General features: G+C 74.1%; 111 protein-coding genes, 1 pseudogene and 1 riboswitch (1 of these 113 running past the window's edge). Of the genes and pseudogenes, 57 read left to right on the forward strand and 55 right to left on the reverse strand.

Annotated features, from left to right (window positions below; genetic code table 11):
- Positions 1–343: 343 nt before the first annotated feature.
- Together ACIRPK_RS09700 and ACIRPK_RS09705 are read right to left on the reverse strand one after the other, a co-directional pair.
- Positions 344–703: a lipopolysaccharide assembly LapA domain-containing protein gene (locus ACIRPK_RS09700; protein WP_403035426.1), complete on the reverse strand. Its 360-nt coding sequence runs from the start codon at positions 701–703 to the stop codon at positions 344–346.
- A gap of 117 nt (positions 704–820) precedes the next feature.
- On the reverse strand, positions 821–1,219 hold the full coding sequence (locus tag ACIRPK_RS09705) for a hypothetical protein (protein WP_403035427.1): 399 nt from the start codon (positions 1,217–1,219) through the stop codon (positions 821–823).
- Positions 1,220–1,343: 124 nt separating this feature from the next.
- Here ACIRPK_RS09705 and ACIRPK_RS09710 point away from each other — a divergent pair, with 124 nt between their 5' ends.
- A complete protein-coding gene (locus ACIRPK_RS09710; RefSeq protein WP_403035428.1) occupies positions 1,344–3,836 on the forward strand; it encodes an SCO7613 C-terminal domain-containing membrane protein in 2,493 nt (830 codons plus the stop codon).
- Between the two features lie 19 nt (positions 3,837–3,855).
- On the opposite strand, the gene ACIRPK_RS09715 is transcribed toward ACIRPK_RS09710, so the two are convergent.
- The 4 genes from ACIRPK_RS09715 to ACIRPK_RS09730 all read right to left on the reverse strand — a co-directional run bounded on the left by ACIRPK_RS09715 (position 3,856) and on the right by ACIRPK_RS09730 (position 6,237).
- Positions 3,856–4,125, reverse strand: coding sequence for a hypothetical protein (locus tag ACIRPK_RS09715; protein ID WP_403035429.1), 270 nt, complete (start codon positions 4,123–4,125; stop codon positions 3,856–3,858).
- Between the two features lie 52 nt (positions 4,126–4,177).
- The gene (locus ACIRPK_RS09720) at positions 4,178–4,753 is read right to left on the reverse strand and encodes a TerD family protein (protein WP_403035431.1); all 576 of its coding nucleotides are present in this window, start codon (positions 4,751–4,753) and stop codon (positions 4,178–4,180) included.
- 119 nt (positions 4,754–4,872) lie between these two features.
- Positions 4,873–5,814 (reverse strand): M56 family metallopeptidase, encoded by a 942-nt coding sequence (locus ACIRPK_RS09725; protein ID WP_403035434.1) that lies wholly within the window; start codon positions 5,812–5,814, stop codon positions 4,873–4,875.
- 3 nt (positions 5,815–5,817) lie between these two features.
- Positions 5,818–6,237, reverse strand: a complete 420-nt coding sequence (locus ACIRPK_RS09730; RefSeq protein ID WP_403035437.1) for a BlaI/MecI/CopY family transcriptional regulator — start codon at positions 6,235–6,237, stop codon at positions 5,818–5,820.
- A gap of 194 nt (positions 6,238–6,431) precedes the next feature.
- On the opposite strand from ACIRPK_RS09730, the gene ACIRPK_RS09735 reads away from it, so the two are divergent.
- The gene (locus ACIRPK_RS09735) at positions 6,432–7,016 is read left to right on the forward strand and encodes a TerD family protein (protein ID WP_403035440.1); all 585 of its coding nucleotides are present in this window, start codon (positions 6,432–6,434) and stop codon (positions 7,014–7,016) included.
- A 40-nt stretch (positions 7,017–7,056) separates the two neighbouring features.
- Here the strand turns inward: ACIRPK_RS09735 and ACIRPK_RS09740 are convergent, their stop codons facing one another.
- From ACIRPK_RS09740 to ACIRPK_RS09755, 4 genes are all read right to left on the reverse strand, one after another.
- Entirely contained in the window at positions 7,057–7,917 is an 861-nt protein-coding gene (locus tag ACIRPK_RS09740) for an alpha/beta fold hydrolase (protein ID WP_403035443.1), read from the reverse strand.
- Positions 7,918–8,036: 119 nt separating this feature from the next.
- On the reverse strand, positions 8,037–8,414 hold the full coding sequence (locus ACIRPK_RS09745) for a hypothetical protein (protein ID WP_403035445.1): 378 nt from the start codon (positions 8,412–8,414) through the stop codon (positions 8,037–8,039).
- A 91-nt stretch (positions 8,415–8,505) separates the two neighbouring features.
- On the reverse strand, positions 8,506–10,149 hold the full coding sequence (pgm, locus tag ACIRPK_RS09750) for a phosphoglucomutase (alpha-D-glucose-1,6-bisphosphate-dependent) (protein WP_403035448.1): 1,644 nt from the start codon (positions 10,147–10,149) through the stop codon (positions 8,506–8,508).
- A gap of 160 nt (positions 10,150–10,309) precedes the next feature.
- Positions 10,310–11,503 carry an Ig-like domain-containing protein gene (locus ACIRPK_RS09755; RefSeq protein ID WP_403035449.1) on the reverse strand — a complete coding sequence of 398 codons (1,194 nt, stop codon included), beginning with the start codon at positions 11,501–11,503 and terminating at the stop codon, positions 10,310–10,312.
- A 172-nt stretch (positions 11,504–11,675) separates the two neighbouring features.
- Between ACIRPK_RS09755 and ACIRPK_RS09760 the strand changes: the two genes are divergently transcribed.
- Positions 11,676–12,770 carry a calcium:proton antiporter gene (locus ACIRPK_RS09760; protein ID WP_403035451.1) on the forward strand — a complete coding sequence of 365 codons (1,095 nt, stop codon included), beginning with the start codon at positions 11,676–11,678 and terminating at the stop codon, positions 12,768–12,770.
- Between the two features lie 21 nt (positions 12,771–12,791).
- Here the strand turns inward: ACIRPK_RS09760 and ACIRPK_RS09765 are convergent, their stop codons facing one another.
- From ACIRPK_RS09765 to ACIRPK_RS09775, 3 genes are all read right to left on the reverse strand, one after another.
- A complete protein-coding gene (locus tag ACIRPK_RS09765; RefSeq protein WP_403035453.1) occupies positions 12,792–14,048 on the reverse strand; it encodes a pyroglutamyl peptidase in 1,257 nt (418 codons plus the stop codon).
- 74 nt (positions 14,049–14,122) lie between these two features.
- Positions 14,123–14,857, reverse strand: coding sequence for a Mut7-C RNAse domain-containing protein (locus tag ACIRPK_RS09770; protein ID WP_403035455.1), 735 nt, complete (start codon positions 14,855–14,857; stop codon positions 14,123–14,125).
- A 57-nt stretch (positions 14,858–14,914) separates the two neighbouring features.
- Entirely contained in the window at positions 14,915–15,583 is a 669-nt protein-coding gene (locus ACIRPK_RS09775; RefSeq protein ID WP_403035458.1) for a DUF4386 domain-containing protein, read from the reverse strand.
- 117 nt (positions 15,584–15,700) lie between these two features.
- On the opposite strand from ACIRPK_RS09775, the gene ACIRPK_RS09780 reads away from it, so the two are divergent.
- Positions 15,701–16,396 (forward strand): TetR/AcrR family transcriptional regulator, encoded by a 696-nt coding sequence (locus ACIRPK_RS09780; protein ID WP_403035461.1) that lies wholly within the window; start codon positions 15,701–15,703, stop codon positions 16,394–16,396.
- Positions 16,397–16,512: 116 nt separating this feature from the next.
- Entirely contained in the window at positions 16,513–16,845 is a 333-nt protein-coding gene (locus ACIRPK_RS09785) for a hypothetical protein (RefSeq protein WP_403035464.1), read from the forward strand.
- A 13-nt stretch (positions 16,846–16,858) separates the two neighbouring features.
- Here ACIRPK_RS09785 and ACIRPK_RS09790 read toward each other — a convergent pair whose 3' ends face one another.
- Positions 16,859–17,995 (reverse strand): polymorphic toxin type 44 domain-containing protein, encoded by a 1,137-nt coding sequence (locus ACIRPK_RS09790; protein WP_403035466.1) that lies wholly within the window; start codon positions 17,993–17,995, stop codon positions 16,859–16,861.
- 6 nt (positions 17,996–18,001) lie between these two features.
- Entirely contained in the window at positions 18,002–18,319 is a 318-nt protein-coding gene (locus ACIRPK_RS09795; RefSeq protein WP_403035468.1) for a hypothetical protein, read from the reverse strand.
- Between the two features lie 239 nt (positions 18,320–18,558).
- On the opposite strand from ACIRPK_RS09795, the gene ACIRPK_RS09800 reads away from it, so the two are divergent.
- From ACIRPK_RS09800 to ACIRPK_RS09810, 3 genes are all read left to right on the forward strand, one after another.
- Entirely contained in the window at positions 18,559–19,125 is a 567-nt protein-coding gene (locus tag ACIRPK_RS09800; protein WP_403035471.1) for an EF-hand domain-containing protein, read from the forward strand.
- Between the two features lie 168 nt (positions 19,126–19,293).
- The gene (locus tag ACIRPK_RS09805) at positions 19,294–20,667 is read left to right on the forward strand and encodes an erythromycin esterase family protein (protein WP_403035473.1); all 1,374 of its coding nucleotides are present in this window, start codon (positions 19,294–19,296) and stop codon (positions 20,665–20,667) included.
- A 163-nt stretch (positions 20,668–20,830) separates the two neighbouring features.
- Positions 20,831–21,505, forward strand: a complete 675-nt coding sequence (locus ACIRPK_RS09810; RefSeq protein ID WP_403035476.1) for a hypothetical protein — start codon at positions 20,831–20,833, stop codon at positions 21,503–21,505.
- 28 nt (positions 21,506–21,533) lie between these two features.
- Here ACIRPK_RS09810 and ACIRPK_RS09815 read toward each other — a convergent pair whose 3' ends face one another.
- From ACIRPK_RS09815 to ACIRPK_RS09830, 4 genes are all read right to left on the reverse strand, one after another.
- Complete coding sequence (locus ACIRPK_RS09815; protein ID WP_403035479.1) at positions 21,534–22,514, reverse strand: NAD(P)-dependent alcohol dehydrogenase; 981 nt, start codon at positions 22,512–22,514, stop codon at positions 21,534–21,536.
- On the reverse strand, positions 22,511–22,747 hold the full coding sequence (locus tag ACIRPK_RS09820; protein WP_403035842.1) for a helix-turn-helix transcriptional regulator: 237 nt from the start codon (positions 22,745–22,747) through the stop codon (positions 22,511–22,513). The genes ACIRPK_RS09815 and ACIRPK_RS09820 overlap by 4 nt, the downstream gene beginning before the upstream one ends.
- Complete coding sequence (locus ACIRPK_RS09825; RefSeq protein WP_403035481.1) at positions 22,744–23,172, reverse strand: hypothetical protein; 429 nt, start codon at positions 23,170–23,172, stop codon at positions 22,744–22,746. Before ACIRPK_RS09825 ends, ACIRPK_RS09820 begins: the two co-directional genes overlap by 4 nt.
- Positions 23,173–23,326: 154 nt before the next feature.
- A complete protein-coding gene (locus ACIRPK_RS09830) occupies positions 23,327–24,691 on the reverse strand; it encodes a DUF4190 domain-containing protein (protein ID WP_403035484.1) in 1,365 nt (454 codons plus the stop codon).
- 134 nt (positions 24,692–24,825) lie between these two features.
- Here ACIRPK_RS09830 and ACIRPK_RS09835 point away from each other — a divergent pair, with 134 nt between their 5' ends.
- Positions 24,826–25,737 (forward strand): DUF2797 domain-containing protein, encoded by a 912-nt coding sequence (locus tag ACIRPK_RS09835; protein ID WP_403035487.1) that lies wholly within the window; start codon positions 24,826–24,828, stop codon positions 25,735–25,737.
- Positions 25,738–25,746: 9 nt separating this feature from the next.
- On the opposite strand, the gene ACIRPK_RS09840 is transcribed toward ACIRPK_RS09835, so the two are convergent.
- From ACIRPK_RS09840 to ACIRPK_RS09850, 3 genes are read right to left on the reverse strand one after another with little or no spacing between them, the layout of a single operon-like run.
- Complete coding sequence (locus ACIRPK_RS09840; RefSeq protein WP_403035489.1) at positions 25,747–26,754, reverse strand: ABC transporter substrate-binding protein; 1,008 nt, start codon at positions 26,752–26,754, stop codon at positions 25,747–25,749.
- Between the two features lie 14 nt (positions 26,755–26,768).
- Complete coding sequence (locus ACIRPK_RS09845) at positions 26,769–27,539, reverse strand: ABC transporter ATP-binding protein (protein WP_403035492.1); 771 nt, start codon at positions 27,537–27,539, stop codon at positions 26,769–26,771.
- 25 nt (positions 27,540–27,564) lie between these two features.
- Complete coding sequence (locus tag ACIRPK_RS09850) at positions 27,565–28,644, reverse strand: FecCD family ABC transporter permease (protein ID WP_403035495.1); 1,080 nt, start codon at positions 28,642–28,644, stop codon at positions 27,565–27,567.
- 124 nt (positions 28,645–28,768) lie between these two features.
- A riboswitch (cobalamin riboswitch) is annotated at positions 28,769–28,890 on the reverse strand.
- Positions 28,891–28,980: 90 nt separating this feature from the next.
- Here ACIRPK_RS09850 and ACIRPK_RS09855 point away from each other — a divergent pair.
- Both ACIRPK_RS09855 and ACIRPK_RS09860 read left to right on the forward strand, forming a co-directional pair.
- Positions 28,981–29,079: pseudogene (locus tag ACIRPK_RS09855) on the forward strand (short-chain dehydrogenase); the annotation flags it as partial.
- A 92-nt stretch (positions 29,080–29,171) separates the two neighbouring features.
- Positions 29,172–29,717, forward strand: a complete 546-nt coding sequence (locus ACIRPK_RS09860) for a hypothetical protein (RefSeq protein ID WP_403035498.1) — start codon at positions 29,172–29,174, stop codon at positions 29,715–29,717.
- Between the two features lie 14 nt (positions 29,718–29,731).
- Here the strand turns inward: ACIRPK_RS09860 and menC are convergent, their stop codons facing one another.
- A complete protein-coding gene (gene menC / locus ACIRPK_RS09865) occupies positions 29,732–30,904 on the reverse strand; it encodes an o-succinylbenzoate synthase (RefSeq protein WP_403035501.1) in 1,173 nt (390 codons plus the stop codon).
- Between the two features lie 58 nt (positions 30,905–30,962).
- Entirely contained in the window at positions 30,963–32,525 is a 1,563-nt protein-coding gene (locus ACIRPK_RS09870; protein ID WP_403035504.1) for a UDP-N-acetylmuramoyl-L-alanyl-D-glutamate--2,6-diaminopimelate ligase, read from the reverse strand.
- Positions 32,526–32,643: 118 nt separating this feature from the next.
- Here ACIRPK_RS09870 and ACIRPK_RS09875 point away from each other — a divergent pair, with 118 nt between their 5' ends.
- Positions 32,644–33,156 (forward strand): protein phosphatase, encoded by a 513-nt coding sequence (locus tag ACIRPK_RS09875; RefSeq protein WP_403035507.1) that lies wholly within the window; start codon positions 32,644–32,646, stop codon positions 33,154–33,156.
- 47 nt (positions 33,157–33,203) lie between these two features.
- Here ACIRPK_RS09875 and ACIRPK_RS09880 read toward each other — a convergent pair whose 3' ends face one another.
- The 3 genes from ACIRPK_RS09880 to ACIRPK_RS09890 form a co-directional block, all read right to left on the reverse strand.
- Positions 33,204–33,791: a 1,4-alpha-glucan branching protein gene (locus tag ACIRPK_RS09880; protein ID WP_403035510.1), complete on the reverse strand. Its 588-nt coding sequence runs from the start codon at positions 33,789–33,791 to the stop codon at positions 33,204–33,206.
- A gap of 94 nt (positions 33,792–33,885) precedes the next feature.
- Positions 33,886–34,911 (reverse strand): hypothetical protein, encoded by a 1,026-nt coding sequence (locus ACIRPK_RS09885; protein WP_403035512.1) that lies wholly within the window; start codon positions 34,909–34,911, stop codon positions 33,886–33,888.
- Positions 34,912–35,003: 92 nt separating this feature from the next.
- Positions 35,004–35,693 (reverse strand): pyridoxal 5'-phosphate synthase, encoded by a 690-nt coding sequence (locus tag ACIRPK_RS09890; protein ID WP_403035515.1) that lies wholly within the window; start codon positions 35,691–35,693, stop codon positions 35,004–35,006.
- Between the two features lie 309 nt (positions 35,694–36,002).
- Here ACIRPK_RS09890 and ACIRPK_RS09895 point away from each other — a divergent pair, with 309 nt between their 5' ends.
- Together ACIRPK_RS09895 and ACIRPK_RS09900 are read left to right on the forward strand one after the other, a co-directional pair.
- Positions 36,003–36,929 carry a pseudouridine synthase gene (locus ACIRPK_RS09895; protein WP_403035518.1) on the forward strand — a complete coding sequence of 309 codons (927 nt, stop codon included), beginning with the start codon at positions 36,003–36,005 and terminating at the stop codon, positions 36,927–36,929.
- Positions 36,930–37,016: 87 nt separating this feature from the next.
- On the forward strand, positions 37,017–37,805 hold the full coding sequence (locus tag ACIRPK_RS09900) for an SGNH/GDSL hydrolase family protein (protein ID WP_403035520.1): 789 nt from the start codon (positions 37,017–37,019) through the stop codon (positions 37,803–37,805).
- 59 nt (positions 37,806–37,864) lie between these two features.
- Here the strand turns inward: ACIRPK_RS09900 and ACIRPK_RS09905 are convergent, their stop codons facing one another.
- Both ACIRPK_RS09905 and ACIRPK_RS09910 read right to left on the reverse strand, forming a co-directional pair.
- Positions 37,865–38,791 (reverse strand): diiron oxygenase, encoded by a 927-nt coding sequence (locus ACIRPK_RS09905; protein ID WP_403035523.1) that lies wholly within the window; start codon positions 38,789–38,791, stop codon positions 37,865–37,867.
- A 95-nt stretch (positions 38,792–38,886) separates the two neighbouring features.
- A complete protein-coding gene (locus ACIRPK_RS09910) occupies positions 38,887–39,774 on the reverse strand; it encodes a hypothetical protein (protein ID WP_403035526.1) in 888 nt (295 codons plus the stop codon).
- A gap of 117 nt (positions 39,775–39,891) precedes the next feature.
- Here ACIRPK_RS09910 and ACIRPK_RS09915 point away from each other — a divergent pair, with 117 nt between their 5' ends.
- Positions 39,892–40,614 (forward strand): helical backbone metal receptor, encoded by a 723-nt coding sequence (locus tag ACIRPK_RS09915; protein WP_403035529.1) that lies wholly within the window; start codon positions 39,892–39,894, stop codon positions 40,612–40,614.
- 151 nt (positions 40,615–40,765) lie between these two features.
- On the opposite strand, the gene ACIRPK_RS09920 is transcribed toward ACIRPK_RS09915, so the two are convergent.
- Positions 40,766–41,494: a tyrosine-protein phosphatase gene (locus ACIRPK_RS09920; RefSeq protein ID WP_403035531.1), complete on the reverse strand. Its 729-nt coding sequence runs from the start codon at positions 41,492–41,494 to the stop codon at positions 40,766–40,768.
- Between the two features lie 171 nt (positions 41,495–41,665).
- On the opposite strand from ACIRPK_RS09920, the gene ACIRPK_RS09925 reads away from it, so the two are divergent.
- Together ACIRPK_RS09925 and ACIRPK_RS09930 are read left to right on the forward strand one after the other, a co-directional pair.
- On the forward strand, positions 41,666–42,034 hold the full coding sequence (locus ACIRPK_RS09925; RefSeq protein WP_403035534.1) for a cupin domain-containing protein: 369 nt from the start codon (positions 41,666–41,668) through the stop codon (positions 42,032–42,034).
- A 114-nt stretch (positions 42,035–42,148) separates the two neighbouring features.
- Positions 42,149–42,361: an EF-hand domain-containing protein gene (locus ACIRPK_RS09930; protein WP_403035537.1), complete on the forward strand. Its 213-nt coding sequence runs from the start codon at positions 42,149–42,151 to the stop codon at positions 42,359–42,361.
- A 7-nt stretch (positions 42,362–42,368) separates the two neighbouring features.
- Here ACIRPK_RS09930 and ACIRPK_RS09935 read toward each other — a convergent pair whose 3' ends face one another.
- The 6 genes from ACIRPK_RS09935 to ACIRPK_RS09960 all read right to left on the reverse strand — a co-directional run bounded on the left by ACIRPK_RS09935 (position 42,369) and on the right by ACIRPK_RS09960 (position 47,684).
- Entirely contained in the window at positions 42,369–44,030 is a 1,662-nt protein-coding gene (locus tag ACIRPK_RS09935) for a condensation domain-containing protein (RefSeq protein WP_403035540.1), read from the reverse strand.
- Entirely contained in the window at positions 44,027–44,908 is an 882-nt protein-coding gene (locus tag ACIRPK_RS09940) for a hypothetical protein (protein ID WP_403035542.1), read from the reverse strand. Before ACIRPK_RS09940 ends, ACIRPK_RS09935 begins: the two co-directional genes overlap by 4 nt.
- Positions 44,901–45,659: a 4'-phosphopantetheinyl transferase family protein gene (locus ACIRPK_RS09945; protein WP_403035545.1), complete on the reverse strand. Its 759-nt coding sequence runs from the start codon at positions 45,657–45,659 to the stop codon at positions 44,901–44,903. The genes ACIRPK_RS09940 and ACIRPK_RS09945 overlap by 8 nt, the downstream gene beginning before the upstream one ends.
- On the reverse strand, positions 45,656–46,375 hold the full coding sequence (locus ACIRPK_RS09950; RefSeq protein ID WP_403035548.1) for a hypothetical protein: 720 nt from the start codon (positions 46,373–46,375) through the stop codon (positions 45,656–45,658). The genes ACIRPK_RS09945 and ACIRPK_RS09950 overlap by 4 nt, the downstream gene beginning before the upstream one ends.
- Positions 46,376–46,380: 5 nt before the next feature.
- Entirely contained in the window at positions 46,381–46,668 is a 288-nt protein-coding gene (locus ACIRPK_RS09955; protein WP_403035551.1) for a phosphopantetheine-binding protein, read from the reverse strand.
- 83 nt (positions 46,669–46,751) lie between these two features.
- Positions 46,752–47,684 (reverse strand): 3-oxoacyl-[acyl-carrier-protein] synthase III C-terminal domain-containing protein, encoded by a 933-nt coding sequence (locus ACIRPK_RS09960; protein ID WP_403035554.1) that lies wholly within the window; start codon positions 47,682–47,684, stop codon positions 46,752–46,754.
- A 226-nt stretch (positions 47,685–47,910) separates the two neighbouring features.
- On the opposite strand from ACIRPK_RS09960, the gene ACIRPK_RS09965 reads away from it, so the two are divergent.
- The 3 genes from ACIRPK_RS09965 (at position 47,911) to ACIRPK_RS09975 (ending at position 50,880) form a co-directional block, all read left to right on the forward strand.
- Positions 47,911–48,999, forward strand: coding sequence for a glycosyltransferase (locus tag ACIRPK_RS09965; RefSeq protein WP_403035557.1), 1,089 nt, complete (start codon positions 47,911–47,913; stop codon positions 48,997–48,999).
- Between the two features lie 111 nt (positions 49,000–49,110).
- Positions 49,111–50,067, forward strand: a complete 957-nt coding sequence (locus tag ACIRPK_RS09970) for an ATP-binding cassette domain-containing protein (protein ID WP_403035559.1) — start codon at positions 49,111–49,113, stop codon at positions 50,065–50,067.
- Positions 50,068–50,124: 57 nt separating this feature from the next.
- Positions 50,125–50,880 carry an ABC transporter permease gene (locus tag ACIRPK_RS09975; RefSeq protein ID WP_403035561.1) on the forward strand — a complete coding sequence of 252 codons (756 nt, stop codon included), beginning with the start codon at positions 50,125–50,127 and terminating at the stop codon, positions 50,878–50,880.
- A gap of 56 nt (positions 50,881–50,936) precedes the next feature.
- Here the strand turns inward: ACIRPK_RS09975 and ACIRPK_RS09980 are convergent, their stop codons facing one another.
- From ACIRPK_RS09980 to ACIRPK_RS09995, 4 genes are all read right to left on the reverse strand, one after another.
- On the reverse strand, positions 50,937–52,217 hold the full coding sequence (locus tag ACIRPK_RS09980; RefSeq protein WP_403035563.1) for a PLP-dependent aminotransferase family protein: 1,281 nt from the start codon (positions 52,215–52,217) through the stop codon (positions 50,937–50,939).
- Positions 52,214–53,161 carry an alpha/beta hydrolase gene (locus tag ACIRPK_RS09985; protein ID WP_403035566.1) on the reverse strand — a complete coding sequence of 316 codons (948 nt, stop codon included), beginning with the start codon at positions 53,159–53,161 and terminating at the stop codon, positions 52,214–52,216. Before ACIRPK_RS09985 ends, ACIRPK_RS09980 begins: the two co-directional genes overlap by 4 nt.
- A 59-nt stretch (positions 53,162–53,220) precedes the next feature.
- Complete coding sequence (locus tag ACIRPK_RS09990; protein WP_403035569.1) at positions 53,221–53,991, reverse strand: methyltransferase domain-containing protein; 771 nt, start codon at positions 53,989–53,991, stop codon at positions 53,221–53,223.
- Between the two features lie 80 nt (positions 53,992–54,071).
- A complete protein-coding gene (locus ACIRPK_RS09995; protein ID WP_403035571.1) occupies positions 54,072–54,536 on the reverse strand; it encodes an alpha-hydroxy-acid oxidizing protein in 465 nt (154 codons plus the stop codon).
- Positions 54,537–54,838: 302 nt separating this feature from the next.
- Between ACIRPK_RS09995 and ACIRPK_RS10000 the strand changes: the two genes are divergently transcribed.
- The 13 genes from ACIRPK_RS10000 (at position 54,839) to ACIRPK_RS10060 (ending at position 68,137) form a co-directional block, all read left to right on the forward strand.
- The gene (locus ACIRPK_RS10000; protein WP_403035574.1) at positions 54,839–56,140 is read left to right on the forward strand and encodes a class I adenylate-forming enzyme family protein; all 1,302 of its coding nucleotides are present in this window, start codon (positions 54,839–54,841) and stop codon (positions 56,138–56,140) included.
- A 147-nt stretch (positions 56,141–56,287) separates the two neighbouring features.
- Complete coding sequence (locus tag ACIRPK_RS10005) at positions 56,288–56,551, forward strand: phosphopantetheine-binding protein (protein ID WP_403035576.1); 264 nt, start codon at positions 56,288–56,290, stop codon at positions 56,549–56,551.
- Positions 56,548–56,796, forward strand: a complete 249-nt coding sequence (locus ACIRPK_RS10010; RefSeq protein ID WP_403035579.1) for an acyl carrier protein — start codon at positions 56,548–56,550, stop codon at positions 56,794–56,796. Before ACIRPK_RS10005 ends, ACIRPK_RS10010 begins: the two co-directional genes overlap by 4 nt.
- Positions 56,793–57,854, forward strand: coding sequence for a beta-ketoacyl-[acyl-carrier-protein] synthase family protein (locus tag ACIRPK_RS10015; protein ID WP_403035582.1), 1,062 nt, complete (start codon positions 56,793–56,795; stop codon positions 57,852–57,854). Before ACIRPK_RS10010 ends, ACIRPK_RS10015 begins: the two co-directional genes overlap by 4 nt.
- A gap of 104 nt (positions 57,855–57,958) precedes the next feature.
- Positions 57,959–58,477: a hypothetical protein gene (locus ACIRPK_RS10020; RefSeq protein ID WP_403035585.1), complete on the forward strand. Its 519-nt coding sequence runs from the start codon at positions 57,959–57,961 to the stop codon at positions 58,475–58,477.
- 168 nt (positions 58,478–58,645) lie between these two features.
- Positions 58,646–60,274, forward strand: a complete 1,629-nt coding sequence (locus ACIRPK_RS10025) for a class I adenylate-forming enzyme family protein (RefSeq protein WP_403035588.1) — start codon at positions 58,646–58,648, stop codon at positions 60,272–60,274.
- Positions 60,235–61,599, forward strand: coding sequence for a beta-ketoacyl-[acyl-carrier-protein] synthase family protein (locus ACIRPK_RS10030; RefSeq protein ID WP_403035591.1), 1,365 nt, complete (start codon positions 60,235–60,237; stop codon positions 61,597–61,599). The genes ACIRPK_RS10025 and ACIRPK_RS10030 overlap by 40 nt, the downstream gene beginning before the upstream one ends.
- Complete coding sequence (hppD, locus tag ACIRPK_RS10035) at positions 61,596–62,606, forward strand: 4-hydroxyphenylpyruvate dioxygenase (protein ID WP_403035594.1); 1,011 nt, start codon at positions 61,596–61,598, stop codon at positions 62,604–62,606. The genes ACIRPK_RS10030 and hppD overlap by 4 nt, the downstream gene beginning before the upstream one ends.
- Positions 62,607–62,615: 9 nt before the next feature.
- Positions 62,616–63,521: a phytanoyl-CoA dioxygenase family protein gene (locus ACIRPK_RS10040; protein ID WP_403035597.1), complete on the forward strand. Its 906-nt coding sequence runs from the start codon at positions 62,616–62,618 to the stop codon at positions 63,519–63,521.
- Positions 63,518–64,486: a thiamine pyrophosphate-dependent dehydrogenase E1 component subunit alpha gene (locus ACIRPK_RS10045; RefSeq protein ID WP_403035600.1), complete on the forward strand. Its 969-nt coding sequence runs from the start codon at positions 63,518–63,520 to the stop codon at positions 64,484–64,486. Before ACIRPK_RS10040 ends, ACIRPK_RS10045 begins: the two co-directional genes overlap by 4 nt.
- Positions 64,483–65,451, forward strand: a complete 969-nt coding sequence (locus tag ACIRPK_RS10050) for an alpha-ketoacid dehydrogenase subunit beta (RefSeq protein ID WP_403035603.1) — start codon at positions 64,483–64,485, stop codon at positions 65,449–65,451. Before ACIRPK_RS10045 ends, ACIRPK_RS10050 begins: the two co-directional genes overlap by 4 nt.
- Before the next feature lie 17 nt (positions 65,452–65,468).
- The gene (locus ACIRPK_RS10055; RefSeq protein WP_403035604.1) at positions 65,469–66,263 is read left to right on the forward strand and encodes a DUF3050 domain-containing protein; all 795 of its coding nucleotides are present in this window, start codon (positions 65,469–65,471) and stop codon (positions 66,261–66,263) included.
- A 239-nt stretch (positions 66,264–66,502) separates the two neighbouring features.
- Positions 66,503–68,137, forward strand: a complete 1,635-nt coding sequence (locus ACIRPK_RS10060) for a M4 family metallopeptidase (RefSeq protein ID WP_403035607.1) — start codon at positions 66,503–66,505, stop codon at positions 68,135–68,137.
- On the opposite strand, the gene ACIRPK_RS10065 is transcribed toward ACIRPK_RS10060, so the two are convergent.
- Together ACIRPK_RS10065 and ACIRPK_RS10070 are read right to left on the reverse strand one after the other, a co-directional pair.
- Entirely contained in the window at positions 68,071–68,262 is a 192-nt protein-coding gene (locus tag ACIRPK_RS10065) for a hypothetical protein (protein ID WP_403035609.1), read from the reverse strand. The genes ACIRPK_RS10060 and ACIRPK_RS10065 overlap by 67 nt on opposite strands.
- Positions 68,263–68,380: 118 nt before the next feature.
- A complete protein-coding gene (locus ACIRPK_RS10070; protein WP_403035612.1) occupies positions 68,381–68,782 on the reverse strand; it encodes a PPOX class F420-dependent oxidoreductase in 402 nt (133 codons plus the stop codon).
- Positions 68,783–68,862: 80 nt separating this feature from the next.
- On the opposite strand from ACIRPK_RS10070, the gene ACIRPK_RS10075 reads away from it, so the two are divergent.
- The 3 genes from ACIRPK_RS10075 (at position 68,863) to ACIRPK_RS10085 (ending at position 71,853) form a co-directional block, all read left to right on the forward strand.
- Positions 68,863–70,248 (forward strand): DUF2252 domain-containing protein, encoded by a 1,386-nt coding sequence (locus ACIRPK_RS10075; RefSeq protein ID WP_403035614.1) that lies wholly within the window; start codon positions 68,863–68,865, stop codon positions 70,246–70,248.
- Positions 70,249–70,432: 184 nt separating this feature from the next.
- Entirely contained in the window at positions 70,433–71,626 is a 1,194-nt protein-coding gene (locus tag ACIRPK_RS10080; protein WP_403035617.1) for a cytochrome P450, read from the forward strand.
- Positions 71,623–71,853 carry a ferredoxin gene (locus ACIRPK_RS10085; RefSeq protein WP_403035618.1) on the forward strand — a complete coding sequence of 77 codons (231 nt, stop codon included), beginning with the start codon at positions 71,623–71,625 and terminating at the stop codon, positions 71,851–71,853. Before ACIRPK_RS10080 ends, ACIRPK_RS10085 begins: the two co-directional genes overlap by 4 nt.
- A 102-nt stretch (positions 71,854–71,955) precedes the next feature.
- On the opposite strand, the gene ACIRPK_RS10090 is transcribed toward ACIRPK_RS10085, so the two are convergent.
- Complete coding sequence (locus ACIRPK_RS10090) at positions 71,956–72,564, reverse strand: TetR/AcrR family transcriptional regulator (protein WP_403035621.1); 609 nt, start codon at positions 72,562–72,564, stop codon at positions 71,956–71,958.
- Positions 72,565–72,686: 122 nt separating this feature from the next.
- Here ACIRPK_RS10090 and ACIRPK_RS10095 point away from each other — a divergent pair, with 122 nt between their 5' ends.
- The gene (locus tag ACIRPK_RS10095) at positions 72,687–74,195 is read left to right on the forward strand and encodes an APC family permease (RefSeq protein ID WP_403035623.1); all 1,509 of its coding nucleotides are present in this window, start codon (positions 72,687–72,689) and stop codon (positions 74,193–74,195) included.
- Between the two features lie 8 nt (positions 74,196–74,203).
- On the forward strand, positions 74,204–75,103 hold the full coding sequence (locus tag ACIRPK_RS10100) for a carbon-nitrogen hydrolase family protein (protein WP_403035626.1): 900 nt from the start codon (positions 74,204–74,206) through the stop codon (positions 75,101–75,103).
- Here the strand turns inward: ACIRPK_RS10100 and ACIRPK_RS10105 are convergent.
- Complete coding sequence (locus ACIRPK_RS10105) at positions 75,071–75,859, reverse strand: RimK family alpha-L-glutamate ligase (protein WP_403035628.1); 789 nt, start codon at positions 75,857–75,859, stop codon at positions 75,071–75,073. The genes ACIRPK_RS10100 and ACIRPK_RS10105 overlap by 33 nt on opposite strands.
- Complete coding sequence (locus tag ACIRPK_RS10110; protein WP_403035631.1) at positions 75,856–76,734, reverse strand: RimK family alpha-L-glutamate ligase; 879 nt, start codon at positions 76,732–76,734, stop codon at positions 75,856–75,858. The genes ACIRPK_RS10105 and ACIRPK_RS10110 overlap by 4 nt, the downstream gene beginning before the upstream one ends.
- Before the next feature lie 383 nt (positions 76,735–77,117).
- Here ACIRPK_RS10110 and ACIRPK_RS10115 point away from each other — a divergent pair, with 383 nt between their 5' ends.
- The 6 genes from ACIRPK_RS10115 to ACIRPK_RS10140 all read left to right on the forward strand — a co-directional run bounded on the left by ACIRPK_RS10115 (position 77,118) and on the right by ACIRPK_RS10140 (position 82,669).
- A complete protein-coding gene (locus ACIRPK_RS10115) occupies positions 77,118–77,693 on the forward strand; it encodes an AAA family ATPase (protein ID WP_403035633.1) in 576 nt (191 codons plus the stop codon).
- Positions 77,694–77,783: 90 nt separating this feature from the next.
- Positions 77,784–78,533, forward strand: a complete 750-nt coding sequence (locus ACIRPK_RS10120) for a hypothetical protein (RefSeq protein WP_403035636.1) — start codon at positions 77,784–77,786, stop codon at positions 78,531–78,533.
- A 58-nt stretch (positions 78,534–78,591) separates the two neighbouring features.
- A complete protein-coding gene (locus tag ACIRPK_RS10125) occupies positions 78,592–78,723 on the forward strand; it encodes a hypothetical protein (RefSeq protein WP_403035639.1) in 132 nt (43 codons plus the stop codon).
- A gap of 264 nt (positions 78,724–78,987) precedes the next feature.
- Positions 78,988–80,361 carry a discoidin domain-containing protein gene (locus ACIRPK_RS10130; protein WP_403035641.1) on the forward strand — a complete coding sequence of 458 codons (1,374 nt, stop codon included), beginning with the start codon at positions 78,988–78,990 and terminating at the stop codon, positions 80,359–80,361.
- On the forward strand, positions 80,361–81,683 hold the full coding sequence (locus ACIRPK_RS10135) for an MFS transporter (protein WP_403035644.1): 1,323 nt from the start codon (positions 80,361–80,363) through the stop codon (positions 81,681–81,683). The genes ACIRPK_RS10130 and ACIRPK_RS10135 overlap by 1 nt, the downstream gene beginning before the upstream one ends.
- A complete protein-coding gene (locus ACIRPK_RS10140; RefSeq protein ID WP_403035647.1) occupies positions 81,680–82,669 on the forward strand; it encodes a TolB family protein in 990 nt (329 codons plus the stop codon). Before ACIRPK_RS10135 ends, ACIRPK_RS10140 begins: the two co-directional genes overlap by 4 nt.
- A 7-nt stretch (positions 82,670–82,676) precedes the next feature.
- On the opposite strand, the gene ACIRPK_RS10145 is transcribed toward ACIRPK_RS10140, so the two are convergent.
- The 3 genes from ACIRPK_RS10145 to ACIRPK_RS10155 form a co-directional block, all read right to left on the reverse strand.
- A complete protein-coding gene (locus ACIRPK_RS10145) occupies positions 82,677–83,615 on the reverse strand; it encodes a hypothetical protein (RefSeq protein WP_403035650.1) in 939 nt (312 codons plus the stop codon).
- Positions 83,616–83,770: 155 nt separating this feature from the next.
- On the reverse strand, positions 83,771–84,421 hold the full coding sequence (locus ACIRPK_RS10150; RefSeq protein WP_403035653.1) for a response regulator: 651 nt from the start codon (positions 84,419–84,421) through the stop codon (positions 83,771–83,773).
- Positions 84,422–84,463: 42 nt separating this feature from the next.
- Positions 84,464–86,068 (reverse strand): sensor histidine kinase, encoded by a 1,605-nt coding sequence (locus ACIRPK_RS10155; RefSeq protein ID WP_403035656.1) that lies wholly within the window; start codon positions 86,066–86,068, stop codon positions 84,464–84,466.
- 167 nt (positions 86,069–86,235) lie between these two features.
- On the opposite strand from ACIRPK_RS10155, the gene ACIRPK_RS10160 reads away from it, so the two are divergent.
- Entirely contained in the window at positions 86,236–87,168 is a 933-nt protein-coding gene (locus tag ACIRPK_RS10160) for a polysaccharide deacetylase family protein (protein ID WP_403035657.1), read from the forward strand.
- Positions 87,169–87,261: 93 nt separating this feature from the next.
- On the opposite strand, the gene ACIRPK_RS10165 is transcribed toward ACIRPK_RS10160, so the two are convergent.
- On the reverse strand, positions 87,262–87,423 hold the full coding sequence (locus ACIRPK_RS10165; RefSeq protein ID WP_403035659.1) for a hypothetical protein: 162 nt from the start codon (positions 87,421–87,423) through the stop codon (positions 87,262–87,264).
- 106 nt (positions 87,424–87,529) lie between these two features.
- Between ACIRPK_RS10165 and ACIRPK_RS10170 the strand changes: the two genes are divergently transcribed.
- Both ACIRPK_RS10170 and ACIRPK_RS10175 read left to right on the forward strand, forming a co-directional pair.
- Positions 87,530–89,770, forward strand: a complete 2,241-nt coding sequence (locus ACIRPK_RS10170) for a molybdopterin cofactor-binding domain-containing protein (protein ID WP_403035661.1) — start codon at positions 87,530–87,532, stop codon at positions 89,768–89,770.
- 52 nt (positions 89,771–89,822) lie between these two features.
- Positions 89,823–90,281: a (2Fe-2S)-binding protein gene (locus ACIRPK_RS10175; RefSeq protein ID WP_403035664.1), complete on the forward strand. Its 459-nt coding sequence runs from the start codon at positions 89,823–89,825 to the stop codon at positions 90,279–90,281.
- A gap of 43 nt (positions 90,282–90,324) precedes the next feature.
- On the opposite strand, the gene ACIRPK_RS10180 is transcribed toward ACIRPK_RS10175, so the two are convergent.
- Positions 90,325–91,518 (reverse strand): PQQ-binding-like beta-propeller repeat protein, encoded by a 1,194-nt coding sequence (locus tag ACIRPK_RS10180; RefSeq protein WP_403035666.1) that lies wholly within the window; start codon positions 91,516–91,518, stop codon positions 90,325–90,327.
- 207 nt (positions 91,519–91,725) lie between these two features.
- On the opposite strand from ACIRPK_RS10180, the gene ACIRPK_RS10185 reads away from it, so the two are divergent.
- From ACIRPK_RS10185 to ACIRPK_RS10215, 7 genes are all read left to right on the forward strand, one after another.
- Positions 91,726–92,964 (forward strand): MFS transporter, encoded by a 1,239-nt coding sequence (locus ACIRPK_RS10185; protein WP_403035669.1) that lies wholly within the window; start codon positions 91,726–91,728, stop codon positions 92,962–92,964.
- The gene (locus ACIRPK_RS10190) at positions 92,961–94,091 is read left to right on the forward strand and encodes an aminotransferase class V-fold PLP-dependent enzyme (RefSeq protein WP_403035672.1); all 1,131 of its coding nucleotides are present in this window, start codon (positions 92,961–92,963) and stop codon (positions 94,089–94,091) included. Before ACIRPK_RS10185 ends, ACIRPK_RS10190 begins: the two co-directional genes overlap by 4 nt.
- 469 nt (positions 94,092–94,560) lie before the next feature.
- The gene (locus tag ACIRPK_RS10195; protein ID WP_403035674.1) at positions 94,561–97,098 is read left to right on the forward strand and encodes a hypothetical protein; all 2,538 of its coding nucleotides are present in this window, start codon (positions 94,561–94,563) and stop codon (positions 97,096–97,098) included.
- Positions 97,095–98,504, forward strand: a complete 1,410-nt coding sequence (locus tag ACIRPK_RS10200) for a leucyl aminopeptidase (RefSeq protein WP_403035677.1) — start codon at positions 97,095–97,097, stop codon at positions 98,502–98,504. The genes ACIRPK_RS10195 and ACIRPK_RS10200 overlap by 4 nt, the downstream gene beginning before the upstream one ends.
- A 291-nt stretch (positions 98,505–98,795) precedes the next feature.
- The gene (locus ACIRPK_RS10205; protein WP_403035679.1) at positions 98,796–99,335 is read left to right on the forward strand and encodes an RBBP9/YdeN family alpha/beta hydrolase; all 540 of its coding nucleotides are present in this window, start codon (positions 98,796–98,798) and stop codon (positions 99,333–99,335) included.
- Positions 99,336–99,670: 335 nt separating this feature from the next.
- Positions 99,671–101,329 carry a sigma-70 family RNA polymerase sigma factor gene (locus tag ACIRPK_RS10210; protein WP_403035682.1) on the forward strand — a complete coding sequence of 553 codons (1,659 nt, stop codon included), beginning with the start codon at positions 99,671–99,673 and terminating at the stop codon, positions 101,327–101,329.
- A gap of 67 nt (positions 101,330–101,396) precedes the next feature.
- The gene (locus tag ACIRPK_RS10215; protein ID WP_403035685.1) at positions 101,397–101,885 is read left to right on the forward strand and encodes a glutathione peroxidase; all 489 of its coding nucleotides are present in this window, start codon (positions 101,397–101,399) and stop codon (positions 101,883–101,885) included.
- A gap of 43 nt (positions 101,886–101,928) precedes the next feature.
- Here ACIRPK_RS10215 and ACIRPK_RS10220 read toward each other — a convergent pair whose 3' ends face one another.
- Positions 101,929–102,297 (reverse strand): hypothetical protein, encoded by a 369-nt coding sequence (locus ACIRPK_RS10220; RefSeq protein WP_403035687.1) that lies wholly within the window; start codon positions 102,295–102,297, stop codon positions 101,929–101,931.
- 176 nt (positions 102,298–102,473) lie between these two features.
- Between ACIRPK_RS10220 and ACIRPK_RS10225 the strand changes: the two genes are divergently transcribed.
- Together ACIRPK_RS10225 and ACIRPK_RS10230 are read left to right on the forward strand one after the other, a co-directional pair.
- Entirely contained in the window at positions 102,474–104,528 is a 2,055-nt protein-coding gene (locus ACIRPK_RS10225) for an amino acid adenylation domain-containing protein (protein WP_403035690.1), read from the forward strand.
- A gap of 255 nt (positions 104,529–104,783) precedes the next feature.
- The gene (locus tag ACIRPK_RS10230; protein WP_403035692.1) at positions 104,784–105,710 is read left to right on the forward strand and encodes a helix-turn-helix domain-containing protein; all 927 of its coding nucleotides are present in this window, start codon (positions 104,784–104,786) and stop codon (positions 105,708–105,710) included.
- Here ACIRPK_RS10230 and ACIRPK_RS10235 read toward each other — a convergent pair.
- Complete coding sequence (locus tag ACIRPK_RS10235; RefSeq protein ID WP_403035695.1) at positions 105,697–106,986, reverse strand: hypothetical protein; 1,290 nt, start codon at positions 106,984–106,986, stop codon at positions 105,697–105,699. The two genes, ACIRPK_RS10230 and ACIRPK_RS10235, sit on opposite strands and share 14 nt — an antisense overlap.
- A gap of 19 nt (positions 106,987–107,005) precedes the next feature.
- Complete coding sequence (locus ACIRPK_RS10240; RefSeq protein WP_403035698.1) at positions 107,006–107,245, reverse strand: hypothetical protein; 240 nt, start codon at positions 107,243–107,245, stop codon at positions 107,006–107,008.
- Positions 107,246–107,432: 187 nt separating this feature from the next.
- Between ACIRPK_RS10240 and ACIRPK_RS10245 the strand changes: the two genes are divergently transcribed.
- Positions 107,433–107,963: a hypothetical protein gene (locus tag ACIRPK_RS10245; protein WP_403035701.1), complete on the forward strand. Its 531-nt coding sequence runs from the start codon at positions 107,433–107,435 to the stop codon at positions 107,961–107,963.
- 19 nt (positions 107,964–107,982) lie between these two features.
- On the opposite strand, the gene ACIRPK_RS10250 is transcribed toward ACIRPK_RS10245, so the two are convergent.
- Complete coding sequence (locus ACIRPK_RS10250) at positions 107,983–109,977, reverse strand: acyltransferase family protein (RefSeq protein WP_403035704.1); 1,995 nt, start codon at positions 109,975–109,977, stop codon at positions 107,983–107,985.
- 110 nt (positions 109,978–110,087) lie between these two features.
- Positions 110,088–110,571, reverse strand: partial view of a glycosyltransferase family 2 protein gene (locus ACIRPK_RS10255; protein WP_403035707.1) — the end only. Its footprint extends 1,184 nt past the window's final position; the window shows 484 of its 1,668 coding nt (coding positions 1,185–1,668); its start codon lies off the right edge, out of view; its stop codon occupies positions 110,088–110,090.

The raw sequence follows: 110,571 nt of genomic DNA on the forward strand, positions 1-110,571 counted from the left end.
GTCGGGGGACTGCGGGCGCGCCCGTCCGCCCCCCCCCCCGCGCCCCGCGCCGCGGGGGCGGGGGGCGCCCCGGGCGGGGGGGGGGGCCCCGCCGGGGGGGGGGGGGGCCCCCCCCCCGGGGGCCCCCCCCCGGCGGGGCGGTCCGCTGCGGCGCCGTCAGCTGCCGCCGGGGACCGCCCCGCCGTCACTCAGCACTGGGGACGACGACCGTGGTTCGCCCCGCGCTTGGCACGAGCCTTCTTCTTACGACGACGCTTCGACGACATGAGCGCTCCTCTCGGGACAACTGGACCCACGTTCGCACACGACGCTCCGCCCTGCCTCCCGACGCCCGTCGCGCGGTTCACTCCTGCGGGCGGCCGGGCCCCGGCTCCGGCACCGCCGGCTCGTCCACCGGGGGCACCGGCTCGTCCACCACCGGCGGCGCGGCCGGTACGGGTGCCGGCGCCGGGGCGAGGGCGTTCTTCCGGGCCACCCGGCGGAGCTGGAGGATCCGGGCCGTGCCCGGGATCGCCACCAGCAGGATCCCGCAGACGGCGGACAGCAGCAGGGCGACGCCGAGCGGCAGATGGGTGTGCGTACCGAAGAACGCCACGTCGACCTGCTGGGTGTTCTCCAGGATGAAGATCAGGAGCACCAACAGGACCAGGGCGAACAGCGCCACCCCGATCCAGGTCGCGCTCGTTCGGGTGCGCTTGGGCATCTGACGATCCGTGCGGGCAGACCGGGAACCCATCGGCTGGCCTCTTCTCTCGCGCTCCGGGGCGGACAAGATCCCTTCCAGCATGCGGGCCGACCCGGCCGACCGCCCGACGGCCGGTCAGCGGTACGGGTCGAAGTCGTCCCGATGGGTGACCCCGGCACCCGCCGGCCGCCAGTGCCGGTGGTGACCGGCCTGCCGCCAGGTCTCCGGGGCCGCCACCGCCCGGTCGATCCAGGCGGCGACCTCCGGCAGACAGCACTGCACCAGCACCTGCCGGGCCACGGCCCGCTCGGCGGCCGGGAGCGGGACGACGGTCATCGACAGCCGTTGCCGCAGCGAGGGGTGGACGGTCATGCCGTACCACCGCACCGAGAGCAGGCTGCCGTCCTCGGCCGGCCGGGAACCGAAGTACAGCTCCTCGACCCGGGCCATCCGCTCGCCGAGCGCGGCGTCCAGGTCCGAGGGGGTGAGCGGCCACGACAGGTGGCTCGGCAGGCGGCGGTTCCTGGCTGGCATCCCCCGAGCGTGCCAGATCCGCCCCCGGGGGCGCTCCCTCGCCGGGCCTGCCGACTGGCCCCGGCCGGAAGTTGAGTACCCCTACTCATGTCGCCGCCGCCGTGCGGCCGCCACAATCACCTGCATGAACACCGGTTCACCCGCCTGCCCGGGCTGCGCTTCGCCGCTGGGGCCCCCGCCCGTCACCCGCTGCCCGCAGTGCCGCCTCCCACTGCTCGGCCAGGACGCGGCCGCCCTCTGGCAGGTGACCCTCGCACTCGCCGGTCTGGACGCCCAACGGCACTCCCTGCTGCTGCACCGCGACCACCTGCTGGCCGGGCTGCGCGCCCGGCAGGACCTGCCCGACCCGCCGCCGCACCCGCCGTACCGCCCGCCGCTGCCGCCCCGCCAGGAGGTCTCGGGACCGTCCGCGCAGACCGTCCTGCTGGCCCTCGGCGGACTGCTGGTCGCCGTCGCGGCCCTGGTGTTCACCGTGGTGAGCTGGGGCCGACTCGGCCTGGGCGCCAAGGCGTTGATCCTCACCGGCATCACGCTCGGCGCCCTGCTGGCGCCCCTGCCGCTGCGCCGGCGGGCGCTGACCGCCACCGCCGAGACCTCGGCGGCGCTCGGCCTGTCGCTGGTCCTGCTCGACTGGTACGCGGCCCGGGCCGTCGGCCTCGGCGGGCCGGACCGGCTCGGCGCCGCCGCCTACTGGGCGGGGGCCACCGCGCTGACCGCCGCCGGGGCGACCGCCTACGGCCGGGCACTGCGGCTGCGCGGGCCGCTGCCCGTGGCCCTGCTGCTGCTCCAACTCCCCTTCCCGCTGGCTGCGGTGGCCATCGGCGGCGGACCGGCCGCGATCGCCACCGCCTGCCTGCTCACCGCGCTGGTCGACCTCGCCCTCGCGACCCGCACCACCGCCCCTGCGCTGACCGTCACCGCCACCGGCTGGGCCCTGCTCGGCGGCGGCTCGGCCGCCGGCCGGGTGGCCGACGCCACCACGCTCGCCGAGGCCCGGCCGCACTGGCTGCCGCTCGCCCTGCTGGTGGCGCTCGGCCTCGGTGCCGCGCTGCTGCCCGCCGGCGTCCTGCCCGCGCCGCTGCGCGCCGCCGGCCCCCGCTGCGCCTCGGCCGCGCTCGCCGGGATCGCGCTGCTGGCCGGGCTCGGCGGCAGCCTGCGGTTCGCGTTCTCCACCGACTGGGGCCCGGCCGCCTACGCTGTCCCCGGGGCCCTGCTCGCCCTGGCCGGGGTCTCCGCGCTGACGGTTCCTCAGCCCCGGCACCCCGCCGCCTGGCGCGGTCTGCTCGGCAGCGCGGCCGCCGCCCTGCTGCTCACCGGACTCGGCTGCCTGCCCGCCCTGCTGACCGCCTTCTTCGCGCCCACCGCCCAGTGGGGCGGCACCTGGTTCGGGGCCGACGCCACCCTCCCGGCCTGGCAGCTCGCCCCGGCTCCGACGGTCCTGCCGTGGCTGCTCGTCGCGGTCCTCGCGGCGGCCGCCGCCCGCTGCGCCCGGACCGGCCACCGGCCGTGGGCCCGGCCGCTCGGCTGCTCGGCCCTCGCCGTCGGCATCCCGGTCGTCCTGCTGCTGCCCACCCTGCTGCACCTGCCGCTGCGGGCCGGCGCCGGCTGGGCCGTCCTGCTCACCGTCGGCGCCACGGCCGCCCTGCTCCGGCGGCCGACCGCCCCGGCCGCCGCGCTGGTGCTGCTCGCCCCGACCGCCCTGGCGGCGGTGCTCTGGTCCGGGACCGACCGGCCGACCACCATCGCCGTCTGGTCCGTACTCGCCGTACTGGCCGCCCTGTCGGCGGTCGCGCTGCCCGCCCCGTGGACCCCCGGGCCGGCCGTCGCCGCCGTCCTCCTGCTCGCCGTGGTCGCGGTCACCACCGGCGCCACGGCCGGGCTCGCCCCGCACGAGTACGCCTTCGCCGTCCTCGCGGTCACCGCGCTCTCGGTCCCGGTCGCCGCCCGGACGGACCGGCCGGCCGGCCTCCCGGCCGAACTCACGGGGTACGCGCTGGTGCCGGTCGCGGCGGCGCTGACGGCCGGTCACCCGGCCGCGCTGAGCCTGCTGCTGGCCGTGGCCGGCCTGCTCGCCCTCGGCGTCGCCGCCCTGCGCCCGGAGCGCCGACGCCGGGCCGGTGCGGGGGCCACCGCGCTGCTGGTCCTGTCCTCCTGGGTCCGGCTGGTGATCGCCGGGGTGACCGCACCCGAGCCGTACACAATCAGCGTCGCGGCGGCCGCCCTGACCATCGGTCACCTGCACCGGCGCCGCACCCCGTCGGCGCCGTCCTGGACCACGTACGGACCGGGTCTCGGCACGGCGCTGCTGCCCAGCCTGCTCGCCGTCTGGGCCGACCCGCACTGGCTGCGCCCGCTGCTGCTCGGCGGGTGCGCGCTGGCCCTGACCGTGTTCGGCGCCCGCCGCCTGCTGCAGGCCCCGCTGGTCCTCGGCGCCGGCACCCTGCTGCTGGTGGCCGGGCACGAACTGGCCCCGCTGCTGGTCGAGTTCCTGGACGTGCTGCCCCGCTGGCTCCCGCTGGCCGCCGCCGGGCTGCTCCTGCTGGTGCTCGGCGCCACCTACGAGCAGCGCCTGCGGGACGCCCGCCGGGCCCGCGACGGGCTGCGCCGGATGGCCTGACCGGGGCCGGGGCCGTCGGTCAGATGCCGTGCGACGGGAGCAGAGTGACCCGGTCCGGGTCGTACGGCTGCCAGTGGGCCGACGAGCCGTCACCCATCACCCGGAGCCGGCACCAGAGCCGGCCGTCGGCCGCCTCCCACCAGGCGTTGATCCGGCCGACCGCCCAGCGGCCGTCCTCGAACCGCACCTCAACGGGCTGGAAGACCGGCCGGGTCTCCTGCTCCGGGGGTGACCACCCCGTGGTGCCGACCGGCCGGACCGCGCCGGGTTGTTCCTGCGGAGCGTGCACCGCTGTCCTTTCGGGCACCCGACGTCCAGGGCGTGCAGGGGGCGGAGGGAGGTCAGACGTTGACGCCGAAGTCCTGGGCGATGCCGCGCAGCCCCGAGGCGTACCCCTGGCCGATCGCCCGGAACTTCCACTCCTCGCCGTGGCGGTAGAGCTCGCCGAAGATCATGGCGGTCTCGGTGGAGGCGTCCTCGGTGAGGTCGTAGCGGGCGATCTCCGTGCCGTCGGCCTGGTTCACCACCCGGATGAAGGCGTTGCGGACCTGGCCGAAGCTCTGCTGCCGGTTCTCGGCGTCGTAGATCGACACCGGGAAGGCGATCTTGGCCACGTCGGCCGGGACGGCCGCGAGGTCGACCTTGACCTGCTCGTCGTCGCCGTCCCCGCCGCCGGTGAGGTTGTCACCGCTGTGCTCGACCGAACCGTCCGGGCTCTTCAGGTTGTTGAAGAAGACGAAGTGCTGGTCGGTGAGCACCCGGCCGTTGGCGTTGCAGAGCAGCGCGCTGGCGTCGAGGTCGTGGGCCGCGCCGGTCGTCGTGCGGACGTCCCAGCCGAGACCGACGATGACCGCGGTCAGGCCGGGGGCCTCCTTGGTCAGCGAAACATTGCCACCCTTGGCGAGCGAGACTCCCACAGTGCCCCTCCTGAAGTTCCCGGCCGGGTTCCGAGCGTCCCGGCGGCCGTTCTGTGAATCTACAGCACTGTAGAACCTCGGCCGAAGCCGAGCCCCTCCCCCGGGCCCGCCGGTCGGTCTCAGCCCAGCGGGTTCATCGGCACCACGTGCAGCACCAGCAGCAGCGCCGCGCAGGCGTTCAGTGCGGACACCGCCGACACCGTGGTCCCCACCGCCGCGACCAGCGCGGCCAGCCCGGTCCGGCTGTGCGCCGGCGGCCAGCCCCGCAGGCCAGGACCGGGGGCCAGCAGCGCGGCGATCCGGCGCGGGACGGGGCCGGGCGCGGCGAAGCCGGTCAGCCCGACCGGGACGGCCGAAGGTCCGGCGAGCGCCGCCCGGCCGACCGCACGGGCCGTCAGCCGACGGTCCCCGACGGCCTGCGCGGCCTCCTCGTCCGCCCAGCGCTCGGCGCTGAACGCGACCGCCTCACGCAGCGGGCGCAGAAACGGGTTCACCGCGGCGGCCAGCCGGACCAGCAGTAGGTAGCGGTGGTGACGACCGCTCAGATGGGCCCGCTCGTGCGCGATCAGCGCGCCCCGCTCGTCCTCGTCCAGGCAGGCCAGCATGCCGGTCGAGACCGCGATCCGGCCGGGCCGACCCGGCACCGCGTACGCGTAGGGCACCTCGTCCGGCAGCACCACCACCTCCGCACTGCCGGGCAGCGCGGCCAGGGCGCGCCGGGCGCCCGACTCGACCCGGCGGTGCCGCCAGCAGACGGCCGCCGCCGCGAGGAGCACCGCGAGCAGCGCGGCGATCGACGCGGTGCCCACCTCCTCGTCGTAGGGCACCGCCGCCCGGACCTCCGGGTCGGCCCAGGCGTCGGGCAGCGGGTTGCCGGGGATCTGCGCGGTGCCCACCACGCCGAGCAGCACCAGGCAGAGCGTGCTGCAGAGACCGAGGATCGCCGCCAGCCCGGTGAGCAGCCGGGCCGCGGTGCGCGGGTGCAGGTGCTGCTCGGCCAGCCGGGCGATCGGCAGCGCCGTCAGCGGCAGGATCAACGGGAGGAAGACGAAGACCCCCACCGCTCAGCCCTCCCGCCCGCTCGGCGGGGTGCCCGGCGGCGGCTCGGTCCCGGCCAGCAGGGAGCGGATCAGCTGCTCGTCGTGCGGCGACAGCGCGGTCACGAAGCTGGCCAGCACCGCGTCCCGGTCCGCCTCCCGGTCCAGCACCCGGCGCATCCGCAGGGCGGCCAGGCCGGCGCCGTCGGCCGCCGGGGTCCACCGGTAGGAGCGGCCGTCCCTGACCCGGGTGACGGCGCCCTTCTCGTGCAGCCGGGACAGGATGGTGATCACCGTCGAGTAGGCCAGCTCGCCCTCGAAGTTCTCCTGCACCCAGGCCGCGGTGACCGGCTCCCCGGCCCGGCCGAGCACCCGGAACAGCGCGGCCTCGAGCTCGCCCTGCCCGCGCCTGCGGCCCGGGTCGGCTCCGTCCCCGGCCTGCGTCATGGCGTCTCCCTCCGGTCCGGTACCGCCCGGCACGGCGGTGGCCGTTCATCGTAACGGCCACCCCGAGATCTACACTGCTGTAGATCCGACCCGGACAGCGGCCGGGGTGCAACGGATCGCGCCCGTCGGGAGTTGACCGGGTGGAGTACTCAACGGGGTCCCACCCCGGTCGTGTCCACGAAGGAGAGAGCCACGTGAGTGTGAACCTGGCCAAGGGCCAAGGAATCAGCCTGCGCAAGTCCGACGGTGGCGCCCTCAGCGTGGTGCGCATGGGTCTGGGCTGGCAGGCGGCGCCCCGCAAGGGCTTCCTCGCCAAGCTGACGGCCCGTGACATCGACCTGGACGCCTCGGCGGTGCTGTTCTCCGCCGGGCGCGAGCTGGTCGAGGTGGTCTACTTCAACCAGCTCACCAGCACCGACGGTTCCGTCCGCCACACCGGCGACAACCTGGTCGGCGGCACGGTCAAGGGCGGCGACGACGAGTCGATCGTGGTCGATCTGCAGCGGGTCCCGGCCCGGGTCGAGCAGATCGTCTTCACCGTGAACTCCTTCACCGGCCAGACCTTCGCGGCCGTCCAGGACGCCTTCTGCCGGCTGGTCGACGAGAGCACCGGCCAGGAGCTCGCCCGCTACACCCTGACCGGCGGCGGCCCGTACACCGCCCAGATCATGGCCAAGGTCCAACGCACCGGCGACGGCTGGCAGATGACCGCCATCGGCGCCCCCGCCACCGGCCGTACCTTCAAGGACCTGCTGCCCGCGATCACCCCGCACCTGTGACGCGACGCCGGGCCCCGACACCGGAGCCCGGCCCTCGCCGCTACCCCGCCGTCAGGAACTCCGTCACGGTGCGGACGAAACGCTCCGGCTCCTCCACCCACGGCCGGTGCCCGGACTCGGTCAGCACCTCCAGCCGGGCGCCGGGGTGACACTCCGCCACCCGCCGGGCCGGCACCGTCCCGATCAGGCCGTCGGCCGCACCGGCCAGCACCAGGACGGGAGTCGTGCCGGCCGACAGCCGGGCCAGCCGGGCCGCCCGCTCCCCGGCGGCCGGGGCTCCGGCGTAGAAGGCGTCCCGCACCCACGGCACCGAGCCGGCGTGCCCGTGCCGGTACTCGGCGTACCGCTCCCGGCTCCACCGGTACCAGGAGAACGGCAGCGCCCAGCTCTGCAGGACGGCGAGTTCGGCGCCGGTCACCTCGCCCGCGGCCAGCCGGCGGTCCGCCTCGGCCGCCTTCGGGTACCAGGGCTCGTCGGCCCGCGCCGCCTTCAGCTCGGCCAGCTCGACCGGGTCGGGTTCGCGTTCGACCCGGCCGACCGGGGTGACCAGCACCGCCCGCCGGACCCGGTCCGGGTGTCCGGCCAGGTACTCCTGGGCGGTCAGGCAGCCCGCCGAGTGGGCCAGCAGGTCGAACCGCTCCAGGCCCAGGTGCAGCCGCAGCGCCTCCACGTCGCGCGCCTGCTCGACGAAGGAGACCGTGCTCCGGTCCGCCGGGACCTCGGACCGTCCGGCGGCCCGGCCGTCCAGGAAGACCAGCCGGTGGTGCCGGTCCAGCCCGCCGAGGTCGCCCAGGTAGCGCGCGTCCGTGCCCGGGCCGCCGCCCAGCACCAGCAACGGGTCGCCCGCACCGGCGAGTTCGTACCAGAGTCCGACGTGGTCGTGGGAAGCGAAGATCGGCATGCGGTAACGATCACACACCGGGCCCGCGCCGGGGGGCCGTTCGGCGGACCGGGCCGCTTCCCGCCCGGCAGCGAACGGCCCGGCCCGGACCCTGGAGTCCGGACCGGGCGCGGGTCGGTCTACTGGTCGGTGTAGCTGAGGTCCCCGACGGTCCAGCTGCTGATGTCGGCGATCGCGATCCGGTACATGCCGCCGGTGTGCGGCAGGCCGTAACTGCCCTGCAGGATGCGGGCGAGGTGCAGGTGCAGATGGGTCGGCCGGCCGGCGGGGTCGCCGCCCGGACCGCCGGGGCCGGGGTCGGTGAACAGGGTGGCGAAGGGTTTGAGGTGGTCCGAAGCCGCGAGGACTTCGGCGATCCGTTCCCGCCACAGGCTCTGCGGGGCGAGCCGTCCGGTGATGACGGCGCCGGGGACGACCACGGTCAGGGGCATCTGATTGCTGTGCTCGGACTCCACCATCGCGGCGATGTCGACGAGCAGCCCATCGGGGTTCGACATACCGGGATCCTAGTACCTCCCCCGCGCCGGCCGGGCCCCGAGGTCCCGCCGCGCTGCGGGGAGCGCGGCGGGACCGGGCGTCGGCGGGGCGTCAGACGCCGCCCAGCGCCTCGCCGACCAGCGCCCGGGCCTCCTCCTGCACCCGGGCCAGGTGCTCCGCGCCGTGGAAGCTCTCGGCGTAGATCTTGTACACGTCCTCGGTGCCCGACGGCCGGGCCGCGAACCAGGCGTTCTCGGTGCAGACCTTCAGCCCGCCGATCGCGGCGCCGTTGCCCGGCGCCTCGGTGAGCACGGCGGTGATCGGCTCACCGGCCAGCTCGCCGGCCTTCACCTGCTCGGCGGAGAGCTTGGCCAGCGCAGCCTTCTGCGCCCGGTCCGCCGGGGCGTCCACCCGCGCGTAGGCGGGGGCGCCGAAACGGTCCGTCAGTTCGCCGTAGTGCTGGGACGGCGTGCGCCCGGTGACGGCGGTGATCTCGGCGGCCAGCAGCGCGAGCAGGATGCCGTCCTTGTCGGTGCTCCACACCCCGCCGTCGCGGCGCAGGAACGAGGCCCCGGCCGACTCCTCGCCGCCGAACGCGACCGAGCCGGTCAGCAGCCCGTCCACGAACCACTTGAACCCGACCGGCACCTCGAGCAGGTCGCGCTTCAGCTCGCCCGCCACCCGGTCGATCATCGACGAGGAGACCAGGGTCTTGCCGACGGCGGCCCCGGCCGGCCAGTCCCGGCGGTTCCGGTAGAGGTAGTCGATCGCCACGGCCAGGTAGTGGTTGGGGTTCATCAGGCCGCCGTCCGGCGTGACGATGCCGTGCCGGTCGGCGTCCGCGTCGTTGCCGGTGGCGATGGTGTACTCGTCCCGACGGCCGATCAGCGAGGCCATCGCGTACGGGGAGGAGCAGTCCATCCGGATCTTGCCGTCCCAGTCCAGCGACATGAAGCGCCAGGCCGGGTCGGTCAGCGGGTTGACCACCGTCAGGTCGAGCCGGTGGGTCTCGGCGATCCGGCCCCAGTACGCGACCGAGGCCCCGCCCAGCGGGTCGGCCCCGATCCGGATCCCGGCGAACCGGATCGCGTCCAGGTCGAGCACCGAGGGCAGGTCCTCGGTGTAGGTGCCGAGGAAGTCGTGGCGCCCGGTGGTCTCCGCGGCCAGCGCCCGGGTGTACGGCATCCGCCGGACGTCCGCGAGCCCGCCCCGGATCAGCTCGTTGGCCCGGTCCTGGATCCACCCGGTGGCGTCCGAACCGGCCGGGCCGCCGTGCGGCGGGTTGTACTTGAAGCCGCCGTCGCCGGGCGGGTTGTGCGAGGGCGTGACCACGATGCCGTCGGCCCGCCCGGCCGGGTTGCCCCGGTTGTGGGCGAGGATCGCGTGCGAGACCGCCGGGGTCGGTGTGTAGCCGTCGGCGCTGTCCAGCAGCACGGTCACGCCGTTGGCGGCCAGCACCTCGATGGTGGTGACCCGGGCGGGCTCCGACAGCGCGTGGGTGTCGATGCCGAGGAAGAGCGGCCCGTTGGTGCCCTGGGCGGCCCGGTACTCGCAGATCGCCTGGGTGGTCGCGGCGATGTGGTCCTCGTTGAAGGCGGTGTCCAGCGAGGACCCGCGGTGCCCCGAGGTGCCGAACGCGACCCGCTGCCCGACCTCGGCCGGGTCCGGGCGCAGCGCGTAATAGGCCGTCACCAGCCGGGCCACGTCGACCAGATCCTGCGGCTCGGCCTGCCGGCCTGCGCGTGCGTGCACCATCGTGTCCTCTTTCGTCCGTCGGCACTGCCCGGTGGCGGGCCCGCCAGGGCAGCCTAACCGGGTCGCGGCCACCCGCTGTTCGGTAGCGAAGCAGCCCGGGTTGGCGCGCCGCTGAGCAGCCGGACAACGTCAGGTCACGGCTGGGTGGCGCGCCCGGCCGCTACCACTTGCTCCAGTCGATGTTCCAGCCGCTCATCCCGTTGTCCGGGTCCACCGGCTTACCGACCGAGTTCTGCACCGTCACCACGTCGCCCACCATCGCCGCGTCGTAGAACTTGCCGCCCGGCAGGTCGGAACTGCCGTCACCGGGCCCGTCGTACAGGCCGATGCAGCCGTGGCTGATGTTCTGGCTGCCGAAGACGCTCGGCGCGGCGTTCTTGCCGTGCACGTAGGTGCCGGTCGGGGTGAGCCGCAGCGCGTGCGGCATCTCCACCTTGTACGCCGGGCCCTCGTGGTTGGGCACCGTGCTGGAGTCCATCACGGCGGTGCCCTCCTTCGCCATCACCACCATGGTGCCGTTGAAGGTGTTCTGCGAGGCGGGTGAGCTGGCGCCGGCGCTGATCGGGATGGTCTCGTCCGGCTTGCCGTCCTCCTGCACCACCATCTTCTTGCTGCTCGCGTCGGCGGTGCTGATCCGGGACCGGCCGACCGTGAAGGTCTGGTCCGAGTCCACCCCGCCGTAGACGCCGGGCGCGGTCTCCACGCTCTTCAGCCGGTACCTGACGGTGACTCGGCTCTGCGCCTTCCAGTACTTCTCCGGACGGAAGTCGACCCGCTCGGAGCTGAACCAGTGCGGCTTGACCACCGTGCCGTCGCCGGTCTCGAAGGACACCGCCTGCTCCACCGCCGCCCGGTCCTTGACCGGCTCCTTGAACTCCAGCGAGACGATCATGCCGACCCCGTACGTGGCGCCGTCGGCGATGTTGTCGTGCGGCCCGGCACCCTTGCTCGGCTTCAGGGTGCTGAAGCCGCCCTGGAGCGCGGCCGCCACCCCGTTGGCGTCCACGGCCTTGGCGTCCACCTGGTAGTCGGTGGAGACCGCGAGGTTGCCGGTCGGCGTCCAACTGGAACCGTCCACCGTGAAGGTCCCCGGCACGGCGGCGCCGCCCTTCGCCGCGACCTGGACGTCCGTCAGCTTGCCGCCCTGCACCGAGACCTTGAGCGCGCCGGCCGGTTTGACGCCGGTGCTGCCGTTGCCGGGCTCGATGCTGATCACCGCCGCCGAGGTCTTGACCGCGGACGGGCTCGCCGTCCCCGTCGGCCCCGCCTTCGTCCCACCCCCCGAGCACGCCGCCGTCAGCGCCAGTGCGCCGCTGAGTACGCCGGTGGTCAGTGCCCTGCCAAATCGCTTCATCGGTCCCTCTCCCACGGTGTCGTTCCCTCAACACCACGCGTGAAGCATACGAAGAGGTTCTCCCGATCTCCCACCGGTTCGGCACCGAAACCGCCGCTCAGCACCGGTACGCCGACACGCCGTGCTCCCCGGGCCCACCGCCGGAACGGCCCGGCCCTGGAAAACTCGGGGGATGATCGCCAAGGCCCGCAGTCAGACCCTGCAGTGGACCACCCTCGCCCCCGCGCTCGCCTTCGTGCTGCTCGCCGCGACCTGGGGCAGATCCCTGCCCACCGCGCTGGTGGTGCTGGTCGCGCTGTTCCTGGCGGCCGCGGTGCTCGCGGCGGTGCACCACGCGGAGGTGATCGCGCACCGGGTCGGCGAACCGTTCGGCTCGCTGGTGCTGGCGGTCGCGGTGACCATCATCGAGGTCGCGCTGATCGTGACGCTGATGGCCGACGGCAGCGAGAAGAACGCCACCCTGGCGCGGGACACCGTGTTCGCGGCGGTGATGATCACCTGCAACGGCATCGTCGGGCTGTGCATCCTGGTCGGCGCGCTCCGGCACCGGGTGGCCGTCTTCAACGCCGAGGGCACCGGGGCCGCGTTCAGCGCGATCGCCACCCTGGCCACCCTCAGCATGGTGCTGCCGACCTTCACCACCAGCAAGCCGGGCCCGCAGTTCTCCACCACCCAGCTGGTCTTCGCGGCGACCGCCTCGCTGATCGTCTACGGCCTCTTCGTCGGCACCCTGACCGTCCGTCACCGGGACTACTTCCTCCCGCTGACCTCCGACGGGAAGGTCCTGGACGAGCACGCCCACCCGCCGACCGCCCGGGCCGCCTGGTTCAGCCTCGCCCTGCTCGGGGTGGCCCTGGTCGCGGTGGTCGGGCTGGCCAAGGGGGTCAGCCCCACCATCGAACGGGTGGTCGCCGACGCGGGCCTGCCCGCCTCGGTGGTCGGCGTGGTGATCGCCATGCTGGTGCTGCTCCCGGAGACCATCGCCGCCGTCCGCTCCGCCGCCCGGGACCGGATGCAGACCAGCCTCAACCTCGCCCACGGCTCGGCCCTGGCCAGCATCGGCCTGACCATCCCCGCCGTCGCGGTCGCCTCCGCCTGGCTCAGCGGCCCCCTGGTCCTGGGCCTCGACGCCACCCACATGATCCTGCTCGCCCTCACCATCGCCGTCGGCACCCTCACCGTCATGCCCGGCCGCGCCACCCCCCTCCAGGGCGGCGTCCACCTCGCCATCATGGCCGCCTTCCTGGTCCTCGCGATCAGCCCCTGACCCGCCCTCGGAACATCGCCGCTACCGGCGCCAGCCGGCCCGGAGGAGGGTGAGGATCTCGGCGGTGATCGCCTGTTCGTTCTGTTCGAACTGCGCGCCGCTCAGCTGGGTGCGGTCGGCCGGCAGGCCGGTCAGTACGGGGGTGTGCAGGTGGCCGCCGGGCAGGTCGGGGCGCAGCTCCAGGCGCAGGCGGTTGCTCCGGTACGCGACCTCGTTGGAGAGGTAGCCGCCGCCCCCGCCGGCCACCGCCCGGGAGCCCGGGGTCGGGCCGTCGGCCCGGTCGACCGGCTCGCTCCCGCCCGCCGGGATCTCGGTCACCTCGGTGTTCAGCAGCACCGGGAACGGGCTCTGGGCCGCCGCCTCCCAGGCCGCCCCGGGCAGGGTGGTCGGGATGAACTCCGCCCCGGGGCCCATCCCCGGCGCCACCACGGGGTGGTCGTACGTCCCGCCGGACAGCGCCCCGGTGTTGTCCGGGTACGGGTCGGCGGAGCGGGCCCGGCCGGCCCAGGCCTCAACCGTGAACAGGCCGGGGTAACCCTGGCTGATGGTGGTGATCCGGTCGGCCGCGCGCGGACCGGCCGTCAGCCTCGGGGCGAACGCGCGCTCCACGATGCCGTGGTCGAAGTCGGCGTAGCGGACCGGCAGCACCACCGCGCGGATCTCGGCGGTGCTGCCGTCGTCCAGCGTCACCCGCCGTCCGTTCAGGCTCAGCGCGGCCGAGCCGGACGGGTTGGCGGTCCGCAGGTCCCCGTCCAGGCCGAACGGGTCGAATCCGCTGACGAAGATCCGCTTCACTCCCGGGGCCCCGCCGAAGTCGTTCTCCCGCAACCCCCGCGAGGCGTCCTCGAACCGGCCCCGCAGCGCCTCCCGATCCACCGCGAACACCGGCTGCCAGCCCGCCAGTTGGTCGACCATCGCGAGTCGGGCCCAGTACAGCGGCCGGTCGTCCGACGCCGCCAGGTCACCGCCGGGGCGCCGCCCCTGGCTCCGGTTCACCGCCGCCTGCCAGAGCGCCGTGCCCCAGGAGTCGAGCAGCTGCTCGGCCTCGGCCACCGATCGGGCGCTGCACAGCGCCGCCGGGAACCGGGCGGTGAAGCTGCCGAGACCGCCCCGGGCCACCAGTTCGGCACTGCGCGGGTCGGTCAACCGCCGCTCCTCCGCACCGCGTTCGGCCGCGCCGACCGTGCAGCTCGCCGCAGCGGCCTGCGCGGGGACGACGGAGAGGGTGGGCAGCAGGACGCTCGCCGCGAGCACGGCGGCAGCAAGGGAGGGCTTCATGGCATGTGACATTACACAGAGCGGGACCTTCCGTAGACCGAAACCGGCCAACTGCCCGCCGCCCGACCCCTCGCTCAGCCCGCCCGGGGCGCCCCGAACTCCTCCACCGCAGCCGCCACGATCGCCTCCAGCTGGGAGTGGTGCGCACCGCGCCAGTACACCTGCGAACAGTCGGCGCACTGCGCGAACACGTCGTAGGCGCGCTCGGTCCCGTCCCGGAGCTGCTCCTTCACCTCGGCCTTGGCGGCCTCGCGGAGCGTCCCGTTGCAGGCCGTGCACCTGGTCCAGGGCGCCAGCGGCGGGGCGAACCGGGAGAGCACGTCCCGCAGTTGCTCGACCGGACGGTGGCTGTACACGTAGGCGCCCGCCCAGAGCTCGCGCCGGTGCAGCAGCCCCCGGTCGCGGGAGAGCAGCACCCGCTGCTCGGCGGCCGAGCGGGTGGCCAGCGCCGGATCCCCGATGTCGGTGCTCTCGTACGCCGCGTCCACGCCCAGCAGCCGCAGCCGGCGCGCCAGCGTCCCGAGGTGCACGTCGAGCAGGAAGCGGGCCGGGCCCGCCAGTTGCTGCGGCCTGGTCACCGCCTGCACCGAGATCCGCTCACCGGCTCCCGGGATGTGGGCGGCCGGCACCGGCACCCCGTCCGCCTCCAGCACACCGACCTCGGTGAGCGGCACGCCGAGCGACTCGACCAGGTGCCCGAGCGTCGAGGTGCCGTCGGTCCGCACCTGCGACCGGCCGGCCCGCCGGGGCGCGGCGACGAAGACGTGCAACTCGGGGTCGAACTCGATCCAGATCTCCGGCTTCTCCACAGCAGCAGCATGCCAGCCGCCGCTCCGGCCGGGCCCGCCGCCCCCGGCCGGGCACCGTCAGGCAGCCGGGGCGGCCGGGTCGAAGCCCTTGACGATCAGCCGCACCGCCAACGTCACCTCCCAGGCGAACACCGGCACCGCCGCCAGCGAACCCACCGGCGACACCTGCCCGTAGAGCCCGAACAGCACCGCGGTGGCCGAGACGCAGATCAGCGGACCGCCGACCAGCCCCAGCACCGCGACGAACCGGGGCACCAGCCGTGAGCGGTACATCACCACCGCCAGCACCAGGCTGTTCGCCCCCAGCACGAAGTTCGGCCCGAGCAGGAAGGTCCAGTCGTGGACCGCCACCAACGCCCGCGCCACCGCCTCGCTCCCCACCCCGGCCGCGACCTCCCGACGCACCGTCACCACCGACAGCACCGCCACGATCCCGACCGCGATGACGGCGGCCTCCAGCAGCCGGCCGCAGACGTAGCCGAGCGCCGCGGCCTCGTTCCGCCGCCGCAGCACCGGGTACAGCACCACCCCGGTCCCGATCACCGCGAGCACCAGCACGATCTCGCACAGCGCCCCGGCGAACACCCGCGCGTCGGCCCCGGCGCCGAGCACGTAGCCGGCGTTCCGCAACGCCGGTCCGTACAGCGTGAGGCCGCCGACCGCGGCGACCTCGGTGATCAGGAACAGCCAGCCCGCAATCGTCGCGGTCCTTCGGTCCGAACTCATCAGTTTCCTCCCCAGCCCCGAGGTGTACGGCGTACACCTGTGCCAGAGGTTAGGCGTACGCCGTACACTCGTCAACACCAGCCGCCGGTTCTCCGGCCGACCGCAAGGGAGCTGACGATGACTCGGCAGCCGGAGGCAGCCCGCCGGGCACCACTGAGCCGCGACCGGGTGCTGCGCGCCGCCGTGGCCCTCGCGGACGCCATCGGGATCGACGCGCTCAGCATGCGCAGGCTCGCCCAGGAGCTCGGCGTGGTGCCGATGGCGCTCTACAAGCACGTCGCCAACAAGGAGCAACTGCTCGACGGCATGGTCGACTTCGTGCTCGACGAGATCGGCCCGCCCGCCCCGGGCCCCGACTGGCGGCCCGCCGTCCGGGCCCGCATCCTCACCGCCCGGAGCGCCCTGCTCGGCCACCCCTGGGCCGCCCGGGTGATCCAGTCCCGCACCGCCCCGACCCCGGCCCTGCTCGGCTACACCGACTCGCTGATCGGCCTGTTCCGCACCGGCGGGTGCTCGGTCGACCTCACCCACCACGCGATGCACGCCCTCGGCAGCCGGATGCTCGGCTTCACCCAGGAGCTCTTCGACGACTCCCCCGGCGCCACCCCGCCCGACCCCGCCGTGCTCCGGGCCCTGGCCGCGAACTTCCCGTACGTCGCCGAGCTCGCCACGGCGGGGGCCCACGACGAGAAGTCCGTCGTGGGCCCCGGGTGTGACGACCAGTTCGAGTTCGAGTTCGCCCTCGACCTGCTCCTCGACGGCCTCGCCCGCCTGCACCGCAGCGGCTGGTCCTCCACCGCCACGACCGGCTGACCCGGCCCGTCGGCGGCAATATTGAACACGTTCAAAGAATCTGCCAGGATGGCGTCACCAGGTCGGCTGTCGCGATCGCGCGGCCGGCGCTGCCCAAACGGATTCGGGGCCTCGCCATGCTCATCGCTCTGCTCTTCTTCCTCGTGGTCGCGCTGCTCATGGTGGTGATCCCGGCCGTCCTCCTCGGCCTGGTCGCCGGCCGGCTGACGGTACGGCAGACCCTGCCGGCCCGGACCGGTGTGCTCCTGCTGCTCGCGGCGGCCCAGTCGACCGGGTGGGTCCTGCTGCTGCCGAACGGCTACCTGGAACTCGTGACGGCCTTCCTGGTCGTCCTGGCCACGCTCGCCTCGGGAGCCGGCGGCGTGGCGTGGGCGAACCACCGCAGCCGGCCGGCCTGGTACTACCACCCCACCGGGCAGCCCTACTGGCCCAGCGGCGCGGGCAGCTGAGACCGACGGCCGCTCAGGCCGGGCGGACCTGGTCCAGGTGCTTGGCCTTCATCTCGGCGACCACCTCGCGGATCTTGGCGTCGAGCTGTTCCTTCGTCAGGTCCTTGCCGTACTGCTTCCACAGGTCGATGCCCGCCTGCATGGTCAGCACGTCCCCCGGGTCGCTCTTGCCGACCAGGACCGGGATGGGGACGGTGGCGCCCTTGATCAGGGTGTCGGGGCCGAAGCCCGCTGCGGTGCCCACGTAGCCGTAGTGGATGTTCGAGTAGATGTCGTAGAAGACCTTGTCCTCGGTGCCCGGCGCCTGGAAGTAGAAGTCGTCCGGCTGCTTCAGGTCGAGCCGGTCCTGCAACTTCGGCTTGTGGTCCCAGTCCTGGCCGGGGCCGACCTTCAGGGCCCACTTCGCCAGCGCCGCGAGCTTGTCGGTGGGCGTGGTGAGGATCCCGATGAAGGAGTCGTCGGTGTTGTACAGGTCCCGGATCGACTTGAAGTCGGGCGACTCGATGTTGGTCTTCATCTCGTCGAAGATGAAGTCGCCCGCGTTCTGGTAGTTCTGCTCGCTCGGGTTCCTGACCTGGTCGAGCTTGGTGGAGGAGTCCGTGTTGAAGCCCCGGTCGGCAGCGGAGTTCAGGTCCTGACGCAGCGCCTGGTCCGCCGCCGCGTCCAGCCGGTCGGCCTTGCCCAGGATCTCGGTGAGCCGCTGCTCCACCTGCTGGACGGCCTGGTTCTGCTGGTTCTGCGCGTCCCGGAAGTCCGGATCGTTCCGCTCGTGGGACGTGCTGTCGAGCGGATTGCGCGGCGACACCTGCCCGTTCTCGGCGATCCGCACCCCGGCGGCCGGCGCCTCGCTCTCGGCCAGCGTCCGCAACTCCTTCTGCACGGCCGTGAACTGGGCGTGCACGTCCGCCAGCAGGGCCTGGACCCTGGCCGCCTCGTTCGCCGCCCGGTCGAGCTCCTGCTCGGCCTGGGAGAGGGAGTTGAACGCCCGGACGGCGGCGTCGCCACGCCAGTCCGAGGCGGAGAGCGGCTTGACCGTGCCGGAGCCGAAGCCGCCGACGGCGGCCCGGAGCCGCTTCGCCGCCTGCTCCCAGCTGTCCGCCGCCGCGTCCAGCGCCTTCAGATCCGCGTGGTAGAGATCCTCGTAGCGCACGGCCGGCTACCCGAACGCCCGCTGGATGCGGGACATCTCGCCCTGGACGTCCGCCTCGGTGCGCCGGTAGGCCGCGGCCGAGGTCTCGAACCGTTCGGCGAGGCCGCGCAGGATCGCGTCCAGGCCCTCCACCTGCTGCTCCCACCGCTGCACGAGCACCTTCATCCCCTCGGCGGACTGCCAACCCGCGAGCTTGCCGGAGCAGGCGGTGGTCTCGTCCAACGGCGACAACGCCGCGGCCCGGAAGTCGCCCCGGGTCTCGCCCGTGGCGGACCTGGCCTGCTGAAGCACCTGGGGATCCACCTGCACCTCGGCTCCGGCCACGACCTCAACTCCCCGACTCGCAAAGGCATTCGAAGCGCTCATGGTGGGTGGTCCGGCTTGCAGAATCCTTGCAGCCACCGCCCGGGCGCCGGGGATACCACACCGCACCCGTCCCGTCCGGCGATGTACCGAACAGCCCTCATGACACCCGGGATCCGACCTAGCGTGGTCGACCGATCGCCCGACGTGATGGCGTTCTTCGGCTCCGGCACGACCACCGGCACAGCAAGGGGCAGCTCATGGCCAGCGTGTTCCAGCGGGACAAGATCAAGGGAATGTTCGCCGCGTTCGATGTGAACGGGGACGGGTACCTCCAGCGGGACGACTTCGAGGCCCTCGTGGTCCGCTGGAGCCGACTGCCCCGGGTGGCGGCGGGGGCGGAGTTGCGGACCACCCTGGAGGCCGTCCTGATGGGCTGGTGGGAGAGCCTGCTGGCACACGGCGACGCCAACGGTGACGGCCGGGTCGACCTCGACGAACTCCTCGCCCTGGTCGACGAGTTGCCCGGCATGGTGGCGGCCGTCAGCACCACCGCCGACACCATCTTCGACGCCGTCGACGAGAACGGGGACGGCCGGATCTCCCGCAGCGAGCACCAGCGGCTGGTGGAGACCTGGAACGGGCAGAGCGTCGACACCGACGGGATCTTCGACCTGCTCGACCTGGACGGCGACGGCTACCTCAGCCGCGCCGAGTTCGCCCTGCTCTGGGTCCAGTTCTGGATCAGCGACGACCCCGCCGAGCCCGGCAACCTGCTCTGCGGCCGCATCCCGGGCCAGCGGCACGCGGACGCCCTCGAAGGGTGATCCGGCACCGCCCCTGACCTCGGGTCAGCCGGTGGTGTAGCCCGCTACACCACCGGGCCAGGGGTTCTCCCCCGAACAAGTCGGAGGAGAGCCCCAGCGCGGCCCACCCCCGCTTCCGGCCATGATCGTTTCACTGCCCGATGGGCCCCGAAACGAGGAGTGACCAGCATGAACGCGCACCAGCAGACGATCGGCCGCCGAGGACTGCTCGCCGCGACCGCCGGCCTCGCGGTCACCGCCCTGCTCGCCCCGGTTGCCGCCGCCGCCCCCGGCCCAGCGCCCACCACCGTCAGCGCCACCGCGTCGAAGGACCGTCAGGCCGCCGCGCTCCGCGCCCTGGACCGCGCCGCCCAGCCGCTCCGGTCGACCGAACCCGGCGGCCGCACCACCGACCTGCGAGCCCTGGGAGCCATGATCGGCGACGCCGAGGTGGTCGGGCTGGGCGAGGCCACCCACGGCTCGCACGAGTTCTTCGCCATGAAGGAACGCGTCTTCCGCTACCTGGTCGAGCAGAAGGGCTTCACCACCTTCGCGCTGGAGATGAGCTGGACGGCCGGCCTGCGGATCGACGAGTACCTCCAGGGCGGTCGCGGCGACGCCCGGCAGGTGGCCAGGGAGACGCTGACCGGATCGCCCTGGGAGCGCGAGGAGTTCGTCAGCCTGATCACCTGGATGCGCCGGTACAACGACCGGCACCCCGACCGGAAGGTGCACTTCATGGGCAACGACGTCGGCGCGCCCCGGCTCGGCGACGCCGCCTTCGACCGGGTCCTCGCCCACGTCCGCGCGAACCGCCCGCAGGATCTCGCCCGCCTCGAAGGGCTGTACGCGGGGCTGCGCCCGCTCGACGACGTCTTCGCCTACCTGGGCAGGCCGGTCGCCGAACGGCGCCACAACGCCACCGTCGCCCAGCAGGCCCTCGACCTGCTCACCGCGGGCCAGGGCGTCGGCGGCGACGCCTACGAGTGGGCCGAACAGCACGCCCGCAACATCGCCCAGACCTTCGCCTTCGCCTCCCTGGACCTGTCCGACCCCGGGTCGGTGTCCGCCGCGGAGCACCTCCGCGACCGGGTGATGGCCGACAACACCGCCTGGTGGCACCAGCGCACCGGCGACAAGATGCTGCTGTCGGCGCACAACGGCCACGTCGGCTACCTGTCCACCGACCCGGTGATGTACCCCACCACGCAGGGTGTCTTCCTGCGCAACGCCCTCGGCCGGGCCTACACCGCGATCGGATTCACCTTCAACCAGGGGTCGTTCCTCACCGCGACCGCCCTCGGCAGCCCCTGGGCCAGGGTCACCGTCCCCCGGGCCACCCCCGACATGCAGGAGTACACCCTCGACCGGGTCAGCCAGCGCGACTACTACCTCGACCTGCGCACCCTGCCGACGGCGGGCCGCAGTTGGCTCGACACCCCGCGCCCCGTGTACGAGGCCGGTTCCTCCTACCAGGGGGACCCGCGCCCCACCCTCGCCATCGGCCGGGCCTACGACATCCTCATCCACCTCGACCAGGTGCACGAGGCCGTCAAGCTCTGACCGCCCCGGGGCCGGTCGGGGCATCCACGATGCCCCCTGACCTTGCAGAATCCTTGCACCGGGCCGCGAGGTCACAGCTCGGCCACAGCCCGCTCCGAGGAGCAGTCAAGCCGGCCGCCCGGAGCCCATCCTGTAGCCACTGAGACGGCTACGGGGGAGATCGATGGTCGAGCGGGGGCTTCGGTGTGCGCTGGTCCTGGCACTGGTGGTGGTGGTGCTGGCGGCCTGCGGCACGGGCAGCAAGAACAAGAAGAAGCGCAGGGGCTCCGACGACCGGAGCACCGCGACGGCGACCGCCTCGCGCTCGTCCACTCCGGCGGCGGAACGGGTGCTCGCCTCGCCCTCGCCGTTCACCATGCGCGGGGACCTGACCGTCAGCTACGAAGGCTGCCGCCCGGGCCAGCAGGTCGAGTTCGGCTGGCGCGACCGGCGCACGGGGCGCAGCGGGGTGCTCGGCTCGACGGTGCCCTGCCAGGGCGCGAGCGCCGTCCTCCGGCTGCCGCAGTTCACCGGCCCGGCAGCCGGCCGGTGGGAGGTGACCGGAAAGATCACCGGTGGCGGGTCCAAGTCGACCGCGCTGACCACCCACCCGGCCCTGGTCACCCCAGAACAGCCCAAGCAGAGCGATGAGTTGACCCTCGCGTACTACGGCTGCGACCCCGGTACCCAGCTATCGATCACCGTCCGGGGCGCCGGCCCGGACTCGACCCCGAAGCCGACCTGCAAGAGCGACGGCAGCGCCGTGGCCCCGGTCAGGCACACCACCACCGGCGTCGTCACCGTGACGACCGCCGAACCCGACGGCACCCCGATGACCGCCACCTACACCGTCCGGTGAACACCGCGCGGCATCGACGGGAGCGGCCTCAGTCCGTCCGGACCTGGATCGCCAGCTTGCCGCGCACCTGACCCGCCATCAACCGGGCGACCGCCGCCGGGACTTCGGTCAGCGGGTAGGTCCGGTCCAGCGCGGGGGTGACCGTCCCCGCCTCGATCAGCTCCCGGAGGACGTCGAGGTCGGCGTGCTGCTCCTTGGCGAGCAGACCGAGCAGGCGCTCGCGGAGGAAGGGGGAGAGCAGCAGGGCCCGCAGCTGCCGGTCGTTGCCGCCGATCCAGCGGCCGCCGTTCTCGCCGCCGACGATGACCAGGGTGCCGCGCGGGTTCAGGGTGCGACGCAGCAGGGTCAGCGAGCGGTTGCCCGCGATGTCGAGCACCAGGTCGTGCCGGTGGGTGCCGTCGGTGAAGTCGGTCCGGGTGTAGTCGATCACCTGGTCGGCGCCGAGCGCGCGGACCAGGTCCGCCTTGCCGGTGCTGCAGACGGCGGTGACCCGGGCGCCGAGCGCCTTGGCGAGCTGGACCGCGAAGCTGCCGACGCCGCCCGCCGCGCCGATCACCAGCACGGTCTGACCGGGCTTCAGGCGGCCGGCGTCGCGCAGCGCCCGGAGGGCCGTCGCGCCGGAGATCGGGACGGTGGCGGCCTGGGCGTGGGTGAGGTTGGCCGGGCGGTGGGCGAGCTTGGCCGCCTTGGCGCAGGTGTACTCGGCGAACGAGCCGTCGGCGATGCCGTACACCTCGTCGCCCGGCCGGAACCGGGTGACTCCGGGGCCGACCGCGGCCACCCGGCCGGAGACGTCCAGGCCGCGGATCCGCCGCTTGGGCGCCCGCAGGCCGAAGCCCGCCGCCCGGATCAGGTAGGGCAGTCCGGCGGTCAGGTGCCAGACCCCGGGGTCGACACCGGCGGCGTGCACCTGGACCAGCACCTCGCCCTCGCCTGGGACGGGCGGTTCGGTCTCCTCGACCCGCAGGACTTCGGGCGGGCCGTAGACGTCGTGCCGGACAGCCTTCATGAGCTGGTGTCTCCCTCGGTGCCGGTGGGGTACTGGAACACGTCGTCGAGCGGGACGCGGAACACCTGGGCGATCTGGAACGCCACCTCCAACGAGGGCGAGTAGCGCCCCTGTTCGATGGCAATGACGGTCTGGCGGGTGACCCCGATCCGGCGGGCCAGTTCGGCCTGGGTCATCTCGCCGTGGGTGAACCGCAGGGTGCGGATCACGTTGATGACCCTGGTCGGCTTCACCACGGGTGGAACCCGAACCGGTAGGCGGCGATCTTCGCGCTCGCGCCGAGCAGCGCCGACAGGACGAAGGCGAGGTAGATCGCGTTGGCGATCCAGAACCGGTCCTGCCCGGCCATCGCCAGGCCCATCCCGGCCATGCCGCCGATCGCCATGAAGGACTGGCCGACGTACTCGCCGAACCGGTGGATCTCCCGGTCCCGCTGGTCCCGGACGTTCTCCTCCCGGGGGGAGAACGTGGAGACGGCGGTGTGCAACACGATCGAGGCCACGATCCCGCCACCGATCGACCACAGCAGCGCGGCCACGTAGGGCGCCTGGGTCAGGGCCGGCCCGGCGGGCCGGTCCAGCACCACGGCCAGGTACGCCGTGTACGTCGCGACCGTGACCGCCAGCATGCACCAGGCGCGTTTCTCCTCGACTGCCATCCCACTCCCCCGTGTAAAGAAAACCGGACATCCGCAGTGTCAAGCAAGGCCGACACCATGTCAAGAATTCTGTACACCGCAACCGGGGTGGCACCGACGACGCCGCCCCGGTCCCGTACGGCGGGGACCGGGGCGGCGCGGAGCGAACGGGGTGTCAGACCGTGGCCGGGCGGAGGTCCGGGGCGCTGGTCGGCAGCTTGAGGGCGTCCCGGAGCTTGGTGTCCGCCGGCCCCCGGAGCAGGTCCTCCAGCTCCATCGACTCGTCGGCCAGCAGGTGGGGGTCGGTGCCCTTCCGGATCTTCTCCGCGTGCACGATCACCTGGTCCAGTTCGGCCTGCAGCGGGGCCACCTTCGCCCGGGTCCCGTCCGACCACGGCACGCCGTTCAACCGGCTCTTCTCCGTCTCGGCGGCGCCGATCAGCCTGCGGGCCCAGTCCTGGTAGACGCCCGGGGTGGCGTCTTCGGGCTCGTCCAGCGGCCACTGGTCGACGACCTGGTTCAGCTCAGTGGAGGCGTCCAGGTAGCCGCGCTGCTCGGCCGTCGCGGCGGTGATGTCCTGACGGAGCGTCCGGGTCAGGGCCTCCGTCGACTCGAAGACGCACAGGCCGAACCGCTTGCCGCCCGACCGCCAGGAGGCGCGGTCGGGGTAGAGCGTGGTGACGTCGACACCCCGCGGGACGGCGACGTAGTCCGCCGCGTACTCGTACTGCCGGCCGACGCACCCCTTCGAGATGGTGTCCTGCAGCACCGTCTCCCCCGGGTAGGCGGCGCCCTTGCCCTCGTAACCCGGCACCGGGACCGACCCGAACACCTCGCCGTGGTGCGGCTCGCTGCACGACACCACGGTGAACCGCTGGACCACCTTGCCCTGCTCCTCGGTCCGCTCCTGCACGCAGTCGCCCGGCTCCAGGCTGAAGACGTTGGTGGTGCTCCCGATGTCGTCGAAGTCGCCCTTCGCCACGAACACGCCCGCCATGCCGATGATCAGCAGGCCCCACAGGCAGGAGAGCACGATGCCGGCCACCGCCAGCCCCTTGCCACGCTGCGGACGGCGGCGGATCTGCCCGAGCGCACCGATGCCGAACCCGAGGCCGAGCACCCAGAGGAAGCACCCGAACCCGAGGATGCCGAGCACCAACGAGGTGATCGCCAGCCCGTTGGTCCCCTGCGGTGGCGGCGGCGGCCCGTTCCAGTACCCCTGGCCCCACGCGGCCGGCGCCCCGACGGGGTACCCGGGCGCGGCCGGCGGCGGGTACGCACCGGTCTGGGCGTACGGACCAGTGGGCGGCGCGTACGGATCGGCGGGCGCCGCGTACGGGTTCGCCCCGGCGACCGGCGGCGCGTACGGGTTCGCGTCCGCCGGCGGCGCGTACGGGTTCGCGTCCGCCGGGGGCACGTACGGGGAGCTGTCGGTGGGTGCCGAAGCGGGTGCCGGGGCACCGTCGGAGCCGGACGGCGGGGACCAGGCCGCCGAGCTGTCGCTGCTCGAACTGCTGGACGGGTCGGACTCGGACGACACGGTGGGACTCCCCCGGAGCTGCGGCGCCGGCGGGTCCGACGGCTGCGCGAATATAGCGGATCATCAGACCGCGCTCCCAATGGGATTCCGCCCTGCGGGACGGCTGTCGGTACCAGGCCGTACGCTCACGTCCCATGACGAGCACCCCTGCGGCCATCGGCTGGACGGCCACCGGTCTGCGCTGGCGCGACGGCCTGCCCCGGCTCACCGCGATCGGCGGGGCCCGGGTGCTGGAGCGCGAGGTCGCCGCCGGTACCCGGATCGGCTGGACGGTGCTCGGCCCACGCCGCTGCGTCGGGGTGCGGACGGCCCACCGGCACCACCCGTGCCCGCTCGCGGCCGAGCTGGAGCCGAGCGGGAAGGCGGGCCAGTGCCCGTCCTGCCAGGACGCCGACCAGGGGCTGGCGCTGGCCCGGGATCAGATCCTCGACGACGGGCGGACGTACCGGCTCTACCTCGCCTGGTTCGGGCCGGGGCTGGTCAAGGTCGGGCTGACCGCCGAGCAGCGCGGCACCGCCCGGCTGGTCGAGCAGGCCGCCCTGGCCTGGACGTTCGTCGCCCGGGGGTCACTGCCGAGCATCCGTCGGGCCGAGCTGACGGTGGCCCGGTCCGGGCTGGCCAGGGAGCGGTTCACCTCGCGGGCCAAGGTCGGCGGCTGGTGGCGGCTGTCCGCGCCGGACGAGCGGGCGGCGGCGGTGCACGAGCTGCGCGCCCGGGTGCTCCGGGTGCTGGCCGGCCACGGCGTCGAGCTCTTCCCCGCCGATCCGGTGACCGACCAGGTGGCCCTGTTCGGCCTGACCGCCGGGCCGCCCGCCGCGTACCGCGAGATCACCGCGCTCGGCCCCGGTGCCACCCTCGGCGGCACCCTGCACGCGCCGATCGGGCGCCACCTGTTCGTGACGCCCGATCAGGCGGACGCTCCCCCGCTGCTGCTGGACACCCGGCTGCTCATCGGCTGGTCCCTGCGGCCCACCCCGCTCGCCCCCTGCACCGGGCTCGCCGAGCAGCTCAGGGCACGGCCGGTCGAGCAGGCCGCCCTGTTCTGAGCAGTGGCGTCAGGGCGCGGGCACCGTCCGGAGGTAGGCCGCGAGCCGGGAGATCGCCGACGGGTTGCGCGGGCTCTCCACCAGGTCGACGTAGTCCAGCACGAAGATCCGGTCGTTCCGGACGGCCGAGACGTTGGCCAGCGGCGGGTACGACTTGAGGAACTGCCGCTTGGCGTCCGCGCCGGTCTCCCCGTAGTTGTTGATCACGATCACCTCGGGGTCCCTGGCCACCACGCTCTCCCACCCGACCGTGGTCCAGGAGTCGTCCAGGTCACCCATCACGTTCCGCCCGCCGGCCTTGCCGATGATCTGCTCGGGCGCCGCGAACCGGCCGGAGGTGAACGGCTTGTCCTGGCCGCTGTCGTACAGGAAGACGCTCGGCCGCCGGGCGGGCGCCCCGGCCTCGACCCCGGCCACCTCCGCCTGGAACTCCGCGATCAGCTGCCGGGCCTTCGGCTCGACGTCGAAAATCTTCCCGAGGTTGGCCAGGTCGGTGTAGAGCGCGTCCAGCGGCGGCATCACCCCGCGCGCCTTCTCCTTGCCGTTCCGGCAGGACTCGGTGAGGGTGTAGGCGCCGACCCCGAGCTTGCCCAGGCCCTCGGGGGTGAGCCCGGTGGTGTCGTTCCAGCCGTAGTTCCAGCCCGCGAAGACCAGGTCGGCCTTGGCGTCCAGCACCAGTTCCTTGGTGATCTCCTTCTTGGACAGCCACTTGGTGCGGTCGTACTCCGCCGCCCAGGGCACCTTCGCCAGGTCGCCCTTCTCGTCCGGCATCACGTAGCCCGCCATCCGGTCGGCCAGGCCGAGCGACAGCATCAGCTCGGTGATGCCGATGTCGTTCGTCACCACCCGGGCCGGCTTGTGGTGGTACGTCAGCGGGGTGCCGCAGTTGTCGACGGTGACGGGGTAGTGCGCCGAACCCGCGCTCTCCGCCGAGGGGGTGACCTCGGCGCCGCAGGCGGTCAGGCCCAGGGCGAGCACGGCGGTGGCGGCCAGGGTACGGCGGGGGCTGATGAACACGACAGGATTCCCTTTCACGGGTGCAGACGGTCGAAGAGCAGTTGGACGGCGCCGGTCACCGGGTGCCGCACCGGGTGGCCCCGGACCCCGAACACCTCGGCGAGCAGGTCGGGCGAGAGCACCTCCCCGGGCGGCCCCGAGGCGACGATCCGGCCGGCCGCGATCACGTACAGCAGGTCGCAGTGCGCCGCCGCGAGGTTGAGGTCGTGCAGCGCCGTCAGCACGGTCAGGCCGCTGGAGCGGACCAGCGAGAGCACCTCCAACTGGTGCGCGATGTCCAGGTGGTTGGTGGGTTCGTCCAGCACCAGCACCGCCGGCTGCTGGACCAGCGCCCGGGCGATCAGCACCCGCTGCTTCTCGCCGCCCGAGAGGCTCAGGAAGCCCCGCCCGGCCAGGTGCTCCGCGCCGACCTCGGCCAGCGCCCGCGCGCAGCCCACCGCCTCGTCCGGGCCCGGCCCGCCGAAGCCGCGCCGGTGCGGCAGCCGGCCCATCCCGACCACCTCGGCGACGGTGAAGTCGAACTCCGCCACCGTCTCCTGCGGCAGCGCGCCGACCCGGAGCGCGCCCTCCCGGGGCGTCAGGCCGTGCAGGTCGTCGCCGTCCAGCCGGACGGTGCCGGCCACCGGGCGCAGCGCCCGGTAGACGCACCGCAGCAGGGTGGACTTCCCGCTGCCGTTCGGCCCGACCAGGCCGAGCACCTGCCCGCTCGCGGCCCGTACGGTGACCTCGTGCACCAGCCTGGTCCCGGCCAGCTCGACCGAGACCTCCTCGATGTCGACCCGCATCAGCGTCCCCTCCCCCGGGCGGCCATCAGCGGCCGCCGAAGCTGTAGCTGCGCCGCCGCATCAGCAGCAGGAAGCACGGCACCCCGAGCACGGCGGTGACCACCCCGACCGGCAGTTCGGCCGGGGCCAGCAGCAGCCGGGAGACGATGTCCACCCAGACCAGCAGCACCGCGCCGAGCAGCGGAGCCACCGTCAGCACCCGCCGGTGGTCGGCCCCGACCAGCATCCGGGCCAGGTGCGGGACCATCAGCCCGACGAAGCCGATCGCTCCGCTGACCGCGACCACCGTGCCGGTGACGGCGGCGGTGACCACGAACAGCGCCCGGCGCAGCCGGGCGGCGTCCACGCCGAGCGCGGCGGCGGTCTCGTCGCCCATCGCCAGCACGTCCAACTGCCCGGCCGAGTACCGCAGGTAGCCGAAACCGGCCAGCACGGTGCCGGCCGCGATCGGGACGGCGGCCCAGGTGGCGCCGCCCAGGCTGCCGAGCAGCCACATCATCGCCGTCCGGGCCGCCTCGCCGCGTTCGGCGGAGAACACCATCAGCGAGGTGACGGCGGAGAACCCGTACGCGAGCGCGGTGCCGGTGAGCACCAGGCGCAGCGGGGTGAGGCCCTCGGCGGTCCTGGCCACCGCGTAGACCAGCACCATGGCGGCCAGCGCGGAGGCGAACGCGGAGGCGGAGAGCGCCCAGACGCCGAGCGAGGCGAACGCGCCGAGCAGCAGGACGGCGTTGGCGCCGACGGCCGCACCGGAGGAGATCCCGAGCACGAACGGGTCGGCGAGCGCGTTCCGCACCATGGCCTGGACGGCGACGCCGGTCACCGACAGCCCGGCCCCGACCACGGCCGCCAGCACCGTCCTGGGCAGCCGGATCTCCCACACGATGGTGTAGCCGGCCAGTTGGTCGGCGCTGATCCGACCACCCGTCAGACCGGCCCGCAGGTACTCCACCACCGCTCCCCAGCCGATCCCGGACGAGCCCAGCGCGACGCCGCAGACCAGCGAGACCAGCAGGGCGACGGCCAGCCCGGCGGCCAGCACCGGGGTCCGGGCGGGCGGGTGGGCGGCGGCCTTCGGCGTCGGTGCGGCTACGGCGGTGCTCACGGCTGCCTTCGGTCGGGCCGCGGGCGTACGGGACGACGCGCCGGGGCCGCCCGGTCGGCGCGGACCTCGGGTCCGAGCGGGCGTGCCGTGCCGCATCCCCTCGCAGTCCGCGGCGAGTTGTCGGGAGGTCAGCGCCGCCGAGGGCGATCGGGCTCACGGACCCTCAGGGGCCCGTCCACCGTTGCGGGTCAGCGCCGGACTTCCACCGGACTTTCCCCTCGGGACGCTCTCGCAGCATAACAACACCGCCCGCCCCGGTAAGGGTCCAACAGCTGTGGTGCCCGGCACACCCGCGCGCTCCCGCCGACCCGGTCGAGCGGGCGCACCCGCTACCGGGTCTCCTCCTTCTACGACCTGGACGGCAGCCGGCCCGACGCCTGGCGCTGCCTGGTCGAGGTCCAGGACCCGGACCTGCCCGCCGACCCGTCCGGCTAGCGCTGACGGTCCGTCATCGGCACACCGTCCGGCGGCGACTGCCTCCTCGGCACCCCTTCCGGCAGCGTGCACGGATCGCCATGCTGGGCACCATGAGCGAAGCCGAGGACGGCGGCGTCTTCCGCTGGGAGACCTACCGAAGCAAGTACGAGGGGCAGTCCGACCGGGGCGACTACGTAGTCGTCACCGTGGGACACGTGCTGACCGTCGGGGCGGTGGCGGTCGCCGCGCCCTGGGCGGCCCTGGTGCTGGGCGGGATCCTCGCGACGTTCTGGGGCGTGCTGCTGGTGCCGCCTTGGCTGCGCGAGCGGAGGGCCGTCGAGTGGGCCGAGATCCGGCCGGGGCCCCCGCCGGTGCTCGTGCTGGTGCGGGTCGACGGCCGGGAGAGCAGCCACCCCCTCGACTCGGTCGGCCGGCTACAGCTGATCCGTACCGGGCACCGGTCCATGGACAATCCCGACGGCGGCCAGCGGGTGCTCGAACTGCAGGTGGGCGGCAAGGTCCACCGCACCCGGGCCGCGTTCGACCATCCGGAGCACGACCCGGGCCTGCTGGCGGCGGAACTGCGCCGGGCCTGCCCCGGTGCCGTCGTGGCGGAGTACGCGGACCGGAGGACGTGGGTGTCGGACAGCGAGTGATCGCCCCACCGCACTCAGGTCAGTACGGTGCTGCGCAGCAGGTGACCGCGCAGCGCATCCTGGTCGATCTCGACGCCGAGGCCGGGGCCGGTCGGCACGGCCACCGTTCCGTCCTGGGCGCGGATCGGCGGCTGCACCACGTCCGTGCGGAAGTACCGGTCGGAGCCGGAGAGGTCACCGGGCAAGGTGAAGCCGGGCAGCGCGGCCAGGGCGAGGTTCGCCGCCCGGCCGATGCCGAACTCGTGCATCCCGCCGCACCAGACCGGCACGCCCGCCTGCTCGCACAGGTCGTGGACGGCGCGGGCCTCGGTCAGACCGCCGAGGCGGGAGACCTTGATGTTGACGATCCGTCCGGCCCCCAGGGCGAGCGCGGTCCGGGCGGTGTGCACGGTGGTGACGGACTCGTCCAGGCAGACCGGGGTGGCCAGTTCGCGCTGCAGGCGGGCGTGCGCCAGCAGGTCGTCGGCGGGGAAGGGCTGCTCGATCATCGCCAGGCCGAGACCGTCCAGCTCCCGCAGCACCGCGTGGTGCGAGGGGTGGTCCCGGTAGGCGCCGTTGGCGTCCACCTGGAGCGGGGTGTCCGGGAAGCGCTCGCGGACGGCGGCCACCGGGGCGGTGTCCCAGCCGGGGGCGATCTTGAGCTTGACCCGCCGGTAGCCCTGCGCCACGTACCGCTCGACCTGGGCGAGCAGCTCCTCGACGCCGGGCTCGATGCCGAGGCTGACCCCGACCGGGACGGCGGCCGCGGTGCCACCGAGGGTGTCGGCCAGCGAGCGGTCCTGCCGGCGGGCGAACAGGTCCCAGCAGGCGATGTCCAGCGTCGCCCGGGCGAACCGGTTGCCCTGGATGTGGCCCCAGGCCGTCGGCAGGTCAGTGGGGTGCTGCCAGGCGACGCCCAGCAGGGCCGGGGCGAAGTAGTCGGTCAGGGCGTTCCAGCAGCTGCGGAGGTTCTCCGGCCCGTAGAACGGGTCGGTCGGGCTGGCGCACTCCCCCCAGCCGGTGGCGCCGTCCTGGTCGGTGACCCGGGCCAGGATGTGGTCCAGGTGGTCCTTGCGGTGACTGCTGGTGGTGAACGGGCGGAGCAGCGGCAGCCGGACCACGAACAGGTCGACGCGCACGATCCGGATCGCGTCGACGACCGTCCCGGGTGCGGGTATGGCGAGGGGAAGGGCGGGTGAGACCAGCAAGAGTTCTCCGAGGTCGGGGGAATCGGGGGCGGGCCGGGGTGCGACCGGGTGACCGGCCCTAGCTGCGGTCGGGCTCACCGGCGGACCGGGCGGCCGTGATCGCGGCGCGCAGCACCGCCCGGTCGTCGAAGGGCAGGCTCACGGCGCCGATCTGCTGGCCGCTCTCGTGGCCCTTGCCGGCGATCAGCACGGTGTCGCCGGCCACCGCCCGGGCCACGGCGGCGGCGATGGCCTCGGCCCGGTCCGGGACGACCAGCAGCTCGCCCCGATCGGCTGCGGGCACGGCGGTGGCCCCGGCGCGCATGGTGGCCAGGATCGCCAACGGGTCCTCGGACCGGGGGTTGTCGGTGGTCAGCACGGCGGTGTCGGCGAACCGGGCGGCGACCCCGCCCATCACGGACCGCTTGGCGGTGTCCCGGTCCCCGCCGCAGCCGATCACCAGGTGCAGCCGTCCCGGGGTGACCGCCCGAAGCGTCGTCAGGACGGCCTGCAGCGCGTCGGGTTGGTGGGCGTAGTCCACCATCGCCAGGTACGGCTGCCCGGCCTCGACCCGCTCCACCCGCCCCGGTACGCCGGTCACCGCACCGATCCCGGCCAGCACCCGGTCCAGCGGCAGGCCGGCCGTGACCAGGGCCGCGACGGCGCCCAGCGCGTTGGCCACGTTGTAGCCGCCGGGCAGCGCGATCCGGGCGTCCGCCCCGGCACCGTCGGGACCGAGCACCCGGAACGTCGAACCGTCCGCCCGCAGCAGGACGTCCACCGCCCGCCAGTCCGAACCGGGGTCGCCCTCGGCGGAGAACGTCACCACGGGCACCCCGGCCTCGCCCGCCAGCCGGCGCCCGTACGGGTCGTCGACGTTGACCACGGCGCGCCGGCAGCGTTCCGGGGTGAACAGGACCGCCTTGGCGCGGTAGTAGTCCTCCATGTCGGGATGGAAGTCCAGGTGATCGTGCGTCAGGTTGGTGAACACCGCGACGTCCAGCACCAGCGCGTCCACCCGGCCCAGCCGCAGCGCGTGGCTGGACACCTCCATCGCCAGCGCGTCCGCGCCGCGCTCCGCCAGCACCGCCAGCAGCGCGTACAGCTGCGGCGCCTCGGGGGTGGTCAGCTCACCGGCGAACCGTTCGGCACCGAGCCGTCGCTCCACCGTACCCAGCAGGCCGGGGGCCCGGCCTGCCCCGACCAGTCCGCCCTCCAGCAGGTAGCAGGTGGTGGTCTTCCCGTTGGTGCCGGTCACCCCGAAACTCAACAGGCCCTCCGCCGCCCGCCCGTAGAACCAGCTGGACAGCTCCGCCAGCCGCGACCGCAGCCCGGCCACCACCAGCACCGGCACCCCGCACCCGCCCAGCCGCTCCGCCGCAGCCGCCTCCGCCAGCACCGCCACCGCCCCGGCCGCCCGCGCCGCCCCCACCGCCTCCCGGACCTCCACCCGGCTGTCGGGGAGCACCACGTACAAGTCCCCCGGCAGGACCGCCGAGTGACTGTGCGTGATCCCCGTGACCGGGACGTCACCCGAAACCCCTGGAACACCCAGGAGCCCGGCTATCCGTTCGAGCGGGACGGTGTGCGGGCGCTCCGGACGAGGCAGGAGCACGGCGGGGGAGCTTTCGATTTGTGACACGCCCCTGACGTTATCCCTACGAACGGCCCGCGCGAACACCGATCACCCCGAAGGCCCGCCCGGGGAACGCGGAACTCCCTGCCCCACCTCGCCGTTGGCGCTGCGGGAGGGTGAGGCGATGAGGACGCGTAGGAAGGACCGGCACGTACCGGGCCCCGAAGAGCCCTGGAACGAGATCGTCCCGGGCCTCTGGATGGGCGGGCACATCTGGACCGACTGCCTCGGGGACCTCCAGTCCGTGGTCGTCGGCTCGGAGTTCGACCTGGTGGTCAGCCTCTTCTCGGCCCCCGGCCACGGCCCGTCCCCCGAGGTGGAGCACCTGGTCGGCACGATGCCCGACGAACCGCTCACCGCCGCCCAGCTCCGCACGGCCGCTTCGCTCGCCACCACCGTGGCGGGCGCCGTCCGCGCCGGCCGCACCGTCCTCGTCCGGTGCCACTCCGGCTACAACCGCTCAGGCTTGGTGGTCGCTCAGGCCCTGGTCGACACGGGCCACGACGTGCACGACGCGATCACCCTGATCCGGCGCCGCCGCTCCCCCGCCGCCCTCCACAACGAGACCTTCGTGCAGTACCTCACCACCGGCCTCCACCTGGCCGCCCAACTCAGCGACCTGACCGCCCACACCTGAACCATCCTTCCCCTCACCGGAGTTCAGCCGGGCGGTGGCAGGCCCCGCTACCGGGTGGCGCGGGCGAAGACGGCGCGGGCGGGGGTGCCGTCCGGCCAGCGCCAGCCTGCGACGACCTGGCCGAGCACGGCGTCGCCCGGGAGTTCGGCGGCCTGGTCGGCCAGCGGTCGCAGGACCTCGACGGTCTCGTAGCTGAAGGGCTCCCCGGTGGTGACCGGGTGGACCGTGACGGTCGGGTCCGGGGTGTCGCTCTCGCTCTGCTGCTGCGGCACCGCGTTGCCGCTCAGCAGGGCGGCCAGCTCCGTCATCAGCACCGGGTCGCCGGTGCCGTGGTAGATCCACCGGGTGCCGAGCACGCCGTGCTCGGAGGTGCCGATCAGGGTCGGGCCGGTGCCGTTCGGGGCGCCCCGGTAGGCCAGCGGGACCAGGTAGGCCACCGGGTCGGGCCCGGCCGTGTCCACGACCACCATGAACTCGATCCCCACCTCGCCCTCGGGGTCGTCCAGCCGGAACCCACCGGCCCGGACCAGCTCCGGCGCCCGGCCCGCGCCCAGGTACCAGGACTGCTGCGGCAGCCACTCCGTGAGCAGCTCGAGCTTGCCGGGCTTCATGGTGGTGCGGTGGACGACGGCCATCGGAACTCCTTCACGCCGGGTGCCCTGCGAGGCTACCAGCGGTGCGCGGGCTGCGGCCCGATCCACCCTCCCCCGGCCAGGCCCTGACGGCTGATCAGCCCGAACGGCGGCCCTTGCGCCAGTAGAACAGCGCCCCGACGGCGGCGATCACCAGCAGCAGGGCGCCCGCGTGGTTGGGCTCGTTCTTCGGCTCGGGTGCGGCGCCCGGCGCGCCCGAGGCCGCAGGGTCGGCCGACGGAGCAGGGGTCGGGGCCGGGGTCGCGGCGGCGGCCTTGAGCGGGAGCCGCCACACGTCGCTCTGCTTGCCCTCGCTGCCGAACAGCAGCGAGTCGCCGTCCGCCGAGAAGGTCACCGACTCGCCCTGGCGCTGGAACGGGACGTTCACCGACTCCGGGGCGGTGATGGTGCCGTCCTTCCAGTCGTAGAGCTTGGCCCAGAAGTAGCCGCGCAGCACCACCTTGCTGCCGTCCGGGGAGAAGCCGCCGTCGGTGACCCAGGGGACGTCGGCGATGCTCTTGAAGGTGTTCACGGCGGTGGCCGACAGCGTCTCGGGACCCTGGTACAGGTGCCCCTGGTCCTTGTCGCTCTTGCTGGCGATGTACACCCGGCCGGTCACCGGGTGCACCAGCAGCGCCTCCGCGTCGCGCGGCCCGTCCGCGTACCTGACCCGGTAGCGGGTGGCCTGCACGGTCTGGTCGGTCAGCTGGGCGGGCTCGGCGAAGCGATAGAGCCAGACCTCGGGCCACTTGCCGTTGAAGTTGTCGCCGATGTCGGCCAGGTAGAGCTGGTTGTCCGGGCCGAGCGCGATCGCCTCGGCGTCCCGCAGGGTGACCCCGCGCAGCGTGACGGTGGCCAGCGTGCGGCCCTGGGAGTCGACCGCGAAGACGTACGGGCCGTCGTCGCTGTCGTTGTGGGTCCAGTAGACGCCGGGGTGCCGGCGGCTGGCGGCCAGGCCGCTGGACTCGGTGATCCGGGCGTCCTGCATCGTGAACTCGCGCCGTGGGCTGCCGTCGGCGGCCGCCGGGACGGCGGCCGGGCCCAGCACCAGCAGCAGGGCAGCGGCCAGCGCCGAGGCTGGTCCGGCCGACCTGCCCCGCCGGAGGACCGACCTTCCAGGCACCCGAAGCACCCGGCGATCATCGCACGCGGCCGGACCGCCGTCCCAGCCCGCCGCCGGCCGGGCCGGCCTCCCGCCACCCCGGACCGGCCCGCTCACGGCCAGAGCAGGCCCCGCTCCCAGCCGAGGGCGGTCCGCTGGTACGCCAGCCGGATGTGCCGCCGACCGGAGTCGCCCTGCCAGAACTCCACCGCCTCGGCGCGCAGCACGTACCGGGTCAGCCCCGGCACCGGCCCGGCCGGATCGGCGGCCACCTCGGCGGCGGCCAGCTGCCAGGCGGACTCCAACTCGCCCGCGCTGCCCAGCCGCTGGCTCTGTCGGCCGACCACGGCGGCGGTGTGGCCGGCCGGGCCGACCCCCCGCTCGGCGGGCGGTGCGTCCTGCTGGTCGATCGCCTCGACCGGGCCGCGCACCCTGATCTGCCGGCCGAAGGCGGGCCAGTACGAGGTGAGGGCGGCCCAGGGCGTGACGGCGAGCTGCTCACCCTTGGGGCTGCGCAGGTCGGCGGCGAAGCTCCAGCTGCCGGTGGCCGGATCGATGTCCCGCAGCACCAGCACCCGGGCGTCGGGGTGGCCGTCCCCGTCGGAGGTGGAGACGGTGACCACCTGGGCGTCCGGCAGCTCGGCCGTCATCGCCTCCAGCAGCCAGGACACGTGCAGGGTGGCCGGGTCCGCCGGGGCGGCGCCCGGGTCGAAGGCCGGCAGTTTCCGGTCCATCGGCGGGCGGGTGCGCAGCAGCTGACGGAGCGTCGCCAGCTCCTCGCTCTGCTGGGCCGGTCGCGTCACGGTACATCCTCCGGGCTCGGTGTCCGGGTCCCCATTCTGCCCCGGCCCGGGGCCGGAACCGGGCACGGCCACCCGACCGCTGCCGAGCCCGGCGGGGCTGCCCCTGCCGGGCTCGGCGCCAGGGCCTGTCGGCAGACTCCCGCCTGCCCCACGCCGCCTGGCACGCACGCTCACCGCACCGGACGAAAGCCCAAGCAGGACCCAGTGCGCGGGCTCCCGTCCGGCACGCCGAGCGCACGCACCGGACGCCGCAGGGCCGCCCTCCGGGCGACGACGGGAGTTCGACGACAGGCCCTAGGCTGGTTCGACATGAGACGCCGATCCGCCGTGCCGCCCGCACCGCTGCCGCAGCGCCGGGGGGTCGACCCGGTCCGGCGGCGGCTGCCGGTCGAGGGCGACTGGGTGACGGTGCGCGACTATTTGGCGGACCGGCTGCCGGTGCCGTCGGAGCTGGTCGACGCGATGTTCGCCGAGGGCGCGGTGCACGGGACGGCCGGGCCGCTCCCGGCCGACGCGCCGTACCTGCCGGGTGGCTACGTCTGGTACCACCGGGAACTCGGCCCTGAGGTGCCGGTGCCGTTCCCGGTGACCGTGCTGTACCGGGACGAGCGGATCGTGGTGGCCGACAAGCCGCACTTCCTGGCCGTGACACCGCGCGGCCGGCACGTGGTGGAGACGGCGCTGTCCCGGCTCCGGGACGAGCTGGCGCTGCCCGAGCTGAGCCCGGCCCACCGGCTGGACCGGCTCACGGCCGGGCTCACCCTGTTCGTGGTGCGGCCCGAGCACCGGAGCGCCTACCAGGGGCTGTTCGCCGAGCGCCGGGTCACCAAGGAGTACCGCGCGGTCGCCCCGTACGACCCCGCGCTGACGCTGCCCCGGACGGTGACCGGCCACCTGGTGAAGGAGCGCGGCGAGCTGACGGCCCGGGAGGTGCCGGGCGAGCCGAACAGCCGGAGCGTGGTGGAGCTGCTGACCCACCGGGACGGCCTGGGCGGCTACCGCCTGCTGCCGGAGACCGGGAAGACCCACCAGCTCCGGGTGCACCTGACCATGCTGGGCATCCCGATCCTGCACGACCCGCTCTACCCCGAGGTGCTGCCCGAGACGGCCCCGGACGACTTCCGCCACCCGCTCCAACTACTGTCCCACAGACTGGAGTTCACCGATCCGGTGACCGGTGAGCCGCGGCGTTTCGAGAGCGCCCGCCGACTGTCGGACTGGCCCTCGGCGGACTGAAACGCGCCCTCCGGGTGGCGAAGATCACGCCCGTACCGTGCGACCTACGTTCGCGTAAGGAACTTCACAAGGTGAACTATCGTCTCCATGGCTGACCACCAGGAGATCACCGACATCGACTCGTACGTCGCCCTCGGCGACAGCTTCACCGAGGGCCTGAACGACCCGGGCCCGGACGGCCGGTACGCCGGCTGGGCCGACCGGCTCGCCCAACTGCTCGCCGACCAGCGGCCGGCGGACGACTTCCGCTACGCCAACCTGGCCGTCCGGGGCCGCCTGCTCGACCAGGTGGTGGCCGAGCAGGTGCCCCGGGTCGCCGAGATCCGGCCCGACCTGGTGAGCTTCTGCGCGGGCGGCAACGACATCCTCCGGCCCGGCAGCGACCCGGACGAGGCGGCCGAGCGGTTCGAGGCCGCCGTGCTGGAGCTGCGCCGGCACGCGGGCCGGGTGCTGATCTGCACCGGCTTCGACACCCGGGGCATCCCGCTGCTCGGTCTGCTGCGCGGCAAGATCGCCACCTACAACGGCCACCTGCGGGCGATCGCCGACCGGAACGACTGCGCGGTGGCCGACCTGTGGTCGCTGCGCGCGGTGCACGACCGGCGGGCCTGGAGCGAGGACCGGCTGCACCTCTCCCCCGAGGGCCACCAGCGGGTCGCCCTGCTGGCCGCCCGCTCGCTCGGGCTGCCGCTCACCGCCGCCCAGGACCCGGACGCGCCGTGGCCGACCGCTCCGGTGCTCTCGGTCGCCGAGCAGCGCCGGGAGAACCTGCACTGGGCCCGGGAGTTCCTGGTCCCGTGGGTCGGCCGGCGGCTGCGCGGCGAGTCCTCCGGCGACCACGTGGAGGCCAAGCGGCCCGAGCTGTCCCCGCTCTGACGCCTGCTCGGGCCGCCTCGTCGGATCACCTCGTCGGATCACCGCGTCCGATCAGCCCGTCAGATCACCCCGGCCGCCCGGAGCAGCCAGCGGTTGGTCCGGCCGACCAGGCCGGCCCGGTCCAGCACGCCGATCGCCTTGGCCGCCATCTGCGTCTTGGTGGCGCGCCAGTGCGGGTTGTTCCGGGCGGCCTTGCGGCCGACCTTCGGGTCGATGCCGACCGCCGCGTACAGCTTCGGGTTGATCAGGCCGACGGTGGAGCGGTGCACCACCAGGCCGAGCAGCAGCTGCTCGTACCGGCGCCGCACCGGGCCGACCTTGGCGCGGACCAGCTCCTCGCGGGCGTAGGTGATGTGCCGGGACTCCTCGATCACGTGGATCCGGGAGACCTGGCGGGTGAGCGGCTGCATCGACTCGTCGTTCATCAGCTCGCGCTGGAAGGCGTCCAGGATCTCCTCGACGTACATAGTGCCGCCGAAGGTCTGGCTGTGCGTCGAGATCGTCTTGAACAGCCGGCCCAGCTCGTGCGAGAGCCGCCCCGGGCCGTAGGTGGGCACGCCCATCCAGGAGATCATCTTCGCGAACATCACCGAGTGCCGGCACTCGTCGGCGATCTCGGTGAGCGCGTACTGCACGTGCGCGCTGGTCGGGTCACGGTCGAAGGCGTGCCGCAGCAGCATCTGCATCAGGATCTCCTCGAACCAGATGCCGACGCTCGCGATGCTGGCGACCTCGTGCTTGCTGAGCTCGATCCGCTGCTCCTCGGTCAGCGCGTCCCAGAGCGGGGTGCCGTAGAGCGAGAGGTTGTGCGCCGGGCTGTAGTAGCGGCCGGGCACCGGCGGGGAGGCCCAGTCCACCTCGGTGAGCGGGTCGAAGGAGACCTTGGCGGAGGAGGCGAGCAGCCGCTCGGCGGTCCGTCGGCGCTCCTCCGGCCACTCCTCCGGGGCGGTCCTTCCGGTCGGCCTGCGGCCGGCTGCGGTGGTCATCGGCTCTCTCCTCCTCGGGCTCGCCGAAGGGCACGACGCACCCCTCTGCCCGAGAAGCTAGAGATTATTAGACGGACCGTCAATAGTTCGGACCGTCAGGACTCCACCGCCCGCCGGTCCGCCGTGCCGAGAGCGGGCGCGGCCGCCGCCCAGTACCCGGGGTCGAGCGGCTTGCGCCCGACCAGGTCGGCCCGGACCTGGTCGGCCAGCCTGCGGGTGTCCCGGCGGTTCATCGTGGCGCCGATCCCGGCCCCGATCAGCAGCGGAGTCAGCGAGGGCAGCTTGCGCAGGGTGCTCCGGGTGAGCCGCTTGCGCACCTTCTGCCGCACCTCCGAGCCGATAGCCATCGCGGCCAGCCCGGCCGGCCGGATCAGCGCCGCCCGGTCGATCCCCCGGCCGTCCGCCCAGGCGCCGACGTACGCCCCGGCCCGCTGGGCGGCCGTGCCGACCGCGGGCATCCCGTAGATCTCGTGCAGCTCGGCGATCAGCTTGATCTCCACCGCCGCGACCGAGAGCGTCTCGGCCGCGATCTCCACCGCCATCGCGGGCGGCACCGGCATCATCGCCGCCGCGCCCGCCCCGGCGCCGAGCGCGGCCGAGGACCGGCAGGCGCCGAGCGTGACCAGCTCGGCCAGCTCCTCCGGGGTGGCCGCCGTCGGGTGCTGCGCGCGCAGGGTGGCCAGGCTGCGGATCGGGATCCGCGGCGCGGCCAGCACCAGCCGGTCGGCCAGCGCCTTGCCGCCCAGCCCCGCGCCCTTCGCCGCCGCGACCCCGCCCCGGCCGAGTGCCTTGGTCAGCGAACCGACCAGCACCCGGGCCCGCTGCGCGCCCTTGCGGCGGTACCACGCCTCCTGGACGGCCGGGTTCGCCTCCGGCAGGCTGCGTTCCATCTCGGCCGACAGCGCGGCCAGCTCACCCGCCACGTCCTCCCCGCCCGGCTCGGGTACGGAGTCGTCCTGGCGGCGCCTGCGAATGAGTCCCATGACCTGCGGGTACCCGCCCGGCAGCCCGGCACGCCCCTCCGCCCCGCCTGATTCACCCCCGTGGCGGCTTCGTGACCGTCCCGGCACCTCCATCCGGCCGGGCGGTAGCGTGGCCGGATGACGATGCGGGTGGTGTCGCTGGTGCCCTCGCTCACCGAGGCGATCGCGGTGGGCGGGCGGGAGCTGCTGGTCGGGGTGACGGACTGGTGCAGCGAGCCCGCGGATCTGGCGGTGCCGCGGATCGGCGGGACGAAGAACCCGGACCTGGCCCGGATCGTGGCGCTGCGGCCGGATCTGGTGGTGGCCAACGAGGAGGAGAACCGGGCCGTCGACCTGGCGGCGCTGCGCGCGGCCGGGCTGTCCGTCCGGGTCACCGAGGTCCGCACCCTGCCGCAGGCGTTCGCCGAACTGACCGCGCTGCTGACCGGCGACCTCGGGCTGGCCCGGCCGGGCTGGCTGGCCACCGCCGAGTCGGCCTGGCGGGAGCTGCCGGCCCGGGCGCCGGTCCGCGCCGTGGTGCCGATCTGGCGGCGGCCGTGGATGGTGCTGGGCCGGGACACCTTCGCCGGGGACCTGCTGCACCGGCTAGGCGTCCGGCTGATCCACGCCGACCACCCCGAGCGGTACCCGGCGATCCCGATCGGTGAGCTGCTGGCGGCCCGCCCGGAGCTGGTGGTGCTGCCGGACGAGCCGTACCGCTTCACCACCGAGGACGGCCCGGAGGCGTTCCCCGGCATCCCGGCCGCACTGCTGAGCGGCCGTCACCTCACCTGGTACGGACCCTCGTTGGCAGAGGCCCCGCAGGTGCTGACGGCCGCGCTCGACCGGGCCCGGCGCTAGTGCCGTGCCCGGCGGGGCCTGCCTCGTCCCGTCGCCCGGTGCGTGCTCTCGGCCTGCCGGGCGGGAGCCCTCGTACTGGCTTTCGTCCGGTGCGGCGAGTGTGCGTGCCAGGCGTCGCGGGGCAGGCGGGAGTCTGACGACAGGCCCTGGCTCAGGCGAGCAGCTTGGCGCGTAGCGCCGTGGTGAACTCCTCGCCCAGGCCCAGCTCTTCGGTGAGGTAGCCGTCGACCGAGCCGTACCGCTCCGCCAGGTCGGCCAGGAACCGGTGCATCAGCTCGGCCGGGGCCCGGCCGTAGCCGGGCCACCGCATCACCAGGTCGGGGTAGGAGGCGTGCCACTCGGCGACCAGCCGCTCGGTGGCCAGCCCGGTGAGCGCGAAGTCCTCCACCACCGTCTGCTCCGGGACGCCGAGCCGGGTGAGCACCAGGGCGGCGACGATGCCGGTGCGGTCCTTGCCCGAGGCGCAGTGGAAGGCCACCGTCCCGCTCGCCGGGTCGGCGATCACCTCCAGCGCGGCCCGGATCTCGGCCGTCCCGTCCGAGGCCACCTCGGCGAACCGCTCGGCCAGGTACACCGCCGGGTCCACCTCGGGGCCCAACGCGGCCTGGTCGTACGGGCGGTGCTCGATGCTGAGGTTGTGGTAGCCGAGCCCGGGCAGCTCCGGGACCCGGCCCTTGCGCTCGATCTCCCAGGAGTAGCGCAGGTCGATCACCGTCCGCACGCCCAGCTTCTCGAACCGTGCCAGGTCCTCCCCCGCCAGCTTGCCCAGCGAGTCGGAGCGGTAGAGCACCCCGGGCCGGGTCTCCCGGCCGTCCGAGGTCCGGTATCCCCCTAGGTCGCGGAAGTTGTGCAGTCGTTCGAACTCCAGATGTCTCTGCATGGCGGCCACCCTAGCCAGCCGGTCGGCCGCCCTCGCCCGCCACCGCCCGCCACCGCCCGCCACCGGTCGGCGCCGGCGCGGAACGCGCACCGCAGGCGGCGTACCGTGGGAGGAAGGACCGTCCCTGCGACGGCAGGAGCCCGTCCGGGCGGCCGCCGAGGAGGTGGCGTGATGTCCGGCCTGCTGCGGAAGAGCCTGGAGACACCCGAGGAGGTCCGCCCCTTCGAGGCGGGCATGGGACAGCTGGCCCTGGTGGACATGGACGGAATCGCCGTCGGCCGGGCCACCTTCGAGCCCGGCTGGCGCTGGTCCGAGCACGTGAAGCCGATCGCGGGGACCGACAGCTGCCAGGCGCCGCACGCCGGGTACTGCGTCTCCGGGCGGATCACCGTCCGGATGGACGACGGTGACGAGCAGGAGTTCGGCCCCGGCGACGTGATGACCGTCGCCCCCGGGCACGACGCCTGGGTGGTCGGCGACGAGCCGTGCGTGCTGCTGGACTGGCAGGGCTACGCGGACTACGCCAAGCGGTCCGCCTGACCGCCCGGGACCGGGCTGCTGACCTGCGGGTCCCGGGCGGGGGTCCGGCGTCCGCACCTCTCCCGACGGGCCGATAAAGTACCTGCACCACGACCCATCAGGAGGGGTACCACCATGGCTGACATCGAGACCGCCAAGCAGGTCTTCGCACGCTTCGACGCCAACGGCGACGGCTTCATCACGGCCGCCGAGTACACCAAGGCGATGGCGGAGCTCGGTGACCCCTACGTCACCGAGACCGTCGCCCAGGCGATCATCAACAAGGCCGACACCAGCAAGGACGGCGTGCTGAACTTCGACGAGTTCTGGGCCGCCCAGAACAGCTGATCCCGGCTCAGCCCAACAGGGCCTGCCAGTCGGTGACCCCACCGTCCCGGCCGCTTCCCTCGGCCGGGACGGCCCCGTCGATAACGTAGTGGTGCGGGGCCATCGCGGTGTGCCGACCGGACAGCCCGGCCAGCACCGCGCGGTGCGCCTCGACCGGGGTGAGCGCGGTGGTCCCGGCGTACAGCCGGGCGGTCAGCCGCCCGTCCGCCGCCGTCACGACCGGGCGGGTCTCCGCGCCCAGGGTGGCGGTCAGCAGCTCCCGGACGGCGGCCAGGTCGATCCAGGAGCCGTCCACCGACTCCCACTCGCCGTCCCGCACCCCGGGTTCCAGACCGGTCAGGCCGGTCAGGCCGGCCAGTGCCACCGGGCCGTTCGCCGCCGCCTCGACCAGGGTCAGCAGACCCCGCGCCAGCCGCTCGCTGTCCGCCCGGTCGAACACCTGCGGGCAGGTGTGCAGCGAGAGTTCGACGCAGTCCCGGACCCGCCAGATGTTCAGCATCACCCGGACCGGCACCTCCTCCTCCGGGTACCAGCCGAGTTCCGGATCGGTGGCCGGCATCGGGCGCGCCTGGGCGGCGGCGTCCGGGATGGTCATGCTGAGGTCGTTCACCACCACCTGGCGGGCCCAGCGCGAGCCGCGCAGATGGGCGACGTCCTCGATCAGCTCCCAGATCCGGGTGGCGTCGAAGGTGCTGTGCCAGTAGCCCGCCAGTGCGGCCGCCTTGGTCCGGCCGATCACCTCGTCCAGGTCCTCGGCCGCCGTGTCCACGGCGAGCAGCGCGTCCTGGGCCAGCGTGCCCACGTAGCCGGCCAGCTGCGAGCGGTGCCGGTTCGCAGACAGCGCGGCGATCACCAGCTTGGGCTGGGCCGCCCGGTGTGAGACCAGGGCGGCGAAGATGCCGAGCAGCACGCTGGACGGGCTGGCACCGGTCCGCTGTGCGGCGGCCTCCAGTGCGGCGGCGGCCGAGGGCGACCGGATGGCCAGGGTGGCCAGCCTGCCGGGCGGCCCGGTGATGCCGGAGTCGGCGAACACCGCCTGCGGGCTGGTGCGCAGGATCCGCTCCCAGTGCCGCAGTGAGGCGGTGGCCCGGCGACGGCCCAGCGGGGTGCGCTCGGACTGGGCCACCTCCAGCGGGGTGGGCGCGCTGAGCGCCGCCAGTTCGCCGCCGTTCAGCAGCGTGTACCACTCCTCGAACAGCCGGGAGGTGGCGGCGCCGTCCGCCCCGGAGTGGCAGACCACCACGGCCAGCCGGACCGGTCGGCCGTCCCGGGTCAGCAGGGTGTACCGGATCGGGAAGTCGGCCGCCAGGTCGAAGCCGACGGGCCGGTCCTTCCGGGCCAACTCATCGGCCAGCAGGTCGAGTTCGCTGTCCGGACCGGCCTCCACCAGGGTCACCCGGAACGAGCCGGCGGCATGCACCTCCTGCCGGGGGCCGTCGGGGCCGTCGGACGGGAACCGGGTACGCAGCGACTCGTGCCGCTCGGCCAGCTGCCGCAGCACGGCCAGCACCTCGGGCAGCTCGGTGCCCGGCGGCACCGGCCAGACCGCGTGCTTGTTGATCTGGTCGGGGTCGTCCCGGCGGATGCACAGGATCATGTTGTCCTGACCGAAGGTCAGCGGCCCCGAGCCGGAGCTGCCACCGTCGTACTGCACCGTGATCGCGGTCATCGGACCGACCCCCCGGTCAGCGCGGCCCGGACCGGCTCCGGCCACCGCGCCGGGTACGCCCCGTGCGCGTGGACCAGCGCCAGCGCGATCCGCTCCAGGCCGAACGCGGCGCAGGCGGTGTGCCCGGGCTCACCCTCGGCGGTGAAGCCGAAGATGGTGCCGAAGGTGTCCTTGTGGCAGTTGGCCGAGGCGATCGCCTGGACCAGCCCGTCGGCCAGCTCGACCCGCAGTTCGTACTTCAACTCCTGGGCTCGCTGGGCGGCTTGGAAGACCTTCCGGGCCCGGCCGAAGAACGGGTCGTCGGCCACCTCGACGGCCGCCTTGAGGTCCATCGCGCCCAGCCAGTCGGCCACCCGGTCCAGCCAGCGGGTCCGCCAGTCCTCGCAGTGCTGCTGGGTCCCGGCGGTGACGTACTCGGCCATCCGGAAGCTGCGCAGCCGGCCCGTCTCGTTGCTGCCCTCCTGCCGGAAGCAGTGTGCGGAGGTGGCGAACCTGGCGGGCCTGGTCAGCTCCTGCCCCTCCAGCGTGGCGTAGAGCGGGTAGCAGGCGGCGGGCAGCAGGACCAGGTCGCCGATCTGCTGGGTGGCGTGCCAGTCCGGCCGGCCGGAGAGCTCGCCCCACTCGGCGGCGGTGCCGGTGAAGCTGTGCACGGTGCCGAGCAGGTGCGGGAACGCCTTGACGTACCCGGCCCGTTCGACCAGCGCGCGGGAGATCACCGGCGGGACGGCGATCCGCTCGAAGGGTTCGTCGGCGCCGAGCGCCTCGATGCCCAGCCGCAGGTCGGCGATCAGCGCCTCGAAGGCACCGGAGTAGAGGACCACCCCGGGCACGTCGGTGGGCAGCAGGGTGGCCGCTCCCGACAGGTGAAGATCAGTCATCGGCTGCTCCTGGTTCGAGTGGTGCTTCAAGTGGTCCCTCAGGTGGTGCGAGGTCGGCCGGAAGGTACGGGGTCCAGGTCCGGCGGCGGACCAGGAAGGGGGCCGGGCCGTCCAGCGCGACGGCGGCCCGGAACGGCCCCGGCACCCGGATGTCCCGGATCCAGCAGGGGCCCGGCGAAAGAGCTTTGAACGCCTCCGAGCGGAGCGGGCTGCGCCCGGCCAGCCGGAGCGGCAGGCTCTGGGCGAGCCGTCCGCCGTAGACCTTGACGCCCGCCTCCCGGCGGCACCAGAGCTGGGCGAACCGGGCCGAGCGGTGCCGGGCGGACCACCCGTCGGCGACGTACCGGGCCTCCTCGGGCGGGAAGTACCGCTCGGCCACCCGAACCGCGGCCCGCTCGGCGGGCAGCTCCTCGACGTCCGCGCCGACCCGACGGCCGTGCGCCACCGCGAGGACCGCGAGCGACCCGGAGCCCGACCAACTGAACTGCGCGCCGGTCGGATTGTGCACCGGTTCGGGTTTGCCGTGCGGGCCCCGGCGCCAGCTCAGCCCGGTCGGCGCCAGGCCGAGCGGACGGGCGGCCAGCAGCCGGACCGCGCCCCGGCCGACCACGAACCTGGCCCGGCGGGCCGGATCGGGCATGGCCCGGGCCCGGGCCCGTTCGCCCTGGTCGAGCAGTCGGTGCAGGCGGTCCACCACCGGCGCGGGCTGGTCGGTCGGGATCACCCAGAGCGCTACCGTGTCGGTGTTCACCGGACGGCCGGCTGGTCCAGGGCCGACCAGCGGCCGAACTGCTCGTCCTGGTCGGTGACCCGCAGCGCTCCGCCGTCCGCCGCGAGGTCCGCCCAGCACCCGGTCAGCGGCTGGTCCGGCCGGCCGGTCGGTGCCTCTCCGGCGGGCGATCCTTCGAGCTGACGGATCGTCATCTCCTGTCCTTCCCGCGCCGGTTCGAGCATCAGCAGCACGCCCTGGTGCCGCTTCGGCAGCGTCACCGGGCCGGCCGGCAGGTAGTGCAGGGTGGTCTGCTCCAGCACCAGCACCAGCGCGCGCCGGCAGGCCCCGGTCCGCGCGTACCGGTCGGCGATCCGCAGCGCGGTGAACGGTGCGGCCGAGCCCTGGTCGCCGATCGCGAAGGCGAGCGGCCGCCCGGGGCAGCGGCGGGCCAGGTGCAGGGTGACCGCCCGGCCGGGCTGGACGTCCGGCACCGCGAAGGCGAGGATCAGCAGGTCGACCGGCTGGTCCTCGGCGAGCGCGAGCCGGTCGATCAGCACCTCGCCCATCTCGCCGTAGGCGTGTCCGACGCCCTCGGCGAGCAGGTCCTCGCGCAGCGCCAGCCCGTACGGCCGGGCCAGGTCACCCGCGAAGACCCGTAGATCCGGGTCGAGCGAGGTCTCCGAGCGTCCGTCGAACTCCTGGGCCAGCACCCGGCTGATCCGCAGTCCGCCGGGCCCGGCCGGGTGCGGGTCCATTCCGGTCAGTCCTCGGTGATGGTGTGTCCGGCGACGAAGTCGGCCAGGCTGGCGACCGAGCGCAGGTCGTCCTCACCGATCTGCTCGACGTCGACCTGGATGTCCAGTGCCTCCTCCAGCTCCAGGATCAGCTCCAGCGTGCCGGCCGAGGTGAGCCCGAGGTCGTCGAACAGGCAGGCGTTCTCCGGGACTTCGGTGAGCTCCTTCTTCAGCACCCGGGGCAGCAGGGTGCCGATGCTGGTCAACACCCGGCCACGGAGGGCGGGATCGGTCTGCAGGGTGGTGTCGTCCATCGGTGGTACGTCCCATCGGGCATGGCACGGCTCGGACAGCAGAGCCGGGACCGGCGTGGAGGAGGGGGGAAGCTGACGGTCCGTCAGTGGCGGACGGCCATCGCCGAGAAGGTGGCGCCCAGTCCGGAGGCCGCGATCAGGTAGCGGTCACCCGGCCGGAGCAGCCCTCGCGCGGTGGCGGTGTGAAGATTGATGAAAGCATCTGCGGCGAAACTGTGCCCGACCGAGGCCACGTTGTCCAGCACCACCCGTTCCACCGGGTAGCCCAGGCGACGACACAGACCGCGCCAGGAAACGCTGTTGACGTTGTGCGGCAGGATCAGCGCGAGCTCGTCCAGGGCGATCCCGGCCTCGTCGACCGCCTGCCGGATCACCTCGGCCATCACCTCGGGATAGACCCGCTGGTACTCGGCCAGCAGCTCCGGGTCCTCGGCCAGCCGGCCGTCGAACTCGCCGAGCTGCCGGACGGCGTACGAGAGCACCTCGTCCCGTCCACCGCCCGCCCGGACCAGGCAGGCGGCCGCGCCCTCGGCGAAGATGGCCGTCTCCGGGACGAGTTGGGCGTCCCGGGTGAAGGTCTTCTCCCCCGTCAGCACCAGCGCCAGCGCGTCCGGGTCGGACTCGCCGGCCAGCAGCCGGCCGGCCAGGTCGATGGCCAGCAGGCCGGCCGCACAGGCGTGGTGGGTGACCGCGAAAGCGTTGGCGTGGCCGAGGCCGAAGCGGTCGAGCAGGTCGTGCAGCGGGTTGGCCGGGTAAGGCGTGGAGACCGGCATGCTGCGGGCGTGCAGCACGTACCGGACCCGGTGTTCCCGTCCCCGGAGTTCGGTCAGGGCGCCGAGGGCGCCGGTGAGCAGGTCGAGCAGCGTCCCGTCCGGGTCCAGGCGTACCTGGTCCAGGCCGTGGAAGCGGCGGAAGAGTTTGAGTTGGCGCGGGGTCAGACCGATCCGTTCCCCGACCAGCTCGATGGGCACAGCACGGTCGGGCAGATGGACGGCCACTGCCTCCAGTGCGGTCACCCGGGCTAGTATTCCCACGCCCCGCGAGCCGCACAAGATGCGTTCCCTTTCGAACGCGGGCGCCCCCGAGCAGGTGGAGACCTCCCTGATGGCTCGTCATACCCCTTTGACCAGCACGTTCATGCTCGTCGTGCCGCCACTGACCGGTCACATATTTCCCACAATTGGTCTAGGCCGCGAGCTGTTGGCCCGTGGTCATCAAGTGGTCTGGACCGGTTCCGAACCCGTGTTGCGTGCCCTGCTGGACCCGGGCAGCGAGATCGTCAGCACCGGCTCCCGGCTGTTCCGCCCGCAGGGCGGCTCCGGCCTGGCGGCGGTGCACTCGCTCTGGGACGGCTTCGTGGTGCCGTACGCGCGGTTCACCGCCAAGGCCCTGGACAGCGCCGTCCGGAACCGGCGGCCCGACGTGCTGGTGGTCGACCAGCACACCCCCGCGGGCGCCCTGACGGCGCATCGGCACGGGCTGCCCTGGGCCTCGCTGGCGCCGGGCCTGATGGAGCTCGGGCGGCCGTTCACCGAGCTCGAGCCGTGGTTCGAGGAGCGGCTGCGCGGGCTGTGGGAGCGGGCCGCCCTCCCCGCCGGGGCGTACCTGGACCCGCGCTTCTCCCCCGATCTGGTGCTGGCCCTGACCTGCGAGACGCTGGCGGGCGGCGGACACCCGGCGGAGTACGCCCTGGTCGGCCCGGTGCTGGCGGACCGCCCGGCCCAGCCGGACTTCCCCTGGGAGCGGGTCGACCCGACCCGGCGTCAGCTGCTGGTCTCGATGGGCACCCTGGCCGAGGAGCTGACGACGGACTTCCTCCGCCGGACGGCGGCCGCGCTGCACCTGCTCGGCCCCGGCGTACAGGCCGTGGTGGTGGCGCCGCGCGGGCTCTGGCCGGAGTTCCCGGCCGGGACGGTGACGGTGGAACGGGCCCCGGTGCTGGAACTGCTGGCGGGCGGCACGGTGGCGGCGGTGCTCGGCCACGGCGGCCTGAACACCACCGGCGAGGCCCTGGTGCACGGCGTGCCGCCGGTGCTGGCACCGATCCGGCACGACCAGCCGCTGGTGGCCGAGCGGGTGGCCGCCGCCGGGGCCGGGCTGCGGATCTCCTTCGAACAGGCCGGGCCGGACGCGATCGCCGAGGCGCTCCGCCGGGTGCTGGCCGAACCGGCCCTGCGCGCCGGGGCCGAGCGGCTCGGCGCGGAACTCCGGGCGAAGGGTGGCGCACGCACGGCAGTTGACCGGCTTGAGCTGCTGGCCACCGGGGCCGCCCGCCGCGCAGACCCGATGGTCCAGACCATTGTCGCGGAGCCCGCCCAGACCCTAGGGTGACCCGCAGTGCCCGATCGCGGCGCCCGGACCAGGGCTTGTCCGACAAGCCCCCAGGGCACCCCGTGCGACGGGTCATCCCCTGACAGCCCACCCCAGTACGGGAGTTCCGGCTTGATCGAGACCACGGGGCTGCGCAAGTCCTACCAGTCCGGCAAGGGCCGCCAGGCCACCACGGTCGACGCCGTCGCCGGCCTCGACCTGTCGGTGGCCGCCGGCGAGATCTACGGTTTCCTCGGCCCCAACGGCGCCGGGAAGACCACCACCCTGCGGATGCTCGCCACCCTGATCCGCCCGGACGGCGGCGAGGCCACCGTCGCCGGCGCCGACCTGCGGCGCGACCCGGCCGGCGTCCGCCGCCGGATCGGCTACGTCGCCCAGGGCGGCGGCACCACCGACATGGTGAGCGGCCGGGAGGAACTCGTCCACCAGGCCAGACTGCACGGCATCGGCAAGGCCGAGGCCGGGCAGCGCGCCGACCGGGCGATCGCCGCCTTCGAGCTCGGCGAGTTCGCCGACCGGCCGTGCCGGACCTACTCCGGCGGCCAGCGCCGCCGGGTGGACATCGCGCTCGGCGTGATCCACTCCCCCGGCGTGCTGTTCCTGGACGAGCCGACCGTCGGCCTCGACCCGGCCAGCCGGGCGCAGGTCTGGGAGGAGATCCGGCGCCTGCGCGGCGAGGGCATGACGGTCTTCGTGACCACCCACTACCTCGACGAGGCCGACGCGCTCTGCGACCGGATCGGCATCATCGACCACGGCGGCATCGTGGCCGAGGGCACCCCCGAGGCGCTCAAGCAGGAGATCTCCGGCGACGTGGTGCTGGTCGGCCTGACCGACGGCGACAGCGTGGAGAAGGCGGCCGGCGCCCTGCGCGGCGAGCCCGACCTGCACGGCCTGGAGACGCCCGAGGACGGCGGCCTGCGGCTCTACGTCCGCGACGGCGCCTCGGCCGTCCCGCAGCTGCTCCGCACCCTGGAGGGCGCGGGCGTGGTGCCCGCCACCATCCAGCTCCAGCGCCCCAGCCTGGACGACGTCTTCCTGGCCCGTACCGGCCGCTCCCTGGCCTGAGGCCACCACACAGCTCCCGTAGCTCGCCAGCTCGTCCGAAGCCGGAGAACCCGCCTCATGAAACTCGCCCGTGACACCTGGTTGGTGTTCCAGCGTCAGGTGCTGCTGATGGTCCGCACCCCGGTCTGGCTGGTGGTCGGCGTCATCCAGCCGCTGTTCTACCTGCTGCTCTTCGCCCCGCTGCTCAAGCAGGTGCTGGGCGCCGGGAGCTACCAGGAGGCGTACCGCGTCTACGTCCCCGGCCTGCTCGCCGTGCTGGTCATCTTCGGCGGCCTGTTCACCGGCTTCAGCCTGCTCGGCGAGCTGCGGGCCGGCATCATCGAACGCTCCCGGGTCACCCCGGTCAGCCGGCTGGCCCTGCTGCTCGGCCGGGCCCTGCGCGAGGTGCTGGCCCTGATGGTGCAGGCCGTCATCATCACCCTGCTGGCGCTGCCGTTCGGCCTCACCGTCGCCCCGCTCGACCTGCTGCTGGCCTACCTCCTGATGGCCCTGCTGGCGCTGATGACCTCGGCGATCTCCTACGGCATCGCCCTGCTGGTGCCCGGCGACGCCGCACTGGCCCCGGTGGTGAACACGGTGGCCCAGCCGATCGCGCTGCTCTCCGGCGTACTGCTGCCGCTCGCGCTGGCTCCGCAGTGGCTGCGGTCGATCGCCGAGTGGAACCCCTTCTACTGGGCCGTGGAGGGCATGCGGGCGCTGTTCGCGGGCCAGGTCGGGGACAGCTCGGTCTGGCAGAGCCTGCTGATCGTCTCGGTGCTCACCGTGGCGGCGGTCTGGTGGTCGGCCCGGCTGTTCGCGGAGCGGGTGCGCTGAGCACGGCAGACTGAAGCGGGGCGGGGCCGTCGGCGCCGCCCCGCTTCGGCGTGCCGCTATCCGGCCTCGGCCCGGACGAAGGCGGCCAACCGCTTCATCCCGTCGCTGATCTGACCGGTGGTCAGGCTGCTGGTGGAGAGCCGCAGGCGGTGCTCGCCGCCACCGGCCGGGTAGAAGTCGGCCATCGGCGTCCAGAGCACGCCGTACTGCTCCGCGCAGCGCCGCATCGCGGCCGCGTCGGCCCGGAACGGCACCGTGAGGACGGTGAAGTAACCGCCCTCCGGCTGGTTCCAGCCCACCCCTAGCCTCGCCCGTTCGGCGGCCGGGAAGTGCTGTTCCAACTCGGCCAGCAGCATGGTCAGTCCGGCCGCGTAGTGGGCCACCGCGGCGGCGTTGGCCGCCCGCAGCCGGAAGTCGTGCCGGATCAGCAGGCCGCCGATCACCGCCTGACTGAGCGCCGGGGTGTTCACCGTCGTCATGCTCTTCAGCTTGGCCAGCTGGTCGGCCAGCAGCGTGACGGTCCCGTCCGGCGCCACCACCTCCTGGTCGGCCAGCACGTAGCCGAGCCGGGCGCCGGGGAAGCAGGTCTTGGCGAACGAGCCCAGGTGGACCACCACCCGGTGCCGGTCCAGGGCCTTCAGGGTCGGCCGGGTGCGGCCGGTCCGGGTGAAGAAGCCGTACGGGTTGTCCTCGATCACCAGCAGGCCCTCGGCCCGGGCGGTGGCCAGCAGTTCCTTCCGCACGGCCGTCGGCAGGCTGACCCCGGACGGGTTGGCGAAGTCCGGCACCACGTACAGCGCCCTGGGGCGGCGGCCCTCGGCCACCAGCGCCCGCGCGACGGCCGCGACCGCCGCCGGGTCGCCCTCGGGGACCGGCACGGTGCTGATGTCCAGCAGCCGGGCCGCTCCGGTCACCCCGACGTAGCAGGGCGAACTGACCAGCAGGACGTCGTCCCGGTCGGCGCACAGCGCGCGCAGCACCAGCAGCATGCCCTCCTGCGCGCCGACCGTGACCACCAGCGCCGGCGGTGCCACCGTCAGCCCCTCGTCGTTGGCCAGCGTCCGGGCGATCAGCTCGGCCACGATGCCCTTGGTGGGGCCGTACTGGAACAGCGTGCTGCGGACCTGGTCCTCCGTCAGCCCCCGCTCGCGCAGGTGCTCCAGGTAGGCGTCCAGGTACTCGGCCACCCGGTCGGTCTCGAAGAAGCCCTCGTAGGGGCGCCCGGGGGCGAACGAGATCGCCTCCGGGTGACGGCCGGTGATCTCGTTCAGGAAGGTCATCGCCTCCAGCAGCGGATCGGCCAGCGAGCCGTGCAGCTGGTCCAGGTACAGGGTCATGACGACCCGTCCGTCCCGAACGCCGCCCGCAGCCGCCCGGCGGCCCACTCCTGGGCCTCCCGGCCGGCCTCCAGGGTGCCCGCCATCGCGAAGAAGCCGTGCACCATTCCGTCGTAACGCCGGGCCACGGTCGGCACCCCGGCCGCCGCCAGGGCCGCCGCGTACGCCTCGCCCTCGTCCCGGAGCGGGTCGTACTCGGCGGTGATCACGGTGGCGGGCGGCAGTGCCGACAGGTCCTCGGCCCGCAGTGGGGAGGCCAGCGGGTCCGCGCCGTCCGCCTCGGCCTTCAGGTAGTGGCCCCAGTACCAGTCCACCGAGTGCCGGTTGAACAGCAGCGGGTCCTCGCTCTCCCGGACCGAGGCGGTGTCGGCCCGGTACGCGGTGTTGGGGTAGACCAGCAGCTGGTGCCGGAGTGCGGGGCCGCCCTCACGACGGGCCAGCAGGGTGACGGCGGCGGCCAGGTTGCCGCCCGCGCTGTCCCCGCCGATCGCGATCCGGTCCGGGTCCAGGCCCAGCTCGGCCGCGTGCCCGGCCAGCCAGACCGTGCCCGCGTGGCAGTCCCGGACGGCGGCCGGGAAGGGGTGCTCGGGAGCGCGCCGGTAGCCGATCGAGACGGTGACGCAGTCGGCGGCGTTGGCCAGCCGGCGGCAGATCGCGTCGCAGGTGTCCAGCGAGCCGAGCGTCCAGCCGCCGCCGAACAGGTAGACCAGTGCCGGGAGTCGGGCACCGTCGTGCGGCCGGTGCAGCCGCACCGTGAGCGGCCCCTCGGGCCCCGGGATCTCCAGCTCGGTGACCGAGTGGACCGGCTCGGGAGCACCGCCCGCCGCCTGCACGGCGGCCAGGTCGGCGGCCCGGGCCTGGTCCAGGGTCAGGGTGTAGAGGGGGGGTGTACCGGCCTCGGCGCGCCGGGCCAGCAGCGCCAGGACTTGCGGGTCGAGCGGCATCGCCTCGCTCAACCTCCGTTCGGGGAATGGGAGCTGATGGACATCGGGATGACCATTCGTCAGGTCCGCCGGTAGGCCTCGACATAGATCGTCTCGTCACTGCGGAACGCGGTGTCGAGATCTGCGATCTCAGTGTGCAGACCTTCACGGTAGGCGCACAATTGCACCTCCTCGGGCGCGAAACCGGCCTCGCCCAGCACGTACTCCAACTCCTCCTGGTCGTAGATCCATTGGTGACCGTAGTACTGGAAGATCTGGTTGATCAGGAACGCCTTGCGCTCGGGCATCGGCGGGCCGAAGCCGAGCATGCTCAGCCGCCGCCGGTGCTTGCCCAGGAAGCCGTCGCCGTTCACGTAGCTGGTGAGGTAGCGCCGGAGGTCCGGCGTGGTGATCCGGAGCACCCCCTCGGGGCGCAGCACCCGGTGGCACTCCCGCAGCCAGCCCAGCGCCACGGGTAGCGGTACGTGCTCGATCAGATGCTCGGCGTAGACCCAGTCCACGCTGGCGTCGGCGAACGGCAGCGGCCGCGAGATGTCCAGCTGGGTGAAGCAGCGCTCGCCGTCCACCCGGTAGAGGGTGCCCGGTTCGGTGCTCGCCTCGGGACTGGTGAGTGCGGTGATGTCGGTACCGAGACCGTTCGGGTGCGCGGTCTTGAATGCCGCGAACTCGATTCCGGTCAGACCCAGGTCGAGGAAATCCTGGTGGCTGTGCGGAAGGGTTCCTGATATCGGCTCGAGTTTCTCGCAGCCCGCCACTCCGGCGCTGAATTCGTCCATCCGGACGGCCAGCGTCTCCGGATTCTCCCAGTCCCAGTCGGAAAACTTGTCCACTGCACTGCTGCCTTTCACTGGAAATACACGGAATCTGAGAACTCGTCGGGCGCCCGGGCCCGTGGGCCGAATTCCTCGGGTCAGCCGCCGAATTCGGCGAGGGCGCTGCGGTCGGGCTCGCCGGGGCGGGGGCGGCCGAGCAGCGCCGGGGTGTGTTCGGGCTCGTCCCGGAGCAGCCCGGGCACCAGGGCCCGCCGGCCGACCTGTTCGGCCCGCCTCACCAGCCCGGCGAGCGCGTCGCGTCGGCGCAGCGAGTACCGCTGGAGCCGGAGCGGCCCGGTGGCCTCGGCGGCGATCTCCTCGGAGGTCCGGCCGGAGAACATCGCGATCGGCGCGGCCAGGGTGCTGCCGAGCAGATCCACCGTCAGGTCCGGGGCCGAGACGTCCACCAGCGTCCGGGGGCGGAAGCCCCAGCGGCCGTACCGGCTCAGGTCGGCCGCCGGCGTGCGTTCCCGGTCACTGCCCCTGTCGACGGACTCCCGGACCGCGACCGGGAGTCGGCCCCGGGCGTCCTCCCCGGTCTCCCGCAGCGTCAGCGGACCCATCGGCGCCCCACCCTCCCGGGCGGCCGCAGGTGGGCCGCTCCCGGCTCGGCAGCGTAGGGGCCCGATCCCTCATTGGTATAGACCTTGACCCGATCCAATCGTCTGTGCCAGGGTCGGGGAACGCGGAATTCCAACCCGCCGAAAGTGAACCGACTGCCATCTTTGTCTCCCCCATTCGTGGAGTGGCGTTGACCGGTTTCCCCAGCTCTCCGCCCCCGCATTCCGACGCACCGGAACGCTGGGTCGAACACTTCCTATTGGCCGGTCCCGGTCAAGAAGAGTGTCTCCGGTTCGAAAAGCCGGTGACACGTGACACCCTGCGTTCCCTGGTCGCCGACCAGGTGGCGCAACTGAGCGCCGCCGGGCTCGGGCCCGGCGGTACGGTGGCCCTTCGGCTGCCGCCCTCGCTCGGCTACGTCAGCACCCTGCTCGCCGCCTGGCAGCTGGGCGGCCAGGTCTGCCTGCTGGACCACCGGCTGACGGAGCACGAGGTGGCGGCGGCGCTGGACCGGCTCTCCCCGCAGGTACTGGTCGAGGCGGACCGGCACCCGGCTTCGGGGCTGCGCGGGTTCAGCGAGATCGAACCGGTCGCCACCGCACTGCCCGACGGCCGACCGGCACGATCGCCGCATGTGCTGGTGCAGTTGAGCTCCGGCTCGACCGGACCCTCCAAGGTGATCGCCCGGACGGCCGCCGACCTGCTCCGTGAGCTCGCCTGCTACCTGGCCCTGCCCGGCTTCCCCCAGGCGGGGTCACGGACCGTACTGCTCTCCTCGGTGGTCCATGTGCTGGGCCTGGTGGGCGGGTTGCTGCACAGCCTGCACAGCGGGGTCCGGCTCACCGTGCCGGAGCGCATGACGGCGGCCGGCATCCTGGCCGCCGTCGCCGAGGACGATCTGCCGACCACCGTGATCGGTGTACCGTTCCACGCCGAACTGCTCGCCGGGATCCGTGCTCCGCGCCCGCTGCCCCAGCTCACCCGCATCATCGTCGCGGGCGAGCTGACCAGGCCGGGCGTGGCCGCGGCGATCGGCGAACGGTACGGGGTGCCGCTCGGGACCATGTACGGGATGACCGAACTCGGTGTGATCGCCACCGATCTGACGGGCACCCTGTACCCCGGCACCGACCCCGTCCCCGGGCTCGAACTGCGCACCGAGGGCGGCGAACTGCACATCCGGCGGGCCGACTCGCCGTACCTGGGGCTCACCGATCCGAGCCGCTGGTCCGACGGTTGGCTGCACACCCGCGACGCCGCCGAGCTGGACCGGGCGACCGGACTGCTCACCGTGCTCGGCCGCCGGGACTCACAGGTCTCGATCGGCGGCCTCAAGGTCGACCTGACCGAGGTCGAGCACACCCTGACCGCGCTGCCCGAAGTCCGGGAAGCGGTCGTGGTGTTCGAGGCGGGCGCGGTCACCGCCTACCTGGTCCCGGCCGACGGCGCCGGGGCCGAACAGATCCGGGCCGGGCTGGAGGTCCGCCTCGCGGGCTACAAGCGCCCGCGACGGCTCTCCCTGCTCCCGGTGCTCCCCCGGACCGCCACCGGCAAGCTGCTCCGCGACCCGGCCGGGTTGCGGGCGGCCGTGCCGGCCGAGCACTGAGCTTCCCGGCCCCGCTCTTCCTCGCTGTCTCCTGCCGTCCCTCGCTGTCCCTTGCCGTCCCTTGCTGTCTCCAGTGCTGGCCTGGGCAATTCCTGGGCAGTGCCTGGGCGTTCCACCAACCCCCCGACCCTTGAACGGAGCCCCCCGATGCAGGACGCCATTCGCGAGTTCGTGCTCGCCGCCCTGACCGAGATGAACTACGACGTCTCCGAGGTGGTCGGTGACACCGACCTCGGCCCGGCCGGTCTCGACCTGGAGTCGCTCGCGCTGGCCGACCTGGCCGTCCAGGTGGAGGAGGAGTACGGCGTGAAGTTCGACCTGGACGACATGGAGGGCACCGCGCTGATGACCCTCGACCAGTTCACCGCCGACGTGGCCAACCGGCTCGCCGCCGCCGGTACCCCGGCGTGACCGGGGCGCCGCTGCCCGACCGGGCAGAGGTGCTGACCGTGCTGGCGCAGTTCCACGACCGCTCCGTCGACTCGGTCGAGGAGGGCCTCGGCTCGCTCGAACTCACGTGGCTGATAGCCGAGTTCGAGCAGCGTTACGGCGACCTCGAGCTGCCCGACGAGGCGGTGGACGCGGTCCGTACAGTCACCGACGCGGTCGAGCTGCTGCGGAGCGCGGTCGGCCCGGCCGGACGCGGGCAGCCGTGACCGGCGTCCGGGTGGCGGTCACCGGGCTCGGGGTGCGCTCCGCGTTCGGCGCCGGTATCGGGCCGCTGCTGGCCGCCACCAGCCACGGGAAGACCGGGTTCGGCCCGGTCGACCGCTTCGACGTGACACACCGCCAGGCCCGCCGGGCCGCGTCGGCGCCGGGCTCCCCTGTCCTCGGTGCCGCGCTCTCGGCCGTCCTGACGGAGGCGACCGAGCAGGCGGGCGTGCCCGGCGGACCGCTGCTGCTGGCCCGGCACGGCGACCCGGTCACGGCCGCCGCCTGCGCGCCCGTGCACGAGCGTTGGGGCTCGGGCCGGGTCTACACCGGTGCCTGCGTGGCGGCCGGCAGCGCGGTGGCCGACGCCGCCGCACTGATCGCCGCCGGACGGCAGGACCGGGTGCTGGTCGCGGCCGGCTACCTGGTCGAACCGGACACCTTCGCGGTCTTCGACGCCGGCCGGGCCCTGGCCCGGGACGGCGAGGCCCGGCCGTTCAGCGCCGGGCGCAGCGGGCTGCTGCTCGGCGACGGCGTGGTGGCGGTGGTGCTGGAGTCCGAGGCGGTCGCGCTGCGGCGCGGCGCCGAAGTGCTGGCCGTACTGGCCGGCTGGGGGCGGGCGGGCGACGGATACCACGTCTGCCGTCCGGCACCGGACGGCTCCGGGCTGGCCCGGGCGATCCGGGCGGCCCTCGGGCGGGCCGGCCTGACACCCGATCAGATCGGCTACGTGAACGCCAACGCCACCGGCTCGCCGCTGGCGGACCAGGCCGAGGTGCGGGCGCTGCACGCGGTCTTCGGGGCCGACCCGCCGCCGGTCAGCTCCAGCAAGTCCGTGCACGGGCACGCCCTGGAGGCATCCGCCCTGCTCGAGCTGGCGGTCACCGTCGAGTCGCTGCGCACCGGCCTGCTGCCGGTCAACGCGGGCTGGCTCGGCCCGGATCCGGACTGCGCGCTGGACCTGGTGCTGTCCGGGCAGCACCGGGCCGATCCCCGGTACGCGCTGAGCCTCAACTCGGCGTTCGGTGGGGCCAACACCGCGCTGCTGGTGGCTGCCGCGTGAACGCTACCGATCACGTGAACGCTACCGATGACGTGAACGGTGCTGGGCACGCAAACGGTGCGGAACCCGCGAATGGTCGCGGCCAGGTGAACGCTCACGCTGACGTGAATGCTCTCCTCGCGGCGAACGGCCTCCGCCTGCTCGCCCACGGCCGCTGGCCGGAGCACGGCGACACCGAGCTCCCCCGGCTGCCCGGCTTCACCGACTCCCCGTTCAACCCGCTGGTGGTGGCCGCCGCCGACCGCTGCCTGCACGCCTGGGGCGGCGAACTACCGGGCCGGACGGGGCTGTTGCTGGCGAGCCTCAGCGGTGACCTCGGCACCGCCCGAGCCATCAACGAGGCGGCCGGCAGCGGTCGCCGGGTGCCGCCGCTGCTGTTCTTCCAGTCCAACCCCAACGCCGTACTCGGCCACCTGGCCGCCCGCTGGCACCTGACCGGACCGGTGGTGGCCACCAGCCCGCCGACTGCCGTACCGGGTGAAGTACCGCCCGATGCCTTCGAGTTGGCGTCCCTGCTGCTGGCCGACGACGACGCCGACCAGCTCCTGGTGATCGCCGCCGAACAGGCCGGCCCCGCCGACCCCGGCCGAGCAGTCGCCGTCCTGGTCACCACCGCCACCTGACCCTCCGTCGCACGTCCCGGCACCTCCGGCGCTCTCCGGCGTTTTCCGGCACTCGCCGGCCCGCGAAGCGCGTCCGAGCGCCCGGCAACCCCCCGTCATCCCCGCCGCTGCCCGCCAGCGGCTCATCTCACCGGCATGGCCACCGGCCATCGGGAGGGACCACTCACCGTGAGCATCCGCAGCATCCGGGCCCGACTGGCCGACGACCCCGCCGTGGGCGCAGGCAACGTCCTGACCACCCGGATCGCCCTCGGCGATGGCCTCGACGAGCCACTGCTGACCTTCGACACCCCGGTCGACGACCACGCCGCCTGGCAGCCCTTCACCCTGCGCGAGCTGGACCGCGCGGTCCGGGCCAGGGCCGCCGCCCTGCACGGGCTCGGCATCGGCCGCCGCGACCCGGTGGTGATCTACGCGAGCGCCGCCGCCGACCACGTGCTCGGTTTCCTCGCGCTGGCCCGGCTCGGCGCCATCCCGGCCCTGCTCAACCCCAACCTGGACGGCGAGAAGGCCGCCCGCTACATCCACCGGCTGCGCGCCGCGGGGGTGTTGACCGATCCGGCGCACCGCGAGCTGCTGGCCGGGCACGACCCGGGCGCGCCGCTGCTGCCGGAGATCGCCTCGCTCGCCCTCGGCGACCCCGACGAGGCCCCCGAACCCTACCGGCACTGGGGCGGCGACCCGGTGGCGATCACCCACTCCTCCGGCACCACCGGCCTGCCCAAGGCCGTGGTGCACTCGCACGACAGCCTGTACGCGGCGATCCGGCACCGCCTGGCGCTGCCCCGCCCGCAGGGCTCCGAGCGGATGCTCTCCGCGCTGCCCTCCCCGCACGCCGCCACCCTGATCATCACCAACCTGGCCCTCAGCTCGCAGGCCCAGCTCGCGCTGCTCTCCGGTCAGGGCGGCGAGGGCGTGCTCGACGCGGTGGAGAGCTGGCAGCCGCACGGCGTGATCGGCTTCGCCGCCACCTGGGCCGACCTGGCCAGGCACGACCTGAGCACCCGTCGGCTGGACAGCGTCGCCCTCTGGTGGAACACCGGCGACTGCGCGCACGAGGCGCACATCCGCCGCCTGATCGCCACCGGCTCCCGGGCCGGCGTCACCCGCCAGGGCCGGGTCCGCACCCCCGGCTCGGTCTTCGTGGACGGTCTCGGCTCCACCGAGATGGGCCACTCGCACTTCTTCATCACGCACAGTCAGGACACCGACCGCTACGGCCGCTGCGTCGGTCGGCCGCACGCCTTCGTGGACTGCGCCGTGCTCGGCCCGGACGGCAGCGAACTGGGGCCGCACGAGATCGGGGAGCTGGGCACCAGCTCCCCCACCCTGGCGCTCGGCTACTGGAACGACTCGGTCACCACCTATCGCACCCGGGTCCGCGGCTACTTCCTCACCGGCGACCTGATGTACCGGGACGAGGAGGGCTACTACTACCACGTGGACCGCGCGGTGGACTCGGTCGAACTCCCCGACGGGCACCGGCTGTACACCGCGATGTCCGAGGAGCGAGTGCTCGCCGCCTGCCCCGAGGTGCTCGACTGCACCGTGGTCGCGGTCCGCGAGGGCGACCGGGTGGTCACCGACGTGCTGCTCCAGCTGGACCCGAAGGCGGACCAACTGGCTGACCGCACCAAGGAGGTGACGGCCGCGCTGGAGGAGCGGGTGGCCGCCACCGTCCGCCGGGTGCTGGTGGTCTCGGACGACCGCATCCCGCTCGGGCCCACCGGCAAGGTCCGCAAGGTCCTGCTCCGCGAGTGGCACCTGGCCGGCAGCGTCACCCGGGCCGCCCGGTGATCGCCGCCGCGCACACTGCCGCCGCACACACCGCCGCCGCACACACCGCCCCCGCCGGGGCCGCCGCCGTGGTGACCGGCCTCGGCCTGGTCACGCCCGTGGGCCGCAAGGCCCTGGAGGTCTTCGAGGCGCTCACCGCCGGACGCTCGGGCATCGGCCCGGTACCCGAGGGCCACCCGGCGTTCGGCTGGCTGCCGGCCGCCGGCATCGCCCCGGCGATCGACGGCCGCGAGGTGCTGCCGCCGACCGAGACCCGCTGCGTGGACCGGTTCGTGCTGCTGGCGCTGGCCGCTGCGGACGACGCGCTGGCCGACGCCGGGATCGTGGTCGGCCGGGACGTCGCGCCGGACCGGATCGCCGTGGTGCTGGGCACCGGCGGCGCGGGCCTGGAGACCTTCGAGCAGCAGTCCCACCGCCGCCTGGAGCGCGGCCGGCCCGCCGTCAGCCCGTACCTGCTGCCGGGCATGCTGGCCAACATGGCGGCGGCCCGGATCGCCATCAAGTACGGTGCCCGGGGCTATAGTTCGGCCCCGGTCACGGCCTGCGCGGCCGGCGCCCAGGCGATCGCCGAGGCGCTCCGGCTGATCCGGGCGGGTGACGCGGACGTGGTGGTCTGCGGCGGCAGCGAGTCCTCCCTGCACCCCACCGTCGCCGCCGCCTTCACCAACGCCCGGGCACTGGCCCAGGGGTGGGACGACCCGGCGCAGGCCAGCCGCCCGTTCGACGCGCGTCGGAACGGCTTCGTACTCGGCGAGGGCAGCGCCGTCCTGGTGATCGAGCGGCCCGAGCACGCCGACGCCCGGGGCGTGGCGGGCTATGCCGACCTGGTCGGCTGGGGCGGCAGCACCGACGCGCACCACCCGACCATGCCCCGTCCGGACGGCTCCGGCGCCGCCGACGCGATGCGGCTGGCCCTGCGCAGCGCCGGCCTGGCCCCTGGCGACGTGGACTACGTCAACGCGCACGGCACCGGCACCAAGCTCGGCGACCAGGCCGAATCCGCCGCCCTGCGCGACGTGTTCGGCTCAACCCAGCCCGCCGTCAGCTCCACCAAGGGCTCCACCGGCCATCTGCTGGGGGCGGCCGGTGCGGTCGAGGCGGTGGTCTCGGTGCTGGCCGTGGCCCGGGGCGAACTGCCGCCCACGCTCAACCTGGACGACCCCGACCCGGCCTGCGATCTCGACCACGTCCGGGGCGCCGCGCGCACCGGACCGGTCCGCGCCGCGCTCACCAACTCCTTCGCCTTCGGCGGTCACAACCTGAGCCTGATCTTCGGCCCGCCGTCCACCCGCGCCACCAGATTCCAGCCGGGAGAGATCCGTTGAGCATCCAGAGCATCGCCCACGTCGAGTTCCACTGCGCCGACGCGGACCGGTTCGCCGCCTACCTGGTGGAGGCGTACGCCTTCGCCCTGGAGCCACCGGTCGCCGCCGAGCCGGGGGTGCGCCGGGTCTGGGTGCGCCAGGGCACGATCCGCTTCCTGCTCAGCTCGGCCGAGCAACCCACCCACCCGGTGGCCGAGTTCGTGGCCAGGCACGGGGACGGGGTGGCGGTCTTCGCGCTCGGCTGCGCCGATCCGGCCGCCGCGCTCGACCAGGCGCTGCGCAACGGCGCCCGGCCGCTCGCCCCGGGTCTGGTGGCGGGCTTCGGTGACGTGGCCCTGCGCTTCGTGGCACTGCCCGAACCCCTCCCGGAGGCGCCCCCTGCGCCGCACCCGGGAGGGGCCGCCGCCGAGCTGCTCCAGTTCCTCGACCACGCCGCGCTCTGCGTACCGGCCGGGGAGCTGCCCGACGCGGTGAAGTTCTGCGAGCAGGCGCTCGGCTTCCGCCGGATCTTCGACGAGTACATCGAGGTCGGCGCCCAGGCGATGGACTCCAGCGTCGTGCAGAGCCCGTCCGGCCTGGTCACCTTCACCCTGATCCAGCCGGACACCGCCCGCTCACCGGGCCAGATCGACACCTTCCTGGACCGGCACGAGGGTTCGGGCGTCCAGCACCTGGCCTTCCACACCGGGGACATCGCCGTCGCGGTGCGCGAACTCACCCGGCGCGGCGTGCGGTTCCTCTCCACCCCGGAGACGTACTACCAGGCGCTGCCGGAGCGGATCGGGGCCACCAACGTCCCGGTGGAGACCCTGCGGGAGCTGAACGTGCTGGTCGACCAGGACCACGGCGGCCAGCTGTACCAGATCTTCACCCGCTCGGCGCACGACCGGCGGACCTTCTTCCTGGAGCTGATCGAGCGTCAGGGCGCGGGCACCTTCGGTTCCGCCAACATCCGGGCCCTGTACGAGGCCGTCGAACGCCAGCACGCCACCACCCCGGCCAACTGAGGAGCACCGATGACCGAGTTCGAACTGACCGAGGCCGAGCGCGCGCTGCTGCCGACGCCGGACGAGGTGGCCGAGTACGCCGAGCGCGGCTGGTACCTCTCCCGGAAGGTCTTCACCGACGAGGAGCTCGACCTCCTCCAGGACGCCACCGAGAAGTACTACGAGGGCCACCGGGACCGCACGCTGCCGGTCCGCCCGCCGCACCTGGCCGCCTGGGAGCCCTCGCACGGGCCGGTCCAGCGGCACAACGACTACGTGCACTACGAGAGCGAGGCGATCGGGCGGATCCTCCGCAAGCCGCTGCTCGGCGCCGTCGCCGCGCTGCTGGCCGGGGCCGAGGAGATCCGGGTCTTCCAGTCCACCCTGATCTACAAGCCGCCGATCGCCGGCGAGCCGAGCAACCAGGTGCCCTGGCACTTCGACCGGCACTACTGGGCCACCAGCACCTCCGAGCGGATGCTCACCGCCTTCGTCCCGTTCCACGACTGCGGCGAGGAGCTGGGCACCATCACCATGGTGGACGGCAGCCACCGCTGGCGGGAGCGGCCCGCCGAGGAGGACTCCAGCCGGCACTTCGCGCAGCGCGACCGCAGCGAGCTGGAGCAACTGCTGGTCGAGAACGCCGAGTACAACGGTGCCGAGGTCCGCAAGATCCCGATGGTGATCCCGCGCGGGCACGTCAGCTTCCACCACTGCCGCACCTACCACGGCAGCGGCCCGAACCTGGCCGGGATCCCGCGCCGGGCGGTCTCGCTGCACCTGCAGGACGGCGCCAACGAGTACCGCGCCCACACCCGCCCCGACGGCACCCCGGTGGCCTACAACCACGACGTGCTGGTCCGCCGCACCGCCGACGGCCGCCCCGACTACGCCGACCCGGAGTTCTGCCCGCCGATCTGGCAAGGGGCGGTATGAGCCTCCACTCCCCCCGGGACCGTTACCGGATGGTCCGGCTGATCCGCGGCTTCGAGGAGCTGGCCCTGGAGCTGGTCCGCTCGGGCGACATCGTCGGCGGTACCCATCCGTACATCGGCCAGGAGGCCGTGGCGGTCGGGGTCTGCTCGGCGTTGCGGCCGGAGGACCGGCTGACCAGCACCCACCGGGGCCACGGCCACGTGCTCGCCAAGGGCGCCGACCCGGCCCGGCTGCTGGCCGAACTCCTCGGCCGCACCACCGGGTTGAACCGGGGCCGGGGCGGCTCGATGCACGCCGCCGACTTCTCGCTCGGCATCCTGGGCGCCAACGGCATCGTCGGCGCGGGCGCGCCGATCGCGGTCGGCGCCGCCTGGGCGGCCCAACTGGCCGGTGAGCAGCGGGTGGTGGTGAGCTTCTTCGGCGACGGCGCCCTCAACCAGGGCGTCCTGCTGGAGTCCTTCAACCTGGCCGCGATGTGGCGGGTGCCGGTGGTCTTCGTCTGCGAGAACAACGGCTACGCCACCACCCTGCCGGCCGCCGTCGCGGTGGCGGGCAGCGCGCTGGGGCGGGCCGAGGCGTTCGGCATCCCGGCGGTGGCGGTGGACGGGATGGACACCGAGGCCGTCCGGGAAGCCGCCCTGGCGGCGGTGGACCGGGCCCGCTCGGGCGGCGGGCCGAGCTTCCTGGAGTGCCGGACGTACCGGTTCGAGGGGCACCACACCATGGAGCGACGGATCAAACTGGACTACCGCCCGGCCGAGGAGCAGGCCGCCTGGCGCGCCCGCGACCCGCTCGCCGCGGCCGCCGCCCTGGTCGGCGACACCACCGCGATCGACGCCGAGGTGACCGAACAGCTTTACAGGGCGCGGGAGTTCGCACTGAGCTCACCCGTGCCCGACCCGGCCGGCGCCTGCGACCACCTGTACGCGAGCGGGCTGCGGCCCCGGGCGGGGGCGGTGGCATGAGCTGGCTCTCCTACACCAAGGCGCTGAACCGGGCGCTGGCCGACGCACTGGCCGAGGACCCCACCGTCTGCCTGCTCGGCGAGGACATCGGCGCCGGTCTGGCCGGCCCCACCCTCGGGCTGCAGAAGCGGTTCGGGGCGAGCCGGGTGGTGGACACCCCGCTCTCCGAGCAGGGCTTCACCGGGGTGGCGGTCGGCGCGGCACTGGCCGGGCTGCGGCCGGTGATCGAGTTCCAGATCCCCTCGCTGCTCTTCCTGGTCTTCGAGCAACTGGTCAACCAGGCACACAAGTTCTCCCTGATGACCGGTGGTCAGACCGGCGTGCCGCTGACCTGCCTGGTACCGGGTTCGGGCTCCCGGGACGGCTGGGCCGGGCAGCACTCGGACCACCCGTACGGGCTGTTCGCACACATGGGCGTGAAGACCGTGGTGCCCGCCACCCCGACCGATGCCTACGGGCTGCTCCGGTCGGCGATCGCCGACCCGGACCCGGTGGTGGTGTTCGCCCCGGCGGCCGCGCTCGGCGTCCGGGACGACGTCACCGGGCCGCTGCCGGTGATCCCGCTCGGGCAGGCCCGGGTGCACCGGGCCGGCACCGATGTCACGGTGGTCGCCGTCGGCCATCTGGTGCACGAATCCCTGGCGGTGGCAAGAGAGTTGGCCGAAGAGGGAATCTCGGTCGAGGTACTTGACCCGCGCACCCTGTACCCCTTCGATTGGGAGGCGCTCGGCACCTCGCTGGAGAAGACCGGGCGGCTGGTGGTGATCGACGACTCCAACCGCAGCTGCGGGATCGGGGCCGAGATCCTGGCCACCGCCGCCGAGCAGTACCGCCTGACCGCACCACCTCGCCGGATCACCCGCCCGGACGGCGCCGTGCTGCCGTTCGCCCGCGAGCTCGACCGGGCGCTCCAGCCCGGCCGGGAGCAGCTCCGGCACGCCGTGCACGCCACCCTCAAGCACTGACCACCCTTGGAGCAGAGATGTCCGACAACCGTTACAGCTGGGACCGTACGCACCCGGGCCTGTCCGGCCTGCAGGCGGCCATCGAGCCGCTGCGCCGCCAGGTGGTGGAGCACGCGATCTACGCCGAGCTGAACAGCCAGGCCCGGGTGCGCACCTTCCTGGAACGGCACGTCTTCGCGGTCTGGGACTTCATGTCGCTGCTGAAGAGCCTGCAGCGCGAGCTCACCGGTGTGGACGTGCCGTGGGTGCCGACCGGTCCGACCGCCAGCCGCAGACTGATCAACGAGATCGTGCTGGTGGAGGAGAGCGACGAGTTGGGCGACGGCTTCATCAGCCACTTCGAGCTCTACCTCGACGGGATGCGCCAGGCGGGCGCCGACACCGCGCCGGTGACCGCCTTCCTGGAGCGGCTGGGCCAGGGCACCGCGGTGCCCGAGGCGCTGAAGCTGGCTCAGGTGCCCTCGGCGGCGGCCGACTTCACCTCGGTCACCTGGAGCATCATCGAGAACGCGCCGGTGCACTGCCGGGCGGCGGCCTTCGCCTTCGGCCGCGAGGACCTGATCCCGGAGATGTTCGAGCAGGTGATCCGGATCGAGGACCCGGACGGCGTGCTCACCGTCTTCAAGGACTACCTGGCCCGGCACATCGAGGTGGACGGCGAGATGCACACCCCGATGGCGATGCAGATGCTGATCGACCTGTGCGGCGACGACCAGCAGAAGTGGGACGACTGCGCGGAGACCGTGCGCACCGCACTGGCCGGACGGGTCCGGCTCTGGACCGCGATCCAGGAGGCGTTCCCGGGCGCCTGACGCCGACGGAAGGGGCGGGCGCCACGCGTCCGCACCCTGGACACGACGTGACCGGTACATGTAGAAAAGGCGTCCCGGCAGCGTCCGCCCCTTCCAGCTCCCATACGTACAGCGCCTCCCCTCTCGCGTGCGCTCGACGGTTCGCTGCCGGATCGCAGTCTGTCTCATCGCCTCCCGCCCGGGGACCGGGCCGATCCACGGCCCGCTCCGTCCGGCGCCCCCGAGATCCGAGGAGCACGATGCACATCCGCATGCGCACCGCCGCAGTCGCCACCGTGGTCGCCCTGGCCGCCGGCGCGTTGACCACCACCGCCGCACCGGCCGTCCCGTCCGGGGGCGCCGCCTCGGCCGCCCGCGCGGCGGGCATCGCCGGCGCCGAGGCCGCTCTCGACCGGGCCGGCCTGTCAGGCCCGGGCCAGGGCCGGACCGTCCGGGACGTGGTGACCGACCAGGACGGCAGCCGGCACGTCCGGTTCGACCGCACGTACGCGGGACTGCCCGTGCTGGGCGGCGACCTGATCGTCCATCTGACGCCCGCCGGCGCGACCAGGTCCACCGACCTGGCGGTGGCCGGCCCGATAGCCGTCGGCTCCACCACGCCCGCCGTCTCCGCCGACCGGGCCGGGCAGCTGGCCGTGGGTGAGCTCGGCCGCGCCGCCAAGGCCGCGGGCCGGGCCGTCCAGCAGGCCGATGCCACGCCGCAGTTGGTGATCGACGCGCTGCACGGCGCACCCCGGCTGGCCTGGCAGACCACCGCCGCCGGGCAGGACACGCTCGGCAACCCGGTCGCCCGCACCGTCCTGGTGGACGCCCGCACCGGTGCGCAGATCGACGCCTGGGACGCCATCGAGACCGCGACCGGCGACGGGCAGTCGCTCTACGGCGGCACCGTCCCGCTGGAGTCGACGGTCTCCGGCTCCACCTACCAGCTCAAGGACCCGACCCGGGGCAACACCTACACCGGCGACGCGGCCAACAAGACCGACCTGTGCCTCGGCTCGATCTGCTTCAGCCGGGCGCCCGCGACCCTGTTCACCGACGCCGACAACCACTGGGGCACCGGTGCCACCACCGACCGCTCCAGCGCGGCGGTGGACGCCCAGTACGGCACCAACGTCACCTGGGACTACTACAAGAACGTGCACGGGCGCACCGGCATCGCCGGGGACGGCAAAGGCGCCTACAACCGGGTGCACTACGGCAGCAACTACAACAACGCGTTCTGGCAGGATTCATGTTTCTGTATGACCTACGGCGACGGTGACGGCACCGTCTTCGGCCCGCTGGTCTCGCTGGACGTGGCCGGGCACGAGATGTCGCACGGCGTCACCTCCCGGACCGCCAAGCTCACCTACTCCGGCGAGTCCGGCGGCCTGAACGAGGCCACCTCGGACATCTTCGGCACCCTGGTGGAGTGGTACGCCGCCAACGGCAGCGACACCGGCGACTACCTGATCGGCGAGGAGATCGTGAAGCCCGGCTTCGGCAAGGAGGCGCTGCGCTTCATGGACAGGCCCTCCAGGGACACCAAGTCCGCCGACTGCTGGAGCTCCAGCGTCGGCGGGCTGGACGTGCACTACTCCTCCGGCGTGGCCAACCACTTCGCCTTCCTGCTGGCCGAGGGCAGCGGCAGCCGGGTGGTCAACGGCGTCCCCTACGACAGCCCGACCTGCAACAGCTCCACCGTCTCCGGCATCGGCCGGGACAAGCTCGGCAAGATCTGGTACCGCGCGCTGACGGTCTACATGACGTCGGGCACCAATTACGCGGGCGCCCGCACCGCCACCCTCAAGGCCGCCACCGACCTCTACGGGGCCGGCAGCACCGAGTACGCGGCGGTCGCCGCGGCCTGGTCCGCGGTCGCGGTCAACTGACCGACCGGCAGAGTGTGTTCGGTCCGGAGCGGGTCACCGCTCCGGACCGTCGTGCGGTCCGCCTCGAAGTAGCCGGCCAGCCGGTCCAGCAGCCGTTGGAAGTTGGCGGTTTCCTGCTCGTTCACGGTGAGGGCTTCGCAATCTGACGGCATCTGACGGTACGGGTCTGCGACTCCGCAGATGCTGCCCCGCCCGGCTCAACAGCCGATAAACGTCCCGTCCTTCACTCTGGCCGAGAACCACTCAGAACCGGCCGAGCACCCGCTCCACCGTGATCTCGATCGCCACCCGGGCCGGGTTGACCCGCGGCGCCTGGTACCGCTCCGCGTACCGGCGCTCCGCCTCGGCCACCGCCGCCGGCTCGGACCGGACCACGGCCGTGCCCTCCAGCGTGCACCACCGGGCACCGGCCACCTGACAGACCGCCACCCGCAGCCCGGCCTCCCCGGCCGCCAGCACGTTGCGCGCCTTCCGGCTGCTGCCGCTGGTGATCACCCGGGCGATCCGCGCCTCCGGGTCGTAGCTCACCCCGACCGGGGCGACGTGCGGGCTGCCGTCCGGCCGCAGCGTGGTGAGGGTGGCCAGGTGCCGCTCCCGCCAGAAGTCGTGGAAGGAGTCACCGAGCGCACCGAGGTCATGGGCCATACCGGAATGCTACGTGCCTGCTCGGCGGGCCCGGCGCGCGGTACCGTACCTCCGGTCAACCGGGTACGGGAGGGGTCGAAGTGCGGGATTTCGAGGTCGAGGGGTTCGCGGCGTGGCCGCCGCAGGGCGGGGCGAGACGGCGCGGCAAGCGGCTGCGGGAGAAGACGCCGCGCGAGTCGCACCACCAGCTGGAGCTGCCGCCCGACCGGCCGGACGTGGTCGAGGCGGTCTGCTCGGCCAACGTCGGGCGACTGGCGCATTTGGTGCCGATCCGCACCGGGCGGATGGCCGCCTCGCCGTTCGCCTTCCTGCGCGGCTCCGCCGGGCTGATGGCGCACGACCTGACCACCGGTCCCACCAGCGGTCTGACCGCCCAGCTCTGCGGGGACGCGCACGCCGCCAACTTCGGCCTCTACGGTGACGCCAGGGGCCGGCTGGTGATGGACATCAACGACTTCGACGAGACCGTGCCCGGCCCCTGGGAGTGGGACCTCAAGCGGCTGGCCGCCAGCCTGGTGCTGGCCGGCCGTCAGGCCGGCGCGGGCGAGGACGAGTGCCGCAGCGCCGCGTTCGACGCGGTCGGCTCCTACCGCCGGACCATGCGGGTGCTGTCCGCACTGCCGGCGATAGAGGCGTGGAACGCGATCGCCGACGAGCACCTGGTCAGCGTCGCCGACGCGCACGAACTCCAGGACGTGATCAGCGCGGTGGCCGCCAAGGCGCTGCGCAACACCAGCGCCCGGTTCGCCTCCCGGTCCACCGTCGAGGACCCGGACGGCCGGCACCGGTTCACCCCGTCGCCGCCGGTGCTCAGCGAGGTCGACGACCGCACCGCCGGCGCGGTGGCCGCCGCGCTGACCGGGTACCTGGGCACCGTCCCGGCCGAGATGCACCCGCTGCTCTCCCGGTACAGCGTCCAGGACGTGGCCTTCCGGGTGGTCGGCACCGGCAGTGTCGGCACCCGCTCCTACGTGGTGCTGCTGCTCGACCAGCGCGGCGAGGCCCTGGTGCTCCAGGTCAAGGAGGCCCGTCCCTCGGTGCTGCTGCCGCACCTGGCCAGGGCCGGGTACCCGGTGGCCGGTCCGACCGGGCACGAGGGCCAGCGGGTGGTGCTCGGCCAGAAGCGGATGCAGGTGGTCAGCGACACCCTGATGGGCTGGACCACGGTGGACGGACTCCCTTACCAGGTACGGCAGTTCCGCAACCGCAAGGGCAGCGTGGACCCGGCCGCGCTGCAGCCGGGGCAGCTCGACGATTACGGCCGGCTGACCGGTGCGCTGCTGGCCCGGGCGCACGCGCACACCGTGGACGCGGCCGTGGTCTCCGGCTACTGCGGCAAGAACGAGGCGCTGGACGAGGCGATCGCCGCCTTCGCGGTGGCCTACGCGGACCGGACCGAGGCCGACCACGCCGACCTGGTCGCCGCGGTCCGCAGCGGGCGGCTGCCGGCCGAGAACGGGGTCTGACGGGGCGGCAGTCGACGGGGCGCGCCCGCTGACCGAAAGGGCGCGCCCGCTTGGCCGGTTCACGCCCTGTCGGACGCGGCACCGGGAGGTTACGGTCGGTGGTGGCCCGGACTCGCTCCGTCGATGTCCGCCCCGTCCCCCGGCCCCGTACCCCTCGGCACCACCAGCAGAGGAAGAAGCAGTCATGACCACCGCTCCCCTCGTCCCCCTGCACTGCCTGCGCCAGGCCGAACCGGGTCCGCCTCGGCTCACCGAACTCCCCACCGGCACCCCGGCCTGGCTGCTCACCCGGCACGCCGACGTCCGGCAGGCGCTCACCGACCCGCGGCTGGACCGGGCCTCGCTCTACGCGCCGGACGCGCCCGCGCTCTCGGTGATCCCGAACCTGCTGGACGACCCGGACGGCCTGCTCAACATCGACGGCGTCGAGCACCAGAAGCTCCGCCGCACCGTCCAACGCGCTTTCACCCCACGGGCGATCGAGCGCTGGCGGCCATGGGTCTCCACGGTCATCGAGGAGCTGATCGACGAGCTGGTGGCCCAGCCCGCCCCCGCCGACGTGGTCGCCGCCTACAGCCGCCGGCTGCCGGTCGCGGTGATCAGCCGGCTGATGGGCCTGGACGGCCTCGACCTGCGCAAGCTCGGCGACTGGAGCGACCACGCGCTCTCCACCACGGCCTACACCGCCGAGGAGATCCAGCAGGCGATGGCCGAATTCGGCGCCTTCTGCTTCGAGTTGGTGCTGGAGCGGCGCAAGAACCCCGGCGACGACCTGGTCAGCAGCCTGGTCCAGGCGGCCGACGACACCGACGGCGTCACCGAGATGCAGCTCACCAAGCTGGTGCTCGGCCTGGTGGTCGCCGGGCACGAGACCACCATGACCACGCTCGGCAACGCACTGGTCTTCCTGCTCTCCGAGGACCGGGCGGCCTGGGCCCGGATCGGCGCCTCCCGCGAGGAGGCCGGCGCCGCCACCGAACAGCTGCTGCGCACCATCCCGTTGGGCGACCGGACGGCGCTGCCGGGGATGCTCCGGCGGGCCACCGAGGAGCTGGAGATCGGCGGGGTCACCATCCCGGCCGGCGCCGTGGTCGCCGCCGACACCTTCTCGGCCAACCACGACCCGGCGGTGCACACCGTGGCGGGCGAGGGCGAGTGGCCCGACCTGTTCGCCGCGGCCGAGGCGCCCACCCTGACCTTCGGCGCCGGTCCGCACCACTGCCTCGGCGCCTGGCTGGCCCGGATGGAGCTGGAGTCCGGTCTGCACAGCCTGGCCGCCCGGCTGCCCGAGCTCCGGCTCGCCCACCCCGTCGAGCAGATCGAGTGGCGCGAGGGCCTGCTCACCCGCAGCCCGCTCACCCTCCCGGTCACCTGGTGAGCGCCCCGCTGGAGAGCCGGGTCGACCGCACCCGCTGCGTCGGCACGGGCAGCTGCGCCGCCACCGCCCCCGCCGACCTGACCCTCGGTCCGGACGGCCGGGTCCAGCTGCTCACCCCGACCCCGGTCCAGCTCGACCGGCTCACCGAGGCGGCCGAGTTCTGCCCGGTCGAGGCCATCACCGTCCACCGCGCCGACACCGGCGAGCAGGTCGTCCCGGCCTGGTGAACCGCCCCGCCCGCCCGGCCGGAAGCCCCCACGGGCCCGGCCGGGCGGGCGTCGGCCGGGGCAGGCGACCAGGGCGGGCGACCGGGCGGCGGCCCGGCCCGGTCAGCTCCGGGTCGCCGGATCGTAGCCGGTCGCCGCGCGGGCGTAGGCGCCGAGCGCGGAGATCACCTCGGCCCTGGTCCGTCGACCGGCCAGCACCTCCATCTGGTACCCGTCCTCCATCGCCACGAAGTTGGCCGCCAGCAGCCGGGGCGGGTCGTTCAGGGTGAAGTGCCCCTGCGCCTGACCCAGTACCAGAATCCCTGCGTAGACCGCGATCTGACGTTCCGTCAGTGCGCTGTCCAGCGCCGCGGCCCGGGCGTCCCGCAGGCAGCGCGGCCAGTACTCGAACAGCAGCCGGGTCAGCGCGTCCTCCGGCCCGCCGGCCACCCCGTTGTCGATGCAGGCCCCGAGCTTGTCGCGGGCGTCGGCGAACCGGTCGGCCGCCGCCTCCCGCTCCTGGCTGTAGCGCTCGATGGCCTGCTGGTACGTCGCGTGCACCAGCCCGTCGAGGTCGCCGTAGTAGAGCACGGCCGCCGGCGTCACCCCCGCCTCCTCGGCGATGTCGCGCAGCCGCAGCCCCTCCAGCCCCCGGGTCAGCAGAGCCCGCTGCACCGCCTCACCGAGCTCCGCCCGCCGGGCCTCGCCGCCCTTGCCCTTCTTCGCCGCCACGTCGGCCTCCGTCCCTGCCGTGTTCTCTTCCGGTTTAACAATAGCGCTCCAGCCCTTGACCACAGCGACGCACTCCTCTTAAATCCACGTTTAACAAGCGGCCAACCCCCGAGGAGCGCGCCATGACCACGAACCCGACCGACATCGAGGACAGACCGGGCCCACCGGCAGCCCGCACCACCGACAAGGGACTGCGCGGCGGATCGGTGGGCCTGGCGGCCGCGGTCGCCCTCGGGCTGTCCTCGGTGGCCCCCGCCTACAGCATCGCGGTCACCCTGGGGCTGGTGACCCTGACCGTCGGTCAGCTGGCCCCGGCCGCCCTGCTGCTCGGCTTCGTCCCGATCCTGCTGACCGCCTTCGCCTTCCGCGAGCTCAACCGGGAGATGCCCGACTGCGGGACCGGCTTCGTCTGGACCACCCGTGCCTTCGGCCCCTCGGTGGGCTGGCTGGCCAACGGCTGGGTGCCGCAGGTGGCCACCCAGCTCGCCATGGCCGCGCTCGCCCGGGTCGGCGCCTCCTACCTGCTGGACCTGCTCGGCCTGACCGGCCTCGCCGACTCGGAGGCGGCGGTCGCGGTGACCGCCCTGCTGCTGCTGGCCGGTGCCACCGCGACCGCGCACCGCGGCCTGCAACTGGCCGCCTCGGTCCAGTACGTGATGCTCGGCCTCCAGCTGTTCGCGCTGCTCGGCTTCGGGGTGGCCGCCTTCGTCCGCCCCGGCGCCGAGACGCCCTCCCTCGCCTGGCTCGACCCGCTGGGCTTCGCCGACTTCGGTTCCTTCGCCGAGGCGGTGCTGCTCTGTCTGTTCATCTACTGGGGCTGGGACGCCCTGATCACCGCCAACGAGGAGACCAGGGACGGCAGCCGGGTCTCCGGCCAGGCCGCCGTCATCTCCACCCTGATCCTGCTCGGCAGCTACCTGTTCACCGCCTTCGCCGCGATCGGCTACGCCGGGACGGGCGACACCGGCATCGGCCTGGGCAACCCGGACAGCGCGGGTGACGTCCTGGCCACCCTCGCCCCGCCGGTGCTCGGCACCGCGCTCGCCAAGGTGATGCAGCTGGCGGTCTGCGTCTCGGCGGTCTCGGCCCTGCTCACCAGTCTGGTCAGCAGTTCGCGCGGCGCCCTGTCGATGAGCGCGCACGGCGCCCTGCCGGCCGCGTTCGCCCGGATCCACCCGCGCCACCGCACCCCCGGCTTCGGGACGGTCTTCTTCGGCACCGCCACCGCCGCCCTGCTGGTCCTGCTCACCCTGCTCCCCGGCGGCTTCCTGGGCGACGCCATCCTCTGCATCGGCCTGCTGATCGCCTGCTACTACGGCACCACCGCGCTCACCTGCGTCTGGTACTTCCGCTCCCGGCTCCGCGACTCCCCGCGCGACCTGCTGCTGCGCGGGGTGCTGCCGCTGCTGGGCGGGCTGGCGATGCTGGCCGCCTTCGTCCGCAGCGCGGTCGACATGTACGACCCCGGCTACGGCAGCACCTCCTTCCACGGCGTCGGCGGGGTCTTCCTGCTCGGCGTCGGCTCGATCGCCACCGGGGCACTGGCCATGCTGGCCGCCCGCACCCGGTTCGGCCGCTTCTTCCGCGACGGCCGGACCGCCGTCACCCGACTCACCGTCACCGAGGACTGATCCGCACCATGCGCACACTCGCCGTCGCCGCCGTCCAGACCAGCCCCGTCCCGTACGACCCCGAGGCGAGCTGGCAGCGCTTCGCCACCCAGGTCCGGTCCACCCGCGCGCTCTTCCCGCACGTCCAACTGGTCGTGGTGCCCGAGCTGTTGCTGGCCGCCGAGGGGCCACTGCTGGCGGCCGCCCCCGCCGACTGGATGGAGCAGGTCGCCGTCCCGATCCCGGGGCCGCTCACCGACCGGATCTGCGCCCTGGCGGTGGAGACCGGCCTCTGGCTGATCCCGGGCAGCCTGTTCGAGCGGACCCCGGACGGGACCGTCCACAACACCGCCGTCGCGGTCTCCCCGCAGGGCGAGATCGTCGCCCGCTACCGCAAGATCTTCCCCTGGCAGCCGTACGAACAGGCCGTCCCGGGGGGCGAGTTCGTGGTCTTCGAGATCCCCGGCCTGACCCGGATCGGCCTGGCGATCTGCTACGACGGCTCCTTCCCGGAGACCGTCCGCCAGCTCGCCTGGCTCGGTGCCGAGGTGATCGTCCAACCGACCCTGACCCCCACCCGGGACCGGGAGATGGAGCTGGTCTGCGCCCGGGCCAACGCCTGGACCAACCAGGTCTACGTGGTGAACGTGAACGCCGCCGACCCGGCCGCCGTCGGCGGCAGCGCGATCGTCGACCCGGAGGGCACGGTGCGCCAGCAGGCGGGTCCGGGCGAGGAGATCCTGGTGGACGTGCTCGACCTGGACGCGGTCACCCGGGTCCGCCGGTACGGCTCCACCGGGCTGAACCGTCCGTGGGACCAGCTCGCCCGCTACGGCGGGCAGATCGAACTCCCGATGTACGGCGGCAGCTTCCGCACCCCGGCCTGGCTCGACGGGTCACTGCCCCCAGCCACCGCCCGCCCCGCGTAGCCAGCGGGCGCCCTCCCGGGCCGGGCCCGGGACCTGCCGCTGCACCAACCGGACCAACGCCTCCGGGGCCCCCAACTGGCCCCGGATGCCCGGGAAGGCGTTCACGTCCACCACCAGCGGGTCGCCGTCCACCTCCAGCACGTCCACACCGTAGATCTCCAGACCGAACACCTCCCCCGCCCAGAGCGCCAGTTCGGCCAGCTCCAGCGGGACGGTCCAGCTCTCGGATCCGGAGCCGGCCGCCAGCTCGGAGCGGCGGAGCTCGCCGAACACCTGCCGGCCGACCACCCAGAGCTTGCGGTCCCAGCCGTCGCCCGGCGCGAACTCCTGGTGGATCAGCGGCTCGCCCGGCCACTGCCGGCGCAGCTCGTCCAGTTCGGCCCGGTCCAGCACCTTGGCCACCAGGTCGTCCTTGCGGCTGTGCCGGCTCTTCACCACCAGCGGGTAGCGCAGCGCGTTCGGCGACAGGGACGGCGCGAACGGCAGCCCGGCCGTCCCCGCCAGCTCGGCCATCAGCGCCCGGTCCTGGCAACGCTCGGTGGCGGCGGCCGAGTTGAGCACTACCGCGCCCGCCGCCTCCAGCCGCCGGGCCAGTGCCAGCGCGGCGGGGGTGCGGGCCTTGAGCAGGTAGACGTCGGCCGGGTCGGCCGGGTCCGGGGCGGCGAACTCCACCCAGTGCCCGACCGCCGTGAGCAGCGCCGCCGTCGCGGTCAGCAGCGGGTGCCGGGGGTCGCGGGCGATCACACCGACCCTCACCGCACACCCCCGCCCACCGGGTCCAGCTCCACCCGGGGCACCGGCAGCACCGGGGCCGGCGACGCGGCGCCCCGCCGGGCCAGGTTGATGATCGCCCGGGCCACCCGGGGGACGGCGTCCGGCACCTGACGGAAGCTCGGGAAGTCGTTCACGTCCACCACGATCGGCCCGTCCGGGCCGAGCACGACGTCCACGCCGTACAGGTCGAGCCCGTAGACCGCGCCGACCTCGGCGGCGATCGCGGCCACCTCGGCGCTGAGCGGCACCGGCCGCTCCTTCCGCTTGCCCGGCACCAGCGGCGAGGTCCGCTCGGTGCCGAACAGTTCGCCGTCCACGCAGTAGACCTTGAGGTCGATGCCGGAGTTCTGCACCCAGGGCTGCGCTATCAGCATCCCCTCTCCCGCGAACTCACCGGCGGCCAGCACCAGTTGCCCGGGGTCGTCGACCCGGTGCACGGACCGCCCCTGGCTGCCCTCGGCCGGCTTCACCACCAGCGGGTAACGGTCGGCGGGGATCTGCGCCAGATCCGACAGCCGGGCCGCCGCCCAGGTCTCGGGGACCGGCAGTCCCAGCCCGGCCGCCCGGACCGCCGCGCTGGCCTTGTCCCGGACGCACCGGATCGACCGGGCGTCGTTCACCGTGGTCAGCCCGGCCGCCGCGGCGGCCTCCAGCAGGCCGAGCCCCGGGCCGCCGGAGACGGTCTTCAGCACCCACGCGTCATGGCTGCCCGCCCGCACCAGGCGGCCCAGGTCGAGCAGCGAGCCGCCCGGGCGCAGCACGTCCACCCGGTGGCCCCAGTCCGCCAGCTGCCGGACCACGTCCACCGGTATGCCGTCGTTCCGGTACTGCTCCTCCACCAGAAAGCAGAACCTCATCCGTACCGCCCCCTACCCGCCCACTGTCTGCCCGTCCGAGACCGACCAGAATGCCACGAACCGGCCAGCCAAGATCATTCGCACCGCAAGGAAACGGCAACAGTCCGGCCACGGTGTCCTCCGCAACGTCACGACCCGGTCCCGAAGCCGCTGCGGGCGGGTGCCGGTGGGACACGGGCCGGTCCGCCGTCGGCCCGGCCCATTACTCTTTCTTGGTGAAGGCGGGCCCGATCAGGGCAGGTCTTCGGGATCGTGGAGGAGGGGCAGTGCACGAGACCGCCAGTCCGGGCCCCGTCCGGACGACCGTGGCCGGCCCGCGGGTGCCCGGCCGGCCCCGGGGGGCCTGTGGGCCGGGTGGGCCCGAGCCGCTGCGACCGCACGGGTTGCACGACCTCCGCCGGGGGCCGACCCCGGCGGTGCTGCACTACCCGGCCGACGACCTGGTGGTGGTCTCCGGCCTGCCCGGCAGCGGCAAGAGCACCCTGATGCGGCGCTGCGCCGGCGCACCGGTGATCGACTCCCAGCAGAGCCGCGAGCACTGGGCGGCCCGGCTGCCCGGCTGGCTGCCGTACGCGCTCTACCGGCCGCTGGTGCGCCTGCGGCACTACCTGCGGCTGCGCCGCGCCCTGCTGACGGGTGGTCCGCTGGTGGTGCACGACTGCGGCACCCTGCCCTGGGTGCGCGGCTGGCTGTCCCGGACGGCCGCCCGGCAGGGCCGCCGGCTGCACCTGATAGTGCTGGACAGCAGCCCGCTCCAGGCCAAGCAGGGCCAACGGGCCCGGGGCCGCCGGGTCTCCGCCTACGCCTTCGCCCGGCACCGGCAGGCCACCGCCCGTCTGCACGCCCGGCTGGCCGCCACGGCCGGCCCGGTGGACGGCTGCGCCAGCACCGTCCTGCTCTCCCGGCCCGGCGCCCTGGAGCTCCAGCGGATCGGCTTCGGCGAGCGGCGCTGCGCCTGAGACCCTCCGGCCGTTGGCGGGTGCGGCAGGACGGGTGAGCCGCCGGGCGGGTCGCGCGGCCCGCCGGGGCCGGCTGGCTAGGGTGCGGTCATGCCCCAGACCTCACGTGAGGCGCGTCTGCGCCGGCTCGCCGAGCGGCTCGGCACCCAGCACCGCACCAGTGTCGAGCCGTTGTACGACCCGGCCCGGCAGAGCTGGACGCTCCGGTGGTACGACGGCCCGGCGGTGTCCGCCGTCCGGTCCGCACTGACCCAGGACGGGCCGGAGAACGCGACGGTGCTGGCCCGGCGCGACCTGACCACCCGGGCGCTGGCGCTGGCGGCGATCCGGGAGACCAGGGCGGGCGCGCTGCACCGCTGGGTGGGCAACTGGGGGCAGCGGTACCACCTGGAGCAGATGATCGGCGACCGGCCGTTCCCCGAGCGCACCGCCGACCAGCGGGAGGAGCGGATGCTCACCCGGCTGCTGGCGGCCGCCACCCTCGGGAGGTCGACCGCCCCGGACGAGAACCGGGCCTTCGAACTGATCGCCCGGGACGGCATCGCCTGGCTGCTCCCGGAGCACCGGCTCGCCGAGCCCGACCGGACGGACGGCCTGGCGCTCACCCCGATCGAGTTCCTGACCTCCCGTTACGCCACCGCCGAGCACCGGGCCGCCTGGGAGACCGCGCTCACCCCGATGCCGCTCAAGGCGGCGGTGGCGGCCGTCCGGGCCGACCCGGACGCCCCGCCGGAGGCCGCCAGGGCCGCACTGGATCTGCTGCCGACCCTGCGGGCCGCGCTCACCGCCGAGCTGGACCGGGCCGAGTCGGCGCTCGCCCGGGTGGCCGCCGAGCGCTGAACGTTCGTACCGGAAGGCACACTTGACTGTTCGTTGACCACCCGGCTGAGATGGGCGGGTGAGCGAGAAGAGAGCATCCCGGCTGACCGGGATATCCGGCTGCGCGCTGATGGTACTGCTGGTCGTGGGGCTGATCCTGCTGCTGGTCTGGGCCCTCGGCGGCAGCGGCGCATCCTCCCAGTGGCACTGACCTCCGGAGGCGAACGGGCCTGCAATCAAAGCGGATCGAGCACTGGTAGGAAACTTTCCTAACCGCTAGCATTCACGGCGGCGGCCCGGCGCGGTGCCCTGACATCAGGTCATGACGTGCTCAGCGAGAGCTCTGACCCGGCCGCCGGAACGCCCGCCCTCGTCCGGGGCGTGGCGGTCCGCTCCGGTGCCCAGCTCTCGCCCCCTTCCCAGGCCAGGGAGTTCAGTCATGCGCCTGCACCCTCAGCTCCAACCTTCCCGCCGAATGCCCGGAACCACCGGCCCCGGCACGGTCGGTACCGTCCTCGCCGCCGTACTGCTGCTGGTGAGCGGCCTGTTGCTGGTCGCCCCCGAACGGGCCGGGGCCGCCGTCGACACCGTCATCTCGACCGGCAAGCCCGCCACCGCCTCCTCCACCGAGGGCTCCTCCTACGCCGCCCAGAACGCCTTCGACGGCAACCCGGCCACCCGCTGGGCCAGCGTCGAGGGCAAGGACCCGCAGTGGGTCAAGGTCGACCTCGGGAGCAGCGCCACCGTCAGCCGGGTCAACCTCACCTGGGAGGCGGCGTACGCCAAGACCTACCGGGTCGAGATCTCCGAGGACAACAGCACCTGGACCAGACTCGCCAACGAGACCGCCGGCAACGGCGGCACCGACGACTGGACCGGGCTCAGCGGCAAGGGCCGCTACCTGCGCGTCTACGGCACCGCCCGGGGCACCGCGTACGGCTACTCGCTGTTCGGCGTCGACGTGTACGGCAACTTCGGCGGCACCACCACCCCGACGCCCACGCCCACGCCGTCCCCGAGCCCGAGTTCCTCCCCGACCACGCCGACCGGTGCCTTCACCGTCGTCGCGGCCGGTGACATCGCGGCCCAGTGCACCGCCTCGGACAGCGCCTGCGCCCACCCGAAGACGGCCGCGCTCGCCCAGCAGATCAACCCGAAGTTCTACCTGACGATGGGTGACAACCAGTACGACGACGCCCGGATCGAGGACTACCGGGCCTACTACGACAAGAGCTGGGGCGCCTTCAAGTCCAAGACCCACCCCATCCCGGGCAACCACGAGACCTACGACCCGGCGGGCTCGCTGGCCGGCTACAAGGCGTACTTCGGCGCGATCGCCTACCCGCAGGGCAAGAGCTACTACAGCTTCGACGAGGGCAACTGGCACTTCATCGCCCTCGACTCCAACTCCTTCGACCAGACCGCCCAGATCGACTGGCTCAAGGCGGACCTGGCGAAGAACGCCAAGTCCTGCATCGCGGCCTACTGGCACCACCCGCTGTACTCCTCCGGCGGGCACGGCAACGACCCGGTCTCCAAGCCGGTGTGGAAGATCCTCTACGCCGCCAAGGCCGATCTGATCCTGAACGGGCACGACCACCACTACGAGCGGTTCGCCCCGCAGGACCCGGACGGCAAGGCCACCTCGGCCGGCATCGTCGAGATCGTCGGCGGGATGGGCGGCGCTGAGCCGTACGCGATCGAGACCGTCCAGCCGAACAGCCAGAAGCGGATCAGCGGCGAGTACGGCGTGCTGAAGCTGGACTTCACCGACACCGGCTACGGCTGGACGTACGTCGGCACCGACGGCAAGGTCAAGGACACCAGCCCGAAGTACAGCTGCCACTGATGACCTACCTGGCGACCACCGGCCGCCGGGACGACGTACCCGCCCCGCCGCCCACCGGCGGCGGGGCGGGGCGCCGGATCCCCGCGACCGTCCTCGCGCTCGGCACGGTCAGCCTGGTCACCGACGTCTCCTCGGAGATGGTGACCGCCGTCCTGCCGCTCTACCTGGTGCTCGGCCTGGGGCTCTCGCCGCTCCAGTTCGGCTTCCTGGACGGCCTGTTCAACGCCGCCTCGGCCGTCGTCCGGCTGGTCGGCGGGCACGCCGCCGACCGCAGCGGACGGCACAAGCGGATCGCCGGGATCGGCTACCTGCTCTCCGCCTGCTCCCGGCTCGGGCTGCTGCTGGCCGGCGGCGCGACGGCCGGCCTGGCCACCGCACTGGCCGCCGACCGGGTCGGCAAGGGCATCAGGACCGCCCCCCGGGACGCGCTGATCTCGCTCAGCGGCCCGCCCGAGACCCTCGGCCGCTCGTTCGGGGTGCACCGCGCCATGGACACCACCGGCGCCCTGCTCGGCCCGCTGGTGGCGTTCGCGGTGCTCTGGGCCACCGCCGACGCGTACGACGCCGTCTTCGTGGTCAGCTTCTGCATCGGGCTGCTCGGCGTGCTGGTCCTGCTGCTCTACGTCCCCGGCGGGCCGGTCGAACCCGCGCGCGCCCGGCCGACTCCGGTCCGACTCGACGATCCGGTCCGACTCGACGATCCGGTCCGGGCCGAGGAACCGGTCCGGGCCAAGGCGACCGCCCCGCTCCACGATCCCGCCTTCCGGCGCATCCTGGCCGCCGCCGCCCTGCTCGGCGCCGCCACCATCGGCGACTCCTTCGTCTATCTCCTGCTGCAACGCCAACTCGACCTCTCCCCGGGCTGGTTCCCGCTGCTGCCGCTCGGCGTGGCCGCGAGCTACCTGCTGCTGGCGATCCCGGCGGGCCGGATCGCCGACCGGTTCGGACGCCGACTGCCCTTCCTGGTCGGCCACCTGGCCCTGCTCGGGGTGTACGCCGCGCTGCTCACCCCGCTGCGGCCGATGGCGCTCGTCCTGGTCCTGGCGCTGCTCGGGGTCTTCTACGCGGCCACCGACGGCGTGCTGATGGCCCTCGCCGGACCGGTCCTGCCCGCGACCGGCCGGGCCGGCGGTCTGGCGCTGCTGCAGACCGGCCAGGCCCTGACCCGCCTGCTCGGCACCGCCGGGTTCGGCGCCGCCTGGACCCTCTGGGGCCAACGCCCCGCCCTCTACGCGGCGGCGGCCCTGCTCGCGGTGGCCCTGACGGGCGGCTGGGTGCTGCTCAGGAATCCCGCACAGCCGGAAAGGACCACCACCTCGTGAACGCCCTCTCCCCCCGCCTCCGCCTCGCGGTCGTGCTGCTGGCCGTGCTGCTGCTCGGCGGCGGCTCGCTCGGCTACGTGCTCCGGGCCCGGGACCACGCCGAGCCCCGACAGGCCGCCGCCGACGCCTCGTTCACCCTGGCCGGCCCCCGGCTCTACTACCGGGACGCCGGCACCGGCCGGGTCGCGTACCGGGAACCGGCCCCGGCGGCCGTCCCGGTCGTCGGCGGCCCCAGCTGCGAGCGCTTCCACGCCGCCGGGGACACCGCCCTCTGCCTCCAGCAGCTCCCGGGCCTGCCCGCCCGGGCCGACGCCGTCGTGCTCGACCGCCGGTTGCGGGAGACCCAGCGGATCACCCTCCCCGGCATCCCCAACCGGGCCCGGGTGTCGGCCTCCGGACGGATGCTCAGCTGGACCATGTTCGCCACCGGTGACTCCTACGCCACCTCCGCGTTCTCCACCCGGACCTCGATCCTCGACCTGAACACGGGTTACCTGATCAAGTCCATGGAGCAGATCCCGCTGACCCTGGACGGCGCCCGCTACCACGCCCCCGACGTCAACTTCTGGGGCGTGACCTTCGCGAAGGACGACAACCGCTTCTACGCGACCGTGGCCACCAAGGGCCGCACCTACCTGGTCCAGGGCGACCTGGCCGCCTGGTCCGCCACCGCCCTGCGGGAGAACGTCGAGTGCCCCTCGCTCTCCCCCGACAACACCCGGATCGCCTTCAAGAAGCGGGTCACCGAGGGCGCGGACGCCCCCTGGCGGCTCTACGTCCTGGACCTCCGCACCATGACCGAACACCCCCTCGCCGAACCGCACAGCGTCGACGACCAGGCCGCCTGGCTGGACGACGGCACCATCGCCTACGCCCTCCCCGCCCCGGACGGCCACGGCACCGACGTCTGGTCCGTCCCCGCCGACGGCACCGGCGCGCCCAGCCTGACCGTCCCCGGCGCCTCCTCCCCGGTGGAGGTCGGCTGACCTCCGGTCAGACCCCGCTGCGCAGCGCCTCGGCAACGGCCCTGCGCAGCTGCGCATAGGTGGGCGCGAGCTGCCGCAACCGCGTTGCCGCGGTCTGGTCGTCGCCCTGGACCAGCGGGTACTGCAGGCCGCCCAGGATCCGGGCCTGCCCCTGAGCGACGGCGGACGCCTCCGACAGCCCCAGCTCCGCCAGACAGTTCGCCGCGTCGTTCAGCCGACGTGCTCCCACCCGGACGCCGAACGCGGTGAGCAGGGTGCGGATGCCGGGCGGCGTGCCCTGGGCCACCAGGTCGGCGAGCGCCTCGACGGCGGCCGCCCCGCCGAGCGAGCCGGGCGGCATCGGCAGTTCGTCCCGGCCGGCCAGCCACCGCTCGGCTCCCGGCAGCGACCGCCTCAACGCGTCGACGGGAGCGACCCGGCGGTCGCGCACGAAGCCGGTCCGCAGCACGAACGGGGCGTCGATGTAGCTGACCGACTTCGCCTCCCAGGCGGCCAGGAAGGCCGCCGTGGGCAGGGTCACGAAGGGGTGGCCGTGCGGGTCGTGCAGCTCGACGCCGTCCTCGCCGACGGCGAGCACCACCACGTAGTGGTCGCCGCCGTCGGCGTTCGGCGTGCCGGGCTGGTAGAGCAGCAGCCCCATGTCGACCGGCCCGACCAGGACCGGCCCCCGCGAGCAGGCGGCCCGCAACCGCTCCAGCGCCTCGGCCGGCCTACCACCGTCGGTGCGCTCACAACTCCAGCCCAACGACGCGATCGCGGCATCCAGACCGGCCTCGGGGTGCCAGCCGTACGGATCGAACAGCGGCAACGATCCGGCGATGAGTTGGGCCCCGAACGGTGATCCCGTCAGCGTCTCGATCACGGCGGTCGAGGGAGCCTCCGCACCCAGCACCATGGCCAGCGAGTTCGTGTAGCAGTAGGGGCCGGAGCCGAGGTAGCCGAGCACAGGAATCCTCCGTCGAGACAGCACTGGTCCCCGCCGGCGCAGCACCGGGCGGGTGGGACCAGTCGAACCCCTCACACGGTGTCAGGGTCAACTCCCGGCCCGGTGGGCGGGTGCCTTCACCGAGCGCCGGTGCACTCCGGGAAGCTGCACAGGCCCTAGGAGAGCGCGTCCCGCGCCAGCAGGGCGGCCTGCACCCGGTTGTCGCACCGGAGCTTGGCCAGGATGCGGCTCACGTACGTCTTCACGGTGGCCTCGCTCATGTGCAGCCTGGCGCCCGCGTCGGCGTTCGAGAGGCCCTCCCCGAGCAGGTCGAGCACCTCGCGCTCGCGCGGGGAGAGGGGGGCCAGCCGGCGCCGGGCGGCCTCGCCCCGGGCACCGGCCGCCGGGGTGGCGGCCAGGCTGTCCACGATGTGCCGGGTGGCCGCCGGGGACAGGAAGGCGTGGCCGCGGGCGGCGGCCCGGACGGCCAGGATCAGTTCGGCGGGGGCGGTGTCCTTGAGCAGGAAGCCCGCTCCGCCGGAGGTGACGGCCCGTAGCACGTTCTCCGGTTCGCCGAAGGTGGTCAGCACCAGGGCCTTGGCGGCGGGTGCGTAGCGGGGCAGTTCGGCCAGCGCGGTCAGGCCGTCCAGCACCGGCATCTGGATGTCCAGCAGCACCACGTCCACCGCGTGCTCCCTGGCCAGCTCCAGCGCCTGCTGTCCGTCGGCCGCCTCGGCAACCACGTCGATGTCCTCGGCGCTGGTCAGGATCATCCTGATGCCCGCCCTGATCAGCGGCTCGTCGTCGGCGACGAGGACTCGGATCACGTGCACCTGCCTCCGTCCGGTCGGGCGCTGCCGCCCGTCCTCTCAGTCGTCCGCACGGTACTGCACCTTCGCCACCAGCACGCCGTCGCGGAAGCACAGCCGGGAGACCCTGGTGCTGGCCAGCTGGTCCGGCTGGTGGTCGGAGACGAACCACGAGCAGGAGCTGCCGGGCGGGGCCTCCGGGCCCTTGCCCTCGTAGGCGTTGGTCACGAAGCCGCTCCCGGGCGGCAGTTGGGCGCGGATCTCGCTCTCGGACTGGCCGACCTGGAAGGAGTCGTACCGGCCGTCCGGCAGGGTGGCCCGGTCCAGCGACTCGAAGAACTTGACGCCGCCCCAGAGCAGCAGGCCGAGCACGCTGAGCAGCACGCCCGCCACCACCACCGCGCAGCCGAGCGCGGGCCGCCGCCGGGGCAGCCGCTCGACGGGGGCGGCGGGCAGGTCGGGGTCGTCGTCGCTGACCGGGCAGCCGGAGCCCTCGTACGGGAGCACGCCGGCCAGCCGGTAGCCACCGTCGGGGGTGGGCCCGGCGTGCAGCATGCCGCCCAGCAGCCTGGTCCGCTCGCGCAGCCCGGTCAGGCCCTGGCCGCCGCTGACGGCGCCGGCGGGCGCGGGGGTGCCCGGGCCGTTCACCACCTCGACCAGCAGCGCGTCGGGCTCGTACCGCAGCGCGACGCCGATCGGGGCGCCGGGGGCGTGCTTGTGCGCGTTGGTCAGCGCCTCCTGGACGATCCGGTACGCGGCGTGGCCGGTGGCCGGGGTGAGGTCCCTGGCCTCGCCGGTCCGGGTCAGGCCGACCTCGGTGCCCGCCGCCCGGGAGGCGTCGGTCAGCCGTTCGATCTCGCCGACGCCGCCCGCCTCCTGGGGTTCCCCGGTGGACTCGTCGCGGAGCAGGCCGACCACCCCGCGCAGTTCGCGCATCGCGCCGACCGCCGCCTGCCGGAGCACCGTGACCGCCTCGCGCTGACCCTCGGTCAGGGTGCGGTCCACCTCCAGCGCCCCGGTGTGCACGGAGATCAGCGCGAGCTGGTGGCCCAGGCTGTCGTGCATGTCCTGGGCGATCCGGTGGCGTTCCCGCAGCCGGGCCTGCCGGGCGATCATGACGCGTTCGCGGAGCAGTTGGTCGTTGCGCTCGTGCAGGGCGATCAGCAGGGTCCGGCGCTGGGCCCGGTACCGGGCGAACACGGCGGGCAGCACGGCGAGCAGCAGGAAGCCGCCGACCCCGACCCCGAGCAGGGCGGGCAGCGGCATGTCGTCCAGGTCGGTGAGCAGCGAGACGGCCGTCATCAGGACGAAGGAGACCAGGAAGACCGTCACCGCCACCCGGGCGTGGGTGATCCGGCGGCCGGCCGACCAGCTGGTGACCATCAGCAGCGGGAGCCAGCTCCCCAGCGTGCCGCTGCCGATCGCCGCGCCGAGCAGGGCCACCCCGGGCAGACCGCGCCGGAGCAGGAACAGCACCACCGCGCCGAGGCCGATCGCGGTGAACGGCACCGCGCCGGTCGAGCCGACCGCGCCCAGTCCGCCGCTCAGCACGCCCATCAGGAGCGCCGCCAGTCCCTCCCGGAGCAGCGCACCCCGGTTCCACGGTCCGGGCAGCGCTCTGGCCACCGCCGTTCTCGCCCCGCTCAGGATCCGTTCGCTCGCCACTCGTGCGAGCGTAGGCGACGTTCCGGCCCGACCGGCAGTCGCCTTTGGTCGCGAGCCGTCGCGACCAAAGTCGCGGTCCCCCGCCACCCTCCGGCCGGTACGTCATCCGGTGGACCGTCCGGCGCGCCTGCCCCGACTTCGCACTCGCGTCCGGATGATCAGCAGGTATGCAATTCCGATCACCTGCCTCCTGGGCTCGGCTGGCCACCGGACTCTGCCTGGCCCTCACGGCGGTCGGCTGCGGCAGCGCGGCGGACAGCGCGGAGACCACCGCCTCCCGGGCCCCGCAGCCGCCGGTGGCCCTGCAGCCCGCCGTGCTGCCCGGCCGGGCGGCCGAGCAGGAGGGGAGCGCGCAGCGGGCCGGTACCGAGCGGATGCTGATCGCACGTCAGCAGGCCGAGCTGGCACAGTCCTGGGGCCTGGCCACGGTGCCGCTGGCGGCCCCGCCCGCCCCGGTCCGGAAGGCGGTGCTGACGGCCGGACCGCACGTCACGGTGGCCGGGGCCGACCTGCCCGCGCTGGTGCGACGGGTGCCGACCGAGGACCGGGTGGTGTTCCTGACCGTGGACGACGGGAAGGAGAAGGACCCCAGGTTCAGCCGGATGATGCGCGAACTCGGGCTGCCCTTCAGCGCCTTCGTCTCCGGCTACCTGGCCCGCAGTGACTACGGGTACTTCCGCGACCTGCACGACCAGGGCGTGCGGGTGAACAACCACACCCTCAACCACAAGGACCTGCGCAGGCTCGGCTACGCGCAGCAGCGCACCGAGATCTGCGGCCAGCAGGACGAGCTCGAACGCGAGATCGGGGTCCGCCCGGTGCTGTTCCGGCCGCCGTACGGCGAGTACACCACCGACACCCTGCGGGCCGCCCGCTCCTGTGGGATCACGGCGGTGCCGATGTGGAACGAGGAGGCCTTCCCGGACCGGATGGAGTACCGCCTGGCCGACCAGCGGCTGCACCCGGGCGACATCATCCTGACCCACTTCCGGGGCGCCGACGACTGGTCGGGGTCGATGACCGACCTGGCCCGCCAGGTCCTGCGGACCGTCACCGAGCAGGGCTTCGCCCTCGCCCGCCTCGACGACTACCTCGGCTGACCCCGCGTCAGCGCGGGCTCCTCCGGGCGCCGTCGCCGTGCTGCGGCCGCGCGGGCGGGCGGTGGCGGAGCAGGCACCGGAGGACCAGCCGCATCAGCCGGTCACCTCCCCGGCACCGCCGCACCGCCCGCACGGCGAGAGGTAGCGGTGCACCCGCGCCACCTGGTCACCCCGGCCGTCGGTCTCGACGGTGTGCTCGGTCTTCTCGGTCAGCCGAGCGCCCCCGCATCCGGGGCAGACCTGCGTGTCCTTCATACCGTCACCTCCTGCACCCAGACGGTATCGCGCCCCGGGCGCGGGCGGGGCCGGACCACCGGACATCCGCGCTGACCGGCGGTCAGCCGCCCCGCCCCGCCTGGTCATGCCCATGTTGACCTGCCGGGTGCCGCCTCCTAGGATCGGTCCGCTCCGCACCCCGTGGCCCGGAAAGGCACCCGAAATCTCCAGCTCGCCGCAGGCCCTCGGCCGCCGCCGATTCCTCACCTACCTGGTGGCCGCCCCCGCCCTCGCGGTCGGCGCACAGCTCGCCCTGGACGCCGAACCGGCGCAGGCCCTGCCCGGGCTGCCGAGCCTCGCCGACCTGGGCGACGCGCTGATCCTGGCCGGGCTGCCCACCGCGCACCTGCTGGTGCTGGAGGTCACCGAGGCCGGCCGGGTGGTGCTGCAACTCCCCCGGGTCGAGGTCGGCCAGGGCCTGACCACCGCGATGGCGATGCTGGTCGCCGACGAGCTGGACGCCGTCCTCACCGACGTGGACGTCCCGCTCTCGCCGGCCCGCCCCGAGCTGCTGTTCGGTCAACTCACCGGCGCCTCCAACTCGGTGCGCTCGCTCTACGACCCGGTCCGGGCCGCGGCCGCCGCCGCCCGGGCCCGGCTGGTCACCGCCGCCGCCCGCCGCTGGGATCTGCCCGCCAGCGGCCTGCGCACCCAGGACAGCCGGGTGTACGCGCCCGACGGCCGCTCGGCCGCGTACGGCGAACTCGCCGTCGCGGCGGCCTCGGTGCTGGTCCCGGCGATCTCCACGCTGCCCCGGCCGGCCGGGCAGCAGCGCCTGGTCGGCCGGCCCACCGGCCGGATCGACGCCCGGGACATCGTCACCGGCAAGGCCACGTACGCGGGCGACCTGGACGTCCCCGGCGCGGTGCCCACCGTGGTGCTCCGGCCGCCCACCGTCAAGGGCACCGTGCGCAGTTGGGACGGCGCCGCGGCCCGCGCCCTGCCCGGTGTGCTGGACGTCCTGGCGATACCGACCGGCATCGCGATCCTGGCCGAGACCTTCGACCAGGCGCTCAAGGCCAAGACCGCCGTCCAGGTCAGCTGGAACCCGGGGCCGCTGGACGCCCTCTCCGACGCCGACGTCCGGGCCCGACTCCGCTCCGGCACCGCGCCGTTCATGGTGCCGCCCCTGCTGAGCCTGAGCCTGGACGCCGAGTTCGACTTCGCCTTCGTCAGCCACGCGCCGATGGAGGTGCTCACCGCCGTCGCCGACGTCCGCCCCGACCGGGCCGAACTCTGGTTCGCGGCCCAGTCCCCGATCGTGTCCCAGCAGGCCGTCGCGGCCGTCCTCGGCCTGCCGGTCGACGCGGTGAAGGTGAACGTGGTCCGGGCCGGCGGCTCGTTCGGCCGGCGCCTGTTCGCCGACGCCGCCCTCGAGGCGGCCCGGATCTCCCGGGCGGCCCGACGGCCCGTCAAACTGATGTGGACCCGCAACGACGACATCCGGCACGGCCGGGTCCGCCCCGCCAGCCACCACCGGATCCGGGCCACCCACGCCCTCGGCCAGGTGCTCACCTACGAGCACCGGGTCTGCACGGTGCGGACCGACTTCGGGCACGGGCTCGGCGAGATGCTGACCGCCGCCGGGGCGTCCCTCCCGGTCGGCGCGGACGCGTTCTCCCAGGTCTTCTTCGACCTCACCCAGGAGCTCCCGTACGAGCTCGGGGTCACCACCCAACTCCTCACCGAGGTACCGCTGGACATCCCCACCGGCAGCTGGCGCTCGGTCTACTCGGGCCTGGTCCGGGTCGCCGACGAGGTGATGGTGGACGAGCTGGCCCGCACCCTCGGCCGCGACCCGGTCGCCTTCCGGCGGTCCCGGCTGCGCGACGCGGGCGCCCGCGCGGTGCTCGACAAGGCCGCCCAGGCCGGGAGTTGGGGCCGCCCGATGCCCGCCGGGCACGCCCAGGGCGTCGCCTTCCACGCCGAGCACCCCTCCAGCGTCGCCTGCCTGGTGGAGATCGACGCCACCGACCCGGCCCAACCCCGGGTCACCAAGGCGGTGGTGGCCGCCGACGTCGGCCGGGTGATCAACCCGCGCGGCCTGGAGGCCCAGCTGCTCGGCGCCGTCACCGACGGCATCTCGGTCACCCTGCAGGCCGGGCTGCACCTGGACCGCGGCGCGATCCGCGAGGGCAGCTTCGCCGACTTCCACTACGCCCGGCAGCGGCACAGCCCGCTCGCCTTCGAGGCGCACCTGATGCCGCCCAGCGGTCCGCCCGGTGGCGCGGGCGAACTCGGCGTCCCGGCGGCCGCCGCCGCGGTCGCCAACGCGTACGCCCGCGCCACCGGCACCAGCCCGCGCCGGTTCCCGATCAACCACTGACCGCCAAGCACCGACCGCTCAAGCACCGGCCGACCTTCCGAAGGACCCTCACGTGCCCACTCACCAGTTCGTCCTGAACGGCAAGCCGGTCACCGTCGAGGCACCGGCCGACATGCCGCTGCTCTGGGTGCTGCGCGACAAGCTCGGCGTCACCGGCCCCAAGTACGGCTGCGGGGTCGGCGTCTGCCGGGCCTGCACCAGTCACCTGGACGGCGAGGAGGTCCAGCCCTGCGTGGTGGCCGTCGGCGACTGCGCCGGCCGGCAGGTCACCACCATCGAGGGCCTGGCCGACGGCGACCGGCTGCACCCGGTCCAACAGGCGTGGCTGGACTGCGACGTGGCCCAGTGCGGCTTCTGCCAGCCGGGCCAGATCATGACCGCGGTGGCCCTGCTGCGCCGCACCCCCCACCCGACCGACGCGGACATCGACCGGATCGAGAACGTCTGCCGCTGCGGCACCTACTTCCGGATCCGGGAGGCCGTCAAGCAGGCGGCCGAGGCGCTGGACTGAGACCGACCGGCACCCGGTGGGCGGGGGTCGGTCCGGGACCCGGTCAGCTGGTCGGCAGGGCGTACAGCACCCGGTCGTGACCGGCGTACAGCCGCTTGCCGTCGGTGTTCAACCGCCAGACCTGGACGCCCGGTTCGGCGTCCCGGAAGGTCCACCGCACGGCGCCGGTCGCCACGTCCAGCGCCCAGACGCCCTGTCCGGTCGGGCCAGGCACGAACAGCGTTTCGCCCACCGCCACCGGCCGGCACCGGGAGTCCAGCCGGAACGGCAGCCGGCAGGACCACATCTCGCTGCCGTCGGCGGGCGCGTTCCGGGTCACCTCGCCGCTGTCGCGCAGCAGGTACAGCGCACCGTCGGCGGCCAGCGGCCGGATCGGGCGCCAGCTCTGGTCCTCCACCACCCAGCCCGGCCGGCCGTCGGCCAGCCCGAACGCCCGGACACCGTTGGCACGCCGGGCCGTGTAGACCCGTTCGGCGTCGCACTCGCGCCAGCTCAGCGCCTGGTCGGCCGCGGCGCGCCAGAGCACCGAGCCGTCCGCCGCGTTCAGCGTGACCACCTCGTCCCGGGTGCTGCGCCCCACCAGCCGCCCGCCGGGCGCGGGTTGCAGCTCCGTCAGGAAGCCCTCGGCCTCCTGGTCCGGCCGGGTCCACCGCGACCGGCCGGTCGCCAGCTCCAGCGCGAACAGCCTGCCCGACCGACCGCCACCCGCGCCGAACAGCGACTCGTCGTCCGCGGCCAGCAGTCGGCAGGCCCGGTCGGCTCCCGGCGGGGCCGCCGTCGACCGGTCGGGGCCGTACCCGTAGGCGGCGAACCGGCCGATCCGGGCCTCGTGCACCAGGTTCCCGGCCGCCAGCAGGTCGGCGCCGCCGCCCGTGGCGACGGACGGCACTTCGATCCGCTTGGCCACTGCGCCGCTGTCCGGCGACAGCAGGTACAGCATCTCGGCGGTCGCCAGCAGCGGCACCGTCCCGGCCCCGGCCAACCGGTCCGCAGCCTGCGGCCCCTCGCCCCGGTAGGTCCAGAGCGGCTCCGGTCCGGAGACCGCGACCCGGTCGCCGTCCGGCTCGGCGGACCGGCCGAGCCGCCACGCCACACCGCCCCCGACCAGCGCGGCCGCCCCCAGCAGCAGCCGGCGGCGGGACGGCCCGCCCGGCACCGCCGCCACCTGCTCGGTCAACGGACCGCCGCCCTCGGGCTCGTCCAGCGTTATCCTGCCGACCTGCTCCCCCGTGTGCACGGACCCCTCCCCCGAATGCGGTGGTCAAGAGAGTAACCGGCCGCCCGGAACGGCGGTGCGGCGGCGCCGGCCGTCGGGCGCCTGGCAGGCCACCGCCCTCTACCCATTTCGATCAACCACTGGGACGCTGGACCCGGTCCGGGTGCCCGTCGGGGGTGCGCACGGCGGAGCGGGCGGAAGGTGGCGGCGGATGCGCCTGGTGCAGCGGTGACCCGAACCGGGCAACCGGCCGTCGGCACCGGCCCGGTGGCCTCGGCGAACCGTCGGGACCTCGCGGTGTTCCTCACCGCCAAGACCATGTCGGACATCGGGTACGCGCTCGACTTCATCTGCCTCTCGGTCTTCGTCTGGGAGCGCAGCCACTCCGCCTTCGCCACCGGCCTGCTGAGCGCCGCGCTCTACGCGGGCGCGATCGCGGGCGGCCGGCTCGGCCACCGGTACGGCGACCGCTGGGACCGCCGCCGGGTGATGATCGGGGCGGACCTGGTCCGGATGCTGATGCTCGCCCTGCTCGCCCTGCTGCCGGACGCGGCCCAGAACTGGTGGCTCTACGCGGCCGTCGCCCTGATCGGCACCGGCCGTTCGGTCTTCGAGGGCACCCTGTCCGCCGCGACGCCGGTGCTCGCCGGGGAGCGCACCCAGGCGGTGAACAGCCTGCTGGCCGGGCTCAAGGGCGTCGCCTTCCTGCTCGGCATGGGCCTGGCCACCGTGCTGGTGCCGCTGATCGGCTACCGGGGCGTGTTCGCCCTGGACGCCGGCACCTACGCGCTCTCGGCGCTGGTGCTCACCGCGCTCCGGCTGCGGATGCGCGAGCCCGGCGCGGCGGGCGCCGCCCGGCGGGACCGCACCGGGGCCTGGCCCCTGCTGGTCGGCGCCGGGCTGGCGATGCTGGTGGTGCTGCGCGGCCTGGACGCCTTCGGCAGCGCCTCCCAGCACGTCGGACTGCCCATCCTGGGCAGCGAGTTGCGGCCCGACGCGCCGACCTTCGTGTCCGGTGCGGTCTGGGCCTGCTGGGCCGCCGGTCTGCTGCTGGCCGGCTTCGTGCTGCGGCCGCTCGCCCGGCGGGTGGTCGAGCGCAGCCCGATGCTGGTCTTCTGCCTGGCCACGATGGTCATGTCGGCGGGGTTCATCGGCATCTTCTGGCTGGACGGCTGGTGGCCCCGGCTGCTCTGCGCGGTGGTCGCCGGGCTCGGTGACGCGCTGAGCGAGATCACCTTCAAACAGGCCATGCAGCAGCTCCCCGACGACCGGCGCGGCCGGGCCTTCGGCCTCGGCCAGATCGTCGTCAACAGCGGCTTCATGGCCGGACTGCTCGTCACCAGCGTGGCGCTGCACCCCGGTTGGGTGCCGCAGTGGGTCCTGCTGCTGCACGGCGTCCCGCTGCTGGTCGCGGCCTGGGTGGCGGTCACCGCAGGCGTCCGGCGCGCTCCCCTGCCGGCCGGATGAGCGGGCCCCCGGCGCCCCGGAGCGCGTACCTGGACCACGCCGGCTTCGGCCGCCTGCGGCCCGCTGCGGTGGCCGCGATGCGGGAGGTGCTGACCGAGGTGCTGCCGTACGGGAGCACCCGGCTCGGCGGGATCTTCACCACCCGGGCGGCCGCCCGCAGGTCGATGGCCCGCCTGCTGGACTGCGCCCCGACGGAGGTGGCCTTCGTCCCCAACACCTCGACCGGCCTGCACCTGGTCGCGGACGGTCTGGACTGGCGGCCCGGCGACCAGGTGGTGCTGTTCGACCGCGACTTCCCCGCCAACGTCCGCCCCTGGACCGCGCTTTCGAGGTACGGCGTCGAGCCGGTCTGGGTGCCGATGCGGGACGGCGGTTACCGGTCGGCCGACCTCGCCGCCGCGATCGGCCCGCGCACCAGGCTGGTCGCCGTCAGCCACGTCAACTTCGCCACCGGTTTCCGGATCGACCTGGACACCGTCTGCGCCCTCGCGGCCCGGGTCGGCGCCCTGGTCAGTGTGGACGCGGTGCAGAGCCTCGGCGCGCTGCCGCTCTCGCTCGCCGACACCCCGGTCGACTTCCTGGCGGCGGGCGCGCAGAAGTGGCTCGGCGGCCCGCCCGGGATGGGTGTGTTCTTCTGCCGGGCCGACCGCCTGGAGCTGCTCGGCACCGCGCCGACCGGCTGGTTCGGCTTCGACGGCGCGGCCGAGCTGATGAAGGGGCCCGGCCCGCTGAGCTACCAACTCCCCGCCCGCGCCGCCGCCTCCCGGGTCGAGGGCGGCATGTACGACCTGGTCGGCATGGCCGGCCTGGCCGCCGCGCTGGCCGAGCTGGAGGCCGTCGGCCTCGACGTCGTGGCCGACCGGGTGCTCGCCCTCGCCGACCGGATCAGGACGGGAATTTCCGATATCGGTTTTACCCTGGCCACCCCGCCCGACCCGGCGGCGAACTCCGGGATCGTGAGTTTCTCCGCTCCCGGGCTGACCGGCGCGGAACTCGTGGACACCCTGACCGGCTCCGGCGTCCAGGTGTCGGTACCCGCCGGACTGGTGCGGGTTTCCCCGCACTATTGGACGACGGACGACGAAGTCGATCTCTTCCTGGTCAGGATCTCCGAACTGAAACCTTGACAACAGCCGGTCAGCGAAGCGCACTTCGCTGACCGGCAACCTCCTGACCGGCGGCCCACGCCACCCGGTCGGGCCCGGCACCGTCGAACCTGCGGCCCTTCGGCCACCGGGCCGGAACGCCTATCGGGCCCCGCATACGCATTACCTGACACGGTCCTTTGAATTGCGGCCGAAATACTCTTTTCTGCTCTTGACGACGCCCAGCGGGCTGCCATAGCTTCCCCTCACCAGCACCGGCGCGAATATACGTGTCCGGTCATTCGGTGAAGGGAGTACGAAATGTCGTACGAGTCCTGGGAGTCCCTTGCGGACGAGGTCGAGATCACCACGGGTGAGGCGGACTGCTGGACCTGTCTGATGGACGACGCCACCTGATCCGCCCCTGGTGCGGCGCCCTGTGACCTCGGGTCGCAGGGCGCATCCCCGGTATCTCCGCGCGCCGCGCGGTCACCTCGACGGCTTCGACACGATGGGAACGGGCACCGTGGACCGCTGGCAGTTCAGTCACGGCACAGTCGGGGTGAACGCCCCGAGCTGGCTGACCTTCGAGGTGCACCGGCCCTACTTCGACGGCGCCGAGAGCCCGCTGACGGTCATCCAGGCCAGGGCGGCGGTGCTGGCGGCGCGTCGGTTCGAGCAGCGCGCACCCGGCGCGCTGCGGTTCGGCATGACGATGCCCGCGAGCTACCGGCGGCTGCTGGTCGAGGAGTCCCGGCTGCACCGCTACCGGGCCGCCGACCCCGCTGAGTTGCCCACCGAACTGGCCTCCCCCGCCTGGCGGCGGATGGCCGACGCCTACCGGCAGCACGCCGACCTGGACCCGGTGGACCGCACCAACCTGGCGCACTGGCTGATCGCCGCCTGCCTGCTGCCCGCCGTGCTCGCGGTCGTCCCGGCGGACCTCGACGGCGACGCCTGCCAGGACCCGGTGACGGCGGGGCTGCAATCCGCCCGCGCGGTCGCCCTGTTCGGCCTGGAGGGCCTCACCGACCGGACCACGGCCGCCTACCGGCCGCTGATCGACCAGCCGGTGCCCACCCTCACCCACGTGCAGTCGGTGGCCGGTTGGGGCTACCTGCTGGCCCGGCACGGCGGCGACGACTCGGCCGTGCCGCACCACCTCGCCCTGGCCCGCCGTCTGTTCGCCGAGCTGGCCGGGGAGGTGACCGGCTTCCAACGCACCGTCACCGAGGCCCGGCTGACCCTGCGCGAGGCGATGTACGCCGAGCGGCAGCGGGACTTCGCCGGCGCCGCGGCCCGGCTGACGGCGGCCCGGCAGGCCGTCGACGAACTGACCGCACCGGACCGGGACGACGCGCTGGTGCTGCTGGAGACCAGACGCCGGCTGATCGACCGCCGCCTGGAGATGGCCGTCCGGACGGGCGACACCGAGACCGAACAGCACGCCCTCGCCGAGGGCTTGGCGATCGACCCGAGCTGCGTCAAGCTCCGGATGCAGGCCGCCCAGGCCCACCAGCGCGCGGGCCGCACCGAACAGGCCCTGGCGGGCTACCTGCACGCCGCCCGGCTCGGCCCGTACGGGACCGGCTTCGCGCTGCTGCACGCGGCCGAGTGCGCCGAGCTGGCCGGGCAGGGCGAGTTCGCCCGGGTGCTCACCGAGCGCGCCTTCCGGGCCGCCCCGCGCGCTTCCGCGACCCGCGACCGGCTGGTGGAGAGCTGCCTGGCGGCCGGCGACGAGCCACTGGCCGAGGTGGTCCGGCTGGCCGCCACCCGCGACCCCGGGCGGCCGTACGCCAACAACTGGCACTACCGGATGCACGCCGCGTACTTCAACCTCGGCGAGTCGCAGTCGCCCGGCCTGTACGCCCGACTGCCCACCCTCGCCTTCCGGTTCGCCGAGCAGGGCACCCCGCCCCGGGTGAACTGGCAACGGCTGCTGCCGCCCGCCTTCCGGACCAACCTGATCCGCGAGTCCGGCCTGACCGAGTTCGACGTCGCGCACCCGGCCGACCTCCCGGCCCACCTGCGCACGCCCGCCTGGGACACCCTCTGCGGCTGGCTGGAGAAGTTCGCCACGTACGACGCGGAGCGGCAGCACCAGGTCGCGGTGGTCCTCTACCGGCTCGGATTCATCAAGCTGGTAAAGGAGTTGATCCCCTTCACGCCGGCCACCGAGCTGCGGACGGCGGCCGAGCTGCGACTGCACCACTGGCTCGACGTGGTCCGCTGGGTCGGCTCGGTCGGCCGGGCCACCAAGGTCGCCCCGGCCAACTCCCGGGCGATCGTCGAGCACCCGGCCTGCCCGACCCATCTGCGGTTCGTGATCGCGGTCTTCTCGGTCATCCACGAGGCGCGCGAGACCCGTTCGCCGGAGACCGCGCTCGCCTGGCGGGAGACCGGCGAGCAGGCGCTGGCCGAGCTGCTGACTGATCCGCAGTACTCCCCGTTCGAGCTGATGATGATGGAGAGCCGGTTCTACCGCAGCGTCAGCTACGTGCCCTTCCTGCAGCAGGACACCGTCCGGCTGGCCGCCGACATGGACCGGGCCGAGGAGTTGGCCCGGGCGGTGCCGGCCGTCGGCGAGTACCAGGAGTTCCTCCGCCGGGAGAACCTGCGGGCCTGCGTGGAGAGCCGCTCCAAGGAGTTCTACGCCTTCGGCGACGACGAGCGGGCGCACCGGCTGGTCGCCGAGGCGCTGGCCCTGGACCCGTACGAACCCAAGACCCACATCGAGGTCGCGGAGGGCCTGCTCAAGGACGGCCGGCCCGAGCAGGCTGCGCACAGCTACCTGCGGACGGCCCGGCTCGGGCCGGTCTCCACCGCCTTCGGCTACGCGGCGGCGGGCGACTGCTTCGCCCGGGCCGGACACCCGCTGCTCGCCGAGGACTGCTACCTCCAGGCGCTCCGGATCGACCCGTACGCCGTCTCCGCCGCCCGGGGCTGGGCCGCCGTCGGCCCGGCCAACGGGATGGGCGAGCTGGCCGCGCAGTACCTGGCCGACCTGGAGGCGTGGGGTGCGGCCCGCCGCGCCGCGCGGACCACGTGAGCGTCGAGTGGCGGCTGACGCCGCGTCAACCTGCCGACACCGAGGCCGTGGTGACCCCGGTCTGGTCCGACGGACTGCCCCCGCAGCTGTCCCCCGCCTTCCTGGCGGGCAGCGGCTTCGCCGGCGCGCCGGGCCAGACCCTGCACCTGCCGGGCACCCCGGCCACCGTCCTGCTCGGCTGCGGCCCCCGGGCCGGGTACGGCCCCGACACCGCGCGGGCCACCGGCGCCCGGCTGGCCCGGGCGGTCACCGGCTACCGGCGGCTGGCCCTCTGGGCCCCCGACACCGACCTGCGGGCGCTGGTCGAGGGCTACCTGCTCGGCGGATACCGCTTCGCCGGGTACGCCACCGCCGCACACGGCGCCGACCAGCGGATCGACCTGGTGACCGCCGACACCCCCTCCTCCCGCGCGGCGCTCGCCGCCGGGCTGCGGGTCGGTGCGGCCGTGCTGCTCGCCCGGGATCTGGTCAACGAGCCCGGCGAGGAGCTCACCCCACCGGAGTTCGCCGAACGGGCCCGGCGGATCGCCGCCGACTCCGGTCTGGAGTGCGAGGTCTGGGACGCCGACCGGATCGCCCACGAGCGGCTCGGCGGCCTGCTCGGCGTCAGCCGTGGCTCCCTACTGCCGCCCCGGCTGGTCCGGCTGAGCTACCGACCGGCCACCCCCGCGACCCGGCGGATCGCCCTGGTCGGCAAGGGCGTCACGTACGACGCGGGCGGCCTCTCGCTCAAGCCGAACGCCGAACTGGCCGCGATGAAGGCCGACATGGCGGGCGCGGCCGCCGTGCTGGCCGCCATGTCCACCCTCAGCGCACTGAACTGCCCGGTGGCGGTGGACGGTTGGCTGCCGCTGACCGAGAACATGCCGAACGGGAACCCGATCCGGGTCGGTGACGTGCTGCGGATGCGCAGCGGCACCACCGTCGAAGTCCGGCACGCCGACGCGGAGGGCCGGCTGATCCTGGCCGACGCCCTCACCCTGGCCTGCGAGACCGCCCCGGACGCCGTCATCGACCTGGCCACCCTCACCGACGCCGCCGCCGTCGCCCTGGGCCGCCGGATCACCGCCCTGCTGGCCACCGACGACACCCTCACCGAGGATCTCCGCACGGCCGGCCGCCGGGCCGGCGAGGAGCTCTGGCCGCTCCCGCTCCCCGACTCCTACCGCCCCCAACTCGCCTCCCGGGTCGCCGACCTGGCCAACTACACCCTAGGCGTCCGGCACGGCACCGCCCTGCTGGCCGGCCTCTTCCTCCGCGAGTTCGTCCCACCCGACATCCCGTGGGCGCACCTGGACATCCAGGGCACCGCACTCACCGACACCGACGAGGGCGAGTGGGTCCCCGGCGGCACCGGCGTCGGCGTCCGCACCCTGATCGAGTACCTGCTCAGCGCCGGAGGCTGAGACCCTCCGGCCATGGGGGTGGGTGAAGGAGCGCTGGTGGGGTGCGTGCCTCGGCGGTGCCGAGAAGGGGGCCTCTCCCGGCCGAAGGCTGGGATGCCGCAGGCTGGGCGGGGGTCCATGCGGAGCACCAGCGACCGACGAGCAGCCCGCGAAGGGCCCCTCCTGCCCGATGCCGGGCAGGAGGGCGCGCACCCCGGCGCCGCGACGCCCCCCAATGGCCGGAGGGTCTAAGGTCACCGCAGGACGGCCGACGGCGCCCGTCCACACCCGCCGCCGTAGAGAGAGCCGCTGATGAGCACCCACCTGATCCTGCCCGGGTACCAGAACTCCGAGGCCGAGCACTGGCAGAGCTACTGGGAGCGGTCCGACCCGGCCCGGTTCCGGCGGGTCGAGCAGGCCGACTGGGACCAGCCCCTGCTGCCGGACTGGGTGGGCACCCTCGACCGGGCGGTGGCGGACGCCGACGGGCCGGTGGTGCTGGTGGCACACAGCCTGGGCTGCACAACCGTCGCGCACTGGGCCGCCGGAGCCCGGCCGGAGCTGGCGGCCAAGGTGCTCGGCGCACTGCTGGTGGCCCCCGCCGACATCGACACGGCGGAGGTGCCCGAGCTGGTCAACTTCCGCCCGGTGCCGCTCGCCGCGCTGCCGTTCCGGGCCACCGTGGTCGCCTCGACCGACGACCCCTGGTGCACCGCCGACCGGGCCCGCGCCTTCGCCGATGCCTGGGGCGCCACCTTCGCCGACGTCGGCCGGGGCGGGCACCTCAACACCGCCTCCGCACTCGGCGACTGGCCGCAGGGCCGGGCGCTGCTCGCCGAGCTGACGGCCTGAACACCGCAGGCCGTACCGGAGTGCCGCCGTGCCGGTCTGCCGCTGTGAGCCCCGACACACCGTCACTCCGGTACGGCCCCGGACGGCCACGCTCCGCCCACCTCGCGCGCCGACCCCTCACACTCCCTTCACGCCCCCGGTGGCCCCGGCCACCGCTGTGAGCTGGGCGTTGGCCGTGAGGGGCGGACGGGCCCGGACCGGCATCCACTACGCTCCGCTGAGCACCGGGGGCCACTCAGGTCTCCGGAGTTTTTCCGTTATCGGCGGACGGCCCGCTGATCTCCCATCACGACAGGGCAGTACGGACCGGCCGACGGACAAGGTGGACCAGACGGATGGACAGGCACGAAGCGGAGCGGATGGTGACCCGGGCCCGGGCCGGCGACCAGCAGGCCACCGACGAACTGATCGGCGCTCACCTGCCGCTGGTCTACAACATCGTCGGCCGTGCCCTGAACGGTCACCCCGACACCGACGACGTGGTGCAGGAGACCATGCTGCGCGCGGTCGACCACCTGCCCTCGCTCCGCGACCCGGCCGGGTTCCGCTCCTGGCTGGTCGCCATCGCGATGAACCAGGTCCGCCGCCGGCACCAGGTCGCCCACCAGGCCCAGATCCCGATCGGCCTGACCTACGACTCCGCCGACCCCGGCGCCGACTTCGTGGACCTCACCATCGTCCGGCTCGGCCTGGCCGGGCAGCGCCGCGAGGTCGCCGAGGCCACCCGCTGGCTGGACCAGGACGACCGGGAGCTGCTCTCGCTCTGGTGGCTGGAGGCGGCGGGCGAGCTCAGCCGGGCGGAGCTGGCCGAGGCGCTGGAGCTGTCCCCGCCGCACGCGGCGGTCCGGGTCCAGCGGATGAAGGGTCAGCTGGAGACCGCGCGGGTGGTGGTCCGGGCGCTGGCCGTCCAGCCCTCCTGCCCGCAGCTGGCCGAGCTCACCGCGCAGTGGGACGGCGCCCCCGGCGCACTCTGGCGCAAGCGAATAGCCCGGCACGCCCGCGAGTGCGGCTACTGCGCCCAGCAGTGGGAGGGACTGTTCCCGGCCGAGGGCCTGCTGGCCGGGCTGGCCCTGGTCCCGCTGCCGCAGCATCCGCTCGGCCTCCCCGTCGACCCCACCTCGGCCGCCTCCGCCTCGGCCACCACCCCCGCACCGCCGACCGCTCCCGGGCAGCCGGCCACCCCGCCGGCCGGGGGCCGGGCGGCCGCCCGGCGGGCGGCCGCCCAGCGGCCCGGCAAGGGCGGCAGCGGACGGCGGCGGGCCAAGCCGCGCAGCCGTCGGCGGGTGCTGGTGGCGGTGATCGGCACCACCGTCGCCACCGTCGCGGTGATCGGTGTGGTGGGCGCCGACCAGACCCCCTCCCCGCAGGCGGCACCCCGGATCGACGGCGCGGCCACCGCCGCCGTCTCCGCCGCGCCCCTGGAGGTCCAGGCCGCACCCGTACCGGCTGCGGCCACCTCCCCGGCGGCCACCGTCACGGCCTCACCCTCGCCCTCGGCCACCCCGACCGCCTCGCCCTCCGCCACCCCCAGCGCGGCCGCGCCGTCGCCGTCCCGCACCTCCGCAGCACCCTCCGCCCCCGCCCCGGCCACCAGCGCGGCGAACCGGGCGGCCACCGCCCAGCAGCAGGTGATCGACCTGGTCAACACCGAGCGCTCGAAGAGCGGCTGCGGCCCGGTGAAGGCCAACAGCAAGCTCCAGGCGGCCGCCCAGGGCCACTCGGACGACATGGCGGCCCGGAACTTCTTCGACCACACCAACCCCGACGGCAAGGGCCCGCAGCCCCGGATCGAGGCGGCCGGCTACCGCTGGAGCACCTGGGGCGAGAACATCGCCCGGGGCCAGCAGGACTCCGCCGCCGTGATGGACGCCTGGATGAAGAGCCCGGGCCACCGGGCCAACATCCTCAACTGCGCGTTCACCGAGATGGGCCTCGGCACCCACTTCGGCACCGGCGGTCCGTGGTGGACCCAGAACTTCGGCGCGCCGAGCTGACGGAATACCGTACGGCTGTCGACCGTTGTCCGGCTCGGCCATCCATGAACCCCGAAAGGACTCCGCCGTGAGCCTGTACGACATCCCGCTGCGCACCCTCGACGGCCAGGCGACCTCGCTGGCCGACCACAAGGGCAAGGCGCTGCTCGTGGTCAACGTCGCCTCCAAGTGCGGCCTGACCCCGCAGTACGCGGGCCTGGAGCGGCTGCAGCAGCGCTATGCCGACCGCGGCTTCACCGTGCTCGGCGTCCCCTGCAACCAGTTCATGGGCCAGGAGCCCGGCACCGCCGAGGAGATCCAGACCTTCTGCTCCACCACCTACGGCGTCTCGTTCCCGCTGTTCGAGAAGCTCGACGTGAACGGTGACGACCGCCACCCGCTCTACACCGAGCTGACCAAGGTGGCCGACGCCGAGGGCACCGCGGGCGACGTGGCCTGGAACTTCGAGAAGTTCCTGATCACCGCCGACGGCACGGTGGCCGCCCGGATCCGTCCGCGCACCGAGCCGGAGGCCCCGGAGCTGGTCGCCCTGATCGAGGCCAACCTCCCCGCCTGACGCTCCGTCGGCCCGGCGTCCGTCCGAAACGGCGGACGCCGGGTCAGGCCGCCCGGCGGACCCGCAGGGCCCAGAGCACCAGCGGCACCTGGAGCGGCAGCCGGGCCAGCGCGGTGACCCGCTGCGGCGTCGGCCGGTGCCGCCAGTCGTAGGCCATCTTGGCGTTGGCGGGGAAGACCGCGACGAAGAACCCGGCGGCCGCCAGCGCGCCCAGCCGCCTGGTCCGCGGCACCGCCACCGCCGCACCGAGGGCCAGCTCCGCGACTCCGCTGGCGTACGTCCAGGCCCGGGGCTCGCCCGGCAGCGCGCGGGGCACGATGGCGTCGAACTGGCCGGGCCGGGCGAAGTGGGCCACGCCCGCGCCGAGCAGCAGGCCCGCCAGCAGCGTGGCGGAACGTGTCGACTTTGCCATGATGACTCCCTGGTCCGGTTCGTCCCCGTGTCGATTGTTACTGGACAGTAGCACTCCGGCCCCGGTCAGGTGACAGGTCTGCAACTACCGTACGTTCACTGTCGGTTCACCGCCCCCGTTGCCTGCACACTGTCAGGGGGGCGGCGCGGTACCGTCCCGCGGGGGAGGGCGGAGCAGTGCACGACATCGAGGACCGGACGGTTCACCAGCTGTTCGAGGAGCAGGCCCGACGCACACCCGACGCACCCGCGTTGGTCTGCGGCGAGCAGCGGCTGAGCTATCGCGAGCTGGACGAGCGGGCCGACCGGTTGGCCCACCACCTGCGGGAACTCGGGCTGCGCGGCGGCGAGTTGGCGGCCGTCGCGGTCGGCCGCACGCCGGACCTGCTGACCGCCGTGCTGGCGGTGCTGAAGACCGGTGCGGCCTACGTGCCGCTGGAGCCGACCGGGCCGGACCGGATCATCCGGCACGTCCTGGCCGAGGCCGACCCGTTGGTGGTGATCACCCAGGAGGCGTACCGGGTCCGGCTGACCGACGCCGCCGAGCGGACCGTGCTCTGTCTGGACGGCGCCCCGCTCCCCGGCCTGACCGGCCCGCTGCCGGACCGCGCCGGTCCGGCCGACCTCGCCTGCGTCTTCTACACCTCCGGCTCCACCGGCCTGCCCAAGGGCGCCCTGATCGAGCACCGCAACCTGCTGCACTCCTACCGGGGTTGGCGCCAGGTGTACGGCCTGACCGCCGAGGACCGGTTCCTGCAGACCGCGACGCTGGAGTTCGACGTCTTCACCGCCGACTGGATCCGGGCGCTGTGCAGCGGTGGCGTCCTGGTGCTGGCCCAGCGCAACTTCACCCTCGACCGCACCGCCTCCCCCGCCGAGCTGCACGAGCTGCTGCTCCGCGAGCGGATCACCGTGATGGAGACCAACGCGCACACCCTGCGCCGGCTGTTCGCCCACCTCCAGCCGCTCGGCCTGGAGTTGGGCAGCGTCCGGCTGCTCTCGGTCGGCGCGGAGAAGTGGTACCTGGACGAGCAGCTCCGGCTGCAGAGCTACCTCGGCCCGGCGGTCCGGCACGTCAACGTGTACGGGGTGGCCGAGGCGGCGGTGGACAGCGCCTGGTTCGACACCGCCGCGCTGACCGGGGAGCCCGACCACCCGGAGCGGCTCTCGCTGATCGGCCGCCCGTTCCCCGGCACCGACATCCGGCTGCTGGACCGGGCCGGGCGGCCGGTGCCGCCGGGCACCCCGGGCGAGATCTGCATCGCCGGCCCCGGCGTCGGCCGCGGCTACCTCAAGCGCCCCGAACTGACCGCCGAGCGCTTCCTCGACGGCGAGGGCGGCCGGGCCTACCGGACCGGCGACATCGGGGTGCTGCGGCCGGACGGACTGCTGGAGTTCCTCGGCCGGGCGGCCGGCCGGGACCCGGCGGCCGCCGCCTCCCTGGCGGCCGTCGAGGTGCTGCTGCGCGGCCACCCCGAGGTGCGCGAGAGCGCGGTGGCCGAGGTGGAGACCGGTCCCCGCCGGACCGGGGTGGTCGCCTACGTGGTGGCCGCCGACGGCGCCCCGGCCGAGCCCTGGGCGCTCCGGGCCTACCTGGCCGAGCGACTGCCGGAGCGACTGCTGCCGGAGGCCGTGGTCCCGCTCCCGGCCCTGCCCCGGACTCGGGCCGGCAAGCTCGACACCCGCTCGCTGCCACTGCCCGCACCGCGCGACCACGCCGCGCCCGGACCGGGCAGCGGGGGGTCCGCCAAGGCCGTCCGAAGCGGCAAGGGCGGCGGTTTCCTGGCCACGGAGTTCGGGCGGCTGACTCCGGCCACCCGATGGGCGGCCGTCACGGCCGCCGGTGCACTCGCCGCCGCCGTGCTGACCGACGGCTTCTGGCCGGGCTCGACCGACCTGTCCCACGTGCCGTCACCCTGGGCCGCGCTGTTCCACCTGCTCTACCTGTTCGAGTGGCTGGGCTTCGGCCTCGGCCTGGCCCTCCTGCTGCTCGGCGGCCCGCTGCTGGCCCGCAACGGCCGTCCGCTCGGCTTGACCCTGCTCGCCCGGCTCGCCGTCGGCTGGCTGCTCGCCGCCTGGTGGCCGCAGGACAACTGGTACCGGGTCAGCCAGGCTACCGACTGGCCCCGACAGGCCGCCCTGGTCTACGGGTTCAACGTCTCGCTGCTGCTCGCGGCGCTGGTGCTGGTCGGCTTCCTGGCCTGGCAGCCGGAACGGCCGAAGGGCCGCTGACCCCGGGCGGGCCGCCCGGCCAGCAGGCTGAAGTCGTAGTGCTCGGACCGCAGGCGCAACTGCATGGCCTCACTCCTCGTTCGGGACGGGTACGGCCCGTACGTTGGCAGCCCGGCCCCGCCCCGGTCCAGACTTTCCGTCGTCCCGGACAGCGCCCGACTGTCCGGGCAGGTCAGCGGCCTGTCCGGGGTGATTCCGGACAGCGTCCCAGGGGGGGCATTGCCGAATCGGCGGTGGCTGACAAGGATGTGACGCATGAACAGTCAACACGGGGTGGCACCGGAACAGGCCGAGGACGTGGCCGGGTTCCTCGCGCTGATGCGGCAGCTGAAGGACGAGACCGGTCTGACCTACCGCCAGCTGGAGGAGCGGGCCGCCGAGCAGGGCTCGGTCCTGGCCCGCAGCACCCTCGCCGACGTCCTGAACGGCCGCTCGCTGCCCCGCCCCGAGCTGCTCTCCACCTTCGTCCGGGCCTGCGGCGCGGCGGACCGGGAGGCGTCCTGGCTCCGGGCCAGGGAGGCGCTCGCCGAACCGCCGACGCCCCAGCCGACGCCCCCGACACCGGCCGCCCGCCGGCGCCGGATACCCCGGCTGCCGCTGCTCGCCGGGCTCGCCGTGGTCGCCGTCCTCGCGGCCTGGGCCCTCACTCCCCGGACCTCCGGGCACCCCACCTCCGCACCGCCCCAACAGGCCGTCGCCGCACCGGCCGTGCTCCCCACCGGGTGGGTCCGGATCCGCCCGGTCACCGCCCCCGGGCTCTGCCTGACCGACGGCCGGGTGCGCGACCAGCGCTACACCCCGCTGGTGGCCGTCCAGCGCCCGTGCGCCGAGGCCGGTCCGCAGGCCACCCTGCTGGAGCCGCTGGGCGGCGACGAGTACCACATCCAGTGGCACCACCCTGACTACGGCAAGGGCTGCCTCAAGGCCCTCCCCGACGGCCCCGGCGTCGGTCTGCTGGAGCCGATGGACGACTGCACCCAGGGCAGCCACTTCCACGTCGAACCGTCCGGCCCGGCCGGCAGCGGCACGTACGTGCTCCGGGTGGACGGCCAGGGCTGCGCCGGGATCGCCGGGGACGGCACCGGCCCGGGCACCGAGGCGGTGATGGCCCACTGCGTGGGCCGGGGCGGCCAGGTCTTCTTCGTCGAACCGATCAGCCGACCGACCTTCAGCGCTCCCTGACCACGCCCGCGAACGGCTCCCCGAGCGCCCGGTTGGCGGCCCGCAGCAGGTACTCGGCCGCGTCCAGCCGCTCGGTGCCGTCCGCCCAGAGCGCCACCCCGGCGAACGGCAGCGGGTCGAACCCGGCGGTCGGGATGGTCGGCAGCAGCCCGACCCCGAGCGCCGCGCATCGCTCGGCGACCCGGGCGAGGTGGGCCAACAGCGCGGCCTGCGGCAGCCGGGCGCCGAGCGGCAGCCGGTCCAGGGTCCGGACGTACCGGCCCCGCTCGCCGGGCCGCCCGGCGAGGCGGTCGGCCAGCACGAAGGCCACCGACGGGCCGGTCAGCCGCAGGTTGGTCTCGGTGGGGGCGAGCCGGCCGAGCGGGTCCACCACGAAGTCCAGGTCGTACCAGCCCCGGTGGCCCGCCTCGGCGAGCGCCCGGCCGACCGCCAGCCCGAACGCGGCGGCCGGCCCGGCCAGCGAGGCGGGCACCGCGTCCGGGCCGACGGTGGCGCCCTGGTAGCCGGTGCCCTCGATGTGCATCACGGCCGTGCCCACCGGGTGCACCGCGCCGTCGGGCCCGATCACCCCGTCGAAGCTGAGGTCGCGCAGCGGGCCGTGCCCGGCCACGAACTCCTCCAGCAGCGGGGCCCGGCCGGTCTCCGCCCGGAGTCGCCGCAACGCGGCCAGTGCGCCGCCCGATGCCCGGACCTGGCGGGGCGTCAGGACCACCGTGCCGTGGCCGCCGACCCCGTACGGCGCCTTGACCACGCTGGTCAGACCGGCGGCGGCGCGGGCCCGGAGCAGCCGGGCCAGCTCCCACCGCGACGCCGGCCGCCACTGCTCGGGCACCCGGATCGCCGGGTGGTCGGCGGCCAACCGGCGGAACAGCAGGTGCGACTCCGCCTTGGACTCGAACCGCCGCACCACCGGCCCGGTCCCGCCCCAACCCCGCACCGGCAGTCCCGAGTCGGCGATCCGCGCCCGGAGTCCGGGCCGGTCGGCCAGCGCCTCGGCGAGGCCGGTGTCCGGGGCGATCCCGCTGTGCACCTCGACCTGGCCCCAGCCCAGTTCCCCGGCCAGCCAGTCCGTCCACTCGGGCTCGACCTGGAGCGGCAGCACCAGCACGGCCGGGTCCGGGGTGTAGAACGCGGCCAGGCAGGAGTAGTGGTGCGCCTGCCGCAGCGCGCCCGGGGCGGGCGGCCCGAACTGCGCGTTGAAGTCCGCCACGTCCCCGAGCTGGACGGCCCGCCGTCCACCGGTCCACCCGTCCTGCCATCCGCCCCCGGCTGCCATCGGACCAGCCTACGGTGCGTCAGGCCTCCCCGGGGCGCCAGGCCGGCCACTCCCACGGGCGGTCGGCCCAGTGCACCTTCGCGGGGTCGTGCGGGTCGAGGTCGGGGAAGTGCTCGTGCACCCGGGGCTCGAACTCCTCGGGGGCCAGCGGCTCCCAGCCCACCCCCTCGAAGCGCACCAGCCGGTAACGGCTGTCGGTCCGGAACTCGGCCACCTCGACCAGCCAGGCAGCGGGACCACGGTCGGTGTTGTTCTCCATACCGCCCAGCATCGACCGCCCGACCGCCGCCCGCACCCGAGCGACCCCCACCTGGCGCAGCGTCAGGTGGGGCCGTCCGGGTCCGGCGCCGGGACCGCCGGATCGTCGTTCACCCGCTCCGCCCGTGCCGGTGGCTCGTTGAGCACTCGGGCGCCGGCCATCGGCGACCCCGGGTGGGAGGAGCAGCGTGAGCGAGCAGTGGCAGGCACCCTGGCAGTACGGGTGGGAGCAGCAGCCACCGCCCCCCACCCCCTGGGAGCCGCCGGTGACGCCGTTGCCGTCGAGGCGCCGGCGGGTGCGGCGCCGGGTGGCCTGGGCGGCGGGCGGGGTGACGGTGCTGGCGGGGCTCTGCTGGCTGCCGAGCGCCTGCTCGGCGGACCCGGCGCGGCCTGCCCCGGCGGTGCTCGACACCCCGTCACCGAGCCCGCTCGGCCCGCCGTCCCCCGCCCCGCTGCCCCCGCCACCACCGCCCGTGGCGGTGAGCAGCGCGCCGCCGTCCTCCGCCGCACCCACCGCCGCCCCGACGCCCCGGCAGAGCCGCTCCGCCAAACCCGCGAAGCCGTCCCGGGCGCCGCGGCCGAGCGCGTCCCCCACTCCGGCCGGCTCCACGCCCGATCTGCTCGCCTCGCTCCAGGTGTGCGCGGAGGCGGAGCGGCGCGGCCAGTGGGCGCCCGGCTCCGAGGAGGCCCGGGTCTGCCGGAGCCTGTACGGGGGCTGACCCGCCACCTGACGGGCGGTCAGTACAGCAGCCCGGCCGTCACCAGGTCCTGTCGGATCCTGGGCGCCAGGGTGGCGGCCAGGGTGTCGGTGATGTGCCCGGTGTCCCGGTACAGCAGCACGCCCTCGCGGACCGGCGGGCAGTCGCCGGGCGGCGGGCAGAGCAGCGGCCGGTAGTCGAGCACCGCGACCCCGTACTTGGCCGCCAGCCCGTCGGTGAGCAGCGGTTCGGGCGCGAAGGCGGTGCCGCGCGGGAAGGTGCAGTCCTCCTCGGCGGCCAGGCAGACCGGGATGTCCTTGCCGGGCATCGGGGTGTCGGTCAGGTACGCGATCGGGGCGCCAAGCCCGCGCAGCCGCTTCAGGGTTGTGGTCCAGCCGGCCGCCCGTTCGGCCGGGTCGCCGTAGCGGTTCAGCCCGGCCAGTACGACCAGCTTGGGGGCGGGGCCGCCGGCCAGCCGGGTCATGGTGTGCTCGCGCCAGCGGTCGCACTCGGTGTACTCGCGGCCGAGCACCGGGTTCTGCACGGTCAGGGTCGGCAGCGGGCAGCCGGGCTTGACCAGCACCTCCAGCGCCCAGCCGCGTTCGCGGACCAGCGGCAGCAGCGCGGAGAGCCACTGCCCGGCGTGCGAGTCGCCGAGCAGCACGATCTTCTCCCGGGCGTTCGGGTTGCCGAACCGGCAGGTCGGGCTCTGTTCGGCGGCCAACGGGATCTCGCAGCCCTCGCCCGGCGGGAAGTCGGTCCTGGCCCGGGCCAACGAGGGTGTGAGACCCGGCAGTTGACTGCCCGGCAGCAGCAGGCTCGGCCCGCTCGGCGCCCCCGCCGGGACCACCACCGCGACCCCGGGGTCACCCAGCGCCCGGACGGCGCCGCCGCCCAGGGTGAGCCCGGCGATCAGCGGGACGGTCAGCGCGACCGCGCCGACCGCGAGCCCCTTGCGCGGCGCCCCGGCCTGGCCGCGCCGCAGCGGGATCTCGACCAGACGCATCGTCAGCCAGGCGGGCAGCGCGGCGCCGAGCACCAGGGCCAGCGCGATCGGCAGCGACAGCGTCCCGTACCTGGCCTCGGCGATCGCCAGCAGCGGCCAGTGCCAGAGGTACCACGAGTAGGAGATCCGTCCGGCTGCGCGCAACGGTGGCACCGAGAGCAGCGAACCGGCCTGGTACCAGCGGCCGCCGGGGCCGGCCAGCAGCAGGGCGGCCGTGCCCAGGGTCGGCAGCAGCGCGGCGCTGCCGGGGAAGGGGGTGCTGCGGTCGTACAGCAGCACCGCCGTGACCACTGCCGCCAGGCCGAGCCAGCCGAGCACGGTGGCGCCGATCAGCCGGCGGCCGTACAGCAGGGCGGCGCCCGCGCCGAGCGCGAACTCCCAGATCCGGGTGGCGGTGGAGAAGTAGCCGAGCGGGGCGGCGTCGGCCGTCCAGTGCAGGCAGAGCAGGAAGGACCCGGCCCCGGCGCCGACGGTCAGCAGCAGCACGGCGAGCCTGCGCCACTTGACCGCCAGCAGCAGGACGGCGCCCCAGAGCAGGTAGAACTGGTTCTCCACACCGAGCGACCAGAAGTGCAGCACGGGGCTCGGGTCCCGGGTGGCCGCCAGGTAGTCGGTCTGCTGGCCGACGAACCGCCAGTTGGCGAACTGCCCGGCCGCCGCGAGCAGGTCACGGGCCAGGTCGGTGCCGCGCAGCGGGTCCAGCAGCAGGCGGCCCGCGACGGCGGTGGCGGTCAGCACCACGGCGGCGGCGGGCAGGATGCGGCGGGCCCGGCGGGCGCAGAACTCGCGGAAGCCGATCGGGTGCCGGCCGGTCAGCAGGCCGGTGATCAGGAAGCCGGAGAGGACGAAGAAGACGTCCACGCCCACGTAGCCGCCGGTCAGCGCGGGCACTCCGGCGTGGAAGGCGAGGACGGCGAGCACGGCGACGCCGCGCAGGCCCTCCAGGTCGGTCCGGAAGGCGGGGGCGGGGGCTGGTCGGATCCGGGGCGGTGCCGCGGTGGCCCGGGTCAGGGTGATCAGGTCGGTCACGGTGGTGCTCCTAGCGACGGCTGCGGTGGGCGTGCCGCCGGGTCCTTGGGGTGACCCGGCAGGCGGTCCCGCGCCGGTGGGGCGACGCGCGTGCTGGTACTGGTGGAACGTCAGAACAGCGGGTCGGCCCAGCCGGTGGCGAGCAGCCCGACCAGCGTGAACCCGGCGGTCACCGCGAGCGCCTCGGTGCGGCCGAACGCCTCGGTGGCGCCGGCGGTGCCACCGCCCTCGACCTGGTCCCGGCCGCGCAGCAGCCCCCAGAGCGCGGTGAGGACGGGCAGCGCGGTGTAGGCGGTCAGGGCGAGCAGGGCCGCCAGCGCCCAGTAGGGCTGCCAGCCGTACCGGGCGACGGCCCGGGCCAGGCCGACGGCCCCCGCGGCCAGGCACAGGGTCAGCCAGCCGACCCCGATCCGGGCCACGGTGCGACCCAGCGCGGAACGGCCGGCGATCGCACCGGTCGGCACCCAGTCGGCGCTGCGGTGCCGCAGCGCGTGCCAGAGGGCGACCACGTGGCAGAGGCCGCCGAGCAGTTGGACCCGGGTGACCTCGAACCGCCAGCGGGTCCGGGAGGCGGCGGGGAGCAGCGCCAGCGAG

The organism is Kitasatospora sp. NPDC101801 (genome assembly GCF_044766665.1).
Classification (GTDB): domain Bacteria; phylum Actinomycetota; class Actinomycetes; order Streptomycetales; family Streptomycetaceae; genus Kitasatospora.

Coding starts and splice junctions, on each gene's coding strand:
- ACIRPK_RS10135 (WP_403035644.1), top strand. CDS start 80,361: ATGACCTACCTGGCGACCACCGGCCGCCGGGACGACGTACCCGCCCCG.
- ACIRPK_RS10050 (WP_403035603.1), top strand. CDS start 64,483: ATGAGCTGGCTCTCCTACACCAAGGCGCTGAACCGGGCGCTGGCCGAC.
- ACIRPK_RS09835 (WP_403035487.1), top strand. CDS start 24,826: ATGACGAGCACCCCTGCGGCCATCGGCTGGACGGCCACCGGTCTGCGC.
- ACIRPK_RS09915 (WP_403035529.1), top strand. CDS start 39,892: ATGACGATGCGGGTGGTGTCGCTGGTGCCCTCGCTCACCGAGGCGATC.
- ACIRPK_RS09785 (WP_403035464.1), top strand. CDS start 16,513: ATGCTCATCGCTCTGCTCTTCTTCCTCGTGGTCGCGCTGCTCATGGTG.
- ACIRPK_RS10210 (WP_403035682.1), top strand. CDS start 99,671: ATGGACAGGCACGAAGCGGAGCGGATGGTGACCCGGGCCCGGGCCGGC.
- ACIRPK_RS10230 (WP_403035692.1), top strand. CDS start 104,784: ATGAACAGTCAACACGGGGTGGCACCGGAACAGGCCGAGGACGTGGCC.
- ACIRPK_RS09925 (WP_403035534.1), top strand. CDS start 41,666: ATGTCCGGCCTGCTGCGGAAGAGCCTGGAGACACCCGAGGAGGTCCGC.
- ACIRPK_RS09800 (WP_403035471.1), top strand. CDS start 18,559: ATGGCCAGCGTGTTCCAGCGGGACAAGATCAAGGGAATGTTCGCCGCG.
- ACIRPK_RS10095 (WP_403035623.1), top strand. CDS start 72,687: ATGACCACGAACCCGACCGACATCGAGGACAGACCGGGCCCACCGGCA.
- ACIRPK_RS09920 (WP_403035531.1), bottom strand. CDS start 41,494: ATGCAGAGACATCTGGAGTTCGAACGACTGCACAACTTCCGCGACCTA.
- ACIRPK_RS09825 (WP_403035481.1), bottom strand. CDS start 23,172: ATGGCAGTCGAGGAGAAACGCGCCTGGTGCATGCTGGCGGTCACGGTC.
- ACIRPK_RS10120 (WP_403035636.1), top strand. CDS start 77,784: ATGCCCCAGACCTCACGTGAGGCGCGTCTGCGCCGGCTCGCCGAGCGG.
- ACIRPK_RS09975 (WP_403035561.1), top strand. CDS start 50,125: ATGAAACTCGCCCGTGACACCTGGTTGGTGTTCCAGCGTCAGGTGCTG.
- ACIRPK_RS09805 (WP_403035473.1), top strand. CDS start 19,294: ATGAACGCGCACCAGCAGACGATCGGCCGCCGAGGACTGCTCGCCGCG.
- ACIRPK_RS10040 (WP_403035597.1), top strand. CDS start 62,616: ATGACCGAGTTCGAACTGACCGAGGCCGAGCGCGCGCTGCTGCCGACG.
- ACIRPK_RS09860 (WP_403035498.1), top strand. CDS start 29,172: ATGAGCGAAGCCGAGGACGGCGGCGTCTTCCGCTGGGAGACCTACCGA.
- ACIRPK_RS09935 (WP_403035540.1), bottom strand. CDS start 44,030: ATGACCGCGATCACGGTGCAGTACGACGGTGGCAGCTCCGGCTCGGGG.
- ACIRPK_RS10060 (WP_403035607.1), top strand. CDS start 66,503: ATGCACATCCGCATGCGCACCGCCGCAGTCGCCACCGTGGTCGCCCTG.
- ACIRPK_RS10190 (WP_403035672.1), top strand. CDS start 92,961: ATGAGCGGGCCCCCGGCGCCCCGGAGCGCGTACCTGGACCACGCCGGC.
- ACIRPK_RS10170 (WP_403035661.1), top strand. CDS start 87,530: ATGCCCATGTTGACCTGCCGGGTGCCGCCTCCTAGGATCGGTCCGCTC.
- ACIRPK_RS09705 (WP_403035427.1), bottom strand. CDS start 1,219: ATGCCAGCCAGGAACCGCCGCCTGCCGAGCCACCTGTCGTGGCCGCTC.
- ACIRPK_RS09775 (WP_403035458.1), bottom strand. CDS start 15,583: ATGAGTTCGGACCGAAGGACCGCGACGATTGCGGGCTGGCTGTTCCTG.
- ACIRPK_RS10100 (WP_403035626.1), top strand. CDS start 74,204: ATGCGCACACTCGCCGTCGCCGCCGTCCAGACCAGCCCCGTCCCGTAC.
- ACIRPK_RS09930 (WP_403035537.1), top strand. CDS start 42,149: ATGGCTGACATCGAGACCGCCAAGCAGGTCTTCGCACGCTTCGACGCC.
- ACIRPK_RS09895 (WP_403035518.1), top strand. CDS start 36,003: ATGAGACGCCGATCCGCCGTGCCGCCCGCACCGCTGCCGCAGCGCCGG.
- ACIRPK_RS10110 (WP_403035631.1), bottom strand. CDS start 76,734: ATGAGGTTCTGCTTTCTGGTGGAGGAGCAGTACCGGAACGACGGCATA.
- ACIRPK_RS10070 (WP_403035612.1), bottom strand. CDS start 68,782: ATGGCCCATGACCTCGGTGCGCTCGGTGACTCCTTCCACGACTTCTGG.
- ACIRPK_RS09760 (WP_403035451.1), top strand. CDS start 11,676: ATGATCGCCAAGGCCCGCAGTCAGACCCTGCAGTGGACCACCCTCGCC.
- ACIRPK_RS10045 (WP_403035600.1), top strand. CDS start 63,518: ATGAGCCTCCACTCCCCCCGGGACCGTTACCGGATGGTCCGGCTGATC.
- ACIRPK_RS09985 (WP_403035566.1), bottom strand. CDS start 53,161: ATGCCGCTCGACCCGCAAGTCCTGGCGCTGCTGGCCCGGCGCGCCGAG.
- ACIRPK_RS09910 (WP_403035526.1), bottom strand. CDS start 39,774: ATGGGACTCATTCGCAGGCGCCGCCAGGACGACTCCGTACCCGAGCCG.
- ACIRPK_RS10165 (WP_403035659.1), bottom strand. CDS start 87,423: ATGAAGGACACGCAGGTCTGCCCCGGATGCGGGGGCGCTCGGCTGACC.
- ACIRPK_RS10055 (WP_403035604.1), top strand. CDS start 65,469: ATGTCCGACAACCGTTACAGCTGGGACCGTACGCACCCGGGCCTGTCC.
- pgm (WP_403035448.1), bottom strand. CDS start 10,149: ATGGTGCACGCACGCGCAGGCCGGCAGGCCGAGCCGCAGGATCTGGTC.
- ACIRPK_RS09995 (WP_403035571.1), bottom strand. CDS start 54,536: ATGGGTCCGCTGACGCTGCGGGAGACCGGGGAGGACGCCCGGGGCCGA.
- ACIRPK_RS09900 (WP_403035520.1), top strand. CDS start 37,017: ATGGCTGACCACCAGGAGATCACCGACATCGACTCGTACGTCGCCCTC.
- ACIRPK_RS10235 (WP_403035695.1), bottom strand. CDS start 106,986: ATGGCAGCCGGGGGCGGATGGCAGGACGGGTGGACCGGTGGACGGCGG.
- ACIRPK_RS09815 (WP_403035479.1), bottom strand. CDS start 22,514: ATGAAGGCTGTCCGGCACGACGTCTACGGCCCGCCCGAAGTCCTGCGG.
- ACIRPK_RS09810 (WP_403035476.1), top strand. CDS start 20,831: ATGGTCGAGCGGGGGCTTCGGTGTGCGCTGGTCCTGGCACTGGTGGTG.
- ACIRPK_RS09755 (WP_403035449.1), bottom strand. CDS start 11,503: ATGAAGCGATTTGGCAGGGCACTGACCACCGGCGTACTCAGCGGCGCA.
- ACIRPK_RS09745 (WP_403035445.1), bottom strand. CDS start 8,414: ATGTCGAACCCCGATGGGCTGCTCGTCGACATCGCCGCGATGGTGGAG.
- ACIRPK_RS10195 (WP_403035674.1), top strand. CDS start 94,561: ATGGGAACGGGCACCGTGGACCGCTGGCAGTTCAGTCACGGCACAGTC.
- ACIRPK_RS10080 (WP_403035617.1), top strand. CDS start 70,433: ATGACCACCGCTCCCCTCGTCCCCCTGCACTGCCTGCGCCAGGCCGAA.
- ACIRPK_RS09950 (WP_403035548.1), bottom strand. CDS start 46,375: ATGGACCCGCACCCGGCCGGGCCCGGCGGACTGCGGATCAGCCGGGTG.
- ACIRPK_RS10220 (WP_403035687.1), bottom strand. CDS start 102,297: ATGGCAAAGTCGACACGTTCCGCCACGCTGCTGGCGGGCCTGCTGCTC.
- ACIRPK_RS09905 (WP_403035523.1), bottom strand. CDS start 38,791: ATGACCACCGCAGCCGGCCGCAGGCCGACCGGAAGGACCGCCCCGGAG.
- ACIRPK_RS09740 (WP_403035443.1), bottom strand. CDS start 7,917: ATGCCGATCTTCGCTTCCCACGACCACGTCGGACTCTGGTACGAACTC.
- ACIRPK_RS09955 (WP_403035551.1), bottom strand. CDS start 46,668: ATGGACGACACCACCCTGCAGACCGATCCCGCCCTCCGTGGCCGGGTG.
- ACIRPK_RS10160 (WP_403035657.1), top strand. CDS start 86,236: ATGCAATTCCGATCACCTGCCTCCTGGGCTCGGCTGGCCACCGGACTC.
- ACIRPK_RS10205 (WP_403035679.1), top strand. CDS start 98,796: ATGAGCACCCACCTGATCCTGCCCGGGTACCAGAACTCCGAGGCCGAG.
- ACIRPK_RS09700 (WP_403035426.1), bottom strand. CDS start 703: ATGCCCAAGCGCACCCGAACGAGCGCGACCTGGATCGGGGTGGCGCTG.
- ACIRPK_RS10240 (WP_403035698.1), bottom strand. CDS start 107,245: ATGGAGAACAACACCGACCGTGGTCCCGCTGCCTGGCTGGTCGAGGTG.
- ACIRPK_RS10005 (WP_403035576.1), top strand. CDS start 56,288: ATGCAGGACGCCATTCGCGAGTTCGTGCTCGCCGCCCTGACCGAGATG.
- ACIRPK_RS09780 (WP_403035461.1), top strand. CDS start 15,701: ATGACTCGGCAGCCGGAGGCAGCCCGCCGGGCACCACTGAGCCGCGAC.
- ACIRPK_RS09845 (WP_403035492.1), bottom strand. CDS start 27,539: ATGCGGGTCGACATCGAGGAGGTCTCGGTCGAGCTGGCCGGGACCAGG.
- ACIRPK_RS09980 (WP_403035563.1), bottom strand. CDS start 52,217: ATGACCCTGTACCTGGACCAGCTGCACGGCTCGCTGGCCGATCCGCTG.
- ACIRPK_RS09875 (WP_403035507.1), top strand. CDS start 32,644: ATGAGGACGCGTAGGAAGGACCGGCACGTACCGGGCCCCGAAGAGCCC.
- ACIRPK_RS09765 (WP_403035453.1), bottom strand. CDS start 14,048: ATGAAGCCCTCCCTTGCTGCCGCCGTGCTCGCGGCGAGCGTCCTGCTG.
- ACIRPK_RS09940 (WP_403035542.1), bottom strand. CDS start 44,908: ATGACTGATCTTCACCTGTCGGGAGCGGCCACCCTGCTGCCCACCGAC.
- ACIRPK_RS09730 (WP_403035437.1), bottom strand. CDS start 6,237: ATGACGCAGGCCGGGGACGGAGCCGACCCGGGCCGCAGGCGCGGGCAG.
- ACIRPK_RS10130 (WP_403035641.1), top strand. CDS start 78,988: ATGCCCGGAACCACCGGCCCCGGCACGGTCGGTACCGTCCTCGCCGCC.
- ACIRPK_RS09710 (WP_403035428.1), top strand. CDS start 1,344: ATGAACACCGGTTCACCCGCCTGCCCGGGCTGCGCTTCGCCGCTGGGG.
- ACIRPK_RS09880 (WP_403035510.1), bottom strand. CDS start 33,791: ATGGCCGTCGTCCACCGCACCACCATGAAGCCCGGCAAGCTCGAGCTG.